Source organism: uncultured Cetobacterium sp. (assembly GCF_945952365.1).
Taxonomy (GTDB): domain Bacteria; phylum Fusobacteriota; class Fusobacteriia; order Fusobacteriales; family Fusobacteriaceae; genus Cetobacterium_A.
Map to the genome: position 1 here is coordinate 1 of NZ_CAMFHX010000003.1, position 115,343 is coordinate 115,343.

Consider the following 115,343-nt stretch of genomic DNA (forward strand, 5'->3'; position numbering starts at 1 on the left):
TTATACCTCAAAGGATTGGAGTAGTTTCAATAAATTTTAAGTTAACAGAAACTTATAAAATATGAGGAGGAGTTATGAATATAGAAATTTTATCTAATAACAAGGTTTTAGTTAAATTTGAAGATAATACAGTTTTTTATGAAGGGGCTTTAATTGAAGTTAGTGATAGAGTTATAAAAGTAAGAAAAAGTAAATTAGATTGGTGTAATCCACATATAAGCTATTTGGAAAATAATTCTAAAAAAAATGAGATTATTTATCGAAAAGCAATAGAAAAAGATTTAGATAAAATAAATATTTTAAACTTACATAGATATTTTGACAAAAAAATTGAGGAAGAGGTAGTTTTAGAAAAAATTGATTCGATAGATAACTTAGTTGTGGCTGAAGATAAAGAGATTGGATTGATTGTTGGGTTTAAAAATAACTTAAAAAAAGAAAAATTTATTATTCATACATATAGAGGTTTAAATATAGAAAAAGCTTTATAAAATAGGAGATATAAGAGGTGAGTTTATGAAAAAAATATGGATATTTATTTTATTAATCCTTAATTTTTATGGTTGTGGAAGGTCAATACCTCGTTTGAAAACAGATAAATATATGGATGTAAATGAGGTTCTTCAAACTGGTCAAAATAGAACGGTTTGGGTTTCATCAGCTAAATCATCGGGAAGTTATGCTGGGCAATTCGATAATATTTTTGGAGAGGATTTTTTAAAAGTTATTATTCAGGATGAGTTATATAAAAGTGGATTTAACGTTGTGGAAAGGGCTGAGTTAGGAGATATTATGGAAGAGCATATATTTTCTAAAACAATGACCTCAAACCCATTAATACCAAATATGATTTCTGCAAATTATACATTATCTATGAAGTTAATTAACATTCAGACATCAACAAGTGGAATTTTTCTTCCGCTTATTTATATGGATACAAATGATGAGATAGAATCATCTGTTGAAATAAAATTAATTGATAATACAACTGGAGTTGTAAAAACAAGAAGTGGTCACGCTGTAGTTGTTTTAAATAGTCGAAATATATTACTTTTCTTTGGTGATATAAGTTCAAATGGCAGTAATGGAGTTGAATTTTCTATAAGAAGTGCTATCAGAGATGCTTTAAGCAAGTTTTAGGAGGAAAATATGAAAAAGTTTATAATTTTATTAACAATACTAGCACCAATTTTATATGGAAAAGAACTGGTTTATATTGATTTTCCTGAAACTATTAATTCGTATAATATAATAGATGGGTATAATAAGTGGAAAGATGAAGTTTTAGAGTTGAGCTTAAATGAGAAATTAAGACAGCTTGAAAGATTACGCTATGAAGGTGAAATTCAAAAAGAAGAACTTAGATTTCTTTATAGAGAAGCCGAATATAGAATTATTACTGAAAGAGAACAACTAAAAAACGATTTGGTTAGAGGTAAGATATATTATTACTATTATAAGCATCATAGAAAATATTATTATTATGATTTTAATTACAACATAATCTATTTAAAGGGATTTTAAAGACGAGTAAAAGTCACGCTATTATTATAAGGTGACTTTTAATGGTTATAGATTTATTTGGCCCATTCCATACTCTGTAAACTCTCCAACACCTGTGAAATATGAAAAATAAAAAAGATAGTTTATATATTTTTTTAAGCTATTATCAATTGAAGAAAGATCAAATTCAACTTCTCCTAAAAAACCTTTATATTGTTGATTTTTAATATTTAATTTCTTAATTTTTACATCTTGATATTTAATTTTTATATTTTTAAAAATATATTTTGGGATATTTAATACCTCTTTTTTTATATTTTCATCTGGGAAAGTTTGAAGAAATTTTTTTGAGATTTTTAATAGATAGAGATAAGGATTAGGTTCTGAATAATATTCATCACCAAATCTGAAAATTGTAGGAGATAGAAATTTAATACTTATAGTATCTTTGATTTCTAGAGTTAAGAATCTCTGTAAATCTATATTTTTTGTATAGATATTTTTTTTATCATTTAAGATAATCTCTTCAAATATTATTTTTTGATTTTGAAACTCAATCTCTTCACCAAAAACTTGAGCTTTAATAAGGTATCTAGTAATTTTTTGCTTAGATTCTGGTGTTAAAGAACTCACTCTTATAAAATAACTTTTATTCAAAGAAAATTCTTTATCTTTTGTTAGAATATTTGATATCACGATATCTTTTAAATTATTAAAGATATATTTTTCTTTAAAACGTTCAATTTTTTGGTTATCTTTATTTAAATGTATAACTTTAAATTTGACTAAAAAACTAAAAAACACTAAAACACCTCTTTTATAGTTCCATAACCTATACTTTTTCTTTTTCCAAGACCGATATAACTTGGTAGTTTTACATTTGTAGTAAACTCGCCAACAAAACCTAGAACTTTAGTATCTTTTTGAACTATTAACATCTCTTTAAAATCTCCGCTAACCTCGATTTTTTTATCAGCCCATATTCTATTTAATTTAAAAAATTCAATGATATTATTTCTTAATTGAGCATTTAGATCAAAATCATCATTTTTATATTTTTTATAATTTTCTTGATTTAAAGCAAACCAAGGAGATATGAAGTTATATTTATAGGATTTCTCAGAGTCTATTGATAAAGTGTAGTTTTTAAGAGTGATTTCGCTATCCACTAAAATATTTTTTCCATTAATATCAATATCTCTAATTTTTTCATAAGTTTGAATTAACGATTCAGCACCATCTTCTATTCCAACTATAGATAAAATCCCATCTAAAACTTTATAATAAATTTTTGATGACTGATAATTAAATGTAAAGGTGTCTACATGGTTATGAAAAAGTATATTTTCTTGAAAAGTTCTTCCCATAAATCCTCTTAATTTTTCAGCATCTCTATTATTAAATTTTAAATTTGTATTTAATTTAACTATTGCTAATTTGCTCATTTTCCCCTCCGATTTTTTATTATAGTATTATTATACATTTTTAAAAGAAAAAAATAAAGAGAGTAACAATTTTTGATTGTTCTCTCTATCTAATTATTTCTTATTTCTGACAGCAACTACAAGGTTTAAATCCTGTTCTTTTTAGTATATCAACATTACAACCATTATTTTCATTTACATAGATTGTAAGTAATGAATCAATTATTTTCATTTTTAAATCGTGAATTTTTATCAATAAGTTTTTATATTTTTTTATTAGGGAACTTTTTATATCTTTGTTATCCATTTTAGCTACACTTGAAAATTTTAAACATTCTATGAATACTTTTAGATCTTCTTTTTCAACCTTTGTTAAACTTAATCTTTTAATCTCATTTCTTAATTCCTCTATATTATCTATTAGAATCTCTTTAGAACCTGAATTTTTATATTCTTTATAAATTGGAAAGTCAATATTATTGCCCCATTTTTTTAAATGTATTAAATCAAATGTTTGATGATTTGTAAAGTATAAGTTTTCATTTTGTATTAACCACTCTTTATAGTTATCTAGTATCTCTTGAGGAATATTTCTATCTATCATAAAATTTTTATAATCATTTTTTAGATTTTTACACTCTAAGTTTTTATGATATGCAGGTGAAGAGTTATATAGTTTATAAGGATCTTCTAAATTGATTCTTAATATATGTTTATTTAAAGTTAATTCATTTTTTTTATAAAACTCCTCGTAATTGAGGATAAAATTTTTATTAAGAAGTATTTGATTCTTTTCTTGAGAAGAGAAAATTACGCTTTTATCTAAACCGTTACCAATTTCAGTTATTATGAAGTTATATTTTTCGCTATATCCTCTAAAATTTTCTAATATTCTTTTGAAATTACTATTTGTTAAATATACAGTTTCCATAAATCTATTCTCCTTTTAGATATTAATTTTCCTTATAGTTTAATAATATCATCTACCTCTTACAATTCTTTTATAATTTTTACAATTTTTCCTCAAACTAATAAAAATATGATATAATATCTATATATAGAAATAATTGCTCCTACAAAGAGAACACTTTTAAATCAATTAATACGCTCTCTAATAGAGTACTACAAAAACTTAAAATTACAAAAAAGTTAAAATAAATGGAAAAAACAACTCTTTTTTTAGCTAAAAATACCCTATTTTAACTTTACAATTTATATGCTATAATACTCTTGTAGAGAAGAATTGGAGTCAATTTACGGGTTAAACACTATATCCATATAAAATAAGGATTGTGACGTTGATATCATTTTTAGTTATAAAGTAGGAGGAGGTTAAACACTATATCCATATAAAATAAGGATTGTGACTATAAGGATAATAATTTATTTTATGATTTAGTTCTGTGTTAAACACTATATCCATATAAAATAAGGATTGTGACCAAAATAAAAAAAGATTTATACAAAATTATAATGAGTGTTAAACACTATATCCATATAAAATAAGGATTGTGACGGATATCCACTCTTTAATTTTAAGAGATGGAAGTGTTAAACACTATATCCATATAAAATAAGGATTGTGACGCAGGTATTTTACCCATATCAGAAGTTGCTCTCCGTTAAACACTATATCCATATAAAATAAGGATTGTGACCAGTAGTAGTAGATGATCTCTTAGCATTGTTCTTGTTAAACACTATATCCATATAAAATAAGGATTGTGACGCTAAAGAGATATTATCTCTCACTAATAGGTCACACCACAGTTAAACACTATATCCATATAAAATAAGGATTGTGACTTTCTTCTAACCTTTGCCCGTAAATCCCGTTGAACGTTAAACACTATATCCATATAAAATAAGGATTGTGACTTAAATCAATTGCATTGCTAGGTTGGAAATCATGCTCGTTAAACACTATGTCCATATAAAACAAGGATTATAATTCCCACATTTTGTGGGTTTTTTTATTTTTTGTAATTTTTATCATTTTTTTGTAAGATACATACTATAGAATAAAACTATATTTATTGGAGGTGATAGTGTGGATATTTATCTTACAGAATTTGGTAGTAAATTAAAAAAATCAGGAGAAGCGTTTTGTGTAATTAACTCTAAGGGTGAGCATTTTTTTTCAATTAATCAGGTAGAGTGCTTTATCATAGAAGATAAGATATCTGTTACATCAGATGCTTTACAATTGGCTATAAATAATGATATTCCAATTATTTTATCCGACAAATTAGGAAATGTTATTGGGAAAGTATGGCAGTATAAATTTGGATCTAATGCAAAAATAAGAAAAAAACAATTGGAATTTTTTGATACTGAGATAGGAAGTGAATTAGGAAAAGAGTGGATTATTAAGAAGTTGAAAAATCAAATTCAACATCTTGAAAAGCTTTCATCTCGGAGAAAAATAACAACTTACGCAGAAGATATAGCTAAAATGAATCAGCTTATGGATAAACTATCAACTTTAAATGGAACACCTTCTGAAATAAGGCAAAGCTTAATGGGATATGAAGGAAATATCTCTAAAATATATTTTAGATGCATTTCTGATTTATTGCCTGAAAAATGGAAATTTAAGCAAAGAGAGCATCAAGGAGCTAAAACTCCATACAATATAGTTTTAAACTATCTATATGGAATTTTATATTCAAAAGTTGAACATGCACTTATTGTTGCTGGATTAGATCCATTTATTGGAATTTTTCATACAGATAATTATAATAAGCCATCTTTATTATTTGATTTTATAGAACAATTTAGATTCTTAGCTTTAGAACAAGCCGTAACTTTATTTACAAAAGGGACTATTCAACAAAATTTTTTCTTAGAAAAAGAAGATAAATCTATAGTTTTAGAAGCAACAAAAAAACGTATTATAGTTCAAGAATTTTATAAAACTCTAGAAAGGAGTGGGAGTTTATCAAACAAAAAAAATTATACTCATAAAAGTTTGATAAAATTAGAAGCTAGAAATTTAGCTGTATCCCTTATGAATTTATGATATATATTGTTAGTTATGACATTTCAAATAATAATAATAGATCTGGTTTAAATAAGTTTTTGAAAGAATCTGGTTTGTTACCTATACAAAAATCTGTTTTTTTTGGAGAGTTATCTCCAAAAGGAAGGGAAAGACTTATAAAAGAAAGTAAAAATTTTTTTAATAATAAAAAAGATAGTTTACTATTTATCAATTTATCTTTTGAAGATTTTTCAAATTTTAAAAGATTTGGAATTAATAAAGACTTGAATGAATTAAAAAAAGAGGAGGTTGAATTTTTATAAAATTTTTTATAATGTATGATATTACTGATAATAATGTTAGAAATAGATTTATTAAACTTTTAAGAAATTTAGGGTGTTTAAGAGTTCAGAAGTCCGTTTTTTTAGGTGATATTTCTGAACCTGTTCTTGAAACAATTGAATCGAAAGTTTTAAATATCATAAACACAACAAGTGATTCAGTATATATATTTCCTATTTGTCAAAGGGAATATAGAAATTCTATATTTATAGACAAAAGACAGGTTCAAAATATTTTAGATATGAGTGCAATTATTCTTTGAAAGGAGCTAAGATGTCACTAGAAATTATCAATGATAAAGATATAAAACTTGAAGTTTTTCAATTGGAATTTCAAAATAAAATTAAAAATTTCTATGAAAATGAGAATGCTATACTTTATGTAAAACCTCAAATTAGAGATTTTAACTTAGATTTTTTATTGATTGATTTTTTGAGAGGAGTTTTCATATTTAAAGTTATAGATTGGAAACAGGAAGAGATTGAATATATGAACTCTGTAGTAGGTGAAGTTCGAAAAAAAGGTGTTAAAAATCCATTTTTTCAAGTTAAACAAAATTACAATTATTTTAAAGGGCTTTTTGAAAACCAAGACTTTCTTTTAAATGATAGTGGAGAACTTAAATTTAATTTTAGAACTTTTGTTGTTTTTACTGAAATGAAGTCAAATCATATTAAAAATTTTAAATATAAATTCAGTGATACATATAAAGAATACATAGCCAAAGAAAATCTAGGAATGCTTGATTTAAATTATTTTTTATCTTCAACGAAAGAAACATTGAGTGATAAAGTAGTAAATTGTATAAGAGGTTGTATTTATCCAGAAATTCTTATTACAGATATCGAAAAAAAGGATGAGTTTTTAAATGAAGATTTAGTAGATGAAACAATAAAAGTTTTAGATACTAATCAAGAAAGATTAGCCAAAAATTTAGAGAATGGATTTCAACTGATTACAGGTGTTCCTGGAAGTGGTAAAACAGTAGTATTAATGTCTAGAGCTATTCATTTGGCGAAAGCTCGTCCTAATTGGAAAATAAAAATTTTAACATATAACCGAACTTTAAAGTCTAGAATTGAGAGTAAAATAAATGATATTAAACCAATCTTAGAGTTTGAAGGCATAAGTTTAAATAATTTAACGGTAGATACGTTTCATACTTTAGCCTTAGATATTGCTGGAGTAAACGCTGAAAATTTTAATAATAGTCAATTTTGGAAAAGTGAGCTACCTAAATTAGCTCTTTCAAAAGCAGTTCCAGCTTATGACGCTATATTAATTGATGAATATCAAGACTTTGAAGAGGAGTGGATTAAAGTTTGTATTAACTCTTTAAAAGTGATTGATAATCAAAATCAAAAAAATCTACTCCTTGTAGGTGATCCTTTACAGGCTATTTATAATAATCAAGAGATCTGTTTTAGTTCATTAGAACTATCACCCATTGATAAAAAACTTTCCCTTAACTTTTCTTATAGAACAGGAAAAAAACAGATGCTACTAGCTTCTAATCTAATTCTAGATGATGATAATGGAGAGCCGATTAGTAAATTTTCTGAGTTAGAAAATATAAAACTTCAGACAAATCACAATAGTGAAGTTTATTTTATAGAGCGTGGATATACAGAGATTTTTGATATATTAACTTTTTTGTTAATTAAAGAAAAAATTAATCCTGAAGATCTAATGATCTTAGTTCCTACAAATAAAAGTAAAGAGGATTTTTATCGATTATTACCAAGTAATTTAACTTCATTTTTAACTTTTTCAAAAGATTTTTCAGAAACTCATGGAGTTGTAACTACATACTATTCAGCAAAAGGTTTAGAGGCTAAAATTTGTATCCTCATAGAATTTGAAAAAATTAGGAATAAAAAAATAGCCTATGTCGCATTGACAAGGGCTTCAGAAGAAACTTATATTTATTGTAAAGATAAATTTAGTAATCAAAATATAATAAAAATAGAAAATTTCTTAAAAAATATGAATGCTTAAATCGATTTAGAACTCTTGAATTTTCAGGAGTTCTTTTTTAGTCATCTCCAATCCTTATTTTATATGGATATAGTGTTTAACAAGGTAAGGGTAATTCTCTAAAGAAGTTCTCTCTGAAGTCACAATCCTTATTTTATATGGATATAGTGTTTAACTTTGGAGTTGCGGTAGTTACTTATCGTAATTTCAAATTGTCACAATCCTTATTTTATATGGATATAGTGTTTAACATTGTTCCTGCTCCAGAAGTAACTACAAACAAACAAGTCACAATCCTTATTTTATATGGATATAGTGTTTAACCTGCAGGCGCAGGACTAGTACTTGGAGGAATTGGTGTCACAATCCTTATTTTATATGGATATAGTGTTTAACAAAAGACCTTGTTAGATTAGTTGATAAGATTTCAGTAAACGTCACAATCCTTATTTTATATGGATATAGTGTTTAACTTGATGAGTTAAGTTGTTTCTTATCAGTTGGCGAACTTGAGTCACAATCCTTATTTTATATGGATATAGTGTTTAACTTACAAGAAATTCTGCAAAGTATTTCGCTATCTCGATATGTCACAATCCTTATTTTATATGGATATAGTGTTTAACCCGCAATTTAACTCTAAATCTTCTCTACAAGAGTATTATAGCATATAAATTGTAAAGTTAAAATAGGGTATTTTTAGCTAAAAAAAGAGTTGTTTTTTCCTTTTATTTTAACTTTTTTGTAATTTTAAGTTTTTGTAGAGCTCTATTAGAGAGAATATTAATCAATTTAAAGGTGTTCTCTTTCTAGGAGCAATTATTTCTATATATAGATATTATATCATATTTTTATTAATTTGAGCAAAATTTGTAAAAATTATAAAAAAATTGTAAGAGATAGATGGTATTATTAATTTGTAGTTAAGAAAGGAGATAAAGATGAAAATAAAATTAAAACTATTAGATAAATTTTTCGATGAATTTAAAGTAGGGGTACTAATAATTATTTTTCAAATTATAATGTTAACTTTTTGTTTTTATCCATTTTATAAATGGGATTTAGAGATAAGAGGAACACCGATTGAATATATATTTGAACCAGGGTATTCAGGACATGCAACATATATATTAGCTGTAATATATAGCCTTTTAAATATAATACTTTTAAATATTTTAAATGTAAAAAAGAATAGAGAGATTGAAAAATTAAAAAAACAACTTCAAAAGATAAACTAAAAATACAAAATATACGAGGAGAAAAAAATGAAAAAATCTTTAATAATACCAGGAATAAGTTTAGTAGGGGGAAGTTTAGCAGCTGCAAAGGTAGTTGGAAGTTCAGCTGCTACAATAATGTCGGTTACTTCAGGAACAACAGGAGCAGCATTGGCAGGATTATTTGGAGCTTCAGGAACAACAGGAGCAGCAGCGATATCTTCAGGATTGGCTACTATAGGAGGCGTTGTAGGAGGAGGAATGGCAGCAGGAGCGATAATAACAAAAGCTGTGACCTTTGGAGCTATTGGTGCAGGAGTTTACGGTATAACAAAGGTACTTGACAGATAAAAAAATAAATATGGAGGATTGAAATGGAAGTTTTAGTAATAGGAGAGATAAAAAAAGGAAACTTATTAATAACTCATAGAATTCATGGCGAATTATTAGGAGAGAATGAAATTTTAGTTAGTATAAATGCGGACATTTATGACAACTTTAGAAGTTCAAATTCTACAGCAGAAACAATATATATTATGGGAGTTGATAATTTCTTTAAATTTATTGGAAAATTAGATAAGGATAAATATGCAAGAATACTATAGAAATATATAGAAATATATAGAAATGAAAAAGAAGTAATTGATACTATAATTTAGTAAATAAGAAACAAGGGAGAATTAAAAAAATGAAAAAGTTTAATTTCGAATCAAAAAATATAATTTTTTATAAATATTTAAAAAATGGGATAGAACAAGAGGCTATAAAATATAGGATAAATCATGAAAAAGAATACAGAATAACTTATAAATTAATAAATGAATTGATTTTGAATAATACTTCAATTACTATAGATGATATTAGTATTTGGTTGCCTGATACAAAAGATTGTTATGAATATTTTTTTGATAAAATAAAACAAATAAAAGAAATGCCTCTTTCTAAAAATAAAGAAATGGATGATATTTTAAAATTTTGTATATTGAGTTCTTCGCGTTTTTATGGTGTAGAGTTAACAGAGGAAGAGATTGATTTTGAAATAAGAGAAATGGAAAAAAGAGATAGAGAAATAGAAGAGGCTAGACTTAATAGAATAATAGATATAGAATTTAATCCACACGATGATATGGACGATGAATGGTTCTATTATGAAAATACAGATTATTTATAAGAATAACTTTGAAATTAAGATTGTCAATGAACTTAGGTTCTTGGCAATTTTTTATTTTTTGTAAAGTTTTGGAAAAAAGTGTAAGAGGGTAAGTGTAGAATGGGGCAGATTTAAAATTTAAAAGGAAGTGATGACTTATGTATTTTTATGGTATCAGTGGTAGCAATAAAATTGGTGGCAGTAGCTATTTTATAAAAATGGGAGATAGAAAGTTTCTTTTGGATATGGGCTTAGATCCTAATTTACCTGGATCTTATCCTAAATATGAAAATTTGTATAGAAAAAAACTTTTAACCTCTATGGGGGATTTAGATGGTGTAATTATATCCCATGCACATTTAGATCACATAGGTTCTTTACCATATATGCTAAAAGAGGGAAAAAAAGTTCCTATTCTAACATCAAATGCAACAAAAATTCTGGGAAAAACTTTATTACTTTCAGCACCCAAGGAGAGCGATGAGTATATAGAGATTTTTAAAAAAGATGAAATTGAAAGTATCTTCTCTTTAATAAATTCAACTGAAGGGGTTATAGAAAAAGATTATCAGATAAATTTTTATGACTCTGGGCATATACTCGGTTCTAAGATGACAGAGATTATAACTAAAGATGAAAGAGTTCTATATACAGGAGATTTTTCTTTAAAAAATATGATTACAGCTAAAAAAATACCTTTAGCATCAATTCAGTCTCCAGATATTTTACTTTGTGAAGGAACAAATTTAACTAAAAATATGAATAGTTACATAAATGAAAGACTTGGATTTATAAGATATGCAAATAAGGTGGTAGCTAATGGAGTTTTACTTATTCCAGCTTTTGCACTTGGAAGAACTCAAGAAGTGGTTTGTTTATTAAAAAATGCCATGAAAAGTCAATTGTTGAAAAGAGTTCCTATATATGTTGATGGTTTATCTATCGAAATAAGTCAACTATACAATCAACTTGGAATAAATGTATTGGATGAAGATGTAAAAATTGCTTCAAAAAGATTTTATGAAACTATGGATAATTCACCTAAAATTATTGTTTGTAGCTCTGGAATGCTACTCCAAAACTCAAAGTCTTATCTATACGCTCAGAAAGTTTTGAAAAATGAGAACAACAGTGTAACTTTTGTGGGTTATCAGGACAAGAAAACACCTGGATTTAAACTATTATATCAAAAAAAATTTAATTTTAAAGCAAATATAAATAGATTTAGTTTCTCAGCTCATGGAGATGAAAATGAAATTTTTCAACTTATAGATAGATTAAAACCTAAAAAAGTTGTATTTCTTCACAGAAATTTAAAAGAGGATGAGGAAAGAGAGTTAGAAAAGAGATTGGTTAAAATTTTTGGAAAAAATATAAAATTTTACTTTCCAAAAGATGGAGAAGAGCTAAATTTGTAAATATTGGGAAAAAATTGTAAGACCTATTTCATATAATAATTTTATAAAGAAGCAAAGGAGAGTTTGAAATGAAAAAATATTTAGAAAATGTAGCACAGAATATAAAAGTGCTTGAACCAAAACTTATTTATGGAAATCAAATAGATAATGCGTTTATAGAAAAGAGTTTGGAAAATTTTGAGAAATCACCAAATAGAATAAAGGAAAGAGAGTTATTTAATATATTCGGTGAGGATATTTTAAAGATAGATGTTTTAAAGTTTGCACGTATTTTTAAAATGGATACTCCTAGATGTAGAGAGGAGATCAAAAATGAAACAGCTAATTTAGTTCAGAAATTTATAGAGAGTTTAAATGATAAAGAGATTATTTTGGCTGATTTACTAAAAGAAAAAAGAATATATTATGTATCTTATAAAGCTTTTTTAATTCAAATTGCAAAAATAAAACCAGAGTTAAAGGATTCTTTAAATAAAATATTAGAAAATTTAAATGTAAAAAGTTGTAAAAAAATAGTTGAAGATCTATTTAAGTTCCAGGATATGCAAAGATTGAAAGAAACCGCTCAAGAGTTAGAAGAAAGCTCAGAAGCTAAAGAGTTAATAAATCTCTTTAAAGATTTAAATAGTAGAAAAACTGATTATTTACTTGATAGATTAGCATTTTTAGTAAAAGAGTTAGAAAGTGATGAAACTAAAGAGAAAGAGATGTTTCTTTTAAAAAATCTTTTTAAATTTTTTAGAAGTGTAGGTTTAAATCCTATAAAAAAATATGGTGACAACTTTGAGGTAACTTTAAAAGATATTCAAGATGGAGAGTATATTGGAGAACCTTTTGAGGAGTTAGAAAAAAAAGAGGTAAATTTTGAAAGATTGGGTTGGAGATATGGAAGAGTTCAAATTAGTCCGATTGTTTATAAAGAGATAAAAAAGGAGGCTTTATAATGAGTTTTATAAGAGAACATCATTTAGGAATAGATTTAGGAACAACAAATAGTTTAGTAAGTTGGAGTACAGAAAATCATAAGGGGGAGATTGTAACTGAAGTATTAAATATAGATATGCCTGATATAACTGGAATAGTAAAATCACAATTGCTACCATCTTATGTATTCTTTGATGAGAAATCTAGGCCAATAATAGGTAGAAAAGCCAAATCTATGTTAAGTAGACAACCAGATAGAGTTATCAAAAATGCAAAGAGTTTTATGGGAAGTGATAAAACATTCAATATAGGTGACAAAGAGATATCTCCAATTGAAGTATCTGCAATGATTTTAAAATATATTGGAAAAGCTGTTGAGAAACAGTTTGGAGAGTATCCAAAAGATGTTGTTATAACAGTTCCAGCTTCTTTTGACACAGATAAAAGAAGTGCTACATTAAAAGCAGCGGAAATAGCAGGATTTAATGTTAAAGAGAGGGATGGGAGTTATAAAAATATACTTTTAAGTGAACCAAGAGCAGCACTTTATGACTATGTAAATTTACAAAATAAAAATGAGATTCCAGCTACAATAGATTTTAAAAAGCCTAAAAATATAGTCGTATTTGATCTAGGTGGAGGAACTTTAGATGTCTCAATTCATAATCTTGTTTATAATAATAAAGGTGATATAGATATTAAAGATTTGGGAGTTTCTCGTTATACTGAAGTTGGTGGAGTAGATTTTGATAAGATAGTAGGAAACTATTTAATGAATAAATTTGTTGAAAAAAATAGTATTAAAAAATTAGATGACTATGAAAATAACTATTTAAAAGATAGTTTCCAAGAGTTTGCTGAGGAGATTAAGTTAGATTTAAATGAACAGATTGAAAATGAAAAACTTTTTGGATTTGGAGATGAAAATTTAGAAAATATAGTGAGTGAGATATATAAAACATCTATTTATGGTGGATATAACTTTTCGTATTCTATGAGTTTAAAAGAATATAAAGAGATTGTAGGAGAACTTTTAGCTCAAAATTTAACAATGGAAAGTTTAGCTATACTAGATGAGATAAAAAATACAGAGAATATAATATATCCTATTTTAGATTCACTAAAAAAAGCAGAGGAAAAAAGTAATCAAAAAATAGAGATTGATGCAGTTATTTTAAATGGTGGTATGACAAAGTTCCATTTGATTCAAGAGAGAGTTGAAAAATTCTTTGGTATAAAAGTAAGCTCGGTTTTAGATCAGGATAAGTCGGTAGCAAGAGGAGCTTCAGTATATAATTATAGAATAAAGAATGGTGAAGTTTTTGAAAAGATTCAAAATGATACTATAGGTCTTCAAAGAAATGGAGGCATAGTTTACCATCTTATAACTGCAGGAACGGTTTTACCAACAAGGAAAACAATATCAGACTTTGTAATACCACAAAATAGTGTTAGTTTTATAGATTTACCATTTTATTTAGGAAGACGTGAAGATATAGAGTCACCAAATAGAAAGATAGCAGAGAGAAGGGTATATTTTAAAGAGGCTTTAAATCGTGGAGATAGTGTGTCTATGGAGATTAAAGTGGATGAGATGGGAATTATGGAGATAGTTGGTTTTGCAGGAAGAAAGAAGCAAGAGTTTACTGTTAAAGTATCGGCAGATGGTAATGTAGAAAAAGAAATACCTATAGTAAATGAACCTGTAAAGGAAAAGTTTATACCTGAAAAATTTGTACCAACAGGAGAGTTTATTGAGATAGAAAGAACTTTTAAAGATTTTATCTCTCTTTGTTCAAAATATGATAAGTTAAGAGTTGATTCTCAAAAAACTAGTATTATTCAAAGAATTAAAAAGATTGAAAAAGATGTATTAAATGGAATAAATGGAAAGCACTTTTTACAAGAGTTAATTAAAAGATATAAAACTTTGACTCATTTTGCTAAAGATAGAGGAACTCTATTACTTGGAGAGTTTGGAAAGATATATTCTGAGGAGAGAGAAAATATTCAAGAGATATTCCAAAAGAATATAGATATAATGGAAGTTATGTTAATGTCACCAGATAAATTATCAAAGGCTATGTCAGGATATTTTAGATTTTCTGTAGAGGGATTAAGAAAGATTGACGCTATTCTTGAGGATGAGGCTATTATAGTTGAATATATAGGTAATCCATTACTTAAAGGGATTGAACACTCTTTGATTATGACTGCTGGAAGTGTTTGTAAGGATTTAAAAAGTTTAGATGTTATTAAAAATATTGTAGATACATCACCGAGTGATGCTAGTTATTGGGCACTAGGAAAATTTGGAAGTAGAGAGAGAAAGCATATAATTTCAATAGATCTATTAGAAAATCAAGCTAGGAAAATAGCAGAAAAATTAACTAAAATAAAAGGAAAAGAGATTTTAAGAAGTGCAATTTATGCCCTTACTGAAATATGCGACAGAAGAGAATCAAGAGATAGAGTTTCTAAAGAAACTGGGGATTTTGTATTAAATGAGTTGGAAAAAATAACTGATAGAACTGCAAGTATAGTTAAGATTTCTGATGTTTGTAGAGCTGTTATAAAAGGAGAAAGATTGAGTGAAGAGCAGAGTAAAGTTCTATTAGATTTAAGAGTTTTACTTTAATAGGATTTAGAAGAGGCTAGGTAATCTAGCCTCTCTTAAGTTTAATCAATTTTACTCTCAGCCACTAAAAGCCATTCCTATCTTTATTACTTTTGATACTTTATTATTTCAAGTATTTAAATATTAATTGTAAAAATAGCAAAAAAGTTGTAAGACGGCTCTGATAAACTTATAGCATAACAAGAAAACGTGTGAGGTGAGTTTTATGAAATTTAATTTTCAAAGTTTAGACTATTTTTCAGGGACAAAGATTCCAGTTATTTTTTTACTAGATGTTAGTGGCTCTATGGGGACTATTGATAAAACTGGTGTCTCTTGTATAAATCAACTAAATTCAGGTTTTGAGGTTTTTTTAAATAATATTTTGGAAGATGAAATAGCTTCAGCTGCTTTAGATTTATCTGTTATTACATTTGGTGGTGAAAATCCTGAGCTTTTCTTGGATTTTGAACAATGGAATGGTGGAACTAAAAGTAATTTTGTGGCTAGTGGTGGAACACCTATGGGAAGTGCCTTAGAACTAGCTTATCAACAAATTGAAAGTAGAAAGTTAGTATATAAAGATTATGGAATAAACTATTATCAACCTTGGGTTATTTTAATGACAGATGGTGAACCAACTGACGATATTGAAACTGCGAAGAGTATTTTTATAGATTTACAAAACAAAAGAAAGGTAACTTTATTCCCTGTGGCTATTGGAAATGATGCAAATATTGAAGTGCTTAAAGAGTTGAATCCGAGTATAAATCCTCTTAGAGTTGAAGGAACTGATTTTAAAAAATTCTTTACTTGGTTGAGTAGAAGTGTTGAACAAAATGAATTAGATATAGAAAAATATAACTATTAAGTTTTTTACAAAAGGGATTTTCCCTTTTGTAAAAAACGATAAAAAATTGTAAGAAGCATAAGTTATTATACATATATAAAGATTGCAGGAGGAAAAGATGTTAAAAAATGATTTGAAAATAGAAAATGAAATCAATTCAGGTGGGGAAGGAACAATATTCAAATTAAAAAATCAAAAGGTTTATAAAGAGTTTCATAATAGCGATAGTAAAATTCAAGAAAAATTAAATAGAATAATGTTAAGAAATATAAACCTAGATACTATCTGTACTCCAGATGAGTTAGTAGAAGAAAATGGTAAAGTTATTGGATATACTATGAAAAATATTGAAGGAACAAACTTAAAAAACTTTCTTCTTCTTACATCAATGGGAAAAAAGGAGATTAAAAGATCTAATCTTGTGAATATAGCAATTCAAATAGCTTCATCATTCAACTATATTCATTCAAAAAGAATTCTTGTCGGAGATGTAAGTGATAATAATATTCTTATAGATAAAAATTTAAATATAAATCTTATAGATTGTGACTCGTTTCAAGTAGATAAGTTTCTTTGTGAAGTTGGAACTGATGAATTTACACCAGTAGAGATGATGGGACAAAACTTTAAAACAACAGCAAGAACATTGAATAATGAATACTTCTCACTTGGAGTTTTACTTTTTAAAATTTTAATTCCTGGTAGACATCCATTTACTGTAACAAATGGTGGTAGCGCTATTGAAAATATAAAAAATGGTTCTTTTGCTTATCCACTAGCTAATGATTATGATTTCAATACTCCACTTGATAAAAAACTGCTTTCTACATGGAATGAGATGCCTTTATATATAAAAGAGTGTTTCTTTAGAACTTTTAAGACAAAAGATAGAGTATCACCAAAAGAATGGTTAGAAGTTTTAGCAAAATACAATATGGATATTTTAGAAAACAGTTATTCAAATAGCATTTTTTCAGAGGATACTGCAGCAAATGTTAATGTTCCTATTTCTTTAGATAGAAGAAATGGAACTGGAAATGCTCAAAATCTTTTAAATACAAATGGAACAAAAATTGGAGTTCTTGAAATTAGCACTAAGGCTATTAAACTTTTAGTTAGAGGATTTGATAATGAATTAAAAGATTTTTCTTATGAAGATTTTGGTGAAGCAAATGGTGGTTTTAGAGAGGGGCGTTTAACAAATATAGGTAAACTTTTAGATAAAGATCGTAATATGAATATCTCATTATTAAAAAAAGCGATTGATTATAGTGTTCGTGAATTTTTAGCAAAAGCAAGAGAGTTAAATGTTAAAAATCTATACTGTGTTGCTACTGCTGCAGTAAGAGGAGCTAAAAATAGAGATGAGATTTTAAGATTTTTAAAAACTGAATATAATTTGTCATGTAGAGTTTTATCTAGAGATGAGGAAAGTAAACTAACTACAAATGCCTTTAAATATACAGGTAAAATACATCCAAATGGAATTAAAGTTTTAGAGGATTCTATAAAGAAAAACTATCTTTTTATTGATCAAGGAGGGGGTTCTACTGAGATTGCTATCTTAAGAGGTTTTGATAACTCTCTTATCGCTTCGAAGAGCTTAAACTTTGGAAGTACGATACTTTTGAATACTCTTACTATTAATAGTAATTTAAATACACCTTTATATTCTGCCTTTGAAGAGAATTTAAAGACTGTTAAGTCTAAAATTAACAATACTCTAAAAAAAGAGGTTAAAGATATTATAGTTCATGAATGTATTTCTGTAGGTACAGCTATAACTTCAGCAACAGGGAAAAAAGGTAATAAAAAACAACATTGTGCTGTAATGAATTCTGAGGCTATCCAAAAATCATGCTCTAATGCTATGAATTTTCTATTGGAAAAATATGAAACTGTAGGAGAGCTTTTAGTTGCTCTTAAAGCTGAAGATGAATCAAACTGTAAAAATAGAGTTTTAGATTCAGCACTAACAAAGGCTTTAGGATTACCAGCCTTTTTAGAAATTCTTAAAAAATTTAAATTAGACAAACTTGTAGTAAGTGGAACTGGTCTTTGGTATGGTGCTTTTTATAACCACTTAGAAGAGGAGCTTGGAATGCATCAAATGGATGCTGTAAATTAATATATTTTATAATAACTATGTAAAGATAAAAAACAAAACGGAGGAATTATTTATGAAAATTTTATTTGATTTTAATAATGAAGTAGAAAAAGAAGCAGAAAACCCTATGGCAAGAATCCCAGTTGTAATTATTGCAGATACAAGTTCATCAATGAATGGAGAAAAAATTAATATCCTTAATTCTGAAATTAAAAAGTTTTATGATGAGGTTAATCACAACTCTAAAAATGAGATTTTAAAATACTCTTTAGATTTGGCTGTTCTTGGATTTAAATTTGATACTTGTGCAAGAGAAACACATCCAGTTGTAATTAATAAATTTAGTGTTATGGAATCTCAAATAACTCCAACATTCAATGCTTTTGGTCACACACCTTTAGGGGCAACAGTAAATACAGCTATAGATATGTTAGAAAAAAGAAAAGAAATGTATAAAATTGGAGGAATTCAATATTATCAGCCAATGTTAGTTATAATAAGTGATGGAGATCCTACTGACAGTATTGAAAGCGCTACTAGAAGGGCTATAGAGTTATCATTAAAAAGAAAACTTAGTGTTTACCCTGTTATCATAGGAGAAGATGGAAATTTAGATAATCTGCAAAGATTTACTCCTAATAAAATTTCTAAAAGAGTTAGAACTGAAGATTTACCTCAAGTTTTTAAATGGTTGCTTTCTAGTGCTAAAAAGGTTAGTGAAAGTACTATCGACTTTGATATCACTGTAAATATAACTAAAGATTGGAATGAGATTGTAAATGGATAGGGGGAGAGTTATGAATTTTAAAGTTTGTGGTGTTAGTGTTAGAGGGAGAGCTCATGAAATTGAGAACTCTCCTTGCCAAGATAGTATTTTTTATAAAAGCTATGGAAACAAGAGTTTTATAGCCTTAGGGGATGGAGCTGGAAGTAAAAAGTTTTCACAAATAGGATCTAAGGTGATAACTTCAGAAATTTGTGGTATACTAAATAGAGACTTTGATTATATTTATAAAGCTAAAGCTGCTGAAGCTAAAAATTTTATTATAAGTAAGCTTTGCAATTCTCTTCAAATAGAAGCTTCTAAAAAAAATATAGCTGTCAGTGAATTAAGCTCAACTCTTATGTTTCTAGGAATCAAAGACTCAAAACTTATTATTGGACACCTTGGAGATGGAATGATTTGTATGAAGAAAGGCGAGAAAATAGAGATTCTTTCTAAAAGTGAGGAGAGAGAATATTCAAACACAACTTATTTTGTTTCACCTAAAAATGCAATGAAATTAAATCTTTTCAGAGGGGACTTAAATATTTTAAAAGCAGTTAAAGGGTTTTTCCTGTTTACAGATGGATGTGAAAATTTCCTTTATAGTAAGAGACTAGATAGTGTTAATCCAATTTTAAATGAAGTTTTAAATTTTTTAAATAAAAAATCTGAAAAGCAAGTAAATAAACAAATAAAAATATCTATCAATAGCTGTATCAAAGAGAAAAAAACTTTTGATGATTGTTCTCTTGGAATCTTATCAATAAACACAAATAGAAGAGTTATTCGTATTAATAAAGGAATACGAAGAAAAGCTAAATATAGAAAATGTTTATTAAATAGATAAATACAGGAGAGAAAGATGAAAAATCTCACAGAAAATGAGGATAAAGAGTTGGTTCAAAGTTTAGATATAGAGTCTCAAGAAATCGAATGGAATGATATTCTTGAAATTATAAAAAAAGAGATTGAAAATAAGGGGGAGGTTTTTAATGGAGATGATTTTAAAAGAAGGAAGGGGAAGAGTTGAGGTAGGAGAAGTTAATTTTGACTTCTCCTATTTTGACGTTTTTCCAAAAATGAGAGTAATTTTAGAGAGTGATTTAAAAAATCCAATTTTACAAATAGTTACTTTAGAAAAAAAATTAAGAGATTTAGATTATGAAGAGATTGAAATTGAGGTTTTGAAAAGATATAGAGATGCCTTTAATTTCCTTTTAGATTCAACATATTTACTTAAAAATGGTAACAGAAAAAGCTTTACTTTCACTAAATCTTTAACTCAAAAAAAAGCTATTAGATTATCTTTAACTGAGAATTGTAATTACCGTTGTTTCTTCTGTCATGAAGAGGGGATGGATATGAACGCTCGTAGAGAATCAGCAAATTTTGAAGAGATGTGTGAACTACTTTTGAAAATGAGGGATTTAAACTATCAAGACTTAACTTTTACAGGAGGGGAGCCTCTTGTAGCTAAAAATGATCTAATAAAATATATGAACTTTATGGAGGCTAATAATTATACTCCAGATTTAACTATTGTAACTAATGGCTATTTAATAGATAAGGTTTTAATAGAAAGAATAAAAATATATAAAGGAGAGTTTAAATTTAATTTCTCTATGCATAGTGTAGATAAAGAAAGTTACTTCCAAATTGTTAATCCTAAAAATGGTGATATAGATTCTTTTGATAAAGTTCTTAAAAATATTGATTTGATTAGAGAAAGTGGTATCAAATTAAAAATGAACTTTGTTCTTTTGAATGGTTTAAATTCATCTCCTGATTATATAAAAAGAATTCTCGAGTTTGCAAATGAAAAAGGAGCTTACTGTGTTAAGTTCTTAGAACTTCTTGTAACAGATAAATTAAATAAGTTTTTTAATTACTTCTATAGTTTAGAGTCTGCTATTAAAGATTTAGGTGACGATATATTCTTAGAGAATTTAACTTACAGAAGAGGAGAGTATATATTTAAAAATAACTTACTTGTTGAGTTTCAAAAATGTACTTGTGCTAATGGATGTAGTGTTTGCCCATTAAATAGAGAGATTAATGTAACTCCTCAAATGTCATATTATCCATGTTTCATCCTAGATACTAAAAAGATAGATATTGATAATAACAATATAGAGGAATCTTTAAAAAAGGGTGATGCAGTTATTGAAAATCTTATTAAAAGATATGGTAATAAAAGCCCAGTTATTATCAAAAATGTAGCTAATGAAAAAGAAAAAAAAGAATTTTATTATAAGTCTGTATTTACTTTAGAAGAGATTGAAAATTTAGTTGATAAAAATAGTTTTAAGTTAGATAGACAAAGAGCTTTTACTGATTATATATACCAAAATGAAAATGATCAGATTAATCTTAATTATAAAAATCTTTTAAAATTAAGTAAAAATAGTTATGAGAGTCATTATAGAGAGATTGTACAAAAAAGAGAGTTTAACTATGAAAAAAATCATTGCAGTATTGAATTTATAACAGAGGGAAAAATTATTGAAAGTAAAGAAAATTATGAGAGCTATTTAAAACATCTTGGATTTGTTAATAGTCTGACTTTAAATTGGAATATTAAATTTTTCAAGAGTAAAAATAGGGAGTTTAGTATTGGTATCAATGAAAATACTGGACTTATTTATGTAGTTTCACCTAAAGAGATTGATAGTGAGTTATCAAACCTTTTAGATTTAAAACTTTTAAAAGAGGATCTTTATAAAGATATAGTTAAAAATATGTAATTTAGCCTCAAATTCTGTAAGACACTAGTTGTATAATTGGTCATAACAAATTTTAAGGAGGTTTGAGATGAACAAAAAAAGAGCTAGCGGTGCATTTATTGGGAAGAAGGTCATCCAGGAAGGGGCTACTAGAAATTCTATTGCAAAAGAAACTTTCACTAATATTTCAGAGTTGAATGTCAACAGAGGAAACTTAAAGGGATTTATATTTGAGCATCTACATGTGAAAGAGATGAACTATGAACTTATGAAAAAAGGTCTAAAAGCAGAGGTTATAGATAACAATGGTTTGGCTGATATCATAGTAAAAAATATTAAAACTGGTAAAGTAGTGGAGCGAATTCAAACTAAATGTGGATATGAAAGTGGATCTACTGATATTTTTAAATATGTTAAAGATGGACAAACGATTGTTATAAATGGTGATTCTAAAAACTTAGCACAAAATCTTACTAAAAAAGGAGTTGATTTTAAAAAATCTACAATCACTAACAAAGAAGCTACTAATACTGCTAATTTAATGAAAGTAGAAAAAAAATTACTGGGAACTAAAAATGCTCCAATTACCAGTAAAGTTTTACAAACTAAAGAGATTATAAAAAATAGTCATAATACAGGATTAAAGGGAGCTAAAAAAGGAGCTTTATTTGGGGCTGGAATTAGTCTTGGTTCAAATGCTGTTGAAGTTATTCGTGGTGAAAAAGAGATTGAAGAAGCTCTTGTTGATGTGACTGTTGATACTGCTATTGCTGGAGCTACTGGATATGCCGTAGGAGCTGCAGGATCTTTTATTGCTAGTACTAGTGTTGGAAGTGCTGCTATTGGAGCCGTTGGTTCTGGAGTTGGGGCTTTAGCTGCTACTTCAGCGGGAACTGCTGTTATAGGAGCTGTCGGAACTGCAACTGCAGGAATTGCTGCTACTTCGGCTGCTGTTACTGGTGTTGTTGCTACTGGTACCACTGCTGCAGCTTCGGCGATTGCTTCTACTGCTGTAGGAGGCATTATTGCTGGTGCCGGAACTGCTATTGTTTCTACTACTGCTGGTGCAGCTATTCTAGCTGGAGCTGCTACAGCTACAGCGGCGGTAATTGCTTCCGGTCCTATTCTTTTAGGTGGAGCTATTATTGGAGGAGCTTGTAGCTTGATAGGTGGATGGTTTGACTAGTAAAAATCTAAAAGGTGACTTTGATTAGAGTCACCTTTTATTCTATGAAATGCATATTTTTTTAAAATAACAAGAGTTGCATTTTTCAATATTTAGATTTAAGTTTGGAATATATTGCCCTAAAAATATTTTTTTCATCATATTTATATTTTCAAGGCAATTAGCAAAGTCTTCTTTTTCAAAAACTACTTCAATACATTTTATAGCTCCTCTAGTGTAAACTATATAACCTTTTAATACTGTTACATTATAATTTCTTTTTATTAACAGTGCATATAAAGTTAACTGTATTAAATGCGTTTCGTGAATCTCACCCATATACTCTGAAAACTTATACTCCACTGGTGTAGCTTCTTTTGTTGAAAAAAAAATCTCATCAACTATCCCACAAATATCAATATCTTGGTCATATATTTTTACTTCTTTTTTATTGGATTCATATTCTTTAAATATTTTTTTTATGTAATTTTGATACTTGAATCTTTTTTTATGAAAGTTACTTCCTTCTTTAACTAATGAATTGTTTTCTAATGGTTCTGAAAATTGATGAAGATTTTTAAAATAAATAATTCTTGGACAATAAATATAATTTTTTATATCTGTTACGGTAAACATCTCAAATAACCTCTATCAAAGAATCTTTTAAATATTTATTTATATTTATTTTTTGACCATAATATCTCAATGTTTTAAAAGAATCTTTATCTATTTTCAAAATAATAAAAGAATCTGTTTCCAAAGAGATTAACTGATTACTTTCTACTATTACTTCTTCAATATAGACTTTTTTTATATTTCCTGCAAAAATTGATTTTTGAAGTCTAAATAAACCTTTATTTTTAAGATATTTAACTATTTTAGCTCTAACCTTTTCTGACGAGATATCATACAGTATCAAGTACATTTTGATCAACCTCCTCTGTAATATTTACAAAGTATTTAGCAACTTCAAATAAATCTTGTTGTATTTTATCAATAGTTTTTATTTTTTTACCTTTAAAAGTAACTAGTTTATTTAACTCATTATAATAAAGTGGAACTAAATTTTTTTTACCCTCATCATTCAAAAAGAAAGTATTGTTTTCAACTATAAAATAACTTTTTCTAACTTTATTAGCTCTAAAAAACTTTGTAGCAGAAACGTATGCTATATATCGATATTTTTCAATAAAATCAAAAACAAATGATGGACGATTATAGTCATCTCTATGAAAAAATCCTAAATTTGGATCTATACCTGCAATTAATGAACTTTTTTCTATTCTGTTATATAAAATACCTAAAAAATAATTAACTAAAGCATTAAATTCATCTAATGCTGGTCTAAAACTTCTTTTTGAAAATTGAAATTGTTTTGGTAATACTTGTGATACTATTGAGAAATAAGTTTTTGAAATATTTCCTTCGAATCCTCTAATACTATTTAAATCACAATTGTTTTTTAAATTTTCTTGGAATCTGATAATATCTAATAAGTTTTCTTGCTTAGTTAAATCAGATATATGAGAATTCATATTTAAAGCTTTTTCCTCTATCCATCTTTTTGAAATTTCTAATCCTAAAGAACTTTTAGAGCATAGGAGTTGTCCTTTTCTTATTTTTGATAGAGTACTTACTCCTGTACTCCAAAATCTTCCTTTAGGATAGCCATATTTATCTAAAATAACAATATCTATATTATTTTCTATTGCTTCTCTTAAAAATCCCGTTGTAATTCTAACGTTTCCAGATATTAAAATACTAGAGATATCTCGATATGAATATTCTAATTTTTCATTTTTTGTTGCTACAACTAATAACTCTGCACTTTTATAAAGAGCACATCCGTCTTGAGATATAAATACTTCCATAATATCACCTACTTTTATAAATTTTTTGTCCTAAAAACTCAATTTCACCAGTTTTTTTAAAATCAATAACTCTAGATTTTTCATAATTTAAATTTAGCTTATAAGAACTTAAAATATCCTCTATATATATTATTACATTTTTTAAATCTAAATTATTTTTTAATAAGACTAAAAAATCATCTGCATATCTTACAAAAGTAACATTACTTTCATTCAATAGTAAATCAAATTTATGTAAATAAATATTTGAATAAAAAGGACTTAAAGGTGCTCCTTGAATAACTCCTTTTTTCTTTTTAAATATATTGCCACTATAATATATCCCTTGATTTAAAAATCTATTTAAAAGTAGTATTAATTCTGGATCTTTTATTTTTTCAGCTAATATTTTTTTTAAAAGTTCATGATCTATATTATCAAAAAAAGCTTCGATATCTAAATCTAGTATATAATGATAGCCTTCATCTAAATATTTTCTAACTTTCTCTACTGCATCTATATAAGAGATATTTTTTCGATAAGCAAAACTATTTTCTAAAAATTCATTTTCAAAAATTGGACCTAAGATACTCAGTATTGCATTTTGAACGATTCTATCTTCTAAACAAAGAATACCAATCTCTCGATCTTTACCATTTTTCTTTTTAATAAGTGCTAGTTTTACTATCTTTGGAATATAACTATTATTTTCTAATATTTTTGAAAGATTTGATAAAAAATAAATTTCTTGTTCTGATATATCGTTTAGGGTAATATTATTTATCCCTGGACCTTTATTTTTCTTTTTAACTTTCAAATATGCATCATATATATTGTCTAATTTTGAAATTTCTTTTAATGTTAATGATCTGTACTTTCCAAAACTTCTGTTATCAATTGAAAATAAGTCCATAAGTTATCACCTTTCTTCCAATCTTCTATATATTTAACAAAATGAGGTTGCCAAGCTCCATTTTCAATATAAACACAATACCATTTCCAACCAGACTCTAAAGGTTCTTTTGCTGCAGAATGATACGCTAAATTATAAAAATGTCCATTTGGAGATATCTGTAAATCTGCTTTTAAATAAAATCCTATTGGAGGATTATTTGGATAATCAGATGGAAAAACAATTAATAAAGGAGTTTCTTTAGCTAAAAAATGCCAGTTTTTAGGTAATCTATAGTTTGGAATTATTAACCAGTCACAATTTTGTTCATCAAATTTTAAATCTTGATTTCTAAATAACTTTGTACCAATATCAATAACTTGGTTTTTTATTATATTTTTTGATAAATCAGAACGAAGCTGAAAAAAATTACCTTTTGTTCTATCTGGAATATTACTGATTTTAGTAAAATCATCTAATTTATAAACTCCATCATCTTTTATTGTTTCAAAACTATTTTCTTCTTTTTCAATCACAAGTCTTCTATTAGGATTTAGATTAATAGCTTTTTTTATTTGAGATCCATCAACATCTTTTGGTGTTGGTATTGAAACTCTTTTTCCATTTATAATAGCCATATTATAAGTTCACCTCACTTTCAATCTCACTTATATTATTAATATCTTTTATATTTTCTTTCATAATTTCATTTATTGAGATAACTCCTTGTGCAATTCCTTTTAATCTCTCATTTTCATAGTTGTCGACTGAAATTAACTCTACTCTAATACCTCTATCTCTAAGAGTTTTTAGTAATGGATAAAACATACTATTTACAGATCCGAAGACAAGAATATCAATTTTGAGTTCTGAAACAAATTTTAAAATATCTATAATCATTTCAATTTCATAAAAATTATAATCCTCCTCTTCTTTTGAGTAACTAATTGTTTTTTTTATTAAAAATCCTGATTTTTCAATATTTTCAATTAATAATCTTTCAGTATTTTCTGTTGCATAGTTTAAATTAAAGTATGCATAAGCATCAATTAATTTTCTTCCTTCTTCTAAATTACCTAAATATTCTAAAAATTTTTCATAATTTAATTCTATTTCCGATTTTGATACTGCATTTTGAAAACTAAAAAAATCTAAAACTACTCCAACTCTTTCCATTTTTTCCCTCCTTTTTTATAGGTTACATATAAAACAATCTTTTTTTCTATTTTTTATACTCATATTATCCTCATAAATAGTTGGTATTTTATTATTTTCATAGACTAAAATAGAACTTTCTCTATTATAATTTGTAAACTCATTTATATAACTATCAACGGCTAATGAAGCTAAAATAGTATTTAATGTTTTTACTGCGGGGTCTTTATGCTGCGTTATATATCCTCTTTTTAAAATTTTTTCTTTAATCTCTTCACTTTTAATATTTTCATAATCAATATTTATCTGCTTTACTCTTCCTAAGCATCTTAAACAAAATTTCTCTCCTGGAAATATTTTAATAACTTCTCCACTTATATCAGATACAATACCATTTTTAACACTTATATTTACACCTATAGAAATAAATGGGATAAAGTATCTTAAGCAAAAATCATTAACAAATGCCCTGCTTGAATGATTATCTGTTGTTAAAAAAACTTTATTACTTTCTAACACTTCATTTAGTGCTTCATCTGATTTAATATCTGAGTTTATGGCTTTTATATTTAAAAAAGGATTTATTGATAATAAATGTTCTTTTAATACTTCAACTTTTAATCTTTTATCTTCAGCATCTTTATATTTTGCACCAACTAATCTGTTTAGGTTTGAGTATTCAACAATATCATTATCTATTAAAACTAAATTATTAAAACCCATATTGATTAAATGTTCAGCAACCACAGAACCTAAACCACCAACTCCTACTATTGAAATTTTTTCAGTTGAAAATATCTTTTTTAAATTGTCAATTCCCATATAATCAATGTTTCTATTATAAATATCTAAATATTTAGGATCCTGAATCTCTTTAGTAATATTCCATTCTTTTATTTCAATCTCTTCTATTTTTTCATCTAGATATATTCGTCCTTTATAAGAGTTGTTTGAAAAAACTAAACTTGCATAACTTGTTTTTGGATAATTTTCTTTTAAGTATTCTTTAAAATTTTTTTCATCTTCATCATCTATTGATGAAAAGCTTACTTTACTATTTGACTCTAAAAAAGGATGGGTATGTATTTCTACTAATGTATCAACATCGACTCTTTTATCTAAATCTAAAAGTATTTTGTAAATGAAATCTTTTTTTATAGAGATATGAGTTAAACTAGAACTTAATATTTCACTTTGTTTAGGATAACAAATCTCTATCTCTTTTAAAATAACCAATTTATTAACCTGCTCTCTTTTAGCCAGTATTATACAAAACTGTTCTTTTTTTTCATCTGAAAATAGATTTTTAAATATTTTATTCAAACTGTTTTTTTTAAAGCGTATTTCATATTTTTCATCCAATTTTAGCCTCCTATTTTTAATTTTACTCATTTATACAAATTTCTTTTTACCTGAAAAATGAAAACTTTACCTAGAGTTGTATTAAGCTAGTAATATAATTAAACTTCGGAGGTCATATGAGGGAAATTTACTTAGAAACTTTAAAAAATGCAATGAATGATTTTAACTATAGTATTAGGAAAGAAGATTTATTTAAAGCAACTGAAATATATCACCTCTTAACTTTTGTAGGTCTTTCTAAAATTAGAGAATATGAAAATAGTAATATTGAAAATAGTTGTTCTCTTTTTCCATCTTTAAAAAAATTAACGATGTTTTGTACTGATGAATCGTTAAATAATGCAATTTCACTTAAAAATAAACTTTTAAAACCAGATTTTGAAATTCAAATCATAATTATGGATGCTAATATTTCAAATAGAAATCTTTATCACAATATTTTAAAAGTAATTAATTATCAGGATTTTGATTCTATTTTTTTTGATACAACTCAAGGAATGAAAACTATAAGTATTGCATTTTACAAATTGGGAGTAGAGTTGGGAATTAAATCTTTAAACTGGGTATCGACTCACTCTTTGAAAGATGATTATAATCTTTTTAGATGTATTGATAGCTTAAGAATCGATTTTTTAACCAATCCTAAAAATGAAAACTATAAATTTTTTAAACTTCTAAACGATTCAATTGATAATTATGATTTTAAAGGTGTTGCGAATCTATATAAAAGTATAAATGATAATGAAAAGTCTTTCTTTTTCGAATCGTTATCTCGTTTATTTGATGATTCTTGTATTGATATTAATTTTTTCAAAAATAATCTCAAAGATTTTATTTTTAGTTTTTCAAAACTATCTTCTTTTTCTCGAAAAAGATTTAAAGAAGTTTTTAATATTTTCAATTTTTTTCTAAATGAAGCTGAATCGGATACTTCAATTGTTTCTTTTGATTCTTTAAGTGAGTTTGGATTTGTGGATAGTGTAACAGAAGATGAAATTGAATATCTTTATAACTATCTTTTTATTCCTTTTCTTCTGAAAAAAATAAAAAATATAAATATTAGAGAGTTTATCTTTTCAAAGTACTTAAGTTGGTGTTTTAATAATAGAACAGTTGACTACACTATAGATAATCCGAGTTTTTATTTTGATATCTTAAATAATTTTTTTCATATGAGACAGGTTGAAGTATTTAAAAATACCTTAAATTTTACAAATTTATTAAAAGAGAAAAGGGTTGACTTTATAAATTTTTCTATGAATAGAATTGAAATTGAAGGTTATGAAATAATTTTTTCAAATAAATTTATTAGTAATTTTTTTGGAAGAGATTTAAAAAGTTTTGTTTTGAGAAGTCTTATAAATAATAAGAATAAAGAAGTTTTTATGATGGAAATTATAGATTTGATTGATAAATTAGAAATTAAAAATATATCTAAAGCTTTTTCAGATTTAGAAAAGAATTTTAAATTACTTAATATTGAATTAAATAATTTATTCTTAGAGGAAAAACTAGAATATAGAGACATCATTAAATATGTTCCCAATAAAGAGACTCGTTTAACAAATTATAAATCTATCATTTTGAATCAATATTATTCTCCTAAAATATATATTAATATTTAAAAAACAAGAGATGATTTATCTTAGTCATCTCTTGTTTTTTTGTATTTAACTCTTAATCCCTTTCAGGGATATTTTTTTATTTTGAGAACTAATTGGCAAACTGGAGAAACAAAGGAAAACTTGTCTTAATCCCTTTCAGGGATATTTTTTTATTTTGAGAGAAGGTTCTATGTATAAAGGCTTCTTATCAGCGTATGTCTTAATCCCTTTCAGGGATATTTTTTTATTTTGAGGCCGCATTCTTTGGGAACATGAAGATTGATGCGAACGAGGTCTTAATCCCTTTCAGGGATATTTTTTTATTTTGAGCGTCAAAGAGCTTGTGAGATTATTTCATTAGGAAGAAAGTCTTAATCCCTTTCAGGGATATTTTTTTATTTTGAGTTAATACAGGTAACTATGAATCATCAAGTTCTAAAGTGTCTTAATCCCTTTCAGGGATATTTTTTTATTTTGAGTTGCTAAATCTCAAGCCAGAGATACTGAGCTTGAAAATAGTCTTAATCCCTTTCAGGGATATTTTTTTATTTTGAGGTACATATGGGGAACAAAGGAAGATTAGGCTTATTCATTGTCTTAATCCCTTTCAGGGATATTTTTTTATTTTGAGCTTGGTAGCTTAACAGGTTCTTCTACTTTATCATCAGTAGGGTCTTAATCCCTTTCAGGGATATTTTTTTATTTTGAGCCAAAAGGATGTATTTAACGCTAGAATGGAGCAGTCTGTAGTCTTAATCCCTTTCAGGGATATTTTTTTATTTTGAGATAAAACCTCTTATATTCGATGCGGATTTAAAGTTGACAAAGTCTTAATCCCTTTCAGGGATATTTTTTTATTTTGAGTTTAGAGTCGGTAATGGCTCTTCTTTGAAAGGCGTAAAGTCTTAATCCCTTTCAGGGATATTTTTTTATTTTGAGAAAAAAAACAAAAATAAGGAGGAATTTATTATGTCTAAGTCTTAATCCCTTTCAGGGATATTTTTTTATTTTGAGAAAGCGTTAGGATTATCTCAAGAAGAGAATAAATGGTTGTCTTAATCCCTTTCAGGGATATTTTTTTATTTTGAGCCGTTAGTTTTCATAGAACTCTTAATTATAGAGCTTTTATAGTATATTTTCTTTTAGTAAAATTTAGTAATTTTCTCTAAAATTTATACTAGCTAGGATAGAAAACGCTTGTAATTTGTCTCTTGAAACATCTAATTTAGTAAAAATTTAGATACCTAAAAACCTCTTCTATTGAGCTACCCTTTTATATCTTGATTTGTCCATAGAAAAATTTTCTGGGTCTATGATATAATTATAGCATATAAAAAGTAAGTTTTCAAACATAAAAAGAGAGAATTTCTAAAAAAAATTAGATTTTTCTCTCTTATTCTTTTTTTGATTTTTATAAATTTTTTAAAAGTTTTAACCAAAATTCACATGTATATCTTTTTTCATTCTGTGTAAATGCTTTATAAAAATGACTTCTCATGTATTCAGGTAGCTCATTCCAAAGAGTATTCCAAATTCCTTTTGGAGTATTTTCTAATTCTTTTCCGTCTACACTATATTTAAAATCAGAGGTTTTAATTCTTTCAACTAATGTTTTATCACTTTGTCTCTGATCGTAAGGGTGTTTTCCTCTCATTAAAATTTTAAAAAGAAGTATAGAAATTGGAAAATATTCATTTGAAATATCTCTTATATATGTCCCCATATTTTCACCACTAAACTCTGGTGGTAAAAATTCCTCTTTAAAAACATAACATGGGTAATTCTCAATCTGATACGAATCTATATCTATAAGACATATCTCATCATTGTCATTAACAAGGATATTATTTGGATTAATATCCCCTATTAAAATATTTTTTTTATGAAGACTATTTATTGTTGTTAAGATATTTCTAGCAATTTTTTTCGCACTTTCTTTATCTTTGAGAGTTAAAAGTACTCTTTCCAAAGTTTTTCCTTCAAATTTCTTCATACTATAACCTACGATCTCATTTAATTCATTAAAAACAATACCTTCTAGTGTTGCTACATTAGGAATTAATATATTCTTATTAGATAAAAGCTTAAGCTTTTCAACTCTTTCCTCTGTTAGTTTATTTGCATGAAAGATTTTTATAGCTAAATCTTCATAAAAATAGATTTTGCCTTCTCCTCCTTCGGCTAAACTTTCAGGTAAAATTATAGACTTCTCTTCTCCTTTTGATACAATTTTTATTGTATCTTTCTCTTCTGGAATATTGGTATTTATTATTGTCTTAGAATTATCAACCTTTATTGCTTCTTTAACAGACTTTTGTTTTCCAAAATATGCTAAGGTATCTATTAGATCCCCAAATTCATCAACTTTTTTTATATAAACATTTCTATAGTTAACCGATTTGCAAGTTTTTGTTTTTAAAAGATCTCGTGCTAAGTTTTTATCATCTGTTATTATTAACATATCCTTTTGAATAGCTCCATCATGAACTCTTGCCAATATAGCCGCATCAGCATGAGCTGTGGCGGAAGCTTTTACATGTATCAATCTATTTTTCCTGTTTAAAACCTCTAATATTTTTGATGCTGTTCTTAATTCCTCTAAATTTTTCCCCTTACTTTGTAGTTTTTTTAGCTCTTTAAAGCTTTCTTCAAACACACAAAATTGTGATATATTAGATTTAGAAATAAATTTTAGAGTATTACTATTCATTAATGCACATGTATCTATTACAACTATTTTTTGAATCATTTTTTTCCTCCTAGTTTTTTTTCTATTATACTTTGAAGAGATTACAAAAAATTTAAACAATTTACATTTTTTCTTTTCATAACTATTTTGTAATTTTGAATAAAAAATTGTAATATACATATATTAAGATAGTTTTGTCAATAGAGACAAAAATTTAATTGATGAGGTGAGCTATGAGTACTATGTTTTTACTTTTCTCTCATAAACTAACTAATGAACAAATTGCATCTGCTAAAAAAGATTTAAATTGTGAAAATTTAGTTTATTTACCAAGAGAGTTACAAAATCTTTGGTCTAATATTCCTGCTACTGAGCAAGACTACGAGCATTTGATACATTTTGAAAACTTTATTTTTAAAAACTATAAAGAAGGCGATTACGCACTTATACAAGGTGATTGGGGTTATACCTACCATATGATTAATTTTTGTAAAAAAATTGGAGTTATTCCTATATATTCAACTACAGAAAGAAATTCTAGAGAGGTTTTCAACCAAGATGGAAGTGTTTCAAAGATATCTTTATTTAAACATGTGATTTATAAACGTTATTAAAGTTCTTTTTTTATAAAAATAGTGAAAAATACAACTAAATATAGTATAATTATTTCAAATACTGCTATAGAAGGGGGAATCGAATGTATTTAGTATCAGTAGAAACTGTTAAAATTAAGGATTTTATTTTTAACACCAACAAACTAAAAACAATAAGAGGTGCTAGTTTTTTATTAGACTATTTAAATCAAGTTGTTGTAACCGATATTTTAAAGAAAAATCATGTCGAGGATAAAGATGTTCTTTATATCGCTGCAGGAAATGCTAAATTTTATTGCAAAGATAAAGAGGTGGCTAAAAAAATAGAAATTGAAATTATGGAGGCTTACAATAATTTTGCTCCAGATTCAAAGCTAGCTATATCATATATAGATGCTGGAAATGAAAAAGTTTGGGTTGCTATGGATAAACTAGCTAAAGAAACCAATATTGTTAAAAATAAAGGGTTTTCGAAAATAAATTTAGATCTACCATTTATACAAAGATGTGATATCTGTTGTGAAAATCCAGTAGAAATAAAAAAAGAAAATTTTAATGAAACTTTAAAAAACTATGTTAAAAATTTTGAACCATATTTAGAGAGAGAAAAATCTAAAAATAATGCAAATGAAAAATTAAAAACTTTAAATGATAGATATAAAATAGAGTCTCAAATTTTTGATAAAGATAAAATTTCTGGAATCTGTCCATCATGTTTTGCAAAATATATAGCTGCAAATCTTATTAAAGAGGATTTCCAAGAGATTGGGTTTTATTCTGATTTTAAAAAAGAGTTTAAAGATGAGTTTAAACCTGTAGATAGCTTGGAAGAATATAAATTAAAGAAATCATTTATAGGTTTTATGTACTCTGATGGAGATTCCGTTGGTGAATTTTTAAAGAATGCTAAGGAAAATTTCCAAGATGAAGCAAAATATAAAGAGTTTATAAAAACATTCTCAGTAACTTTAGATAAACATACTAAAGGTAGCTTAATCGAAGTTTTAAAAGAGTTAAGAGAGGAAAATAAGCTTGATGAACACTTTGGAGAGTTTCTAATTGTAGGAGGAGACGACGTTTGTGCTGTCTTTCCTGGAGATATAGTTATGGAAGTCTCTACAAGATTCCAAGAAAGATTCAACGCTAAAATGAAAGATTACTATAAAACTTGTAACTTCAAAAAGAATGGTAGCAATATAACATCTTCAGGTGGTGTTGTTATAGCTAAAGCTAAAACACCTATGTATTATCTTTTTGATCAAAGTCTGACTCTTCAAAAAAATGCAAAGAAAAAGAGATATGAAACATATGAAAATAAAAATGTAGAGTTTAAAAATGGATTTATTGATTTCGCAGTTATAGGTTCTGAAGGAACAGTTAATATTGCAGAGTTCAGAAAAAGAATTAAAAACCTTATTCAAAGACCATATTCTATTGAAGATATTGATTCTTGTAAAAAAATCAATAGTTTAGTTCAATTAATTGAAGATTTAAAAACTTCTAACTTCCCTAAAAATAAGTTAAGAATGTACTATGATTTAAAAGTTGAAATTGAGAAAAATCCTAATAAATCTATAGAAAACCTATTTTCACTTATTAATACTATTGTAAAACTTGATTCTGAACAAAAAGAATTAATTTTAAGTTGGATTGGTAAGGAAAATTTAAATAACTCTCAGGAAGATACATTGAAAAATATATTAAATAATATTTTTGATGTAATTGAACTTTATGATTTTGTAGGGGGGAGTAAATAATGATAATAAAGTACAGTGCTGTTTTACAAACACCAGCGATGACTGGAAAAGATGGAGTTATTGGAAAGGATTTAGATATTATTACAAAACTTGATAACAATGGTCTTCCATATTTTAGTGCTTCTACAATAAAAGGTATTTTAAAAGAAAAGGTATCTTTATTTTCGACAGCTTTAAACTTTAATTTTCCTATCAATAAGTATTTTGGAGTAGAAGGTGAGATTGAATCAGGTATGAGATTATCTCCTTTAACAATGGATTCTAAGAAATACTTAGAATATAAGGAGTTTTTAACTGATGATAGATCAGGAATTAGAATAGATAAAGCTAGTAAAACTACAGCTGAAGGTTCACTATTCTCATATGAGTTTATTAGAAGCGAATTGGAGTTTACTGGAGAGATTGAAATTTTTTATCCTCTTGAAGGAGAGAATCTTAAATTTTTCAAAGCTTGTTTAGAAAGAATAGAGGCTATTGGTGGTTTAAAGTCAAGAGGATTGGGTAAAGTTAAAATTAAAGTTTTAGAATGTATTGAAAATAAAAATAACTCTCATAAAACTTTAAATACAAGTAATCTAAAAGAGTACAGCTACACTCTTAAACCTTTAGAAAATTTAATTTTAAAAAATCAAGAGATTGGTAATGAGATTACAACTAATAACTATATTCATGGTGGAACTTTAAGAGGAGCTATTATCTCTCTTTTAGACAGAGAATTTAATGTAGATACCGAAGCTCTTATTAAAAACTTAAAAGTATCTCAAGGGTTACCTAAAGATCATTTTGTAGCTTCGGCTTCTATTTTACAAAGTAAGTATCCTGTTAAAAATGGAAAGGTAGTTCGTATAAATAAACTTTTAGCTAAGAACTCTGAAGATAAAGTTGATGGTAAAGAGGTTAAATTTGAAAGATATGGCTCTCCAATTGTTAATAAAAACTTTGAAAAATTAGTTTTAAATAAACAAAGTGAAATAAATATTGCAATTGATAGTAAAACTAAAACCTCTGAAGAGGGTATGCTTTTTAATAAAGAGATATTTTTAGCTAAAGATATGGAGTTTTCAGGAAAAATAGTTTTAAGTGAAGAGATTGTTAAAACTATTTCAAATAGATATATCTATATTGGAAAAAATAAAAGCAAAGGATTTGGAAAATGTTTGATAACTTTTGAACCTACAAATTTGAAGAAAGAAAAAGTTGATTCGAGTAAACTTCAAAGATTATCAAGGGAGATTGGAACAGATAAAAAATATTTTACAATAGATTTTAATTCAGATATGATTTTACCATTTATGGATACTGAATCTATTGGTAACAAAATTAAAGCGCTTTTAGGTTTAGAATCAGTTATATGGGAAGAGAGTAAAAGTTTTATCAATCTAATCTCAATTGGTGGTTATAATCAATTAAACAAAATTAGAAAATCTACAGAGTTTGCTATTGCAAAAGGTGGAGTATTAACTTTTTCAACTACTGAATTTACTAACGACCTAATTCAAAAACTAAGTTCTATCCAAGAAAAAGGGATAGGAAGTAGAAAAAATGAGGGGTTTGGAGATGTTGAAATCAGCAGTAAAACTCATTTGGAGGTAAAATAATGGATTTGTTAAGAGAGAAAGCTTTAAAAATAGTTGATAATAGATCTAATGAAATAATTAAAGAGTTTATTGAGGGAAAATTTAACTTTAAAACTGCTACTAAATCTCAGTTTGCAACTTTAGAAGGAATTTTAGAACAAAGAAATTTCAACTTAGAGTCTGAGAAAATAGAGGATTTTATACTTCAAAAACTACAAAAACAAAAAAGTGAAGATTTTTTTAAAGATGTATTTAAAAACTATATAGAAAAAAGAGAAGTGATTTTAAATTTTTTAAACTCTTCTGAAGAGGATACCAAAGTTAAAAATCAAATTTTCAGAGAGATTTTTTATCTAATTAAAATTAGTTTTAGAAAAGAAAACGCTTTAAAAACTTTAAATATTTAGGGGAGGGAAAGAATGAATTTTAGTCAATTTAAAAATAGATATGTTATCACAGGAGAGCTAACAGTTGAAAATGCTCTTCACATTGGAAGTGGAAAAGTTGAAGGAGATTTTGACTCAGCTTTTATAAAAACAGGAGAAAATGGTTACTACATTCCAGGGTCATCTTTTAAAGGGTATTTAAGAAGTAAAGTTGAAGGATTTTTAGTTGGGTCACCGTTTGGATTAAAAGCTGGAAATGATTTGTTAAATGAAGGGGATGTTCTTGGAATATTTGGTTATACAAGTTCTGATATCTCAAAAGATGATAAAGTTACAGAGAGATTAAATAAAATATTAGGAGCAGATTTTAAAAATTTTGCTTCTAAACTTCATATATCTGATTTACAAATTATGGATAACAATACAAAAGAGGTAACTAGAGATGGTATCAAAATATCTAGAAAAACTGGGGCAACTGTAAAAGGAGCTAAATTCGACTACAATGTTATTGAGAAAGGAAATAAGTTTTCTCTTGAAATGAGTTTAGAAAATATAGAAGATTATCAACTGGAACTTATTATGTTGGGATTAAAAGATATCCTTGCTGGAGATTTGTTTGGTGGAAAACTTTCAAGAGGTATTGGAAAGTGTAAATTAGAATTAAAAGCTTGTAAATTTGTAGATTCAAATGATAAAGAGTCTTTAAAGAACTATATATTTAAAGGTGAATTAAAAACAAAAGATATAAAAACTCTTAATAAAATAACTAAAATATCACTATAGGGGGATGCTATGTTTAATGTTAATAAAAATGAGATAAAAATATCTCTTAAAATTACTCCTAAATCTCCTCTTTTAATTAAGGCTAGTGATGATGTTCAGGAGAAGGGAAATCTAATTCAATGGAATACTACAGCTGGTAGTAAAGAGGCATTTATTCCTGGTTCAACTCTTAAAGGTATGTTAAAAGATATTTTCTATTCAATTTGGTATGACCACTTTAACTTAGAAGAGGATAAGTTTAAAGAGATTCCAGAGGGAAAGTATAAAAATGATGATAAAGTATATGATTATGAAGATTATATGGAGGATATTTTAAAAGAAAAAGGTGAGGATGTTTTCTTGGAGAAATCTTTAAAAATATCTAAACTTTTTGGAGCTAAAAATCTTAAAAGTAGACTTCATATAGATGATGCTTATTTTAAAAAACATGGAAAAGAGGAGAAAGGTCCCAAAGTTGAAAAAGAGGAACCTAAATCAATTACGCCAATAGATAGATTTACTGGTGGTGCTGTTGTTCCGTTACAATTTGAATATACAACTGATGCTTTTGTAACTGAGCTAACTATTAAAAATATTGAAAAACATGAATTAAAAGCTTTGCTTTTTGCAATAAGAGATAGTATTGATGGTGATGTTAGAATTGGTTCTTCTAAAACTAGAGGATTTGGAGAGATTGAGTTATCTATTGAAAGTATGGAATATAAGGAGTTTAAAAATAGCTCTTTAACTTTAGATAGTTCTAACTTTAATCTAGACACAGAGAAATCTTTAAAATTAGGAGAAGACTACCTATATAAAGTTTATAAATTAAAAGAGAACGAACCTTTGAAAAATTTTGAAATTCTAAAGAAAGTGGTTGGGTGATTAAAGTGATAAAAAATTTGGATACTGTTATTAATGACTTAAATATAAATGAGAGCTTTAACACTATACTAGTTGATTATGAAAAGCAGAATGGAATAACAATCTCTAAAGATGTTACAGAGCTTCAGTCTCTAAAAGAAGCTACTCCTTATAAGTTCTATATATTTAATGATTCTATTATGGTTTATGGAGTAAAAATTGATGAAGATGAGTACTTTGTTGAAGAGATAAAGGCTAGTGATTTTTCTTCTGAGGCTAAAGAAGCAGTTATGTTCTTTGATGAAAAAGAGATTACTAAAGTAGTTGGAAACTCTGTGGAGAGAAAGCTTAAATTCCGTAGGGGGTTAATTGGCGGAGTTGAAAAAATACAGTTTATTGGACTGGAGGGGTAGTTGTGGCAAAAGGAAAGATACAAAATGTTGATTTAAAAAATTGTCAGATTAAAATAGGTAAAGAAATTTATAAAATAGATAAAAATACAGCAAGAATACTATCAGATGATATTTTTGCTAAAAATTCTGAAGTAGAATATATAATTTTAGAAAATAAAAATATTTCTATAAAAAAACTTAGAGGATTGGAATTTATTAAAGAAAAAAGTGTAGCAAAAAATATTCCTTCACATTCTGGAAACTTAAAATCTATAACTAATTCTGTTACTAATAGTTTAAATAAAACTAACATGATTTTCAGTTATCCATATAACTTTGTTAGAGTTGGAGAAAAAGTTGAAAGAGAAGCAATTGATAAAGGTGAACTTTCTGGAAAGATAGTTTGTACTTTAACTAATAGATCGCCACTATTTTTCCCAGAACCTAAAAGTAGTAAGACATCTAATGATCATTCTGAAGAGATGTTCTATAAAAGAGATGGAAAGTATATTATTCCTGCAAGTTCTTTAAAAGGTAGCTTTAGAAGTGTTTTAGAGGCTATATCTAATAGCTGTTTACTTAATATTGAAACTGAGAGGCTTGAAAAAAGGCTTGGTGCTGGAGCATTTAATGATAGAGTTTTTGGAATAATTAAAAGACTTCCTACAGAACATGAGGATGGACTTATTGTTCAGGCTACTGTTTTAAAAGTTAAAACTGAAGCTCTTCCTTTTGAATACAAAGATAAAAGAGGCAAGGGAAAAGAAAATATTTATGACTTACCTCTATCTAATTTAATAAAGAATTATGAACATATAAATAACAGTAATGATTTTGGAAAGATTACTAATGGAAAAAAAGATATGGAGGGTATTCTTTGGATAAGTTCTGACATTTTCAGTAAGAAACATGAAAAAATACTTTATCCAACTCAAAATGGAAAATCATTTAAATTTACTATGGATGAATACAAAGATATTCAATATCTTTTAAAACAAAGAAGTGAAAGAGATTTAAAAAAGAGTGGAAAAGAGTTTTATATAGAAGATATAAAATCTGGAGATCCAATTATTTTCCAAGTTGATAAAAATGGAAATGCTAAAAATCTTGCTTTTTCTGAAATTCCAAGATTGAGATATAAATATAGTCCATATGATTTAGTGCCAGAAGAGTTAAAAGCTTGTGATACTTTTGAGGATGCTTGTTTTGCTTGTAGAATATTTGGAATGACTGGTAACAACAATGAGGATAAAAAAGAAGAGGATAAGGATAAGATTTCTCTTCAAGGAAGAGTTTTCTTTAAAGATGCTACTATTGATAAAGATAAGGCTAATATTCAGTCTAAACCTATTCTTATCAAATCTCTGGGTGAGCCTCATCCTACTTTAACAGGTTTCTATCTAGAAAATGGAACATATGATGATAAAACTAAAATAAGAGGTAGAAAATTCTATTGGCATCATAAAGATAAACTTAATACTGATTATTCTAAGTTTAAAACTTCTATTACTCCTGAAAAAGAGGAAAAGCATAACTCTAGTATTCAGTTCATGAATTCTGGAAACGAATTTAACTTTGAAGTGTCATTTAAAAATTTAAAAGAGGATGAGTTAGGACTTCTTCTTTTAACTTTAGAGTTGGAAAATGATATGCTTCATAAGTTTGGAAAAGCTAAAGCTCTTGGTTTTGGTAGCTCAGAAGTTAAGGTAACTAATCTTTTACTTCAATCTAAAAATAGGTATGAATCTTTTGATTCTTCATATGTTGAAAGTGAAGATAAACAAAAGTTTGTAGATAGTTTTAAAAATAAATTTAATCTTGAAAACAAAGATCAATGGAAGGACTTAAAAGTTATTCTAAATCAAACTAATAAACTAGATTTCTCTAAGAGTCCATTCCCTGAAGAACAAAAATTTAATAAAAAAACTAAAACTAGTTCTGGAGATTTTAATACTCTAAATTGGTTTTCAAATGATAAAACTAGAATTTTACCTAAAATTCAAGATTATAAATAGGAGAGGGTACAAATGTTTTACAGTTTACTCATAAGAATTAAAGCTCAAAAAAGTGGAGAATTCAAATTTTTTACAGGTAAAAAACTTCATGCTGCTTTTTTAAATATAATAAAAGAAGCTGATAATGAACTTGCCCAAGAACTTCACGATAAAGATATTCCCAAAGAGTTTACAGTTTCAAATATTTTTGGAACAAGTAGCCGTGGATTTAAACTTGAAGAGGGAAAGGATTACCTTTTTAGAGCTACATTCTTAAATGATAAGATATACAAGATCTTCTCTAGTGAAATATGTAAAAACATACTTTTATCAAAGGGGATATTTATTGAAAATATCCCCCTTTCTATTGAAGAGATTGTTTATAAAGATAGTAGATATTCAGGAGTTATGGACAAGATAGATTCAACATCTAAAAGATACAAATTAACATTTAAAACTCCTACACTTTTCAAAAGTGGAGATTTCTTTATAAGATATCCTGAAATCAATCTACTTTTCAAATCCCTTCTAACTAAGTATAACCTTTATTCAGAGGAAAAAATTGATGAAAGTATATTGGAGTTTTTAAATGAGATTAACTATGAGAAGATGGATTTGAAATTAAAAAGAGAGTATTTAAATAAATTTTTTATAGAGGGATTCGTAGGAGAACTTATTGTTAGAATAGATAGTAAAAATAAAGACTTTATTCAAGATATAAACAAACTACTTAACTTTGCTTTCTATTGTGGCGTTGGAACTAAGAGTAGCGTTGGATTTGGACAAGTTTTAGTTGAAAATTTAGAAGGAGTTGAGAGATAGGTGACAAACTATATTGATAAAATAAAACAACTTTGTCCCGAGTTAGATGAAGTTGGAGTTGGAGCTGTAAATAAATATATATCAGATCAAGAGCTTAACCCTATAGAGGAAGATTTTCTATTCAATTTAAAAAATTTAAATATTGAAAAGCAAAAAGAAAAAATATCTCAAATAGATATTGAGAATATTAGTACTTATATTTCATTTTTTAGTTTAGCTGATATTGGAAAGTATGAATACTCTATTTTAGAAAAAAATCTTCAAATTTTTGAAAATATAGAAAATATCTATTTTCTTGCTACACCTCAAAGTATTGAGAAGTGTAAAAATGAAATTAGTAAAATGAAAATATTATCTAAAGATCTTAATATTAAAGTTATTGATATTGATCCTAATGATTATGAAGGTGTTTACAATCTTTTATTAAAAGAGATTACAAATAATGATATTGAAAACAAAAATATCCTTATTGATAATACCTTAGGTCCTAAAATGGTAGGTTATTCTCTTTATAAATTTTCAATAGATCAAGGGACTCGATTAATAACGTGGCAAAGTCAAAATTTAAAAGATTCTACTAAAAGAGTTCCTGGAGTTGATACTTTAAACTATATTGAGTTTCCTCAATTGAAAAATTCAACTATTATAAATAAAATAAATAATTTTTTAGAAAACTATAAATTTGAAGAAGCTTCAGATTTAGCAAATTCTATTAATAATATTGAAGAAGCTGATGTTTTTGAAAAAATAGCAACTATTTTTAATATTGATTCACTTATGTCTTATGAATCTTTCTTAGAATCTATAAAAGAGTTTATAGATTCGATTAGTTCTACCAAATATAGAGCAAGTATAAAAACTAAACTTAAACCATTTATAAAAGAGTTAAATGAATTTTTAGAAACTAAAGATAAAAAAATTCAGTATATTAATTTTTTAAGTTTAGTCTTTAATTATTTAAAACAAAAATTTAATGAAAATCCAATATTTAAAGTTATAATTTGTGACATATTAAAATCAAATAAAATTTTAACTAAAACTGAAAAAGATAATATTTTAATACTAATTAATGCGGATAAGTTTGAAGATATTATCAACATTAATAAGGTACTAGATACATTTACTGCCTTCATATTAGTTACTTATAAAGAGTTACCTAAAACTCATCCTCTAGAATTAGAAATTTTTTATGATTATATTCTTTATAGCTTACCTAAAACTATTTATTTAAAAAATACAATATTACATATTGATAAACAAGGAATTGAAATTGATTTAGTCAAAGAATACAATCTAAGAGAAAATATGTATCATAGTTCTTTCAATTTAAAGGATTTTTCAAACAAAAAGAAAAATAAAAAAATTCTAATTACTTTATTTGGAAAAATTAATGGTGAACTTTCTAATGAAGAATTTAAGGATTTAATAGATTCTGAAAATACAAACAATACAGATTCTCAACAAGACACATTGATTTCTAGATTTAATAAGTTTGTAAAAACCTTCAATGAGTTTATTAGTCATATTATTGAAGATAATTATCCTACAAAATCTACTTTTTTAAAGGATCAAAATTTGATAGAGTATAAAAAAACTATAGCTAAAGATGAAAGTGGTAGATCTGTTAATAAATATATTTTAAAAATAAATCCAATTTATATGTAATATTTTTGAAAGTCAAGTATAAAAGTTTTATACTTGGCTTTTTTTGTAAAAATCTATGAAATTTTGCCAGAACAATATTTTATAATTACCTTGTTAAATGTTAAACAAATAAAATAAAACAAACTATGGAGGTAATTTATGAAAACTATGACTAAAGGATATGAGGATATTATAAATCATTTTTATCAATTTGATATGAATGATTATGATAATAAGGCTGCTAAGAAGTTAAATAATGAATTGGAAAAAGAAAATCAATTTTTGAGAAAGGAACTTAAAAATTTAGAGAGAGAATTTGAAAAACTTAAAAATACAAATTTGAAAAATCACTCTTTTGAAATTTTAAAGAAATCATTAGATTGCAAATACCCAAATCTTACAGAGGATAGCATAAAAGCTTTAGCGACTGCGGAATATCTATTTTTAAATGAAAAAATTGAGATGGACTATTCACCTATATATATTAACTATGTAAAAGTTCTTGAATTAGAGATTAAAAATAAATTAAATCTTTATGAAAAGCTAACTTTTGGTGGCTTAATAGAAAAAATTGGAAATCTTTATGAGTTCAAAACCTTTATAGATACACTAATGAAAAATAGAATAATTGAAATGAGAAATCGAGCTACTCATTTGTCTGATTTAAAAAAAATTGAGTGTGGTAAAATTAGAAATCTTTTACTTAATGAAGGTTGGTTAGAGCGTTTACTATATATTTTAGAAAGTTTTAATGAAGAAAAAATAAAAAATGTTGATCTAGATATAACTATTTTAGATGCTGATGGATGTGAATTCTTTAAAAATAAGCTATATACTGTTTATACTACTCTTGATGATAAAAGAATACTGAGTAACAAAAATATTAAACTTGGAAATTTCAAAGGAAAAGGAAAAGAGATTGAATACAATAATTTGACGTATATATTAATTTAAAAAATTAAAGTAGATGAACTATAAAAACAGTGACTAGAAATCTTCTAGTCACTCTAAAGTATTATTTTTACAAAACTCTTTATATTCACGTAAAACGTCAGCGTAGCTACGAGCTACATATCCTATAAGAGTTGCGTCATCAACCCACCCAGCGACCGGTATAATATCAGATACAGCATCAATAGGAGTTATAACATAAACAATTGCAGTTGTAAGTATAAAGAAACATTTTTTATTTAATTTATATTTTTTATTTTTTGTATCTTTGATTAAATTTATAATAAGAAGTAGATCCTCTGTAGTTGCTCCTAGATTCATAGCTTTTTTAATAGCTAATTTTAAATCATGAGAATTTAATTTTCTTCCTTTAAAGCTATTAAAAAATTTAAAAATTATTTTATCCATAAACACTCCATCAAATTTTTTTACTATATTATAGTATAAGGCTTTTTTTGAGTTAATTCAAGAAAAAATATTTTCTTATAATTTGATTTGTAAATATACAAAAGACACTATTATGAAATGATATGCATATAAAAATTATATTTCAAAAATATAAAGCTATAGGGTATAATCTATATCATGAATAATAATACCATAGGGAGGTACACACTATGAAAAAAGCGGTTTTATTTTTATTAGCACTTTCCACATTAAGTTATTCAGCACCAAAGACTTCATATAAGACAGGAGTGGCCTTTGCACTAGGAGATTATTTTAATACTCCAGCGATAAAGGTATTAGAAGCTGATAAAGTCGTTCAGCTAGATGAGAATATATTTGCTCAGAAGGTAAAATATCAGACCTATAACGATTTTGGTGGGCAGATTGAAAAAGAAAAAATATTCGTATTAAAAAAGATAAACTCTACATATTCTTTTGTTGAAAAGTTAGATATAGGAGATATAGAATTATAAATAATTGAAAAGACCTGCAATTGCAGGTCTTTTGTTTAACATTTCAATATTAGTCCTATAATTAAAATACTATAAAAAACTAAGAAAAAATTCTAACATTATCTTTTTTTAGATACATAAGTGTAATAAAAGCCATTAAACATTCTGTAACAGCTGTCGCTAACCATAAACCTTTTATTCCAAATTTCCAAGATAATATAAAAATTAATGGAATTGTTAAAATACACTGCTTTGAAATATTTAAAATTAAACTTGTTTTAAACTTTCCAATAGCCTGGAAGTATCCAGCACCAATAACATTAATACCTAAAAGAAAAATCATTGAAAAATAAATTTTAGAACTATTTACTGCTGCTAATTTTAATTGATAATCCGTTTTAGCAAAAATATCCATAAGAGAATTACTAGCTAAAACAGTAACTAAAAATCCTAAAGTAGCAACAATACTACTGTAAAGCAGAGATTTCCTACATATAGTTTGAACTCTCGCTAAATTATTTCTTCCATAGTTATATCCAAGAATAGGTTGAGTCCCTTGATAAATTGCTACAATTGGTAAAAATACTATAAGGTATAAACTACTCAGAATTCCAAAAGTAGCTATATATAAATCTCCACCCAATCTTTTTAAAATAATATTTGTTATGACAACAACTGAAGCAGTGAAAAATTGAACTAAGAAAGCGGGTGCTCCTATTGTTGTAAGTTCCTTTACTCGATCAATTTTTAAAGCTAAATTTGTAACTTTTAATTTTAAATGTTGGCTATATCTGCTTAAATAGATTAATTGTGATATAACAGCCATAAAGTTTCCAATAACTGTTGCTAATGCAGCCCCTTTCATACCCATATTAAGAATATGGATAAAAATAGGATCTAAGATAATGTTTGTTAAACATCCTATAAGACCAATCAACATAGCTTTTTTAGGTGCTCCACTCCCAATTATCATTTCATTGGTTCCAACATACATAACCTGTAAAAATATTCCAAGTGAAAGTGGTTTTAAATAACTCATTGTATAATTGAAGAGCTCTCCACTTCCACCTAAAGCTAAAATAACTTTATCTGTAAATAAAAATAGTAAAATAGTTTGAAGTATCCCTATTAAAAATAGTAAAGTAAATCCATTTCCAAGAATACATTCTCCACGCTTTAAATCCCCTTTTCCTAGATTAATACTCATAAGAACACCGGATCCAATTCCAAATAGAAGCCCAGTAGCTAAATTGAATGTTGAAATTGGCATTGTCAAACTAACACCTGCAATTCCCATTCTTCCAATGTAATACCCTATAAAAAACCTATCTGCTAAATTATAAAAAATATTTACTCCCATAGCAACTAAAGCCGGAAGAGAGTATTGGATAATAAGTTTACTAATTTTTTCTTTTTCTAATCTTTCTAACATTATAAAATCTCCTTGTTTTTAGTATATAAATAGAGTATCATAGTTTTATATAAATAAACCGGCTATATATCCGGTTCTGAAAAAAGGGTGATTGTTTATGAAAAGTAAAAATGAAATAGATTATTATTTAAAAAAGTATAATCTAGAAACATATATGAAGAAAGAACTTTTGAATAAATTTTTTATAAAAAGATTTAAAAAAGAAGAGATGATATTTTCAGTAGAAGAGGAAAGTAAAATTATATATTTTTTTGTAGAAGGAAAAGTAAAGATTTATTCAGCATTCTATGGAAATAAAGAAGTTGTAATAGAGTTTTGTAGACCATTACAAATTTTAGGCGAGATAGAGTATATACAAAATAAAAATATTAATGTTAATGTTGAAGCTTTAACTCCTTGTACCGTGATTGGAATTTTAAGAGAGGATTTCAAAAGAATGATTTCTAAAAATGACGAGTTATATGAATTACTCTTGAGAACGATTACTAACAAATTAACAACAACAATGAGACACGTCTTAAACTATCATCAGATGCCACTAAAAGAAAGGGTTTTGGATTATTTAGATGAACTTTCAAGTCACAATAAAATTGAGGGTATTAAATATATAGAGATGGCTGGTTTTTTAAAAATTTCTGATAGACATTTAAGAAAAGTTTTGAAAGAGTTGGTTGAGGATGGCATTATAGCGAAAAATGGGAAAAATATAGAGCTTTTAAAAAAGAAAAAAGGATAGATTAACTATCCTTTAGAATATTGATTATTTCAATTACTTTTTTATTTTTTAAGTTATAATAAACCCAACCACCACTTTTTTTCGAATCTAAAATTTCAGCTTCTTTTAAAATTTTTAAATGCTGAGATAAGTTAGATTGTGTTGCATTGAAAAAATCTTGTATTTTACAAACGCAAAGGCTCTCTTCATTTGAAAGTAATTTGATTATTTCTAATCTTAGTGGATGAGCTAAAGCTTTTAAAATTTTAACCTCTTTTTCCATTACATTTTCTCCTTTAAATACTTCTGATAATCATATCTAATATCTTATGTTATCTTAATGGAGATAAAATGTCAATAAATTATTACTCTTTAATCTCTTTTGGATAATTTGTAATTATTCTAGTAATTCCCATCTCTTTTAAAATTTTGGCATCTTTAGAAGTATTGACAGTCCAAACATTTATATCAATATTTTTACTATTTAAATAATTTACATCCTCTTGGAGAATAAAACTTTTTGCAGGATGATATGCACTTAATTCAAATCCTAAATTTTCAATATATTTATCTAAATTAACAAGAGTACTTTCTACTAAAATTCCAATTTTAATAGATGGATCTAGACTTTTTATATTTTTTAAAAGATTGTGACTAAAAGATGATACTATAATATTTTTAGTTGGATATTGTTGTATTATCTCTACTAAAATTTTTTCAGAGCCTCTTTCACGAGAATACTCCTCTTTTAACTCTATATTGATTAACATGTGATCTGGAATTAAATCTAATGTTTCCTCTAGAGTTGGGATTTTTTCTCCTTTAAACTCTTCAGAAAACCAACTTCCAGCATCTAATTGTCTTAACTCTTTTAAAGTATGTTCTCTAACATATCCACTCCCATTAGAAGTTCTTTCTAATGTCCAGTCATGGAAAACAACCATCTTTCCATCCTTTGTTTGTTGAACATCAAATTCGAATCCATCACAACCGTCAACAATAGCTTTTTTAAAAGCTGCAATTGTATTTTCTGGAGCAGTTCCAGAAGCTCCTCTATGTGCTAAAATTTCCATAAATCCTCCTGAGATTAAGTCACTTAATAAATTTCAAAATTATTATATTTTTTTTGAACTCAAAAGTCAAATTCATTTACAGGATTTAAACAGAGAGTTTTTTTATATTTATAAAAGTATCGTAGTAAGCTACTTGTCCTCCGATATCAGAAGATAAACTATTTGTTAAGAAATTAGGATTACCTTGTGCTTTGCTCCACTGCATAAAGATATAAGCTTCATCTTTTTTCAGATTCAAATCGATATTAACTTCAGAGTTTATACTTCCATTGAGAGATGAAACAGTAACAAACTCCCCCTCCTTTAATCCTTCAGAATTTTGACTAGATATAAATATCTGAGATATCTCTTTAGCATCTCCTATATGTTGATTAAATAAAGAGTTTTTAGCATGAGGTGTAACTAACCTTATAGGATACTCTTTAGAACTTTTATGTGCTTTCATAAAAATTGGCATTGCTTCAGCTCCCTCTCCTAAAGCTAGTTGGCTGTAAATTTCTATTTTTCCAGAAGGTGTTCCAAATTTTTTATCTTCCCAAGCAATATGTCCATTCTGAATATTGATATCCTTCTTTTTCAAATCATTTAAAGTTATATTTAATGGCGCCAAAACTTTATTTAGATATTGCTCTTTAGAAACAAGAGGATAGTTTTCTAAATTCATTAATTTTGCTAAACTTTGGAAAAAGAAATATTCATCCATCTCCTTCAATTCAGGTTCTACAACTTTTTCATTATACATAAGTGATGGCATAAGCATAGAGGAATAAATTATATCTTCGCTTTCTAAAGTGTTTGTAACAGGAATTACAAGATCACTATTTTTAGCTGTGTCAGTTAAAAACATATCAAAACAAACTTTAAATGGTATGCTATTATAAGCTGATAAAGTTTTATTTAAATCTGGAAGTTGATTTAAAGGATTAGCTTTACTAATAAAAATAGCTTCAATTTTATTACTGTTTACAAAATTTGAAAAATCAGTTATTTTAAACTCTCTAGAATTGATTGCATGCTTTGAACTGTTGTAAGGGTCTCTATTCAGTATTTGAGGATAGATTTTACTAGAATAAAAAACTCCAGCTCCATTTTTTCCAATATTCCCTGTTATACTCATTAAAGCATCAATAGCTCTTACGTTATTTCCACCGTTCACATATCTTTGCATTCCATAACCAATAAAAGTCATAATATTTCCAAGAGATATGAAATCAAATAGCTGCATTATTTTTTCGCTGGATAATCCACATTCGTTTATCAATTCATTCATATCTAAAGTTGAAAGATATTCTGAAAACTTTTCAAATCCGAATACATTTTTATCTATAAAATTTAAATCGATAATATTTTTTTCTATAGCTAATTTACTTAAAGCTAAAGCAAGAGCACCATCGCTTCCAGCCTTTAAACTTATATGAAGATCGCTAATTGAAGATGTTTCGTTTTTTCTAAAATCGATTGTTACTATTTTTATTCCTAATTTTTTCATTTCAATAAGTTTTTTATATAGATGAATTGAAGTAACCGCAGGATTTCTTGACCAAAGGATAATAACTTTCGCATTTTTCATATCGCTTAAATCACTAGTTTGTCTACCGCCGAAATCGTAATCATGAGCAGCACATCCAGCCGACCAACAAGTTCCACCAGTTGAAGTTGAAATACCACCTAAAAAATTAAAAAATATATCGTGAATTCCTTTTAATAATCCACCAGCTCCAGATTCACTATAATGAATAATCGAGTTTGTTGAATTGTTATTTTTAATTGTTTTCAATTTTGAAGCTATAAGAGAGAGTGCTTCTTCAAAAGTGATCTCTTTAAATCCCTCTCCTACTTTTAAAAGAGGTTTTAAAATTCTATTTTCATCGTATAAACGATTTAAATGTTTCAATCCTTTTGAACATAAAAACCCATCTGTTAAAGAGTTTTCAGTACTACCTTCTAATTTTATAACTTTCCCATCTTTTTTATATACATTAATTTTACAAACATCAAAGCAATCTAAAGAGCAACTATTTTTAAAAATCTCCATGCTAAACCTCCTGAAAAAAATAAATAAATTATATCATATTTTTAAAAAAAATGTTATGATGAAGGGATAAGAAAAAATTAAGGAGGACAATGTGAAACAAGAATTAACCCTACACAACGGAGACATCAAGAAGCTACTTGTAAAGTATTCTATTCCTGCCATAATTAGTATGCTAGTAAGTGCTTTATACAATGTCGTGGACAGAATATTTATAGGAAATATGAAGGATGTTGGAGCTTTAGCTATAACGGGAGTGGGAATAACTATGCCGATAGTTACAATCGCTTTGGCATTTTCAATGCTGATTGGTATTGGAGCTACAGCAAATATTTCAATCAAGTTAGGTGAAAAAAGAAAAGATAGTGCTGAAAAAATAATGGGAAATATAATAACCCTATCTATAATTTTAGGATTAGTAATAACGATCTTAGGAAGTGTATATAAAGATCCTATATTAAAAGCTTTTGGTGCAAGTGAAAGTACACTTAAATATGCAAGAGAGTATATAACAATTATTCTTTATGGAACTGTTTTTAATATAATGGGATATGCATTAAATAGTACAATAAGAGCTGATGGAAATCCAAAAATATGTTCGGCAATAATGGTTATAAGTTGTTTTGTAAATATAATACTAGATCCTATATTCATATTTACTTTTGGATTAGGAATTAAAGGAGCTGCTATAGCAACAGTATTATCACAAGTTATGACAGCGATATTATCTTTTGCATACTATATGAGTAAGAAATCAAATCTGAAAATAAAAAAATCAAATTTAGCTTTAGATAAAGATATTGTAAAACTGATTTTAGCAATTGGAATATCACCATTTACAATGCAATTAGCTACAAGTATGGTTCAAGTTGTAAATAACAATGCTTTAAAACTACATGGTGGAGATTTAGCAATCGGAGCTATGGCAACAGTAAATGCTGTCGCGCTACTTTGCTTCATGCCAGTTTATGGAATTTCGCAGGGAGCACAACCTATTATTGGTTATAACTTTGGAGCTAAACAATATAAAAGAATGGAAGAGGCTTATAAAATAGCAACATGGTCAGGAATAATAATCTTTGGAGTTGCACTATTCTTAGTAGAAGTTTTCCCTTCAACAATAGTAGGATTATTCAATAAAAATCCAGATATTATGGCTATATCAATTCATGGAATGAGAATCTATCTAATGGCAATGCCGTCAATCGCAATAGGAATGGCAGGAAGTAATTATTTCTTAGCAATAGGAGAGGGAAAGGCTGCGATGTTCTTAAGTTTATTAAGACAAGTAATTCTATTAATTCCATTGATTATGATTTTCTCTAGAATGTATGGATTAACTGGAATCTGGTTAGCTCAACCAATATGTGATTTAATAGCAGCTATTGTAACAATGATAATGGTAGATAAAAATTTAAATAAATACAATGGCTCTCAATTTGCACTTTTCAAAATGAGAATATACGAATAAAATTAAAGATATTATATAAGAAGGGACCTATTTTTCTATAAAAAGAAAAATAGGTCCTTTTTTTCAAAGAACCTATTTTTCACCACACACACACTTTACTATACATCATAAGGAAATAATGTACTGAATGTAGTATATATGAAATTAATAAATTTAACAAATATAATAATTATATAATATAGATATATTAAAAATAATATATCTATTCAAAAAAGGAAAAATATTTAAATGTAGGTATAATAAATTGATTAAAAAGCTATTGACAAAACAAGAAAAATATAATAAATATCTTAGTAGAAAGTTTAAAACTTTCTCAAAAATTAAAAGGAGATTAAAATGGCTAACGGAAGAATGAACTTTAATCAATTTGAAGATGATGAAATGGATTACATCCCAAGAGAGTTTAGAAGAGAAGAAGGCAAAGAGGATAAAAAGAAAGTTCTTAAAATGAAAAAGGACTTCAAAGAAAAAAGTAAAAATAAAATGTTGAATGACAAAAAGAGGTTCAATGAATTTATGTTAGATGATGAATAAAAACAATTAAAATAAAAAATAATAAAAAATGGACTATGTAGTCCATTTTTTAATTTTCTATCCAATTTGTTTTTTCTATAATCTCCTGAATTAATTCATGCCCCATCTTTGGATGAATAGTTTCCTCGTGAGAGATTGTTACGATTGACATAGCCATAGAGAACTTAACAGTATCCTTTATAGATAAATCATTCATATAACCAAATCCTAATCCAGCAACGAAAGAATCTCCTGCACCAGTTACATTTTTAACTGTAACTCCAGTAGCTTTTAAAGTTCCACTTTCAGTTCCATTTGTATAATAGATTCCATCTGCATCTAAACTGATAAATACATTTTTAATTCCTAAAGAAAGGAAATGTTTTCCAACTTTCTCTAGGTCTTCTCTAGTATTTATTTTTATTCCAGATAAAACCTCTGCTTCAACTCTGTTAGGCTTTATAGTGTGGAAATACTTAATTAGATGTTTTACCTTCTCAGCTTTAGTAGAAGAGATAGGATCTAATATGAAATTAGTTTTCCCTGTTTTAACTCCAACTCTAGCCATATTCTCAGCTATATTTCTAGAAACTCCTCCAAAAGATATTTTTATCTTCCCTGGAATAGAATCACAGGCTTTGTATGATGAGTTGCAAAAACCAAACATATCAACAACAGAAGCTCCAAAAACTAGTATATATTTTTGTCCGCTTAGACAATCTTGCATTACAAATTCCTCCTAAATATAAAAAAAATAAATAAATATATTTTAACAGATTTTTTACAAAAGTCAAAGATTAAAATTACAGAATTAAACTTATGTTTATTTATTTCTTTTTTTAGAGATAAATGTTATAATAAACAATTGAAGAATATATAGATTTAAAGGAGAATATGTGAATAATTTTAATGAATTAAAAGTTAATAAAAATATAGTTGAGCTTTTAGCTAAAAAAGGTATAAAAGAACCAACAGAAATTCAAACAGAGGCGATTCCAGTTATTTTAAACGATAAGGATGTAATAGGACAAGCTTCAACAGGAAGTGGAAAGACGTTTGCTTTTGGAATTCCGTTAATACAAAAAATTAAAACAGTTGGAAAAGACCCCTCAGGACTTATTATTGTTCCTACAAGAGAGTTAGCTATTCAAATAGCTGATGAGTTAGAAAAAATAAACTTTGAGAATAAGAAAATACTTCTAACTTATGGAGGAAGAGAGATAGCAGGTCAGATTGAGAATTTAAAAACAGGAGTAGATATAGTTATTGGTACACCTGGAAGATTAGTTGACTTAATAGAAAGAAAAGCAATAAACCTTTTAAAAATAAAAACTCTAATTTTAGATGAAGTAGATCAAATGCTTCTTATGGGATTCAGAAATGAAATTGATAAAATAATAGAGGTTTGTAATAGAAAAAGACAAACACTTTGTTTCTCAGCAACAATAGACTCGACAGTTAAAAAAATGGCATATAGAATTACAAAAGAGCCAGTAAATATAGTTATTGAAAGTAAGGAAAATAAATTAGCAAATATAAATCAGTATGTAATCAAAACAAGTGATAGAAGAAAGCTAGATACACTTTGTTCTTTACTAAACGAAACAAATCCATTTATGGGAATAATTTTCTGTAGAACAAAAGTTAGAGTGGATAGTTTAGAAGAGGAACTTTCAGCTAGAGGATATTCTTGTCAGAAATTACATAGTGATATTCCACAAGCTAAAAGAGAAAAAATAATGAAAGCTTTTAAAGATGTAGAGTTCCAATTCTTAGTAGCAACAGATGTTGCAGCTAGAGGAGTAGATATAACAGGAGTAACTCATATATTTAACTATGATATAACAGAGGATGTTGAAAGTTATATCCATAGAATAGGTAGAACAGGAAGAGCTGGTGAAAAAGGTGATTCATACCTATTTGTAACGGATAGAAATACAGAGATGTTAATAGATATTCAAAAGCAAATAAAAATGAATATTCCTGAAAAAGAGGTTGAGTATATTTCTGGAGTTATGTCAGCCTTAGAACTACCTAAAAAGAAATACAATAAGAAAATAAACGCAAGAACAAAAAATATAGAAGAGCAAAAAAAGCGTTATAGACAATAAAAACGAAACTAAAAAAAGGGGTTGTGTGTTAAAGTGGAAAGAATACAAAAGCAGATGGAATTTTTATTTGAAATCGATAAAATAAAGGATATTTTTAGACAATCTTTAGTTGTTGAAGGAAAAAGAGAGGAAAATGATGCAGAGCACAGCTGGCATATGGCCTTAGTTGCTTTAACTATAAAAGAATACTTCCAAGGTGAGGTAAATTTAGAAAAATCGCTGAAAATGATTTTGATTCATGATTTAGTCGAAATTTATGCTGGAGATACTCCTGCTTTTGGTGCTGTAAGACCTGATAAGGCAGATGAAGAGTTGAAAGCTGCTGTTAAAATTTTCTCTCTCCTACCAGAGGATCAAAAAGAGTATTTCTTAAATCTATGGTTAGAGTTTGAAGCGTGTGAGAGTAATGAAGCTAAGTTTGCTAATGTTTGTGATAGGTATCAAGGGTTTATGCAAAATTTAACTTCAGATGGTCATACTTGGAGAAAATTCAATGCTCCTTTAGAAATGGTTTTAAAAAGAGCAGAGGTTATAAAGAAGTACACTCCAGAATTGTATGAAAAATACATGCTTCCTCAATTTTTATCATATAAAGAGAGAGGAATTATAAAATAATAAATAGTCTTTAAAATGTTAGATATATTGCTTTTTATGTACCTTTATGGTATTATTTAATGTATTAAAATAAAAAAAACAAAAAAATATCTATAAAGTATTGACATTTAAGGGTTTAGTGAGTATAATCGGTTTAAAGATACCATAAATCAAGGGTTTTCAAGTTTTTGGTTTCTTGTATATTATATTTTATAATAGTTCAAGGAGGGTAACAATGACTAAAAAAGAGTTTATCGAATTATTTGCAAAAACAGGTGAATACACTAAAAAAGATGCAGAGAAAGCAGTTAAGTTATTTTTAGATTTAGTTGAACAAAAGCTAGTTGAAGGTGAACCAGTATCATTTATCGGATGGGGAAAATTTGAAGTAGTTACTAGAGCAGCCAGAAGCGTAAGAAACCCACAAACAGGTAAGAAAATGAAATTAAAAGAGAAAAAAGTTGTTAAATTTAGAGTTGGTAAAACTTTAGAGGAGAAAATAGGATAATTATGGAATGCTTCGAATACAATTCTTTTGGAGAATAACATTCGAAGCTTTTTTATTGAAAAAGAGGTGTAAAGTGAAAATCGTTATAAACAACATTAATGTTTCTATTGAGAGAGATCAAAACCTTGAACTGAAAAAAGAGATCATCAAAAGAGGTATTAAAGAAGAGAATATAGAAAGAATAGAATATTCTAAAAGATCAATAGATAGCAGAAAAAAAACAGAGATAAAATTTGTTTACAATATAGAAGTAACACTAAAAAAAGATGTAGATTTATCTACTTTAACAAATGTGAATTTAGCTAAAGAGATTATAGAGGATACATTAATTGGAAAAACAGGAGTAGAAAGAGTTGCTGTTATAGGTGCAGGGCCAGCAGGTCTTTTCGCGGCATTAAGATTATGTGAATTAGGGATAAAGCCTATTATATATGAACGTGGAGAAAAAGTAGACGACAGAGATAAAACTATCGATGAGTTTATAAAATTTAGTATGTTAAATCCAAACTCAAATATTCAATTTGGAGAGGGAGGAGCTGGAACTTATTCTGATGGAAAGCTAAATACTAGAGTTAAAAGTGGATACATGAATAAAGTTTTCTTAGAATTAGTAGAGAATGGGGCTCAAGAACAAATTCTTTGGGATTATAAACCACACGTTGGAACAGATGTTTTAAAAGTTGTAGTAAAAAATCTAAGAGAAAAAATTATAAAAATGGGTGGAGAGTTTCATTTTAACACTCTTATAAAAGATATAGTTATTTTAGATGGAGTGGTTAAAGGTTTAAAAATACAAAATCTAAAATCACAAATTTTAATTGAAGAGACTGAACTATTTGATCATGTTGTCTTAGGAATAGGACACTCTTCAAGAGATACCTATAGAATGTTACACTCTAAAGGTGTTTTCATGGAAAATAAACCATTTGCTATTGGAGCTAGAATTGAACATCCAAGAGTTGATATAGATACTATGCAATATGGAAAAATGGCATCTCATCCTAACTTAGAAGCTGCAACATATAGCTTAACTTATAACAATAGAGAAGAGGAGAGAGGAGTTTTCTCATTCTGTATGTGTCCAGGTGGAGTAATAGTTAATGCAGCATCACAAGAGGGTGGAAGTTTAGTTAATGGAATGAGTTATTCTACAAGAGATGGAAGATTTTCTAACTCAGCTTTAGTTGTTGGTGTAAAAGCTAATGAGTTTGGAGATGAACTGTTCTCTGGAATGGAATACCAAGATAGATTAGAGAAAATGACATATGACGAAGTAGGGAACTACGGAGCTCTTTATCAAAATACATTGGATTTCTTAAAAGATAAGAAAACGAATAGAAAAATAGAGTCAAGTTATGAGATGGAACTTAAAAGTCATGACTTAAACAGTTTATTCCCTAAAGTTATAGCTGACAATATGAAAAAAGCTATGGGATATTGGGAAAAAACACAGAGAAACTTTATAAGTGAGCATGCAAATTTAATTGGTCCAGAAACAAGAACTTCTGCACCAGTGAAAATAACTAGAAATGAACTTGGAGAATCAATCAATACGAAAGGTCTTTATCCAATAGGAGAGGGAGCAGGATATGCTGGTGGAATTATCAGTGCTGCTATTGATGGATTTAAAATTATAGATTTAGCATTTGCAACAGCAAAATAATTAGAGTAATCGAGAATAGGAGAAAAAATAATGAGAATTTCAAAAAAAGAAGCATTAGAGTGGTTTAGTCATTTATCATCTCTTTCAGGAGATAAAACAGAAGTTTATAAAAGATTTAGCCCAATTATAGAATCAACTATGAGACAGATAGAGTTAGCTGTAAATAAAAAACATGCTGATATGAAATCTGAAATTGGAGATTTAAAAGATTTAAAGGGAAGAACATTTTTTGTTGGAGATCAACAAAAGTTTCCAAAAGGATGTGTTTCTTGCTTATTTGGTGACGGTTTAGGTGGAATAAGAAAAACTCATGAGTGTAATCTACTTTGTAAATTCTGTTACTATCATGATAATATAGATAATCAAGAACCTATTCCTGATGGAATGTGGGAGATAGGAGAAACTCTTTACTATGAAGAGGATATAGACCTATTATTATCAATACAGAAAAAACCAAGTGGAATTGCTTATGTTTACTTAGAGCCGTTCTTAGAGATTGAAAAATATTACGGTATCATTAAAAAGTTAAGTGATGCTGGAGTATATCAACATATGTATACAAATGGATCTCTTTGCACAAGAGAAAATCTACAAAAATTAGGAGAAGCTGGATTAAACGAGTTAAGATTTAATTTAGGTGCTGTAAAATGTAGTGATAAAGTTATAGAGAATATGGCAATGGCAAAAGAATATATTCCTATGGTAGGAATAGAGACTCCAATGACTCCAGAGTTTTATTCTGAGTTCTTAAAGAAAAAGGAAGCAATTTTAAATACAGGAATAGATTTTATAAACTGTGCTGAACTTCATTTTGGAGAGGATAACATAAACAACTATGTTGGAGAGAAAATGTATATGGCTAGAAGAGGATACATATCACCTCTATGGTCTAGAGAGATTACATTTAAACTTATGAAAGCAGCAGTTGAAGAGAATTGGCCAGTTGTTGTTCACGATTGTTCGAATCATACAAAATACTCTAGAGAGTTAAATAAAAATTCAAAGCAAGGTCAAGCTTTTGGTGCTACAACTTACATGAGTGAATTTGATAGATTCTTACCTCACTTATTCTTAGCAACATTAGAGGATGAAGATTTCAAATTCCTAAATGAAGATGAGTTACCAGAGAATTTAAAATTAGAAAATTGTATTGAAGAAATAGATTTTCTTTTAGTTGAAGAAGAGGATGAGATGTACGACGGATTCTTTGAGGAAGACTTCGATGAGGAAGACGAAGAGGATGAAGAGTAATATATAACAAGAAATGAAGAGATAGATTTTTTATCTCTTCATTTTATTTTTAAAAGCTATATTTTATTATGCTAACTCCATTCCTTTTTTCACTTTAAGAATAGTTGCTTCATCAACGAAAACACTAGCTAAAGCAAATCCAAACTCAACTGATTTTCCGGCCCCTGGAGAAGTTATTAAATTTCTATCAATAACTGCATCCCCCTCCAAATAGTTTAAACTATTCATATCCTCTTTTACAGAAGTATGACAAGTGAATTTATAATCTGAGATTAAATTATTAACTCCTAAAATTGTTGGTCCACCACATATAGCTCCAACGTATCTATTATCATTTAAATATTCTTTTACAATTTTAATAACTTTTTCATCTGTTCTAAGATTAACAAATCCAGGGAATCCTCCAGGTATAACAACCATTACTCCCTCTCCTGAATTCATATTTTCAATATTAATATCAGCTATAACTTTTACTTTTTGAGCTGATTCAACCTCTAAAGTATTCTCTAAAGTAGATACAGTAACTACATTTAATCCAGCTCTTCTTAAAACATCTACTGGTGCCATTGCTTCAATAAGTTCAAAACCATTAGCTAACATTATAAAAATTTTTTTATTCATAAAACACCTCCGAAAAATATTTAACCTAATTATAACAGAAACCTTAAAAAAACACTAGATTATATGATATAATCATTATATAACTGAAAAAGGAATGATTGTATGAAAATAAATTATGAATTAGAAATGCAAAAAGAGCTAGATAAAATAGGACTTAATAGTGGAAAGAAACTATTGATACATTCTTGTTGTGCACCATGTAGTTGTGCAATACTTGAATATTTAAAAACATATGTAGATATTGATATATATTTTTACAACCCTAATATTACAGAAAAAGAGGAGTATATTACAAGATTAGAAGAACAATATACTTTTAATGATGCTATGGAATTTGGAATGACTATTATAGAAGGAGAATATAGTCCTGGAAAAGATTTTATAGAAAAAATAAAAGGGTTTGAAAAAGAGAAGGAGGGAGGGGCTAGATGTCGTAAGTGTTACAGACTAAGAATGGAAGCTACAGCAAAAAAAGCAAAAGAGTTAGGCTATGAATACTTCACAACTGTCTTAAGTATTAGTCCGATGAAAAATTCAGCATGGATTAATGAAATTGGAATTGAATTAGAGGAAGAGTATGGTATTAAATTTTTAAGAGGTGACTTCAAGAAAAAAAGTCGATACTTAAGAAGCGTTAATCTTTCTAGAGAGCATGATTTATACAGACAAGATTATTGTGGGTGTATTTACTCTAAATTGGAAAGAATAGAAAAAGAGAGAGAAAAGGAAAAGATAGATGGTGAAGTATAATAATAGAAGGTTCTATTCACTTAATGATTACTTTAAAGATACTTTTGAAGAAAAAATATTTAAGGTTTCATTAGATGGTGGATTTACTTGTCCGAATAGAGATGGTAAAGTTGCTCACGGTGGATGTATATTTTGTAGTGATGCAGGAAGTGGTGATTTTGCAGGAAATAGAAGGAAGAGTATAACTGAGCAAATAGATGAGCAGTTAGAATTTATGAAAGATAAAATAAAAGATAATAAAGTAATTGCGTATTTTCAAAATTTTACAAACACATATGGTGAGGTAAAATATTTAAGACAGATATATTATGAGGCATTAAATCATCCCAAAGTGATAGGCTTAGCTATAGGAACTAGACCTGATTGTATAGATGATGATGTATTACAACTTTTAGAAGAGATTAATCAAAATTATTTCTTCTGGTTAGAATTAGGATTGCAAACTATAGATGATAAGGTAGCTAAACTTATAAACAGAGGATATGATTTACCAGTTTATTTAAATGCAGCAAAAAAATTAAAAGAAAAAAATATAAAGTTTGTTACTCATATGATTATTGGTTTACCAAATGAGGAGAGAGAAGATATTTTAAAAACAGCTAAATGTATTGTTGACTCAGGTGCTTGGGGTATAAAGATTCATTCGCTTCATATAATAAAAGGAACTAGATTAGAAAAACTTTATAATGAAATTAAATTTAAAGTATTTACAATGGAAGAATATGTTGAGATGGTTGTAACAATTTTAAAATCTCTTCCTGAAAATATGGTTGTACATAGAGTGACTGGTGATGGAAAAAAAGAAGAGGTTGTAGAGCCTTTATGGAGTTTAAATAAACGTAAAGTGTTAAATGAAATAGAAAAAGAATTAAAAAAGAGAGAATATATGCAGATGGAGGATGAATAATGGGTGGTACACTTATAAAATTAAAAGAATATCAAGAGAGTTTTACTAAAAATGAGAAAAAAATATCAAATTTTTTATTAGAAAATACAGATGAAATAAAAGTATTAAATACTTATGATTTAGCAATAAAATGTGATGTGAGTCAGGCATCAGTGGTTAGATTTGCTAAAAAACTTGGATTTAAAGGATTCCCTGAGTTTAAAATAGCATTAGCTGGGGATTTAGCTATGAGAAATAACGAAAAAGAGATCAATATAATATATGACGAAATTCAATTTGATGATAGTACAGAGACTTTAGCTAAAAAAGTAGTTTATGAAAATATCAAGAGTGTTGAGGATACATATAAAATTTTAAATTTTGAAGAGATTGAAAAAGCTGCAAAGACTATCGATAAAGCAAATAGAATATTTATACTAGGTGCAGGATTCTCTGGAATTATAGCAAGAGATTTCCAATATAAACTTTGGGAGCTAGGAAAAAATGTTATCTTTGAAACAGACCAACATATTCAATTGACAAATGCATCTACAGCAGGAGAGGGAGATGTAGTTTTCGTTATATCTTATAGTGGACAAACATTAGATATTTATCAAAGTATTTTAGAGTTTAAAGATAGAGGGGTAAAGGTTATTACATTAACAAAATTTGCAGCAAATCCTATTAAAGATATTGGGGATGTATCATTAAGTACAATTGTTGAAAAAAGTAATTTAAGATCAACTTCACTTTCTTCAAGAATGGCTCAACTTACAGTTATAGATATACTGTATATAAAATTGATCCAAATGGATAGAGATAAAGCAAACAAGTTAATTGGTGATGCAGTTGAGAGTGTAAAAAAATTCAAAATGTAAATATAATTCATAAAAATGAAACTCTAAAGAAAAAAAGTTTCTAAAAAGATTGACTTTTAAGAAAATAAATGGTAACTTTATTATAGAATATATAATTAAATCGAGGGAGTGATTTTAATGAGAGTAATTATAACAGAAAAAAATATCGGAGATTGGGCAGCTGTATATGTTGCTAAAAAAATATTAGCAGCAAAGCCGACTGCTGAAAAACCATTTGTTTTAGGACTACCTACTGGTGGAACACCTTTAGAGATGTATAGAAGATTAATTCAATTCTGTAAAGATGGAATTATTTCATTTGAAAACATTATTACATTTAATATGGATGAGTATGTTGGATTATCTCCAGCAAATGACCAAAGTTACCACTACTATATGTATGAAAACTTCTTTAAGCATATCGATATTAAAGAGGAAAATATAAACATACTTAATGGATTAGCAACTGATTATAAGCAAGAGTGTGAAGAATACGAAGCTAAAATAAAAGCTGTTGGAGGAATTGATTTATTCTTAGGAGGAATCGGACCTGATGGACATATCGCTTTCAATGAGCCAGGATCATCTTTAAGTTCAAGAACTAGAGATAAAGAGTTAACTATGGATACAATTATAGCTAATGCTAGATTCTTCGGTGGAGATATTGATAGAGTACCTAAACTTTCTTTAACTGTAGGAGTTGGAACAATTCTTGATGCAAAAGAAGTTTTAATAATGGTAAATGGGCATGGAAAAGCAAGAGCTTTACACCATGCAGTTGAGCAAGGAGTAAATCATATGTGGACTATCAGTGCACTTCAGTTACATCCAAAAGGTATTATCGTTTCTGATGAAGCTGCTTGTACAGAGTTAAAAGTTGGAACTTATAGATATTTCAAAGATATTGAAAGTGCTAATTTAGATACAGATCTACTAATAGAAGAGTTATACAAAAGTTGTGGAAAGTAAGGAGATGAATTGTTGATGAAAGCTATAATAAATGGAGAGTTATTTATAGGAAATAAATTCTATACTGGAAAAGCTTTGATTCTTGATGGAGAGAGAATAGTAGATATAATATCTGAAGATGAATTAAAATCAACTTACGGAGATATAGAAACTGTAGATGCAGAAAAAGGATATGTTACTCCTGGATTTATAGATTTACAACTAAATGGTTGTGGAGGAGTTCTTTTCAATGATAATATAAGTTTAGAAACTTTAGAAATCATGCACAAAACAAATTTAAAATATGGATGTACTTCTTTTACTCCAACATTAATTACAACTGGAGATGAAAATATACAAAAAGCTTTAGATTTAGTTCAAAGTATTGAGAACAAAGGTAAGTATGGAATTTTAGGTTTACATATAGAAGGACCTTATATCTCTAAAGATAAAAAAGGAATCCATAATCCTAAATTTATAAGAAAAGCTGACGAAGCTATGATAGATAAAATTGTTGCTGCTGGAAAAGAAAATGTAAAAATAATTACATTAGCACCAGAAAATACAGAAAAAGGAATCATTTCGAAACTTCATACAGCGGGAATTCATGTTGCTGCTGGGCATTCTAACGCTACTTATGAAGAAGTGAAAGAAAAAGAAGGTTTTGGAATTACACTTGCAACTCATCTTTACAACGCTATGACATCTTTCAATCATAGAGAGCCTGGAGTTGTAGGAGCTATTTTTGATAGTGATATAAAAGCAGGAGTTATTGCTGATGGTTTCCACTGTCATTATTCAGCTATCAAATCAGCTATCAAAATTATGGGTGAAAGATTATTCTTAGTTACTGATGCTGCTGCTCCTGTAGGAACAAATATGGAGTACTTCTACTTTGAAGGAAATAAAGTTTACTATAAAGATGGTAAATGTTTTGGAGAGGATGGAACTTTAGGTGGTTCAGCTTTAACTATGGATGCAGGAGTTAGAAATCTAGTTAAGTTCTGTGATATAACTTTAGAAGAGGCTATAAGAATGGCAACTCTTTATCCAGCTAAAGCAGTAAACATTGATAATGAATATGGGAAAATATCACCTGGATATTTTGCTGATATAGTAATTTTAGATAAACATTTAAAATTGAAAAAAGTTATAGCAAAAGGTGAGTTAGTATAGTTTTATAAGGGGTAGAGTCTTCTACTCCTTTTTTTATATAAATTATAAAAAAGAAAAAATAATTTTTTGCCGAATAAAAAGGTTATGAACACACTTTCTATAAGGAGGAGAATTATGAAGAATAGATGGATTTTAAAAGGTATTGTTCTTGGGTCAGTTTTTTTCATATCATTACTTTTAATAAAACCTGTTGGAATTTCAACTCAGTTTAGTGTTGTCTCTGGAATGATGCAAAATGCATTTCAAGAAGATATAATCTTTAGAGTTGGAAAAGAGTTTCAAAGTACAGTAGATTATTATAATCAAGATGGAATAGCTAAAAGTATCGCAGTTCCATATAATTTTGGAGTCATCTTCGCTTTAGGAATATTTTTAGGTGGAATGCTAGGAAAAATATTTTTTAGAAAAAATAGTGATTTTGTAGAGATGTCAAATCTTTTAGAAAAAGACAAGATATCTAGAGTTAAACTTTTTATTGGTGGAGTTCTTTTACTTTTTGGGGCGAGAATGGCAAATGGATGTACAAGTGGTCACATGATGAGTGGAGTGATGCAACTTGCAATAAGTAGTATAATTTTTACAGTTATATTTTTTCCAATAGCTATATTAATAGCGAAAAAGGTAGGTGAATGATATGAAGCATTTAATCTTAGGAAATATTCCATTTTTAGGTTTGGCTCTCGGAATTTTATTTGGATTGGCACTTTATTATGCGGGTGCCACAAACAGGGTTATTATTACTAGAATGTTAAAACTAAAAGAGTTAACTCTTATGAAAATAATTTTATTTGCTATTGGTTGGGGTATGAGTTTAACATATTTTGCAGTAGTTTTTAAAATTATAGATTTAGGTCACTTTAGTATAAAGAGTATGAATTTAGGGGTTGTTTTTGGAAGTTTTATTTTGGCGATTGGATTTGGGTTTATTGGACTTTGTCCAGGGACAGCTATTGCAAGTTTTGGTGCAGGTTATCTAAAAAGTATTTATGTTATTATTGGTGGTTTAGTAGGAGCGTATCTGTTCACATTGTCATATCCCATATTAAAAAGTATAGGACTTTTTGAAAATATACTAGGTGGTAAAACTACTCTAATATTTTTAAGTGATAAATATAACTTTTTATTCAAAGGAACTCCTTGGATAGGAGTTGTTATAGGAATAACTCTGATATTGATTTCAATAGTGATTCCTCATTCAATGAAAGAGTAAAAATATTTAAATATAAAAGAGATAGAAAGATTTAACTTCTATCTCTTTTTATTATTTTTGGAAGTATATTTAATAATTCTGTTGGAGTTACTGAATGATACGAGTTTGAGAAAAAATCTCCAGCATCTCCGTGGAAATATGTAGCTAAAATAGTTGCATCTAAAGGTGAGTATTTTTGACTGATAAAACTACCGATCATACCACTTAAAACATCACCCATTCCGCCGGTAGCCATAACACTATTTCCGGCTGTATTTATAAAAAAGTTTTCATTTTCTGCAATCAAAGTTTTGTGATCTTTTAAAAGTAAAATGCAATTATAATTTTTAGCAAACTCTTTTCCAAGTTCTATCCGATTTGATTTTATATATTCAATATCTAAATTTGTCATTCTAGAAAACTCTCCATAGTGCGGTGTTAAAATTGTGGGGAATTGTCTAGATTTTAATAAATTTAAATTGTTATTTTTGCAGAGTAGAGTAATTCCATCTGCATCTATAACTATAGGTTTTTTATACTTTAAAAGTAACTCTTTTAGTAAAGTTTCATTTCTATCATTTACACCAAATCCGCATCCAAAAACGATACTTGAATACTTAGATAAATTTTCTAAAATATTAACTTCATCTAAATCTATGAGCATAACTTCATTTAATTTTATAGAGAAAATATCAAAAGTTTCATGATAACTTCCTAAAGTTGTAAGCCCTGAACCAGATTTTACAGCTCCCATACTAGAAAAAAATCCAGCTCCAACCTTTCCTTTGCTTCCACATAAAATTAAAGTGTGTCCAAAATCACCTTTATACTCATCACCTTTTCGAGGAGAAAATATAGTTTTTATCAAATTAGAATCAATGAAATGCATAAAAACCTCCTATAATTATTTCGAGTAATTATTATTTCTAAGATATAAAACTATAACTACATATAATGTTAATTATATGTAGTTGTTTAACAAAAATAACAGTTATTTTAATTAAAATTATTTTTATAATCTTGTAATTTGTTATATTATAAAGTTTTAAAAGTCGTCATCCATACTTTGCACTGGTATTTTATCAAGGACCCTCTTTTCAATAAGTGATTTAGCATTTATATAAACCTCTGTAACTTTTGTATCTGAATGCCCTAAGAAGTCTCTTATCTCTATTAAATCTGCTCCATTTAATGAAAGCTCTGTTGCAATAGCATGACGAATATTATGTGGACTGATATCTTTATTTATAACAGTTCCCATCTCTTGAATAACATTGTACAAACCTCTATAAGAAAGTGGTTTGTTTTTTTCAAAAGAGCTATAAAAAAGATACTGCTCTTCTAAAAAATCTTCATCTACTCCATATACATTAGTTAGGTAATTTTTATAATCATCAATCTTCTTTATTAAAAAATTGTGTAAAGGTTTATACTGCTCTCTTCCACTTTTAGTCTTTTCTAACTTTACAAAATACTCTCCATTTCTTTTAAGAATATGTTTAAATTGTAAAGACAACAATTCCTGACTTCTCATCCCAGTATAAAAAAGAGTATGAAGAATCAGAGTGTTTCTATACTCTTTTTCTCCATTCACTTTATAATTTTTTAGAATCTCTTTTATATCATCAAAAGATACTTTTAAAATATTATCTAGATTTCTACTGGTTTTAAAAAGTCCAATATATTTAAATGGATTTTCATAACCATTTTTTTCGAGCTCTCTATAAAGAGATTTTAAAGAAGATATAACTTTGTTGACAGAAGTTTTTTTCATATCTCTTTCATTTATGAGATGAGAAAGATAATCCTCAATATCACTTTTTTCAATTCCAGTCATAAGTTCGATTATTTCATCTCCCTCTATCGGTGAATCACCATCATATACATATGTTAAAAAATCTTTCAGATAAAAAAAATAATCCTTCATAGTTTTAGGAGATTTATATATTTCAAATATACTTTTCTTATCCTCTTTCGGTTTTCTTTTTCTACGTTGGGTACTTATTTCGTGTTTTTCTTTAATGATAATCTCGTTCATGTTCCTCCTCTTAATAAGTCCTATCATTTTTTATACGGAAATTTAAATTATATCATCTCTTTCTATCTCTCTAACTTCACATGGAACCATATCATCAAGAGTTAACTTTCCGAAAGTTTCTCTTTTTAAATATAAAACTTCATTGTTAACAGCTTTTAGCATTTTTTTAACTTGATGGAATTTCCCCTCTTTTATATTTAAAAGAATCTCTTTCGAATGAACAACTTCTACTTTTGCAGGTTGAGTTACATATCCTCCTATATCCACACCTGTTTCTAGTTGAGCAATCTCTCCCTCTCCAATCTCATCTCTTAAAATAACACGATATATTTTATCTACATGTTTTTTAGGAGAAGTAACTTCGTGGGCTAACTTACCATCATTTGTAAACATAAGTAATCCCTCTGTATCTTTATCTAATCTTCCAACAGGAAATAGATCTTTTTTATTCACCCAATCAGGTAGTAAATCCATAACCGTTTTTTCTTTCTTATCTTCTGTTGCAGTTATATAACCATCTATTTTATAAAGCTTATAGTATCTAAACTCTTTATATATAACTCTTCTTCCATCATATTCAATAACACTGTTTTGTTCATCTATATTCTTATTGTTATCTTTACATATAGCTCCATCTATTGTAATTAAAGCAGAAGAGATTAATTTTTTTACTTCACTTCTACTTCCTATTCCACACTCTACTAAAAACTTATCTAATCTCAATTTATTCCTCCTAATATTGTTATATTATAATTATAATTCTTAAAAAATATAAAATCAAGTTTTAAATATTTTTATATTTTTTAGCTAGTATAAAATATTGGTAACAACGACTAAAATTCGTTTAACACATAAATTACAAATTTATAAAAATAATTATTTTTTCATGTTTTTTATTTGTTCGATAATAAAAAACATGCTATAATAACTTTAAGAATACAATATTTTATCAAAGGAGATACTTAAAATGGTTGATTTTAAAAAAATAGATATTTTAATGGAGCATATAGAAAATGGAACTATTCCAGAGAATAAAACATTTAATGAGTTTGCACTAGATTTTTATTTAGAAACTAGAACCCTGACACTTTCGAAATATTTAAGACTTAAAGATAGAACTTCTAAAATGCCTAAAATTATGAATACTAAAAAGGCTGGAGAGATTCTTTTTGAAACTGAAAAAAATGATGAAATTAGATCTTTTCTTTCTAGGAAAGGATTTAAAGAACTTCCAGAATTAAACTATACTGCTGTAATGCTACTTAGAAAAGTAGATTTGTTAAGCAATTGGCAAAAATTAGTATTTTTCTTTGAAGGTGGGAGAACAATCCAAGAGATAAATAGTTCATTAAAAAAAGAGTTACTACCTATGGAGGTAGAGAAGCTTGAAAAATTTATAAAAGATGAACTACGTTTAAATGACCAAGAACTAAATTGGCTTTTGGGTAAAATTGAGAAAATTGAAAAAGATAAAGCTTTAGTTAAAGCTGTTAAGAAGTTAACGAGATAATAAAATAAAGACGTACTTCCAAGTTGTTTAAATATACATGGTCGTACGTCTTTAATATTAATCTATTAAACTTCTAAGTAACTCTATCTCTTTTTTCCAAATATTTTCATCTATAGTTTCCATAACAATAGGTATATTTCTAAATCTATCATCATTCATAAACCTTTTAAAGAAGTTCATTCCGATAGTTCCCTCTCCTATGCTGTGGTGTCTATCCTTTTTACTTCCAACTCCAAACATAGAATCATTTAAGTGAACTCCTTTTAAGTATTTAAATCCAACTATACTTTCAAAAGCTTCCATTGTAGAATCATATTCTTCATCTGTTGAAAGAGGATATCCTGCTGCAACAGTATGACAAGTATCTAAACAAACAGCTATTCTAGACTTATCTTCTACTAAAGATATTATATCTCTTAAATGTTCAAACTTATATCCCATATTAGAACCTTGCCCTGCTGTATTTTCTAATACTACTATTACATTAGGAACAAGCTTATGTGCTTCATTTATTGATTGAGCAATTAGTTTTATACACTCATCTTCAGTTACCTCTTTTAAATGACTCCCAGGGTGAGTGTTTAAATATATCAATCCCAATTGATTAACTCTTTGCATCTCATCTATAAAAGCATTTAACGATTTCTCTCTTTTTTCAGGATCGGGACTTCCTAAATTTATTAGATACCCATCATGTGGAAGAATCTGTTCTGGTAAAAACTTATGTCTTCTCATAGCATCTTTAAAAGCTAAGATTTCATCCTCTGTATACTGTTTTGCATCCCATCTTCTTTGGTTTTTCACAAACATTCCAAATCCATTCGCATCTATATCCATAGCATTTTTAAATGCATTAACTACTCCACCTTGTATAGAAACATGTGCACCCAAATATGTATTTTTAATTTTTTCCTCTCTAGTCATAACTACACCTCTATATTTATATCTTTTTATATATAGTATAACACAAAGTATACTTTTTGGATAGAGTTTGAATACTGAATAAAACTATTGAAATACTCTCTATAACATTATAAAATAAAGTATCAAGGTTTTTAGGAGGAAAGATGATTAAAGTACTTTCGTGTGTAAAAGAAAAAGATAATTGGTTGATAGAGGTTGAAACTCATAATCTATATATAGATGGAAAAGGTGGGCAAATAGGTGACCAAGGTTTTATAGGAGATACCAAGATTATAACTGTTCTTGATGATAAAAAAATTATAGTTGAAGGAGAGTTAGTAGCAGGAGAGTATACATATAGTATAGATAAAAATAGAGTTTTTGATATTGGAGTTCAACATACAGCTCAGCATCTTTTCTCAGCTATTGCTTATAACGACTACTCTTTAAATACAGTTGGATTTAGAATGACCGAAACATATACTACAGTAGACTTAGATTCTAAAGATTTGACTGAAACATTTGTAGATGAATTAGAGAGCAAAATTAATAAAGCTATAGGAGAGGGGAAAGAGGTCTTTGAGAAAACTCTTACTAGAGATGAAGCTAACAACATAGATACTTTCAGAAAAAAGATAAGTGATAAAGTTGTAGGAGATGTTAGAATTATATCTATTGAGGGCTTAGATACGAGTGCTTGTGCTGGATATCATGTAAAAAATATATCTGAAATAAGATTATTTAAAATAATTAATTTCGAAAAAATAAAAGGTAATTATACTAGATTTTATTTCTTAGCTGGAGAGAGAGCAATAGATGATTTCATCAGTAAAAACAAAACAATAAAAGAACTAAATAGAGTTTTTAGTTGTAGAGATAATGAGATTATCTCTATGATTGATAAGTTCAACTTTGAAAAAAAAGAAAACGAAACTAAGCTTAGGGAGTTAAGTGTTAAATATTGCGAACTTTTAGCACCTTCTCTTATAAACGAAACCATAGAAAAGAATGAAAAGAAATATATCGTATATAAGGATGAAAAGCATATAATAGAAAATTTAAATAAAGTAATTCCTGATGAATATGTTTTTATTGGAATTTGGGAGAATGGAGGAGTTATTTCTAGTAAATCTCTTCACTGTGGAGAGTTATTAAAAGAGCTTTCAAAAACTATAGCTGATATAAAAGGAGGGGGAAAATCTGAAAGAGCCAACTTTAAAGGAAAGCTTTCTGTGGAAGAGGTTACAAATATATTGTAAATAATTGGAATATCTGTTATAATGGAAATTAGGTATTTATTAGTAACAATGGAGGAAATATGTCAAATAAAATAAATTTACTGAATTTAAATGAACAAGAGCTTACAGATTTTATCGTTTCTTTAGGAATGAAGAAATTCTACGGAAAACAAATCTTCACATGGTTAAACCAAAAAATTGTAAGAGATATCAACGATATGACAAACATATCATTAAAGGATAGAGAGCTTCTAATAGAAAAAGCTTATATTCCATTTTTAAACCTATTAAAGCATCAAGTATCTAAAATAGATAAAACAGAAAAATTCCTATTCAAATTAGAAGATGGAAATACGATAGAAAGTGTTATCTTAAGACACAAAGATAGAACAACTCTTTGCATCTCATCTCAAGTTGGATGTGCTGTTAAGTGTGGATTCTGTGCTACTGGATTAGGTGGATTCACTAGAAACTTAGATGTACATGAAATTGTAAATCAATTCTATACAATCGAGAGAAGATTATTAAAGCAAGGGCTTCAAATAAACAATATCGTATTTATGGGAATGGGAGAACCTATGCTTAATATCGATAACGTTATAAAAGCTATAGATATTCTTTCAAGCGAAAGAGGAGTTAATGTTTCTAAGAGAAGAATCACTATCTCAACTTCTGGAATCATTCCTGGAATTGAAAAGTTATTAGAAGAGAGAATCCCAGTTGAATTAGCAATCTCTTTACACAGTGCTATCGATGAGAAGAGAAGCGAGTTAATGCCAATAAACACAAGATACCCATTAGCTGATTTATTCCCAGTTTTACAAGAGTATCAAAGACAAACAAAAAGAAGAATTACATTTGAATATATTTTAATAAATGATTTCAACGTATCTGAAAACGATTTATCTTACTTAGCTGATTTCGTTCATAACTTTGATCATATATTAAACTTAATTCCTTGTAACCCAGTAGAAGGAAAAGATTACCAAAGACCTTCTCAAAAGAAGATTGAAAAAGTACTTAACTACTTAAAAGATTTCAGAAAAGTAAACGCTACTATCAGAGGAGAAAAAGGAACTGATATTGACGGTGCTTGTGGACAGTTAAGACAAAAAAATTCAAAGTAGTCAAAATAATTAAAAATGGAGATATTTTATGAAATGGAAAATTCTTAAATATGTTGCCATCTTTATTGTATCTTTAGGAATAGTTGGGGGAATTGGTGCAGGTCTTTTAGTAAATAGATATTACAAAGAGTTGCCAAATATTTCAGAGTTAGTTGAAAACTACAGTCCTCCTATTCCTACTACTATTTATGATAGAAATGGACAGATAATTGACGTTATTTCAAAAGAAACAAGAGAACCTGTGGATATTGAAAAGATTCCACAAAGTCTTCAAAAAGCATTTATTGCTATAGAAGATAGACAGTTTTTAACTCATTATGGAATTGATCCATTTAGAATTTTAGGATCTGCAATAGTTAACTTAAAATCAGGTAGAGCTGCACAAGGTGGAAGTACTATCACTCAACAGTTAGCTAGAAATGCATTTTTATCTCATGAAAAAAAATTCTCTAGAAAAATAAAAGAGATTATAATAACATTTGAAATTGAAAGAAAATATACTAAAGATGAGATAATGGAGAAATATTTAAATGAAATCTATTTTGGTGCTGGAGCATATGGTGTTAAAATAGCAGCTCATAATTTTTTCAGAAAAGATATTAGTGACATCAATTTAGCTGAAGCTGCTATTTTAGCAGGTATTCCTAATAGACCTAATATGTATAATCCAAGAACTAACTTGGAAAGATCTCTGAGTAGACAAAAATTAATTTTAAGACAGATGTTAAAGTTTAACCTAATAACTCAAGAGGAGTTTGATACAGCTATAAATTATAAATTTGTAAATGAATCGAAAGCTTCATCAAATGATTATAAGGATAAGAATACAACAATCGTATATGATGGTGTTGATAAAAAAATTGAATTCAATGCACCTGACTTTACAGATTTAGTTCAGAAGTTTTTATTTGAAAACTTTGAAGAGAAACAAATATATAATGATGGATTACTTGTGCAAACAACTCTGGATTTAAATATCCAAAAGGTTGCTAAAACTTCATTTGAAAATTACCCGCGTTTAAAAAATGATAAAAAACTTCAAGGAGCAATGGTAACAATCGATGCTAAGAATGGAGAGGTTATCAGTATAATAGGTGGAAAAGGATTTAAAACAGGAAACTTCAATAGAGCGGTTCAAGCTAAACGTCAAGTTGGTTCATCTTTCAAACCATTTATTTATTATACAGCTTTAGAAAAGGGATATGAAGAAAATTTAGTTGTAGAGGATTCTAGAATTGTTTATGGTACTTGGGCTCCAAGAAACTTTGGAGAGAGATACTATAATGGTATGACTTTAATGCAAGGTTTTGATAGATCACAAAATATTGTTTCTATAAAACTTTTAAATAAAGTTGGAATTCCAGCTCTTATGGACACAATGAAGAAAATAGATGCTGGATTTGTTGTTCCTAACAACTTAACAGCTGCTCTAGGTACTACAGAGGGAACTCCATTACAAGTTGCACAATCATATGCAGTTTTTGCAAATGGTGGGTATTCAATCAAACCATTCTTTGTATCTAAAGTAATTGATAAATTTGGAAATACCTTATATGAAGCTAAGCCAGAGATAGAACAGAAATTTAATAGTGCCGATATCGCTTTAATGACTAACATGATGAAAAACTCTGTTAAGCAAGGAACGAGTAAAGGAGCTACAGTTAAAATAAATAATGTTCCTATTGAACAAGGTGGAAAAACAGGTACAACAAATAACTCAAGAACAGTTTGGTATTCGGGAATGACTCCTGATTACGTTACAACAATTTATGTTGGATATGATAATAATGACCCTTTAGTTAAAGCTACTGGAGGGGGAGTTGCAGCTCCTATTTGGAAAAATTTCTATACAGAGATTATTGAAAAAGGATACTACACTCCAACAACATTTAGCTTCTTAGATAACCATGTTAAAAATGGAGATCTTGTTTACCAAGAGTTAGATCCAATATCTGGATTACTTAATGGATCAGCTTCAGATAAAACATTCCTTTTAAGAAGAGGAAGAATGGCTGTAGAAAGAGATGGAAAATATTCAAATGGTATAGCTGGAGTTTTAGGTTATTATGTACCTACTCAAACTACTACTTCAAAAACAGAAGCTATGTCTTCTGAAGAGGTTACTGGACCAGCACCTCAAGTGATATCTCCACCACAACAGCAACAAATTCAACAAAAAACTCCTCAGCGTCCAAAACCTGAAGAGCAGAAAAAAGGGTTCTTCCAAAGAATCTTCAATTTCTAAATATCAAAGAGTATAAAAAAATATAAAAGAGAGAAATTTTTTATAATTTCTCTCTTTCTCTTTTTCACATATTTTATTTAAGTTAAAAATTGCTAAGTAAGATATTTGAATTCACTTTACTATATTCTATTAACTCTTCACTGAATCCAGATTTTGAGAATAAGATATAGAACTCTTTTTTTCCTTTTTTATCTACTTTCTTAGCTTTTTCTTGTAGTTTGAAAAGAACACTTAAGCCTACATGCTTATTTGACCATTTACACTCTCCAAAAAGAATCTCTTTTTCTCCTAATGCAACAACATCAATCTCCTCATTTTTATCCCACCATCTACCAATAGATTTTATGGGAAAAGGAATTGTACTATCCCAAAGTAAACTTTCTCTAGCTAAATCCTCATAAGTTTTAGATACCCATAAATCAAAACTTGTTGTCACCTTTTCAAGAGGAAAATTTATATTTTCAATCTCTAAATAACTTTGATATGGATATACATAATTAAACCAAAAATTTAAGTAGTTATCTTTTATCTTATATAAAGCTTTTTTACCATTTAAAATATCCTCTGTTATAGGTACTTCTTTTTCCAAAATATCAAGCTCTATTAATTTTGATATATATGGAGTTAGTCCACTTGAGTTTATTTGTAATTGAGAAGAAATTGATGATATTTTTGTATTTCCCGAAGCAATTGATTGAAGAATCGAAAAATATCTTGAGAGATCATTTATCTCTTCTTGTAATAAAAACTTAGGTTCTGAATACAAATAATTGTCTCTATCAAAGATATTATTTTCAATATTCCAAAGAGGTGTTTCCTCTCTATCAAAACTTAAAATATACTTTGGAATTCCACCAGTTATAGAGTACATTTCAATTAGCTTTTCTCTTGAGATATCACTATAGAACTCTTTGTAATATTTAAATGATATCGGCTTTAACTTTATTTGTGCAGTTCTTCTTCCAAATAAAGGACTATCATAAGCTAAAACTTCAGAATACATCATAGATATTAGTGAACCACACAATATAATCATAATATTTTTATTTTTTAATCGTTCATCATATATTCTTTGAAATATTGATGAAAAACTTTTATTAATCATACATAGATATTGAAACTCATCAATAACAAGTATAAACTTTTGGTCAATACTATCTATTTTAGCAATAAAATAATCAAAAAGAGTATCCCAATCTTTTATATCAATTTTTTTAATAAACTCATCTTTAAAAAAATCACCTAATTGATTTTTAAATCTTTCTATTTGTAAATATTCACTTTGCTTATCTGCAAAAAAGTAAAAAGATTTCTTATCCTTTATAAACTCTTTAATCAAAGTTGTTTTTCCTGCTCTTCTTCTTCCATATATAACAGTAAAACTTTCTGGTTTTTTAAACTCTTTATTTAAAGTATTCATCTCTTTAACTCTATTTATAAACATGTATAATCACCTCATTTTTATTATACAATAAAAATTATAATAATTCAAATTATAATAATTTAGATTATTATAATTTGAATTATTATCTTTGCTGAAATATGAAGTGGAATAAAAAAATATTCCTAGTTTAATTAAATAAACTAGGAATATTAAAATTAAATATATCTTATAAGAATAACTCTCTAAGTTTTTGAGCAACTCCATTTTCAGAGTTAGTTTTTATAACCTCATTCTCAGGAAGAAGAGCTTTTAATCTAGGACTTCCATTTCCCATAATGAACCCTCTTCCAACAGAAGATAACATCTCAAGGTCATTTAGTCCATCTCCAAAAGCGATTGTATCTTTTATACAGATCCCCTCTCTTTTTAAAACTTCTTCTATAGCACTTGCTTTAGAAACTCCATCCTTCATAATCTCTAAACAAGACCCTAAAGAAAGAGTTATATTAAATCCTTCTGTAAATTCTGCTCTAAGATTTTTTTCTAAAGAAGCAATTGCCTCTTCATTTTGACTTATAAAGAAGAACTTAGTTATATCTTTTCCAACTAAATTTTCAAAAGGAGTTACAATATGATGGAATCCAGATTCCTTATGGAATAGTAAAGCTTCCTCTAAGGGTCTTTCTACAAACCACTCTTCATCTAAATAGATATTTTTATGTAACTCTTCATTGTAATTATAATTTAATAAATCTTTTGCTAATTCAGCAGGTATATTATGAGAGATAATCTCATTATTGCTATAATCATGTACCTTAGCACCGTTCGAAGTAATTAAAAAACTATCTAATCCTAGCATATCTTTAAATGTCATAGCATCGTTATGATGTCTTCCTGTTGCTATAATAAATTTTACACCAGAATTTACAATCTCTTTTATAGTTTCTTGTGTCTCTTCTGAAATAGTGTGATGTTCATTTAATAGTGTTCCATCTAAGTCACATATAATCGCTTTGTATTTCATCCTTATTGTTCTCCTCAATTTTTCTAGAAGTAGTATTTTGCTCCTACTCCAACTAAATATAAAACTCCATCTTCTACGATAGGTGAATCAGAAATCTCACTTGAGAATTTCTCTACACCTAAAAATGCCATAAGTGCTACGTTATCAGTTAATCTATAGTCAGCTGTGATGTTTAATCCAATTGAGTAAGCAGTATCAGCTTTATAAGAATCATTTATTTTAGAGTTTCTTCTAGCTTCCTCTTTACTTACACCGAAGTAGTAATCAGTGAAATCTCCACTGTATCCTTTAACGTGAACAGATGGAACAATTGTAAGTTTCTCATCAACTTTATAAGCTTTGAAAGCACTAAGTTTTCCCTCTCCTCCATGTTCACCAACTTGTGCAGTAAGTCCAGTTCTAACTCCATAGAATCCTGTGTCTGCATCCAATCTTAATCCAAACATAGCTTGGAATTTTCTATCATCTATATTGTTATATCCAGATTTTAAATCTTCTGCATCTACTGCAAATCCAGCTAAAGGATCTAAGAATAATGATGCTGCAAAAGCATCATTATTATAAAATTCATAACCAACAGTAACACCTTTAACATAAAAATCACCGTAGTTGATATCTAATAATGGCATTGGATAAGCCTTATCTTCAGCACCTTTGTACATGCTATCTGACAATCCCATTCCAGCCCCTATTCCAAATTTATCTTCAGCAAACATAGTTGCTGACATTGTTAGTGCTAATAACCCCAATAATATTTTTTTCATATTAATCCTCCCTAAGTTACTTTTTCCCATAACTTTTTTCTTCTCTTTTAACTTTTATAAAGTTATATCTACCAGATACCTTTCTTTTAAAATTGAAAAGATTGTTTGTTGGGAATATTCCCACTCTTCTAATTTCAAATAGATCGTCTGAGAAGGTAATACTTCCTGAGTCCGTTGCTACTGCAAATTGATATCCAGATTCTTGAGCAATTTTTTTAACATCCTCATTTAAACTTCCGTATGGATAAGCAAATGATAAAAGCTCTTTTCCAACTAAATTTTCAATATTATTTTTAGATAAAATTATCTCTTTCTTAACATTTTCAAGTGACAGTTCTGCTAATTTAGGATGAGTGGATGTATGCCCGCCAAACTCTATTCCGTATTTTTGCATCTCTAGTAACTCTTCAGCATTCATAAGTGGAAACTCCTTCTCAGGATTGTTTTTATCATCTACATCCCACTTATTATATTTAACTCCATCTAATATGTATATAATACCTTTAAACTGATATTTTTTCAAGATAGGAAAAGCATTTTCATAGTTGTCTTTATATCCATCATCGAACGTAAGCATAATCCACTTTTTATCTTTATCAAATCTTTGTTTATACTTATTTTTTAATAAATCTTCAAACGTTACAGTTTCATAACCTTTATTTTTTAGATATTTCATCTGCTCATCAAATTGTTTTACAGTTACATAGGTTCCATGAACACCTTTTTCACTTTCATCTTTAATAACTCTATGATACATAATTACTGGCATCTCATATTTTTTCTTTTTAACAATTTGTTGTTGATAAACATCCTCTATTTTATGAACAATATTTTCAATAGAAAATTCTTCAATTACCTTTTCTCTTAAAAGAGATAACTCATCTTTGTTCATATTGAATCCCTTATCAATTTCAGGAATAACATCTGTCCATCTAAATAGTGGAGTATGATTTAAAGATATATCTCCAAAATTTGATTTTAAAGCTGTATTTAATCTATCTTTAGTTACTATTCCAACAGATTCAGCTTCTCCAATTGCTAAAACAGGAACTTCACAAAGAATAGCTTCAACAGCAACTCTTCCTGCACCTATAACAATAGAAGATTCTCTAATTCTTTCAGAAACATTGTTAACATACCCTAAGAACTCAACATTCCCTGTGAACTTTTTAAATCTTTGAGGAATATCTTTTCCTCCGATAACTTGGATTTTAAAATCTTTTCTTCTATGTAGAATATCTAAAAGATTATATGTTACATCACCCTTTGGGCCAGACAATCTTCCAATGATTGATATTATCTTCTCATTTTTTGTAGCTTGACTTACAGATTGCTTTTGATACTCTTTTGTATTTATCATATTTCTTAAAACTGTTATATTTTCTGGTTTTACTTTTAAGTCATTAACAACATGATCTCTTATATTTTCACAAACACTTAAAGAGTAATCTCCAAATGCTTTAACTATTTTTCTACTTAGGTGTACTGGTTGTCTTCCATGAATAGTTGTAACTAATGGAATTTTAGCTATCCTACAAGCTATAGCACAACTCCAAGATGAAGCTCTAGAGTGAGCATGAACAACTTGGATATCTTTCTCTTTTATAATTTTCAGCAGTTTTCTAACTTGACTAACCCTATTTATAAATTTTCTTTTGTTAAACTCTATTTTTTCATACTGTGCATTTGTTGGTTTTGTTAAAGTATCTGAAACTATATATACTTTATTCCCTCTCCTAATAAGTTCATCACTTAAAACCGTTCCGTACACCTCAGCACCAGTTACTTCTAACTGAGATAGTGCCATAAGTATATTCATTATTAAATCCTCCTACTACTTTAAATTTTCTGGATTTAATACTTCTAACTCTTCGATAACGAAAACTCCGTCTTTTCTAATTAAAACGTCATCAAACCAAATCTCTCCACCACCGAAGTCTGGTCTTTGAATTAGAACTAAATCCCAATGAACTGCTGATTTATTTCCATTGTCTGCAAGTTTATAAGCTTGTCCTGGTGTGAAATGAATACTTCCAGCTATTTTTTCATCGAATAGTGTATCTTTCATAGGTTTTAAGATGTATGGGTTCACTCCTAATGCAAACTCTCCAATATATCTAGCACCATTATCTGTATCTAAAATCTCATTTAATCTTTCTGTATTGTTAGCTGTCGCTTCAACGATTTTTCCATTCTCAAACTTGAAACAAACATTTTCAAAAGTTGTTCCTTGGTAAACTGATGGAGTGTTGTAAGTTATAACTCCATTTACTGAATCTATTACAGGAGCTGAATAAACCTCTCCATCTGGAATATTTCTAAGTCCACAACACTTAACAGATGGAATATCTTTTATAGAGAACGATATATCTGTTCCTGGTCCTGTGATTCTAACTTTATCTGTTCTGTCTAATAAAGCAGTTAATGAATCCATAGCTTTACTCATTTTTGAATAATCTAAATTACAAACGTTGAAATAGAAATTCTCAAATGATTCTAATGATGTGTTTGCTAATTGAGCCATAGAGTTATTTGGGTATCTTAAAACAACCCACTTAGTGTTGTTAACTCTCTCTCCTAAATGAACTGGCTTCATAAAGTAATCTGTATAAACTTTCATTCTACCCGATTCTATATCTGATAACTCAGATGCATTTTCTGCTGCTCTTATAGCAATATAAGCATCCATGTCTTTCATTCTTTCTAATTCATATTTAGCCATTAATTCAGCTTGTGTTTGGTCCATACCTTTTAGTAATTCTCTTGTTACACTTTGGTCTTTAATCGTTACGAAAGGATGTCCTCCAACTGCGTAAACCTCTTTCACAAGAGCTTTCACTAAGTCTTTCGTGTCTTCTCCAACTGTTTCTATTAAAACTTTTTCACCTTTTTGTACTCTACAAGAGTAAGTAACTAAATTCTTTGCTAGTATTTCAATTCTTTGATCCACGGTAACCTCCATTTAATCACATATTTTATTCTATAATTATACACTGAATCTTTATAAATATACAGTTAATTTTTCATAAAAATAACTTTTAATGTCATTTAATAACTATATTTTAAAAAAAATGATATAATTATATTCTAAATAAAATATATAAGTAGAGGTGGGATTTATGAAACTATTTTTTTCTCCTAGTAAAGGAATGAAATATAAGAACTTTAAAAATTTAAAAGAGTTTCAAAGTTCATCACAAAATGGTGATTTAAAAATAAAAACAGAAAATTTGGTAGAGACTTTAAAAACATTATCAAAAGAGGAGTTAGCTAAATTATTGAAAGTAAAAGATACTCTTTTAGAGGATACATATAATCAATATAAGTTTTATTATGAGCAAGAGGAGAGGGAGGCTATATCTCTTTATGATGGAGTTAGTTTTAAACAACTTGATTTAGAAAGTTTTTCAGATTTAGAGTTTGATTATATTAAAAGTAGTGTTTTAATATTTTCAGCTCTATATGGAATTAATTTTGGCTCTAATCTCATAAGGCCTTATAGATTAGATATGACAAATAAGATTTTAGATATCTCTCCATATACTTTTTGGAATGAAAGTATTGAAAACTTTCTTCTTCCGTATAAAGATGAAATTTTTGTAAATATAGCTTCAAAAGAGTTTTCTAAAATTTTAAATAGAAAGCTTTTCAATGTAATTGATATTGAGTTTAGACAAGTAGTTGATGAAAAAATTAAGAATATAAGTACAGAAGCTAAGAAAGCTAGAGGAGCTATGCTAAATTACTTGATACAGATTAAAGCTGACAATATCTCTCAAATTAAAGAGTTTGATAGATTGGGGTATAAATTCTCAGAAGATGATTCTTCTGAAAATGTGTTCATATTTTTAAAAAGGTAACAAAAAAAACGAAATTTTACTTTCGTTTTTTTGATTACTTCATTATTTTAACATCACTATCAAGAAGCTTAGTTTCGATATCATGCGAAATATTTTTATCTGTTATAATTGTCATCCCATTTTTTATCTCTGAGAAATTATAAAGGTAATCTTGGAAGAACTTTTTATTCTGAGCGAGTATATATGTTTCCTTTCCTATTTTTAATGCGGTATTTTTAAATTTACCCTCATCAATTGTAGAAGCACTTAGTTGCATCCTATCGACATTTATTCCACACGTTCCTATAAAAACTTTATTCGGATTAAATCTTTCTAAGTTTTGTCTAGCCATTTCACCTATAAAAGAATCTGTTCTTGAATCGTAGATTCCACCTAAAGATATAACTTCTATACTTTTATTTTCAGATAGTATCTTTTGAATTCCTAACATATTAGTTATAACTGTGAGTTTCATTTTTTTCTTTTGTAAAAGTGCAGCAACTAAGATTGTAATTGTTGAGTCATCTAAAAAAATCACATCATTTTCTTTTATTACACTGACAACTTTTTCTGCGAGTTCTGTTTTCTCAGCTAACTCCTCTTTTGCTATATCCTTTAAAACTATTTTATCTATAAGCTTTCTTTTGAATATCGCCCCACCGTGAGTTCTAGTTAAAAGGTCCTCCTCTTCCATGTTACATAAATCTTTACGGATTATAACTTTACTTACAGAAAATAAACTACTCAATTCATTTACGCTTACCTTCTCTTTTTGCTTCAATATATTTAAAATTCTTTGTTTTCTCTCTTCAACAAACATTGCTTTTAAGCCTCCTACTAGTAATGATTAACTGTTTAAGTACATAAAAATTATACCATAAAAAAGTTTTTTAAAAAAGAAAGTTAGAAATATAGCGTATAAAATTGTAGATAATATAATGCCTGGTATATATTTTTAAGTGTATAAAGGAGGCAAATAACTGTTGAAATAAATCTGTAAATTTATATAAAAATATAGTCTAATTTTATAGAGGTGATTAAATGGAATTTATTTCAATAGAAGAATTTGCTAAGAAAATGATTAAGGAGTTGATTGAAGATGATCCTAGCCAAGAAGATTAGATTAAAACCTAATAAAAATCAGGAGATACTTCTTTGGCAATCTGTAGGAACAGCAAGATTCATATATAACTGGACTTTAGCAAGACAGAAAGAAAATTATGAGAAGGGTGGAAAGTTTTTAAGCGATAATGAGTTAAGAAAAGAGATAACAGTACTAAAAAAAACTGAGCTAAATTGGTTAAATAATGTTTCAAACAATGTAGCTAAACAAGCAGTAAAAGATGCTTGTAATAGTTATAAAAGTTTTTTTAAAAAGCAAACAGGATTTCCTAAATTTAAAAGCAGAAAAAAATCTAAACCTAATTTCTATAATGATACTGATAAACTTAAAGCAAAAGAAAATCTAGTTTTAATTGAAAAAGTTGGCTGGATTAAAACCGCTGAACAAGTTCCAATATATGTTAAATACACAAATCCTAGAATTAGTTTTGATGGAAAATATTGGTATATTTCTGTAGGAATAGAAAGAGAAAACAACACTTTAGAATTAAGTGAAGTTTCTTTAGGGATAGATTTAGGTGTTAAGGATTTAGCAACTTGTTCTACTGGTAAAGTATATAAAAATATAAATAAAAAAAAAACTATTAAAAAATTGAAAAAGAAGTTAAAAAGACTTCAAAAACAGGTTTCACGAAAATATGAAAAATCTAGGGAGGTGACAAACCGTTATCATAAGAGCCAAAATATCGTGAAACTAGAGAAAAAAATAAGGCTCGTTCATAGAAGAATTTCTAATATTAGAAACAATAATCTTCATCAAATTACTAATGAGATAGTGAAAACCAAGCCATCTCGAATTGTAATGGAAGATTTAAATGTGAAAGGTATGATGAAAAATAAGCATCTCTCAAAGGCAATAGCTGAACAAAATTTCTATAAGTTTATAACTTATATGAAATATAAGGCTGAATTTAATGGAATAGAGTTTATACAAGTACCTAGATTTTATCCGAGTAGTAAAACTTGTTCAAAGTGTGGAACTATTAAGAAAGATTTAAAACTTTCTGACAGAGTTTTCAAATGCGAATGTGGTCATATTATGGATAGAGATTTAAATGCAAGTATAAATTTAAGCAATTATAGAGTTTCCTAAAGAAGAAAACTATAATATGTACCGTTCGTTATGCGGGAATTTAAGCCTTCTGAGAGTTATATACACTAAAGTAGATAAAGTGATTTATTGAAATAGAATTCTATGAACAAGGAATTGAACTTATAAAATTTTATAGAGTTTTATAGGTTTATGATAACGGTGCTAGAAATGAAAAAGGTCGATATTATAATTGTCGGAGCTGGTCCAGGTGGATTAGCCGCTGGATTACTTCTTTCAAGCAAGGGGTACTCTGTTAAAGTTTTTGAAAAGAAACCATATGTAGGTGGAAGAAATTCCTCTCTTAAATTAGGAGAATATACTTTTGATTTAGGCCCTACTTTTTTTCTAATGCCTCAGATGTTACAAGATATTTTTACTGAAGCAGGAGAGAGACTAGAGGATCATGTTAATTTAATTGAGATAAATCCAATGTATAGATTAAAATTTTATGGTTTAGATGATTTCAATCCATACTCTCACAATAAAAAGCTTTTAATGTACGGTGAGATGGAAAAGATATTTCCGTATAGTTCTAAAGATTATGATAGGTATATTGAAAGAGAGGAAAGAAAGTTTGCTAAATTAGAACCATGTTTAATGGTTCCATATCTCTCTCCTACAGATTACTTAAAATCTAATTTCTTAAAAGCAATTCCATATTTAGATGCTTTTAAATCTTTACATGATGTATTAGGTGGATATTTTAAAGAAGAGGAGCTCAAACTATCTTTTACATTCCAAGCTAAATACTTAGGGATGTCTCCGTGGGTTGCTCCAGGAACGTTTTCCATAATTTCATATTTAGAGCATAAGTATGGGGTTTATCATGTAGAGGGTGGACTAAATAGATTATCAAAAGTTTTAAGAGAACTTATAGAAAAGAGAAAAGGTCAAATCTATTTAGATTCAGGTGTTAAAAGGGTTTTATTCGAAGGAAAGAAAGCTATTGGAGTGGAACTTCAAAATGGAGAGAGCTATATGGCTGACCACATAATATTAAATGCAGATTTTGCATCAGCTATGAAAAATCTTATACCAGAAAAGCTTAGAGATAAGTATTCAGATAAAGAACTACAGAAGAAAAGATATTCTTGTTCAACATTTATGCTGTATTTAGGTGTAAATAAGATATATCGTAATATTCCACATCACAGCATTATTTTTGCTAAAGATTATAAGACAAATGTTGGGAAAATAAGTGAGTATAAAGATATCGGAGGCGACTTTTCTTTTTATATACAAAATGCTTCTGTAACAGATGAAACTTTAGCACCAAAGGATAAATCATCAATTTATATTTTAGTTCCTGTAGCTAACAATAAATCAAATATTAATTGGCAACTTGAAAAAGATGAGTTTGTTCAATTGCTATTAGATAAAGTTGAAAAAATTGGAGAGTTTAGAGGAATTCGTAATCATATAGAGGAAATGAAGATTATAACTCCTTTAGATTGGGAAGAAGACTATGATGTTTATAACGGAGCTGTTTTTAACCTCTCTCATGATTTGGGGCAGATGCTATGGCTTAGACCACGTAATAAATTGGAAGGGTATGAAAATCTATTTCTTGTAGGAGGGGGAACACATCCTGGAAGTGGACTTCCTACAATTTACGCATCAGCTAGAATTGTTGCTGATTTAATTGATAAAGAGGTTAAACAGATTTCAAAATAGAAAAAACTCGAAGGTTTTAATCTTCGAGTTTTTTCTATTTTATAACACCATCGCTAATCTCTACAACTCGATCACAAAGTGCTGCAATTTCAGGATTATGAGTTACAATTAAAAATGTAGTTTTATATTTTTTATTTATATCTCTTAAAAGATTATAAATTTGAGAACTAGTTTTAGAATCTAAATTTCCTGTGGGTTCATCAGCTAAAACTATTGCAGGTTTATTTATCAGAGCTCTTGCTATTGCAACTCTTTGTTGCTGTCCTCCTGATATATTTTGTGAATCTCTATCTACAATATCTTCTAATTTCATATCTCTTAAAATATCTAAAGCATCCTCCTTTTTATCATGCGAATTATTGCCACTATCTATCCAATTTGGAATAAGTATATTTTCAATAACATTAAATTGAGGAAGTAAAAAGTGAAATTGAAATATAAATCCTATATTTTTGTTTCTAAATTGAGCTCTCTTTTCAGAGTTATAGTGAGATATATTTTCACCGTTAAAATAGATGTCTCCTTTAGATGGAATATCTAAAGCACCTATTATATTTAAAAGAGTACTTTTTCCACTTCCACTTTGACCAATTATTCCTATAAACTCACCTTTCTCTATATTTAAATCTATATTTTTCAAAACATTGTTTTTACCATCGTAAGATTTGAAAACTCCTACTAATTTTAGAATTTCACTCACCTTTAATCACCTCTATTGGATTTAATTTCATAGATTTTCTACCTGGGATATATGCGGCAATAACTCCCGATACAGTGGAGAAAATTATAACTTTTAAAAGTTGTAAAAACTCAATCTCTATTTTGAAGCTAGGTTTTGCTGTGAGTTGGAAGATATTTATTAGAATACTTCCAAATATACAACCTAAAACAGCTCCTAAAAACCCAACAAAAGCTCCTTGAAATAAAAATATAAATCCTATAGAAAAATCTGTTGCCCCAATAGCTTTTAATATTCCAATCTCTTTTGTTTTTTGAACAACGGTTATGTACAAAACACTCGCTATACTCAAAGTTGTCGAGAGTAAAATGACGGTTCTTATAACTGTTGTTGAGATTGTTTGAGATCTCAAAGCATTTAGTAGTTGTTTCCCATCTTTCATCCAAGAGGTTGCTTTTAAATCTGAAAAATTATTCTCTAAATCATGTGCGACTTTATCCCCTAAAAAAATATTGTTAAGTTGGATATTTATCTTATTTACATATCCTTTTTTTTGAAAAACCCTTTGAGCTTTCTGCATATCCATATACACCAATCCATTATTTGATATTGAGTTTTCTAAATCAAATATTCCATTCACTATGAAGCGTTCTTTCTCTCCATTTGGAAGAGTGATATTTAAAATATCATTAGGAGAGAGATTATAGTCTTCTGCTACTCTTTTTCCAATCAAAATTTTATTGGACTCAATTGTATTTTTACCAGAATAAACTTTATTTTTTACTTTAAAAATCGAATCCCCTACTTCTAAATCAACACCACGTATTTGCAGTGCGATAGATTTCCCACCTCTTTCATAAAGTGCATTACTCTCTAAAGTTGGAACTATGTTTTTTATATTTTTATTTTTTTTCAAACTATTTATCACATTTTCATAATTACCTATCCTATCTCTTTCGATTGAGAAATTTCCATAGTTATAGGTATCACTACTTTTTTTAAGAGAGCTTCGATTGTCTCCATCTTCTACAACTATATGAGCTATATTTCCAAGAACTGTATCTATGATATTATTTTGAAGAGATACAATCAACAATGAAATAAAAACTTGTACAGCAACCCCTGTGGCTATAGCTGTCAGTAAAAAAAGAGTTTGCCCTTTAGATCTCATTAAAAATTTATAAGCAATTTTAATTTCGTATCTCATAGTTTATCCTCTCACCAGATTCTATATTTTTATCTGGTTTTAAAAAAATCATCTCATCTTCTGAAAGACTACTATTTTCTTTTAAGACTACTCCATCTAAAACATCAAATGTTTCAACTTCAACCTCTTCAGCTTTTCCTTTCCTCTCTCTCCATACAGATTTTTTCTCATTTTTCGAAACTATATAATCTTTTGGAACTAGATAACTACTTTCTAATTTTTGACCACTAATCTCTACGTTCACACTGCTCCCATATATAAATTTTTCAGAAGAGTTTTCAAAATTTCCTTTAAGCTGAAGAACTCCTTTTTTCTCATTTACACTTTTTCCAACAAAATATATATTTCCAACTCCTGTCGTTTTTTCGTTCCCAAAAGAATAGATTATAATTTTATCTCCAACTTTTACTTTTTCAGAGTACTTTTCATCTAGCTCTATCTCTATTATTTTAGATTCTAGTGAAGAGATTAAGAAAAGTTCTGAGTATGGTGCGACAGTTTCTCCGATATCGACATATCGCTCTCTTATATATGAATCGTAAGGAGCGAAAATATAATATTTTTTTTCCTGCTCTTTTTCATATTTTAAATTCTCCTCTTTATTCTTTAAGTTTGCTAATACTATTTTTTTATTAGGACCACTTTTAGATGAGAATAAGTCGTTCATAGCATTTTGAGCTTTAATCTCTTTTTCAATTAAAGTATTACGCTTTGAATTTAGTTCTATTACATTGACATATTTATTTTCATAAAGTTTTGAATATTTCTCAAACTCACTTTTAGCGTTTTCATACTCTATTTTGGAGTTTTTTAATAGGAGAGAGAGATTAGAGACTACTATTGTTTCTGTATTTTCTAATTCAGCTTTTGCGGATATAAGCTCTGCTTCTTTTTGTTTAATTGATGCCTCGATATCTGCTGTTAAAAACTTTGCAATTAAATCACCTTTTTTTACAAAATCGCCCTCTTTAAAAAATATTTTGTCTATTGTTCCATTTAACGAACTTGAAATGATTGAATTTTCAATTCCACTAACTACCCCAGAGACAAGGATTTTCTCTGTATAATTTTCTTTTTTTATTTTTATAGCTTCTACTTTTTTAGGTTTTAATACGATATACGACACTACTGCTCCACCTAGAAGAAAAAGGAGCGGTAGAACTATTTTTTTGCTAACTTTCATAAGATACTCCTCTATTCAAATTTATTTGAGTCTATTTAAGAAAAATCCTCCTAACATAAGAGTAACTCTTTCATTAGGAGGATTTATTAACTAATCTTCTCTTTCTTCTTCTTCATCTTTTTTACAACAATTCAACTTTTGAAGTTTCTCTTTTGCTAAATCTTTTCCACCTATTCCAAATGCTACTGCAAACGCTATAGCTATAGCACCAACTGTAAATCCAAATGCTAAGTTTATAATTTCATTTGCAATTCCCATCTGTCCAAGTCCCATAGCACCAACAAATACTATTATTGCTACTTTAGCAACTAAAGCTATCTGCTCTTTATTGTCTAATGATGTATTTTTTACTATTTTAGAAACATAGTTTGCAACTACAATTCCAATCGCAACAATCACAACTCCTAAGAAGATATCTCCTAAAAGTAAAGTTAATTTTAAACTTAAATCTTGAAGTGCTCCAAAGTTTAAAATCTCAATCGATTGAATAATTGCAAAGTACAGTATCAATATCTTAGATATTTTTCCAACTAACTTTGAATAGTTATTTTCATCTGTTTTTAATCCAGCTTTTTCTAAATATAAATCAAATTTTAAACCTATTAATAAGTTAGTAATTATACTTTCTATTATCTTTCCAAAGTAAAGAGCGATTACAATAACTAAAGCAACTCCCACTAAGTTAGGAACATAGTTAAATAAAATATGTAACATACTTATAACAGGTGATATTATTAGTTCTAAACCTAAATAATTAAGTGAAGCTGAGAACACTGGTATTAAAATCAGTATGTAAACTATATTAGATAAAATTGTTGAAAGTTTACCTTCAAATAAAACCTTACCATCGATACTTAGCTTCTCATCTAAATTCAATGAATCTAAAACTCCTCTTAAAATGTCTCTTAATTTTGAAGCTATAAACCATCCTACTATTAAAACTAAAACTGCAGCTATTAAGCTTGGAATATAGTTTAAAAACTTCGTTAACATATCTGTTATTGGAATAAGAATTCTATCTAACTTTAAAGCCGCTAAAACTCCAGGTAAAATTAGTATAAACACTAGTAAAGATATAATCTCACTAAATATTTTTGAAACTGATACTTTACTTTCCTTTGAGTTTATCTTCTCATCTACATTCAGTTTTCTAAAGAAAATCTCTGAAAACTTCTGAGCTAATTTAGCTAAAATAATCGCAATTATTAAAAGAACAACACCACCTAAAACATTTGGTATGTATGAGAATATAGGATCTAATAGATTTAATATTGGATTAACCAATCTACTAAAACCTAATTTCTCCATTATTATTCCAATTATAAATATTACAAATATATAATAGATAAATTTAAGTAGTGTTTTTATTGCGTAAGTGCTACTGCCACCCTCTTTTCCTGTTATTTCATGTTCTAGATTTGAAAATAGCTTTGTCTTTATAAAAATGTGTTCCAATTTGCTAACTACAACTGATGCTATAGCTAAGCCTACCAATAAAATAATAATCGATGCAATAATATTAAGTGTTACGTTGTTGAGAACTAAAACTTTAAGCTCCTCCATGTTACCATCCTCCTATCTCTTCTAGTTTATTTACAATCAGGTAAATTATAAATACTGCCATGAAAAATCCAATTGATAACATCATATTCATCACTCCCTAATTAATTTATTTCATGATTTTTATTACGCTCTATTTTCGAATTTTCTTTTTTTATTCTTTATTTTTTCGTAATCTTCAAAGCATTTATAGAAAACAAAAAAAGTGGAGCTTCAAATGACTCCACTTTAAAATTTTAAATTATATATTTTTTATAAAATCTACTAAATCTCTTCCTTCAGATACACCTTCAAGAATCTTTCTTGGTCTTACACTATCACCAATATTTAAAACTTTTACTCCTTTTGCTTCAAAGTTTTTCTCTAATTCCTCTAGTATCTCCATATTACTTTGCATACCTAAACATACAAACCCGTAATCAAACTTCAACTCTTTTATCTCTTTGTTTGAAGTTTCAACTATAAATCTATCTGTTTTAACTTCTGTTAAAGATGTTTCAGTATATTTTTTTACATCTTTCTTATTTAATAAACCAAGCATATCGATTCTAGTTATAAAATCTAAATCTTTTCCTATCTCTTGCATTCTCTCAACAATAGTAACATTAGCTCCTTTTTCAGTTGCAAATTCAACTACATCTAATCCTACAGCTCCACCACCAATAACAACAACCTCTTTTCCTTCAAAGTCAAAGTTATCTATATTTTTCATAGTTCCAAATATTGAATAAACATTTGAGTTTTCTTTATCAATAAGTTCTCTCAGTCCTTTTATTGGAGGTAGTAGTGGTTTTGATCCAGTTGCATTTATAACTAAATCTGGCTTAAAGTTTTTAATTATCTCTGTTGTTGCTGTAACTCCTGTAAGTGTAATCAGGTTCTTTAAGTTCTCAGCTCTTTTCTCTAAATACTCAGGGAAGAAACTAATCTTTTGCTTTGCTGGGAATTTCGAAATATCTTTAGCTAATCCCCCTAACTCTTTCTCTTTTTCTAAAAGGAAAGTTGTACATCCTACCTCAGCTAAACTACAAGCAGCTTCTAATCCTGCTGTTCCCCCTCCAACAACTACAACATTTATATTTTTATCAATCTTCTCTTTTTTATATTCATCTTCTAAAATCAAATCAGGATTTACTGTACATTCGATTGGTCTATTTAGTCCTATTCTGTGTCCAGCACATCCAATATTACAAGATATACATTTTCTAATCTCATTTTCTCTTCCAGAAGAACTTTTTTCACACCAATTTGGCTCAGCGATAAGCCCACGTCCTATTCCAATAAAATCAGCTTTTCCAGATAATAAAATCTCTTCAGCATCTTTTGGATCTCTTATATTCCCCATAGTAACAACTGGTTTTTTAAATCTCTTTTTTACAGCCTCAGCCATATATACTCTCCAACCTGATTTTAAATGAATCGCATCTATTTGATATTGAATAGAATCATTTAAAGCTGCTGATACATTATATACATCAACTCCAAAATCTAAATACTCAAGAATTTGTAAACTATCTTCAAGTGTATTTCCACCTTCTAAAAGTTCATCAGCACTTATTCTTAAAAATATTGGATAAAATTCTCCAACCTCTTTTCTAATTTTTTCGATTATCATCTTACAGAATCTAGCTCTATTTTCAAAACTTCCACCAAACTCATCAGTTCTTTTATTGTAAACTGGAGATAAAAACTGACTGATTAAATATGAATGCCCTGCATGTATTTCAACAGCATCAAATCCTGCAACTTGTGCTCTTTTAGCTGCTAGAGCATACATCTGTGCAGTTTCTTCAATCTCATCTTTTGTCATTGCTCTTGGAATAGCTCCACCAGTTTTTGATGGAACATCTGAAGATGATACAGGTTGGCAACCTATTCTTCCAGGTGCAGCTGAAGCTCCTGCATGATTTATTTGAAGTATCGCTTTTGCTCCATGTTTATGTAATCTAGAAGTAAGATTATATAATCCTGGTATAAATCTATCCTCATTTATTCTCAATTGAGTTGTTCCGTTAGATCCAATTGGGAAACTTACACATGCATTTTCAACTATAATTGCACCAGTTCCACCTTTTGCTCTTTGCTCATAATATTTTATATGCTCTTCTAATATCTCACCGTTTGGTCCAGCAAAGTTAGTTCCCATAGGAAGCATAATTACTCTATTTTTTATTTTTAAATTTTTAACCACAATAGGACTAAATATATTTTCATATTTTTTCATTACTTAAACTCCTCAATTACCTTACTTATTTAATTTGTAATATCTTATATTTACAAAGATAGCTACAAGTACTCCTATCATTGTTATCATTCCTGCAAATAGAAGTGTATATTCGATACCAAAATTATTTGTTATTACTCCTGCCATTGCAGTTGTTGAGAATGTTGCTATACTTGATGACAACATAACTAAACTTGTCATTTTCCCTTTCGAACCTTGGAATAAATCAATCATTGTTGCAACAGTTAACTGAAGTACTCCACCTGCTGCTGTAAATCCAATTATAAATCCACCAGCTATACAAATAACTTCACTTTTTGTTATAAATATTGTAAATAGTGTTATTGCTGAAATTAGTGGATAGATAAATAGGAAATTAACTGGTTTAATCCATTTTTTAACTAAAACTGCAGTTATTAGCACTGCTAAAATTGAACCCAAAGCATAATATGATTGTATTTTTCCAGCCATACTTTCTGTCATTCCAAGAACCGTCATAGCATATGCTTTATTAACATTTAAAAATATTTGGAAAGTAGCTGTTGAAGTAAATCCTATCAAAATAATTGCTAATCCATCTTTAAAGAAATTTGCTTTTGTATTTTTCTCATCTACTGAAGTTTCATCTTTTGGTTTTGCCACTTCACTTTTAGGAAACGGTAAAAACATAAGAGCTATACCATTTATAATCAATAGTGCTACACAAAGTAAAAATGAATATCCATAGTTCAAATGATTTCCAGCTAAGTATCCCACAAATATCGGTAACATATATTGTCCGATTGAAATAAATAGTTTCGTTAAAATACTAGCAAATCCTGTTGAAGCTGATAAAATTTCAAGAACTGCTGGTATACATCCAGTATCAAAAAACGAGTTAGCTACTCCACCAAGTATAGCTATGAAAAAGGCTACTTTTGCATTAGGAGCATTATATATTAAAGCAAAGAACAATGCATATAAAATCATTCCACTGAGAATAGTGACTCTTCTTCCGAATTTATCAGAGATAGCTCCGGAAATAGGAAGAACTACAAATCTTCCTATTCCCATAGCTGAAATGATATATAGAATTGTTGAATGATTAGTATTCCACTGAGCTTGTAAAAAATTTGTATTTTGAGCTAAAATTGAAACACCTATTCCATGTATAAAGTAGTTTATATATATACAAAAAGCCGTTAAGTATAATATGTTGAATCTCTTTTCTTTCATAAATCATTCCTTCTATAACTTTATTTTTATTAGTATTTGATATCTAAAACTTCTTTCATATGCTCAATTGGCATCTTTTTTCCAGTCCATAATTCGAAAGCTGCAGCACCTTGGAATAACATCATACCTAATCCATTTAAAGTTCTACATCCAGCTTCATTAGCTAATTTTAATAGTGCTGTTTCTCTTGGAGAGTAAACAATATCTAAAACTACTAAATCAGGTCTCAAGTATGATTTATCAGGAATAAATGTCATACCTTCTAAAGGTTTCATTCCCATTCCAGTAGCGTTTATTAAAAGCATACTCGAAGCAATCTCCTCTTTTAATCTATTTAAATCATTTAAATCATAAAGGTTTACAACACAGTTTGTTTTCTCTTTAAGTTTTTTTACTGTTTTTTCAGCGTTTTCGAAGAACTTATCTTTTTTATTGAAGATAGAAATTTCAGCTACACCATCTAAAGCTGCTTGAACTTGAATAGCTGTTGCTGCTCCACCAGCTCCAACAATAGTTATTTTCTTTCCAATAACATCTACACCAGCATCTTTTAATCCATACATACAACCGATACCATCTGTTATATGCCCAGTTAAAACTCCATTATCATTTACAACAGTATTTACTGCTCCACAAAGTTCAGCTGCTGGTGATATTTTATCTAAGTATTTATGTACAATAGTTTTATTAGGCATAGATACATTACATCCACGAACATCCATCGCTCTAAATCCTTTTATTGTATTTTCTAACTCTTCATTTCCAACCTCAAAAGCTAAGTAAGCGTAATCTAATCCTAATTTAGCAAAAGCCTCATTATGCATAGCTGGTGAGCTTGAATGTCTTATTGGATATGCAATTAATCCTATTAACTCTGTATGTCCTGTTATTCTTTCTGCCATTTTTTCCTCCTAAAATTTGAATTTTATATTTTATAAAGCTTCGTGTAAAGTTTCTAAAATTGTAACTAATTTTTTAGCTTCTAGTTGTCCTGGTGCTGATACTTTATTAACTGCTCCGAAAGTAAGTGCTGAACCAAAAATCTCTCCAGCAACTCTTGAGATAACTCCTTTTCCACCCATTGACATAGTTACCACTGGAACTTTAGCATGATTTTCTTTCATCTCTAGTGTTGCTTCTAAAAGAACTAACACATCCTTCAATGTATTTGGCATAACTGCAATCTTAGCAACATCTGTACCTAACTCTTGCATTCTAACTAATCTTTCAATAATTACATTTTTTTCTGGAGTTTTAAAGAAGTCATGATTTGACATTATTACTTTTACTCCTTCAGAATGAGCTACTTCAATTATCTCTTTTACATATTCATCTCCAGAGAATAACTCTACATCTACTAAATCTACTAATCTACTTTTAGCAACTTCACAATTTAACTTTACATACTGCGCTATGCTAAGTTCTTTTTCTCCACCCTCTTTTAAACTTCTGAATGTAAATAGAATCGGAGTTTCTTTTAAAATCTCTCTCAATGATTTTAAAAGATCAATAACTGCCTCTATATTTTCAACTTTTTCAAAATGGTCAATTCTTAACTCTACAACATCTAAAGTTACACCCTCTAAGTTTTTTGCATATTCTAGTATTTCAGTTTTAGTTTTTGCTACCAATGGTATACATATTTTAGGAATACCCTCACCTAATTTCATATTTTTTATTTCAACTGTTTGTATCATTTCCTCTACCTTTCCCTTTATTCTTAATAACAAGCTTGCTTTTGATAACTCATTATATTGTTTTATAAAAAATAAATCTAATACTAATTTTTTGAAAATCGATAGTTTTTTTCTATTAATTATGGTATGATAAAACAAAGTAAAGATGTTATGGAGGTTATTATGAATTTGAACCAATTGTATTACTTTAAAACTATCGCTAAACTAGAACACTATAACCTAGCTGCTCAAAAATTAAACGTTTCACAGCCAAGTCTTAGTGCTGCCATAGCAAATTTGGAAAAAGAATTATCAATTTCTCTTTTTAAAAAGGTTGGTAGAAATATAAAACTAACTGAACATGGAGAGATGTTTTTAAATTATGTCGAAAACTCATTAGATGTTTTAGAAGAGGGCATCAATAAATTAAAAAAACTCAACTCTTCAATGATAAAACTTGCCTATGTTTTTCCACTTTCAACCTCTTATATTCCTAAATTAGTTAAAGAATATTTAGAAAACCCACAGAATAAAGATGTTAATTTTACTTTAAAGCAGGATTTGACTTTTGATATCATAAAGAAAATTAAAGCTGATGAATATGATATTGGATTTTGCTCAAAAGTTGGAAATGAACCCACTTTAAATTTCATACCTTTGATTGAACAAAAAATAGTATTGATTGTTCCTAAAAATCATAAATTGGCAACTAAAACTGAAATTGAAATTAAAGAGCTCCAAAACTACGATCTTATTAGTTATTTTAAAGAAAGCGGAATGGGACGTTTTTTATCAAAAGCTTTTGAACATCACAATATAAAACCAACAATAAGTTTCGAAGCGGAAAATGAGCAGGGAATAATTGGATTGGTTTCACAAAATTTTGGAATTGCTGTTATTGCTAAAACATCGTTGATAGAAAATAAGAATTTAGTTCAAATATCAATTAAAGATTTAGATTTGAAAAGATATATTTATTTGGTTTATTTGAAAGAAAAGGCTTTAAGACCTCATATAAAAGAGTTTTTAAAATATGTTGAAAATTATTAATTTATAAAAGGAGATAACTTTATGAATTTGAATTTTTTAAAAAAATATTTTTTCTTTTTATTTTTAGTCTATACGATTATCGGATGTTCTTCTAATGAATATAGATGGCAATCATCTCAACTAGCAATTAACAACTCTTATAAATTAAAAACTGGAGATATTATTGTTAAAGATAAACTTCTTACAGATCCTTTATCTTGGCTTGGACATAGCTCTGTTATGATTAGCGATAATCGTATAGGCGATTTTCCTATGCCTGGAAAAGATTACTATACAATAAGTGTAAATGCTTGGTTGAATGAACCATCTAGAAAAGTGATTGTTCTCAGATATAAACATTTTGACAAAGCTTTTGAAAAGCAATTTCTGAAAAATATTCAAACCTATGGCTATGGAAAATATCGAACATCCTTTTTCAAAAAGAAAGATAGTGATTTTTATTGTTCTAAGTTTGTTTGGTTTTTATTTTATAAAACTGCTCAAGATTTAGGATATAATTTAGATTTAGATTCAAATCAAGGTATACTTATATTTCCTTATGATTTTTTAAATTCTTCTGATTTAACTCAAATAATTTTATAACCTATTTTAAATTATTGACCTCTTATTTCAAAAAGTGTATAGTTAAAGTAGTTTTAATAAATAGAAGGAGAAATGATGGATAGGCAAGTCACAATTGAATCGGTTAAATTGGTTGAACAATTAAAAAAAATATTTCCTAAAGATGGATATCATCTTATTAGTTTACAAGAAAAATTTTATGTTTGGGAAAAAAATATGGATATATCAAAAGAAAAACCTATAGAACAACACGACACTGGAATCAGAGGAAGAGATTTACTGAATAGTACAGAAAAGAATTTTTTTGAAAATCTTTATGGGAATATTAAACCTGAAATGCTTATAAATTTTAATTTGAAACCAAAATTTATTGAAAATAGCGATGAATCATTAGAAAAAACTCTTATTTTAGGTGAAGATTTTATTAATACAAGAAAGCAAAGAGTTTTAAAATTTACTTTTTTAAATTTTAGAGAGTTAGATCCTGATGAACTGAAAGATAAAAAACTTTCAGAGGATGAGTTTATAGACTCTTTATTAAATAGTTTTCATCCAGCTCAAATAAAAGAGAGTGAAGAGGATGATGGACCAGGATACTATCTTTTTGAATCTGAAAAAGTGGTAATTCCAGGATTACTGATTCTAATTATCTCTATTCTTTATATGGTATAAAAATAAAAGGATTTAAATTTATTTTTAGTATATACGTTGTGAAATCTATTTCAATTACTTGGGAGGCCATTATGTATTACAGAGAATATTTTTTCTATCTTAAAGAAAGATTACCAGAAAGATGTTACGATATCCTTAAAGAGTGCTATAAAACACAAAAAAATGATATTGAAAACAACTTTAAACAACTGCACAGTAGTACTAAAAAAATTGAGATTACTGATATCCTACTTCCTATAAAAGAGGAATACTATCATATGGATTATGAAATTCTCTTTAGAGAAGAGCTAATTATAAAGGATAGCTCAAGAGAAAACCGTTACAAACTTGATCGGTTTGGAATATATCTTTTACACTATTTAAATAGTTAATTAAGCAACAATATAAAATTAATATAAATATGGAGGAATTAATGAAAGATGCAATAAGTTTTGCAGATACCCTTTACCTTTTAATGGAAGATTTTGAATACACTATTATGGAGCTTGAAGATGATATATTCTCACTTTTACGTGCTGAGTTTCAATTAACACTAAATGAAGAGAATAAAAATTGTTATTTCATTTTAGAAAGTCCTAATTTAAGTCAAAATATCAAACTTTCTGTTGAAAGAGCTGAATATGATGGCGAAGAGTTCTTTCTTGTATCTTCTGTAAAAGTAGCATAAAATATTTAGGAGTGGATTATAAATCCACTCCTTTTATTTGTTTAAATTTTATTTATGAAGTTCAATTTTTATACACTTATTTTAAAAAACTTTTCTATAAAAAAACATATTTGACATTCTCATCCTTTTATAGTACTATATCTTTGAAACCGAATTTGATTGAATAGATCTATATACCCCCCAAAATCTATTTTAATCTTTTTATTTTAACACTCCCCCGTGTTAATAAAAACTCCTTTTCCCCAAAAGGAGTTTTTTTATTTCTTTTTATTTTTATAAAAGGAAACCAATATATTTTGAGAATAATAGATAGGAGCATTAAAATATAGGAGGGATTTATATGAAAAAAATAGTTTTAGGACTAACACTTCTTTTATCATTAACATCATTTGCTAATTCTAAAGAGGATATGATTGAGGTGGGACTTATGAGTAGATTTCCTATTTTAACTGATGATGTCACAACAGTTAATGTACATGAATTCGATGTGGATTTAGACCACGAAAAAATAGAGATCAAACTAGAACTTAAAGGTGTTGGAAGAAAAGAGGAGTTTGAAAAAATAGATAAATCTAAGCTTGAAACTTTAATGGCTGATATGGCTAAATACGCTCAAAATGAATCAGGAAAAAATCTACCGGTACATATTGAGGTTGAAGTTGATAGAGATATGATTCCAGATGAAACTCTTTATAAAAATATATTTTAAAATGAAGTAAAAAAATAGAAAACTAAAAAGGCACCTTTCAATGTAAAAACATTTAAAGTTGCCTTTTTTTAAAAATCTAATACCCCCGTATTATCTATAATATATCACATCCCTTAATTAATTTCAAGTTTTTTTGTTCATTTTTTGTAAGTTTTCATTCAAAATCATCTATTAAGAAGTTTTTTTTGACTCTATCTGATATGTGATCAAAATAAACTGAACGATCTATATAACAATCTATAAACTCCTCATTCAAAATATTATAATTCTCTAATCCTTCCAATAAATCAGAACGATTTATTATCAATCTTCCCTTAAAAATCTCATTAATATAATTCTTTATATCTTTTGCTGAAAATATTGAGATATAACTTTCGAAAAATAGATGCAATCTATTTTTGCTATAATTCTCATACATTTCTAAAACTTCAATATGATTTTTTACATAGTTTATATTGTCAACATATCTTCTAAACTCATCAACTGGTATTACAGATCCAGAAATATAAAATATACTGTCTATATAAACCAAATACGGTTGTACTTTATAAACTGATTTTAATTTTTCTTCTGCTAAATTATTCATAACTTTATCCTCCTCACAATACCATATCCGTTGATTTATTATACTAAAATTAATCACTCTTTCTTTTCTTTAATCTATTTTTTCTTAAAAAAATGACGGTGATATTTTTTATCACCGCCATCCTTTTAATCTGTTAAAGGTTGATACACATTTGAAAGTTTTTCTCCTAAAAATCTTTCTCCAACCTTTTTAAAAATCTCTATATCTCCACTTACAAAATAATCTACTTTAATTTTTTCTTTTTTTTCTTTTTTAAATCCAGTTCTTAAAGCCAACTTATTCAGTTCAAACAAAACTTGCATCGCGACCTCTTCTGCAGGATCAACTATTTTTTTATCTATCAAAATCTCTATATCATCTCTTATCAGAGGATAATGAGTACAACCTAATACCAACGTATCAATCTCTTCTGGAAGCTGATGAATATACTCTTTTAATAGATTCAAATTTTTCTCTGAACTTTCCCATCCTCTTTCAATCATAGGACAAAGCAGTTCACAACCTTTTTGAAACACTTCAGATTTTGGATTTATTTTTTTTATAGCTTTTTCATAAACTTTACTTTTCGCTGTTAGAGGTGTTGATAAAACTCCAATCTTTTTATTTTTACTTTCTTTTATAGCTATCGCTGCTCCTGGCTCTACAACACCTATTATTGGAACACTTGTAAACCTTTCCTTTAACGTTTCTAATGCCGCTGCTGTAGCTGTATTACAAGCTACTACAATAATATTAACTCTATTATCAATTAAAAATTCCGCAATCTTTAAACATAGCTTTTGTATCTCTTCAACACTTTTACTTCCATAAGGTGAGTTTAAACTATCTCCATAATAGATTACATCTGCAAAATCTATCTTCTCTTTAATTTGTTTTAAAACACTTAACCCTCCAACTCCAGAATCAAAAACACCAATTTTCATTCTAACCCTCCCCAAAAAGCTATTTTACTTTCCAAATATATTTATAAAAACTGTTATTATAGAAGCATTTGTAAAATCTATAAATAGTGCACCAACTAAAGGAAGAACAAAGAACGCTGTTGGTGATGGACCATTAGCTGCTGTAAATGACTCCATATTTGCCATTGCATTTGGTGTTGCTCCCATTCCAAATCCACAATGACCAGAAGACATAACTGCTGCATCATAATCTTTCCCCATAATTCTAAATGTTACGAAGTATGCATAAAGAGCCATTATCACTGTTTGAACTAGTAAAATTACTATCAATGGAACTGCTAACGCTGCTAACTCCCAAAGCTTCATTGACATCAAAGCCATCGCTAAAAATAGTTGTAAAGATATATTCCCCACTATATTTATTGTGTGTAGTGGTAACTCTGTATCCTTTGTATCTACAACATTTCTTATTATTGCTGCAACTAACATAGGGCCAATATATGCTGGTAAAACAACTCCAACTTTTTTTGCCACTGGAATCATCAATCCACCTATTCCCATAGATATAACTATATATACAATCGCATGGAAAAGTTTATCCTCTGTAACCTCTTCCTTTAGAACCTCTTTTGAGTTCTCCTCTGAAATTAAAAACTCCTCTTCTTTATGACCAACCAATCCATAACGCTGCATCAATCTTTTTGCAACAGGTCCTCCTATCATGCATCCTGCAACTAATCCAAAAGTTGCTGAGGCTATTGCTACTGACATAGCTCCCGTTGCTCCAGCTGCCTCTAAAACAGGACCAAAGGCTCCTGATGTCCCATGTCCTCCCGTAAGTGGAACAGAACCTGCGGCTATTCCTAAAAGCGGATGAAGTCCAAAGAATTTAGCTAAACTTACGCCTACTAAATTCTGAATTATTACTAAAATACTTGCCACACATAAAAATATGAATACTTGAATTCCACCTTTTTTAAGAAGTTTTAAACTTGCTAAAAATCCTATTGTGGTAAAGAAGGCTATCATCAATAAATCTTTTAATGAGGCATCGAACGAAAATGAAAATAGTTCAGTGTTTCTACCGATTAATGTAAGTATAGAAAATATAACTCCACCAATTACAGGCGCTGGTATGAAAAACTTTTCAAAAAAGTAAACTTTTTTCTTTATCCATCTTCCAACTAATAACAAAACTACTGCCGTCGCTAATGTCTCTGCCATATTAAATTGATATTCAAACATTTAAATCCCTCCTCAATATTTTTATAGATCATCCTAGCACAAGTATACTTCCAAAAAAACACTTTTTCAAATATATAAATAATATATCGTATATAAACTAAATATATATACAATTGATAAACGTTCTCTGTTTGACATACTTTGAAAAATTAATATTATTAAAGGAGATTTTTATTTTATTTAGAATATATAAGCATAGATATTATTTTACCCTTAAACTTAGGAGGCTTTATTATGGAAAATTTTGATAAAAAAATCTTTAGATATCTTTTATTCACAGGGATACTTTTTACTTTAGTTGGTATTTTTGGTATTTTTACTCCCACTACTTTCTCTGTATATATTGTTGATATTTTAGCAGCATTTTTCTTTGTAAGTGGTATTAAAAATTTTATAAAAGGTTTTCAATTTAGAAAAGTGCCACATTTTCATTGGGGATTATATATCTTCATAGGAGTTCTTGAAATTGTTATTTCAATATCTTTATTTAGTCAACCTTTTTTAAGTCAACTTTATATGATTATATATGCTGGAATATTTATGATTTTTAAAGGTATTTTTATGTTTATAAATACTATTTTCAATCGTAAAACTTTTCCTGATTCAGTTAAATTTAGTTTAAATCCTGGAATTACAGATATACTTTTTGGAATTCTTTTAGTAGCTTTACCATTTATCTCACAACGTTTTATTACTCTTTGTGTAGCTTGGTACATACTATTTAGTGGTGCTAACTTAATTCTATCAGCTTTCTACTTTAAACGTTCATAATTTCCAATAAAAAAGAGAGTACACTTTCCTCAAAACGAAATTAAAATGTACTCTCTTTTTATTTTGCTATATTTTATTTTTTACTAAGATAGTTCTTTTATCTCCATCAATCTCTAAAATTTTTCCAAATTCTAAAGTTAACATTGAATTACAATGCCCTGATTCTAAATCAAAAATAACAGGCTTATCAAACTCTTTAAAATGATTATCAAACACCTCTTTTAAAGACATATCACTCTCAGCAGATTTTTCACAGTTTGCAAAATCTCCCAAGATAACTGCTGCAACTTTATCAAAAACTCCAAAATTTTTAAGTTGCCATAACATTCTATCAATTTTATAAGTTGATTCACCTATATCTTCTAAAAATAGAATTTTTCCAAAGTAATCATAATCAAACTCTGTTCCTAAGCTAGAAACTAAAACTGCTAAGTTTCCACCAACAAGCTCTCCCTTAGAAGAAAGTTTGTTATAAAAACCCAACTCTTTTGAAATATTTTCTAAATAGTAATCATCATTCGTTTCCATAACTTTTAAAAAGTGATTCAAAGTTTCTTTTGTATAATCTCCTGAAAAATTACTCGCTGCCATTGGCCCATGAAAAGTTTTCAGATTACACTTTTTAGAAAAAGCCATATGTAAAGAGGTTATATCACTGTAACCAATAAAAGGTTTTAGATTATTTTTAATCATCTCATAATCCAATAGATTTAACAATCTAATAGCACCATATCCACCTCTAACACACATAATTCCATCAACTTCATCATCTTTGAAAAGCTCATTTATATCCTCTGCTCTTTCTAAATCCGTTCCAGCAAAAGAGTACCAAGATTTATCGGCATTTTTTCCAAGTTTAATTTTAAATCCAATACTTTTTAAATTTTCTATTGCACTTTTTAATTTTCCTAAATCAACACTATTAGCGGGTGATACTAATCCTATAGTATCACCTTTTTTTAACTTTTTCATATTTATTCTCTCTTCTAAGCAAACATTAGATTACAAATCCAAACCGCTGCTAAAATACCAGCTATATCCGCCAATAATCCAGCTACTACAGCATGTCTTGTTTTCCTAATACTTACAGCACCAAAATAAACTGCTAACACGTAGAATGTTGTCTCTGTCGATCCCATCATAACAGAAGCTATTCTTCCTGCTAAAGAATCTGGTCCATGAGTTATAAATATATCATTTAGTATCCCAGTAGACCCACCACCAGAAAGTGGTCTCATTATAGCCATCGGTAAAACTTCCCCTGGCATTCCTATAAACTCTAAAACTGGGTTTATCGCTTTTATTATTACATCAATCGCTCCAGAACTTCTAAACACTCCAATTCCTACTAACATTGCTACTAAGAATGGAATAATTCTTATTGCAGTTGTGAATCCCTCTTTTGCTCCTTCACAAAAAACTTCATACACTTTTACTTTTTTAACAAAGTAAGCATAAGATAAAATAAATAAAATTATGGCTGGAATTGCATATAGTGATATCTTCTCCATTATAACTGTAAACATTACTTATCCCCTCCCACTGTATCTTTTGAAACTTTCTCTCTTTTAAATGTCGGTAACTTTTGTAAAACTTTACAAGAAACTACCGCTACAATAGTTGAAATAACTGTTGCTATTATAGTTGGAGCTATTATCTCTGTTACATTAGCTGAGTTTGCAGCTGCTCTATAAGCTATTACACTTGAAGAGATTAAAGTCACTGATGAAGTATTTATAGCTAAGAATAAAACCATCGCATCTGTTGCTTCATCTTTATTATCATTTAACTCTTGTAACTCTTGCATAGCTTTTATTCCTAAAGGTGTTGCTGCATTTCCAAGCCCAAAGAAGTTTGCTGCCACATTTGCAACTATACTTCCAACTGCTGGATGATCCTCTGGAATCTCTGGGAACAATCTTTTCATAATAGGTCTCAATCCTTTTCCTAGCGCTTTTACAAGCCCAGCTTCTTCAGCTACCTTCATAAGTCCTAACCAGAAAGACATTATCCCCACTAAACCTATCGCTATTTCCACTGCTGTTTTTGATGATGAAATCACTGAATCTGTTACAGCCTGAACATTCCCTGTAAACATCGAGATAATAATTCCTATCATTATCAATCCTAACCATATTGCATTTATCATATTTTCCCTCCCTATTCTTTTTCTGTAATTTTATTTGATACGTAAAACAATACTAGCACTATTATTATATTCACAGATGATAGTGCTGCTCCTTCTAAGAGTTTTTTATCTGAAAAAAGTGAATAGTTTACAAGTGCAATCGTTGGGAAATCTCTTCCTAACTGCATCGAGTAAGATATTGTAAACTCTCCTAGAATAATTGCAAATATCTGTAGATATGTTCCTAAAAATATATTTTTTAATATTGGACACTCAATCAATAAAAAAGTTTTCAACGGTGAAAGTCTATCTATCTTAGCTAAATCTAAAATATCTTTTGGAAACTCTCTCACATATTGATACATAAACGAATATGCAATTGGAACTGTTATTAAAAAATATCCTACAATTAAAAGTACCCATAGTTTTATATCGTAAAGTATATTTAAATAGATTAAAGCTATCCCTAAAAATGCACTCGAAAATCCCATAGTTGAAAATACAACGGCACTACTAACCTTTGTAAAATTTTTTAAAAGTAGATATGTAAACACTATTACAAATATTGGCGTTATAGATGCCATTATTAAAGAGTTTCTAATTCCTTCTAAAACAGGATATGATGAGTTAAAAGCACTACTAAAAAGTTTTAAGAATCCTTCTAATGAAAACTGTCCAGTATAATAGTTATAAAACCCATAGAACACTCCTATTAAAACTATTGAAAACTCTAATAACAGATATACTAAAGAGTAAATAAATACTCCAATTGAAACCTTTTTCTGCTGAAAATCTCCCTCTAACTCATATGGTGAGTAAAGTTCTCCTAAAAGATTTATACCTATTAAAAATAGAAATTGAAATGCCCCTAGAACTAAAGCCTTTGTAAAGTTTGCATCCCTTAAAAGAGTATTTGCTATCTCAACTTCAAAGTTTGAATACCTTATTCCTCCTAAGGCTAAAACTACACCAAAAGAGGCAAAAGTATATATGAAAACTAAAAACATTCCTCTAAAAACTTGAGGAAATATTAAAGGTAGTTTTATTTTAAAGAAAACTCCAATCTCATTTAGTCCATCTATTTTAGCAGCTTCAACAACATTTCTCGGAATATTTCTCATTCCTTGACTTAGATATTTTATCATAATTGGACTATTATAAAATACATTCGCAAATACAATAGCTTTTAAGCTGTATAAAATATTAAAACCTCTTAAAAATGGAAGATTAAACAGAAGTGTAAAAGCAACTACTGTCGATATCGTCGGAAAGAAAAAAGGAATAAAGATTAATCCTTCTAAAATTTTTGTAAGAGTATTTTTTCTGTAACTCATATAGTAAGCTGGTATCAATGCAACTATTGTTGAGAAAAATACCGAAACCACCCCTTGAAGAAGTGAGATTTTAAAAAGTTTAAAATACTCTAGATAATCTAAGCTTTCAATCTCACTTATTTGGAAAAAATCTTTTACAAAAAATATCAAAGGTGTTACCCATAGAACTAAATATATATAGCTATAGGTTCTATTTTTTTTCATTATTTTTTCAATACCTCTACTAATTGTTTTTTCCATCTCTCCATATTTTGAGCTACATACTCTGGATCTAACTTCACAATTTTATTTGTTGTTGGAACAAGTTTATAATCTTCAGGAAGCTTATAATCTATAACTGGGAACATATAATTTTTCTCAAGAGCTAACTTTTGAAACTCAGGTTCTAAAATAAAATCTAAGAATTGTTGCGAAGATTCTTTTATATTCTTTTTGTTTACTAAAGCAGCTCCTTCTATGTAAACATATCCGCCCTCTTCTGGAATATAACTTTTATATTTATCTCCATTTCCATCTTGGTAGAAGTAAAGTGAGCTTGAAGCATATCCACTCATGATAGCTCCCTCTCCTACTGAGAACTTAGCAAAAGAGTCCGACCATCCTGATGAAGTCGTCAAAATAGCTGGTTTTAAATCTTCCCAGAATTTCAGCCAATTTTCACCATAAACCGCTATTGTCCAAAGCATAAACCCTTCTCCTGTAAAACCTCTAGGATCTTGAACTAAAAGCTCTTTTGAATATGTTTTTAACTCTTCGAAAGTTTTTAAATCTTTATTTAGCTTTTCATAATTATAATTTAAGGCTAACATTCCATAATCTATCGGAGTTACTGACCACTCACTATCAATTATAAAATCCTTATTCACTATATTTGAAGCTGTTTTTGGTTTATAATTTTTTATAAGTGAATCTTTCTTAGCATCTAAGTAGTTTATATCTGTTAATCCAACTACTATATCTGCCTTTGGATTTCTTTTTTCCAACTTCATTCTAGGAATTAATCCATCTATTGGAATAAACTTTATATCCACTCCTGTTTTCTCTTTAAAAATTGCTCCTGCTGAACTCTCTATCCATTTCATTGACTCGGGTCCATATACCACTACCTCTTCACCAAATGAAACTAAGCTCATAAAAAATAATCCTGTTAATACTGACTTTTTCACGCTGTTCCCCCTTCTTATTTTTCTAATTTATAGTTTTATCTCTAAAAATTCTCCCGTAACAACATACTCTTCAGATACATCTAAGCTATTCAGATGAGCTTTTACTATGGTGATATACTCATCTAACTGTGCTTGGTTTATTCCTCCAGTTTTATAATCGGCAACAAGAATTCTTCCCTCACTACTTCTAGTTGGTTTTTTTATCATAATTCTATCTATTCTTTTCAGCTCTCCGTCATGGTATATCTCATACTCTGGGTATATATAATCCCACTCCTCTGAAAATATAATTGGGTTATCTCTAAAGAAGTTTTTAAATTCAACTCCATTTAAAATCTCTGTCAATCTTTCCTCACCTATTATAGATGCATGCTTTGAATAAGTTCTCTCTTTTGCTTCGATATGTTCCTCTTCACTATTATTTATAATAAATTCTAAGTAATAGTGAATTGCATTTCCGACTCTTCTTTTTTCCTCTGTAATTACATCAACTAGTAACATTCTATTAGGCTGCTCACACTCTGCAATCTCTTTTTCAATAAAGTCTATCGAATTTAATAGTTCAATATTTTTCTCTCTAGTAATCTCTTCATTTTTTTCAGTTCTACTAATTTTACCACATTTTAAGGTCAATAGTCCATCTATTGAGCTCTTTAAATATCTATTTTCACTATTCCCCAGCACTAAAAATAGATTTTTTTTAGCTCTTGTAAGAGCAACATAGATATTATTTATCTCCTCTTGCTCCTCTTTTATCTCTAACTCTCTTAAAAAATTATAGTTACCATCTAAATATTGTAAAACTTTTTCATATTTTTTATCTACAAATATATAGTTTTCTATCTCACTAAATGGTGATTTAAAATCTATATGAAATTGAATTCCACTATTTAACCCTTTTCTCTGTACTTGATGGAAATAGTAAACAGTTTCAAACTCTAATCCTTTAGATTTATGTATACTTAAAAGTGTTATAGCCGATTCCTCCTCTAAAGAAACCTGTTTAAACTTTGGATTTTTTTTCTCCTGACTCAACGAGCTATAAAAATCATAAAGGTTTTCATGCTCTTTTGATAGCTCTAAAAACTGAAATATATTTTTTAAATCTGATTTTCCTGAGAAGTGTTCTGAGATATTAAACTTTTCTATTACATCTAAAACAAAGTTTTTATTCTCTAAACCTTTTTCTAAAATTTCATCTACTCTTCTAACTACCTCTTTTAAGTTTTCAGGCAGACTCTCTCTCTCCTCTAAATATCCTTTAAGCAAGTATTTCATCTCTATATTTCCTATTTTCACTATATCACTACGTAAAAACTCTAGCAGTGAAAACATATCTCTATTCACTGTATACTTTAACAGCTTATATATGGGATTAACAGCTCTATGATATATTATAGAGTCATTCGAATCTATTATAAATGGTATTTTCCTATCACTTAAAGCGTTTGCAATCTCATTCAATTGCTTGTTACTTCTAGCTATAATACCTATTCCACCATAATCTCCTCTAAAGTTATCCTCTATAGAATCTACCATAGTTTCTATCATATTTTCCTCTTCAAGCTCTTCAGTTGATTTTTCTTTTTTGCCAAAATCTATCGGCTCAGGTAAATCCTCATCGTCCTCATCTTGAAGTAGCTCTTCTTTTCTTAAAACTTCAAAATATCCAAGCTCCTCACTTTTTCCATCTACAGGTGTGAAACTCCATTTATAATCGTGTGATTCTAGCTCTGCAACATCATCATATGTTTCTGACACACCAGAAAACACCTTATTTGTAAAATCTACAATGTGTCTACAACTACGATATGAAGTACTCATAGTTTCTTCTGAAACTCTAATTATATCTGGTAGGTTTTCAAAAAGAGTTTTCTCTCCCCCTCTCCAACCATATATACTTTGCTTTTCATCTCCAACACATATCAGATTTTCACAGCTATTTATAAGACCTTTTAAAATTCTCCATTGAAGAACACTTGTATCCTGAAACTCATCAATAAAAACAGTTTTAAATTGGCTATCGAAAATATCTTTAAAATATTCAGTTATATATCCATCTTTTATAAGATTTATCTCTGGCTTATCGATATATTGGAACATATAGCTACTTATATCTAAATGAGTAAACCTTTTATCAGCAAACTTTATCTCATCATATATAGAGTATAGATTTTGAATAAAGTATAAAATCTCTTTTTCAAAAGTCAAAATCTCTCTATTGAAAACCTCTTTTGAAACTTCCTCTTTCAGTTCAGAAAAAGCTTTTGATAAGATCTCTAACTCACAATCTAAATCTATAGATTTTGTTGTTCTAACTCTTCTTCCATCCCAGCACTTTTCACTTTTCAATATCTCATTCCAATTTTCAATAAGATGATCTAGATGCTGAGCAGTTTCCTTTTCAACAATCCATTTTATAACTTTTGACATATAATCAGTTAGAGGCTTCCCATCCTTTTTCTTTTCTTTTACAGCAGTAAATGTTGCAATCAGATGATTTATAAGCTTATCTATAGATATAGTCGAATCATATCCATCTTTAGATTTCAAATTTTGAGATTGATCTATCAATATCAACTTCCATCTATTGTCTATCAATTTTCTAAGTATATCTAAATACTTTTCAATATCTCTTTCAGTTCTATTTTGTAAAAATATTTTGAACCTATCAAACTCAGATTTATCCTCTACAATCTTTTCAAAACACTTCAATAAAATCTCTATATTTTCAGAGTCATCTATGATTTCATATGAAAATATATTTAAATATGGAGCTATAACGTTTTTAAATATATTATTTATAAATCCATCTATCGTTGAAATTTTCAACCTATCTTTATTATCTAAAACCTCATAATAAACTTTTTTTACATTTTCTACTGATAAATCCAGTTCTGGATATAGATTTTTTAAATTTTCATATAACCCAGAGTTTTTATCTCTATACATCTCCTCTAAGAATAAAATAACTCTCTCTTGAATCTCTGAAGTTGCTTTTTTAGTAAATGTCATAACAAGAACATCTTTATAGTTCTCACCTTTTAAAAGTGAAGCTAAATACTCTAAAGATAGTCTATACGTTTTTCCTGTTCCAGCACTAGCTTTTAAAACTATCCCTTTCATTAGAACTCCCTCCTACATATCTCACCATATTCACAATATTGGCAACCACTTTTTTTCTCACTTAAAGAGTAAATTTCCTCTTTAAAGAACTCTACCAATCTCTCTTTTAAAATCTCCCTCGTCAACTTAACTCTGTCTTGGTTTTCTAGTTTTCCTTCAAAAGCATTATAGATTGATTTATGAGATTTTGTTTCATCTCCATATAACATAATACTATAAAAATCTAGCTGGTTATCTATCTTACTTCCTGTTTTAAAATCTATTATATGATTATTAGTTGTCGTTTCAATAACTAAATCGACTCTTCCACTTAAAGTGACTTCTACATCACTTTTCAAAAATGGCTCTTTTCTACTATTTTTTTCACTCTCTATACGCTTTACTTTTTTCTCTATATATAAATCTTCAATCTCTTTATAAAACTTCAGTATATTTCTAGCAAAACGTGGTATCAAAATTCCTGTAAAATAGTTGTCTAGATAGATAGGTATTTTTTTTCTATTGTTACGGAAGCTAGTGTATAGTAACTCCTCAACCTCTTCATAGCTCACACTATAGTCTGAAAGATTTAAAATCTTTTTCCACATCTTATCCGTTAATTTTTCAAAAACATCATGAACATATGTTCCTAAGAATTTAAGTGATAAGCCCAAAGTATCCTCTTTCTCAAAACTTTCTAACGAACAAAGTTTATTTAGATAGAATCTATACTCACACTTCATTAAAGTATCGTAATCGTATGGTCCTATACTCAGTTCAGCATTTTTAAAGTCCTCTTTCTCTTTTAATAGATTACTCTCTACAAACTCTGGAAGTTCCTCGGTTTTTAAAGCTCTTAATCTTTCTAGAATATCCTCACTATAAACTGTTTTTTCCAATCTATTTATCTTATATCTATTTAAAACTTCAGAAAGAATAGGTGAAACTGCTTCGCCACTGTTTTCATTTTTTATATAGATTAAAATGTTATATCTATTTTTTAAAAGGCTTTGGTAGAATCGATATTTCTCCTCTTTTCTTTCTTTCTCATAGTATGTAAACCCATTCTCTTTTTTTTGTTTTTCTGTCAGATAAAGAGAGTCTCTTTTTATTTTTGGAAGATGTCTTGTACTCATATTTATAAATATAGATTCTCTAGATAAAATAACTTTACAATTCTCCATAGGTTTTATAAGATATTTACCTTCACTGTTATCATTTCTAATAATCTCAACATCATTAAAATATTGTAGTAAAAATTTTAATATATCTCCGCCAGTTTTAAAACAACCTTTTATCTCACTTGATTCTAGCATTATCTCTGTTGTCTTAGCATACCCCATATACTCTTGAAGTTTATCATAAAAATCCTTATATATTTTTTCACGGAACATCTCTAACGAAAATAACTCATTAAAATAATCTATAAATCTATCTATACTTTCAAACTTTGAAACTCTTAAAATATCTTGATAAATTTTAGTTATTTTTTCATTTTCCTCTTCACCAATATATTTATAATCCCAATCAACTCTAGAATATATATACTCTATATCAGCTTTTTCTATCCCGTAGTACTCTTGCATCTCCAAACCTCTTATCCCTTCTAAAAACTTTTTTATAGGAATAAGATTGTCCATCCTAGGTTCTAAACTAGATATCAAATCACTTTGAGCTGTTAAGAATTTAAAAAATTTCGTATCATTTATTGTATAGAAGCTTCCTCTTTTAAAATTATTTGGGAATATTTTAGAGTACTCGTTTTTATCCGCTTCTGGTGAAAATATATTTGTCATATGATTTTTCATCTTCATTATATCTAAAAGGTTTCCAATTAATTCTAGCTCATCTTGAACCTCTAAAATCGAAATCTCATTTTTTTGAACTTTAGGAAGATAAACATCTTTTAACTCTAAATTCTCCTCATCAAAAACTCCAAAATCTCCTTGAACTCTAATTACTACCTCTATAAACTCTTTTAGTTTTGAGATTATAACTTTATCTAAAGGTGTAAAATTAACTATATCTATAAACACAATTTTTTTATATTTTTTAAAAGATGAGAGATTCAGATACTTTAAATTCTCAATCCAATCTTTTGGAATATAGTTTTTTTCCTCTAAATACACATCATATTTAGCTTTAAATTTTTCAAATATTTGAAAATATTTTTTCTGCCACTCCTCTAGTTCAATTGACTCTGTACATAAACTACGATTCAACTCTGTATAGTATTTAAAAAACTTATCTGAAAACTCAATTGATTCAAAATAGTTGTTTATATTTATCTCTTTAAACTCTTTTTTTAAATAGTTATATAAACTTACAAATCTTTTTGCTTCACTTAAGACTATTTTATCTGTTCTAAAAGCCATATCCTTAAACTCTTCAATTGTTAGATATACTGGATCAGGCTCAAATATATTTCTTTTACTCTCTTTTCTTTGACTATTTTTTAAAGGGTAATCAGAAAATATGTACAGAACAGAGGGATCTTTTTTCAATCCCTGAATTAAAGATCCCCCATAAGGTATATATTCAAATTTCATTTTTACCTCCTATTTTTTCATAGGTGTTGCACACTCTATCGCTTTACCTTTCAGTATCTCAATCCCGTGAACCAATGCATCTATAACAAAATTTAGATTCTCTGTTGCACCTTTTGGACTTCCAGGAAGATTTAAAATTAAACTACCTTTTCTGATTCCACATCTAGCTCTACTCAACATAGCCTTTGCAGTTATTTCAAAAGATTTCGCTCTCATATACTCTGCTACTCCAGGTGCTTCTCTTTCTATAACAGCAAGAGTTGCCTCTGGTGTTACATCTCTTTTTGAAAACCCTGTTCCACCATTTGTCACAATCAAATCTGCAACATCTTCATCCGCTAACTTTTTTAGCTCCTCTACAATCTCCTCATATGTATCTGGTAACATATTATAGTAAACATTTTCGTAACTCGAATGATTTTCAAAAATCTCTTTTAACTTCTCTCCAGTTACATCTACTCTCTCTCCTCTTGAACCCTTATCACTCAGTGTTATTATAGCTACTCTTATCATCTCTATCTCCTTTTACAGTATCGGTGCTATCAGTTTAGATATTGATTCTAGCACTCTATCTTTTTTTCCTCTTTCTCTATACTCTTTTAAAGTCACTCTTCTCGACTCTAATATATCAGACTTTATTCTGTTTTCCAACTCAATTATACTACTACCTAAAATCAATAAACTTATTTCAAAATTTTGATACATACTTCTATAATCAAAGTTTGCTGTACCTAAAAGTGCAATCTCTCCATCCACTACAATAAGTTTACTATGAATAAACCCATCTTTATATTTATAAATTTCAGCTCCTAGCTCAATCAGTTCTCCATAAAAATATTGATTTGCCCAATATACAAAAGCATGATCTCCAACACTTGGAATAACAATCTTAACCTTTATTCCTGATATAAGAGCACCTTTTAAAGCTTCTAAAATTGGTTCATCTGGAATAAAATATGGTGTTTCTATATGTATACTTCTTTCTGCTTTTATTATAAGGTTAAGTATTGTATCTTTTATAGTATGAAACTCATAGTTTGGTCCAGAGCTCACAACTTGAATAGGTGTCAGTTGATAATCTCTTTTTTTCAAAACTGGATTTTCAAAAACATCAGTAGTATCTTTTTTTAAAAACTTCCAACTTCTTTCAAACTCATGAAGATAATCTATAATAGCCTCACCTTTAATTGAAAAACCTATATCTTGCCACTTTCCAAGTCTCCCTTTTCCAACATAATCTTTTCCTATATTCAATCCTCCAGAAAAACAAATCTCATTATCTAGCAAAGTTATTTTTCTGTGATCTCTATAGTTTGCTCGTAGATTTCCAATTTTTATAAATGGAAAATATGATGGGAAAAATATCTCAATCATAATTCCAGCTTTTCTTAGAGTCTCAATTCTACTTTTAGAAACTCCTCTTGTACCAGCTCCATCTATAATAATTTTTATCTCAACTCCATCTTTTGCACGCTCTAAAAGCAAGTCATATATAGGCCCACCAACCTCATCATCATCAAATATATAGTACTCCATATAGATATATTTTTTTGTATTTTTAATAGCTAAAGTCAAACTATTAAAAAAATACTCGTTTTTACGATAGAAAATAAAACTGTTGTTGTGTGTCATCTTACCTAAAAGAACTCCATCTAAGTATCTACTTAAACCAATCCATTTTTTTATACTGATCATCGATTTTTTATTTAACCCCTTAGAATATTCGTGATTACTTTTCAAATAATATTTTGCTAATGCTCTTCTTTTTTTGAAACTAACACCAAAAAAAAGATAGACTATAAATCCAAAATATGATGTTAATAGTAATATCGTTATCCAAAATAAAGTGAATACAGGTCTTTTTCTCTCGAAAAATATAATGATTATTGCGAATATAATATTTACGAAAACTAAGTAATCTTTTAGTGCTATGAATATCTCTTTCACATAACTCACCTCAACTTTTTTTTAGAAAAAAGAGAAGAGTCTAAACTCTTCTCTCTATTTGAATTTTAAATCCAACTCTCTAAAGTTATCTTCTAACCCTTTTCCATTAGAAAACTCTTTTTTTATTTTCTTTATAAACGTTCCCATCTCATCTGCACTTCCAACAAGTCTGTTAAAAATTCCAAGATATTCAGTTATAATAGGATTATCTACATCATATGGATATCTCATCAGATGATCTATCTCACTCCAAGCCTCTTCAAACACTGTTCTAACCTGTATCTCTACAAGAACTTCATCCTGTTTTGTAACTGGAACACCAATTAGATAATGAATAGATCTGTATCCATGATCTCTCACTATGATTTCACAGTCTAAATCTTGAATTGTATTTTTCAAGTCTTGGATATTGTAGTCTCCTCTTCTAATATTGATTTGAGGAGTCTCTTTTGTATCCCAAAGTTTCGTAATCTCTCCATGAATTCCACGCCAGTCATCTTTAAATAGATGTAGCACACGAATACCTATAAGGTCAGTGATAATCTCTTTATAGTTCTCAGCATTTATTCCACGGTCAGCATATTTACGACCTTTTCTTATAATCTTTTCTACAAGGTGAGTTGCTTTTTTTACCCTTCTTCTCACCGAGTGAACTCCTACACTATCAATTAGTTTCGAAACTATATGCTCGGCTTCTTTCTCTAAATAAGGTACCAGCTTTAGATAATCTGCATAAATCTTCATAAGTTCATCCCAATCTAAACCTGTAGACTCAAAATACTCCTCAGTTATTGAAAATATTTTGAAGAACTCATCCTTGTTTATATTACCATTCAACATCAAAATAAACACCTCTTTACTATTTTCTAGGTATCTTCTCCAGTGAAATTTCACAAGTTTTTCTGTAAGCAACTACCTCTGTCTCGTTTAATTCTCTCGCTTCTATAGGAGAAGTAGTAACTATCGTTTCTTTTATATTAAAGTCATTTCCTTTAATAATATGAACTCTTTGTATAGATATCTTGTCCCCTTCGATAAATTGAACCTTATCTAAGTCACATCTGAAGTTTATCCAGCTTTGTAGCACTGGTGTCTTA

113 protein-coding genes and 3 CRISPR repeat arrays (1 of these 116 running past the window's edge) are annotated in these 115,343 nt (G+C 28.1%); of the genes, 63 read left to right on the forward strand and 50 right to left on the reverse strand.

Annotated elements, in window-relative coordinates; all coding sequences use genetic code 11:
- Positions 1 to 74: 74 nt before the first annotated feature.
- The 3 genes from Q0O83_RS01295 to Q0O83_RS01305 are packed head-to-tail and all read left to right on the forward strand — an operon-like array spanning position 75 to position 1,524.
- Entirely contained in the window at positions 75 to 491 is a 417-nt protein-coding gene (locus tag Q0O83_RS01295; protein ID WP_294093371.1) for a hypothetical protein, read from the forward strand.
- A 25-nt stretch (positions 492 to 516) separates the two neighbouring features.
- On the forward strand, positions 517 to 1,140 hold the full coding sequence (locus Q0O83_RS01300; RefSeq protein ID WP_294093373.1) for a hypothetical protein: 624 nt from the start codon (positions 517 to 519) through the stop codon (positions 1,138 to 1,140).
- 9 nt (positions 1,141 to 1,149) lie between these two features.
- Complete coding sequence (locus tag Q0O83_RS01305; RefSeq protein WP_294093375.1) at positions 1,150 to 1,524, forward strand: hypothetical protein; 375 nt, start codon at positions 1,150 to 1,152, stop codon at positions 1,522 to 1,524.
- A 45-nt stretch (positions 1,525 to 1,569) separates the two neighbouring features.
- On the opposite strand, the gene cas6 (Q0O83_RS01310) is transcribed toward Q0O83_RS01305, so the two are convergent.
- From cas6 (Q0O83_RS01310) to Q0O83_RS01320, 3 genes are all read right to left on the reverse strand, one after another.
- Positions 1,570 to 2,307, reverse strand: coding sequence for a CRISPR system precrRNA processing endoribonuclease RAMP protein Cas6 (gene cas6, locus Q0O83_RS01310; RefSeq protein ID WP_294093377.1), 738 nt, complete (start codon positions 2,305 to 2,307; stop codon positions 1,570 to 1,572).
- On the reverse strand, positions 2,307 to 2,948 hold the full coding sequence (locus Q0O83_RS01315; RefSeq protein WP_294093379.1) for a CRISPR-associated endonuclease Cas6: 642 nt from the start codon (positions 2,946 to 2,948) through the stop codon (positions 2,307 to 2,309). Before Q0O83_RS01315 ends, cas6 (Q0O83_RS01310) begins: the two co-directional genes overlap by 1 nt.
- Positions 2,949 to 3,048: 100 nt before the next feature.
- Positions 3,049 to 3,858 carry a hypothetical protein gene (locus tag Q0O83_RS01320; protein ID WP_294093381.1) on the reverse strand — a complete coding sequence of 270 codons (810 nt, stop codon included), beginning with the start codon at positions 3,856 to 3,858 and terminating at the stop codon, positions 3,049 to 3,051.
- Positions 3,859 to 4,187: 329 nt separating this feature from the next.
- Positions 4,188 to 4,879: a CRISPR direct-repeat array (repeat unit 37 nt; unit sequence GTTAAACACTATATCCATATAAAATAAGGATTGTGAC).
- A gap of 98 nt (positions 4,880 to 4,977) precedes the next feature.
- Between Q0O83_RS01320 and cas1 (Q0O83_RS01325) the strand changes: the two genes are divergently transcribed.
- The 18 genes from cas1 (Q0O83_RS01325) to Q0O83_RS01410 all read left to right on the forward strand — a co-directional run bounded on the left by cas1 (Q0O83_RS01325) (position 4,978) and on the right by Q0O83_RS01410 (position 23,187).
- A complete protein-coding gene (cas1, locus tag Q0O83_RS01325; RefSeq protein ID WP_294093383.1) occupies positions 4,978 to 5,949 on the forward strand; it encodes a CRISPR-associated endonuclease Cas1 in 972 nt (323 codons plus the stop codon).
- On the forward strand, positions 5,946 to 6,233 hold the full coding sequence (gene cas2, locus Q0O83_RS01330; protein ID WP_294093385.1) for a CRISPR-associated endonuclease Cas2: 288 nt from the start codon (positions 5,946 to 5,948) through the stop codon (positions 6,231 to 6,233). The genes cas1 (Q0O83_RS01325) and cas2 (Q0O83_RS01330) overlap by 4 nt, the downstream gene beginning before the upstream one ends.
- A gap of 11 nt (positions 6,234 to 6,244) precedes the next feature.
- Positions 6,245 to 6,514 (forward strand): CRISPR-associated endonuclease Cas2, encoded by a 270-nt coding sequence (gene cas2, locus Q0O83_RS01335; RefSeq protein WP_294093388.1) that lies wholly within the window; start codon positions 6,245 to 6,247, stop codon positions 6,512 to 6,514.
- Between the two features lie 11 nt (positions 6,515 to 6,525).
- On the forward strand, positions 6,526 to 8,250 hold the full coding sequence (locus tag Q0O83_RS01340) for a UvrD-helicase domain-containing protein (protein ID WP_294093390.1): 1,725 nt from the start codon (positions 6,526 to 6,528) through the stop codon (positions 8,248 to 8,250).
- A 44-nt stretch (positions 8,251 to 8,294) separates the two neighbouring features.
- Positions 8,295 to 8,855: direct repeats of the CRISPR family, unit length 37 nt; unit sequence GTCACAATCCTTATTTTATATGGATATAGTGTTTAAC.
- A gap of 315 nt (positions 8,856 to 9,170) precedes the next feature.
- Positions 9,171 to 9,467: a hypothetical protein gene (locus tag Q0O83_RS01345; RefSeq protein WP_294093392.1), complete on the forward strand. Its 297-nt coding sequence runs from the start codon at positions 9,171 to 9,173 to the stop codon at positions 9,465 to 9,467.
- Positions 9,468 to 9,494: 27 nt separating this feature from the next.
- Positions 9,495 to 9,797, forward strand: coding sequence for a hypothetical protein (locus tag Q0O83_RS01350; RefSeq protein WP_294093394.1), 303 nt, complete (start codon positions 9,495 to 9,497; stop codon positions 9,795 to 9,797).
- A 23-nt stretch (positions 9,798 to 9,820) separates the two neighbouring features.
- Entirely contained in the window at positions 9,821 to 10,051 is a 231-nt protein-coding gene (locus Q0O83_RS01355) for a hypothetical protein (RefSeq protein ID WP_294093396.1), read from the forward strand.
- An 83-nt stretch (positions 10,052 to 10,134) separates the two neighbouring features.
- Entirely contained in the window at positions 10,135 to 10,617 is a 483-nt protein-coding gene (locus tag Q0O83_RS01360) for a hypothetical protein (RefSeq protein ID WP_294093398.1), read from the forward strand.
- Between the two features lie 137 nt (positions 10,618 to 10,754).
- Positions 10,755 to 12,014 (forward strand): MBL fold metallo-hydrolase, encoded by a 1,260-nt coding sequence (locus Q0O83_RS01365; protein WP_294093400.1) that lies wholly within the window; start codon positions 10,755 to 10,757, stop codon positions 12,012 to 12,014.
- 68 nt (positions 12,015 to 12,082) lie between these two features.
- Positions 12,083 to 12,958, forward strand: a complete 876-nt coding sequence (locus Q0O83_RS01370) for a hypothetical protein (protein ID WP_294093402.1) — start codon at positions 12,083 to 12,085, stop codon at positions 12,956 to 12,958.
- The gene (locus Q0O83_RS01375) at positions 12,958 to 15,576 is read left to right on the forward strand and encodes an Hsp70 family protein (RefSeq protein ID WP_294093404.1); all 2,619 of its coding nucleotides are present in this window, start codon (positions 12,958 to 12,960) and stop codon (positions 15,574 to 15,576) included. Before Q0O83_RS01370 ends, Q0O83_RS01375 begins: the two co-directional genes overlap by 1 nt.
- A gap of 205 nt (positions 15,577 to 15,781) precedes the next feature.
- A complete protein-coding gene (locus tag Q0O83_RS01380) occupies positions 15,782 to 16,426 on the forward strand; it encodes a VWA domain-containing protein (RefSeq protein WP_294093406.1) in 645 nt (214 codons plus the stop codon).
- 97 nt (positions 16,427 to 16,523) lie between these two features.
- Positions 16,524 to 18,533 carry a protein kinase gene (locus Q0O83_RS01385; RefSeq protein ID WP_294093408.1) on the forward strand — a complete coding sequence of 670 codons (2,010 nt, stop codon included), beginning with the start codon at positions 16,524 to 16,526 and terminating at the stop codon, positions 18,531 to 18,533.
- A 52-nt stretch (positions 18,534 to 18,585) separates the two neighbouring features.
- Positions 18,586 to 19,299 carry a VWA domain-containing protein gene (locus Q0O83_RS01390; protein ID WP_294093410.1) on the forward strand — a complete coding sequence of 238 codons (714 nt, stop codon included), beginning with the start codon at positions 18,586 to 18,588 and terminating at the stop codon, positions 19,297 to 19,299.
- A 10-nt stretch (positions 19,300 to 19,309) separates the two neighbouring features.
- Positions 19,310 to 20,125 carry a PP2C family serine/threonine-protein phosphatase gene (locus Q0O83_RS01395; protein WP_294093412.1) on the forward strand — a complete coding sequence of 272 codons (816 nt, stop codon included), beginning with the start codon at positions 19,310 to 19,312 and terminating at the stop codon, positions 20,123 to 20,125.
- A gap of 15 nt (positions 20,126 to 20,140) precedes the next feature.
- Complete coding sequence (locus Q0O83_RS01400; protein WP_294093414.1) at positions 20,141 to 20,308, forward strand: hypothetical protein; 168 nt, start codon at positions 20,141 to 20,143, stop codon at positions 20,306 to 20,308.
- Positions 20,271 to 22,022, forward strand: a complete 1,752-nt coding sequence (locus Q0O83_RS01405) for a radical SAM protein (RefSeq protein ID WP_294093416.1) — start codon at positions 20,271 to 20,273, stop codon at positions 22,020 to 22,022. The genes Q0O83_RS01400 and Q0O83_RS01405 overlap by 38 nt, the downstream gene beginning before the upstream one ends.
- 67 nt (positions 22,023 to 22,089) lie before the next feature.
- Entirely contained in the window at positions 22,090 to 23,187 is a 1,098-nt protein-coding gene (locus Q0O83_RS01410; protein WP_294093418.1) for a hypothetical protein, read from the forward strand.
- 42 nt (positions 23,188 to 23,229) lie between these two features.
- Here the strand turns inward: Q0O83_RS01410 and cas4 are convergent, their stop codons facing one another.
- Genes cas4 through Q0O83_RS01445 form a run of 7 tightly spaced genes read right to left on the reverse strand, consistent with a single transcriptional unit; the run spans position 23,230 to position 28,425 of the window.
- Positions 23,230 to 23,802 carry a CRISPR-associated protein Cas4 gene (gene cas4 / locus Q0O83_RS01415; RefSeq protein WP_294093420.1) on the reverse strand — a complete coding sequence of 191 codons (573 nt, stop codon included), beginning with the start codon at positions 23,800 to 23,802 and terminating at the stop codon, positions 23,230 to 23,232.
- Position 23,803: 1 nt separating this feature from the next.
- Positions 23,804 to 24,091 (reverse strand): CRISPR-associated endonuclease Cas2, encoded by a 288-nt coding sequence (gene cas2, locus Q0O83_RS01420; RefSeq protein WP_294093422.1) that lies wholly within the window; start codon positions 24,089 to 24,091, stop codon positions 23,804 to 23,806.
- Positions 24,072 to 25,037 carry a CRISPR-associated endonuclease Cas1 gene (gene cas1 / locus Q0O83_RS01425; protein ID WP_294093424.1) on the reverse strand — a complete coding sequence of 322 codons (966 nt, stop codon included), beginning with the start codon at positions 25,035 to 25,037 and terminating at the stop codon, positions 24,072 to 24,074. Before cas1 (Q0O83_RS01425) ends, cas2 (Q0O83_RS01420) begins: the two co-directional genes overlap by 20 nt.
- Before the next feature lie 4 nt (positions 25,038 to 25,041).
- Complete coding sequence (locus Q0O83_RS01430; protein WP_294093426.1) at positions 25,042 to 25,929, reverse strand: reverse transcriptase domain-containing protein; 888 nt, start codon at positions 25,927 to 25,929, stop codon at positions 25,042 to 25,044.
- Complete coding sequence (locus Q0O83_RS01435) at positions 25,878 to 26,546, reverse strand: E2/UBC family protein (RefSeq protein ID WP_294093429.1); 669 nt, start codon at positions 26,544 to 26,546, stop codon at positions 25,878 to 25,880. Before Q0O83_RS01435 ends, Q0O83_RS01430 begins: the two co-directional genes overlap by 52 nt.
- Before the next feature lies 1 nt (position 26,547).
- Positions 26,548 to 27,084 carry an NYN domain-containing protein gene (locus Q0O83_RS01440; RefSeq protein ID WP_294093430.1) on the reverse strand — a complete coding sequence of 179 codons (537 nt, stop codon included), beginning with the start codon at positions 27,082 to 27,084 and terminating at the stop codon, positions 26,548 to 26,550.
- Between the two features lie 15 nt (positions 27,085 to 27,099).
- A complete protein-coding gene (locus Q0O83_RS01445) occupies positions 27,100 to 28,425 on the reverse strand; it encodes a ThiF family adenylyltransferase (protein WP_294093432.1) in 1,326 nt (441 codons plus the stop codon).
- 116 nt (positions 28,426 to 28,541) lie between these two features.
- Between Q0O83_RS01445 and Q0O83_RS01450 the strand changes: the two genes are divergently transcribed.
- Positions 28,542 to 30,050: a hypothetical protein gene (locus tag Q0O83_RS01450; protein ID WP_294093435.1), complete on the forward strand. Its 1,509-nt coding sequence runs from the start codon at positions 28,542 to 28,544 to the stop codon at positions 30,048 to 30,050.
- A gap of 49 nt (positions 30,051 to 30,099) precedes the next feature.
- Positions 30,100 to 31,118: direct repeats of the CRISPR family, unit length 37 nt; unit sequence GTCTTAATCCCTTTCAGGGATATTTTTTTATTTTGAG.
- A 322-nt stretch (positions 31,119 to 31,440) separates the two neighbouring features.
- On the opposite strand, the gene Q0O83_RS01455 is transcribed toward Q0O83_RS01450, so the two are convergent.
- On the reverse strand, positions 31,441 to 32,778 hold the full coding sequence (locus tag Q0O83_RS01455; RefSeq protein ID WP_294093437.1) for a hypothetical protein: 1,338 nt from the start codon (positions 32,776 to 32,778) through the stop codon (positions 31,441 to 31,443).
- Positions 32,779 to 32,951: 173 nt separating this feature from the next.
- On the opposite strand from Q0O83_RS01455, the gene csx20 reads away from it, so the two are divergent.
- The 11 genes from csx20 to Q0O83_RS01510 all read left to right on the forward strand — a co-directional run bounded on the left by csx20 (position 32,952) and on the right by Q0O83_RS01510 (position 44,463).
- Positions 32,952 to 33,332 (forward strand): CRISPR-associated protein Csx20, encoded by a 381-nt coding sequence (gene csx20, locus Q0O83_RS01460; RefSeq protein ID WP_294093439.1) that lies wholly within the window; start codon positions 32,952 to 32,954, stop codon positions 33,330 to 33,332.
- Positions 33,333 to 33,415: 83 nt separating this feature from the next.
- Positions 33,416 to 35,068, forward strand: coding sequence for a hypothetical protein (locus Q0O83_RS01465; protein WP_294093441.1), 1,653 nt, complete (start codon positions 33,416 to 33,418; stop codon positions 35,066 to 35,068).
- Positions 35,068 to 36,666 carry an RAMP superfamily CRISPR-associated protein gene (locus tag Q0O83_RS01470; RefSeq protein ID WP_294093443.1) on the forward strand — a complete coding sequence of 533 codons (1,599 nt, stop codon included), beginning with the start codon at positions 35,068 to 35,070 and terminating at the stop codon, positions 36,664 to 36,666. Before Q0O83_RS01465 ends, Q0O83_RS01470 begins: the two co-directional genes overlap by 1 nt.
- Positions 36,666 to 37,052 carry a hypothetical protein gene (locus Q0O83_RS01475; RefSeq protein ID WP_294093445.1) on the forward strand — a complete coding sequence of 129 codons (387 nt, stop codon included), beginning with the start codon at positions 36,666 to 36,668 and terminating at the stop codon, positions 37,050 to 37,052. The genes Q0O83_RS01470 and Q0O83_RS01475 overlap by 1 nt, the downstream gene beginning before the upstream one ends.
- 12 nt (positions 37,053 to 37,064) lie before the next feature.
- Positions 37,065 to 37,814 (forward strand): RAMP superfamily CRISPR-associated protein, encoded by a 750-nt coding sequence (locus Q0O83_RS01480; protein ID WP_294093447.1) that lies wholly within the window; start codon positions 37,065 to 37,067, stop codon positions 37,812 to 37,814.
- A 9-nt stretch (positions 37,815 to 37,823) separates the two neighbouring features.
- Entirely contained in the window at positions 37,824 to 38,678 is an 855-nt protein-coding gene (locus tag Q0O83_RS01485; protein WP_294093449.1) for an RAMP superfamily CRISPR-associated protein, read from the forward strand.
- Positions 38,679 to 38,683: 5 nt separating this feature from the next.
- Positions 38,684 to 39,070: a hypothetical protein gene (locus tag Q0O83_RS01490; RefSeq protein WP_294093453.1), complete on the forward strand. Its 387-nt coding sequence runs from the start codon at positions 38,684 to 38,686 to the stop codon at positions 39,068 to 39,070.
- Positions 39,071 to 39,072: 2 nt separating this feature from the next.
- Positions 39,073 to 41,064 (forward strand): TIGR03986 family CRISPR-associated RAMP protein, encoded by a 1,992-nt coding sequence (locus tag Q0O83_RS01495; RefSeq protein ID WP_294093455.1) that lies wholly within the window; start codon positions 39,073 to 39,075, stop codon positions 41,062 to 41,064.
- Between the two features lie 12 nt (positions 41,065 to 41,076).
- Positions 41,077 to 41,865, forward strand: a complete 789-nt coding sequence (gene cas6 / locus Q0O83_RS01500) for a CRISPR-associated endoribonuclease Cas6 (RefSeq protein WP_294093457.1) — start codon at positions 41,077 to 41,079, stop codon at positions 41,863 to 41,865.
- Positions 41,866 to 43,530 (forward strand): hypothetical protein, encoded by a 1,665-nt coding sequence (locus Q0O83_RS01505; protein ID WP_294093459.1) that lies wholly within the window; start codon positions 41,866 to 41,868, stop codon positions 43,528 to 43,530.
- Positions 43,531 to 43,668: 138 nt separating this feature from the next.
- On the forward strand, positions 43,669 to 44,463 hold the full coding sequence (locus Q0O83_RS01510; RefSeq protein ID WP_294093461.1) for a hypothetical protein: 795 nt from the start codon (positions 43,669 to 43,671) through the stop codon (positions 44,461 to 44,463).
- A gap of 48 nt (positions 44,464 to 44,511) precedes the next feature.
- Here Q0O83_RS01510 and Q0O83_RS01515 read toward each other — a convergent pair whose 3' ends face one another.
- On the reverse strand, positions 44,512 to 44,868 hold the full coding sequence (locus Q0O83_RS01515; RefSeq protein WP_294093462.1) for a DUF1232 domain-containing protein: 357 nt from the start codon (positions 44,866 to 44,868) through the stop codon (positions 44,512 to 44,514).
- Positions 44,869 to 45,077: 209 nt separating this feature from the next.
- Here Q0O83_RS01515 and Q0O83_RS01520 point away from each other — a divergent pair, with 209 nt between their 5' ends.
- Positions 45,078 to 45,380, forward strand: a complete 303-nt coding sequence (locus Q0O83_RS01520) for a hypothetical protein (protein WP_294093464.1) — start codon at positions 45,078 to 45,080, stop codon at positions 45,378 to 45,380.
- Between the two features lie 79 nt (positions 45,381 to 45,459).
- On the opposite strand, the gene Q0O83_RS01525 is transcribed toward Q0O83_RS01520, so the two are convergent.
- Positions 45,460 to 46,791 (reverse strand): MATE family efflux transporter, encoded by a 1,332-nt coding sequence (locus tag Q0O83_RS01525; RefSeq protein ID WP_294093466.1) that lies wholly within the window; start codon positions 46,789 to 46,791, stop codon positions 45,460 to 45,462.
- Between the two features lie 97 nt (positions 46,792 to 46,888).
- On the opposite strand from Q0O83_RS01525, the gene Q0O83_RS01530 reads away from it, so the two are divergent.
- The gene (locus Q0O83_RS01530; protein WP_294093468.1) at positions 46,889 to 47,527 is read left to right on the forward strand and encodes a Crp/Fnr family transcriptional regulator; all 639 of its coding nucleotides are present in this window, start codon (positions 46,889 to 46,891) and stop codon (positions 47,525 to 47,527) included.
- Between the two features lies 1 nt (position 47,528).
- Here the strand turns inward: Q0O83_RS01530 and Q0O83_RS01535 are convergent, their stop codons facing one another.
- The 3 genes from Q0O83_RS01535 to Q0O83_RS01545 all read right to left on the reverse strand — a co-directional run bounded on the left by Q0O83_RS01535 (position 47,529) and on the right by Q0O83_RS01545 (position 50,614).
- Complete coding sequence (locus Q0O83_RS01535; RefSeq protein ID WP_294093470.1) at positions 47,529 to 47,789, reverse strand: metalloregulator ArsR/SmtB family transcription factor; 261 nt, start codon at positions 47,787 to 47,789, stop codon at positions 47,529 to 47,531.
- 82 nt (positions 47,790 to 47,871) lie between these two features.
- Complete coding sequence (locus tag Q0O83_RS01540; RefSeq protein ID WP_294093472.1) at positions 47,872 to 48,579, reverse strand: glycerophosphodiester phosphodiesterase; 708 nt, start codon at positions 48,577 to 48,579, stop codon at positions 47,872 to 47,874.
- An 85-nt stretch (positions 48,580 to 48,664) separates the two neighbouring features.
- Positions 48,665 to 50,614, reverse strand: coding sequence for a molybdopterin-dependent oxidoreductase (locus Q0O83_RS01545; protein WP_294093474.1), 1,950 nt, complete (start codon positions 50,612 to 50,614; stop codon positions 48,665 to 48,667).
- Between the two features lie 91 nt (positions 50,615 to 50,705).
- On the opposite strand from Q0O83_RS01545, the gene Q0O83_RS01550 reads away from it, so the two are divergent.
- Both Q0O83_RS01550 and Q0O83_RS01555 read left to right on the forward strand, forming a co-directional pair.
- Positions 50,706 to 52,082 (forward strand): MATE family efflux transporter, encoded by a 1,377-nt coding sequence (locus Q0O83_RS01550; RefSeq protein WP_294093477.1) that lies wholly within the window; start codon positions 50,706 to 50,708, stop codon positions 52,080 to 52,082.
- A 336-nt stretch (positions 52,083 to 52,418) separates the two neighbouring features.
- On the forward strand, positions 52,419 to 52,616 hold the full coding sequence (locus Q0O83_RS01555) for a hypothetical protein (protein WP_294093480.1): 198 nt from the start codon (positions 52,419 to 52,421) through the stop codon (positions 52,614 to 52,616).
- Between the two features lie 49 nt (positions 52,617 to 52,665).
- On the opposite strand, the gene Q0O83_RS01560 is transcribed toward Q0O83_RS01555, so the two are convergent.
- Positions 52,666 to 53,322: a PfkB family carbohydrate kinase gene (locus tag Q0O83_RS01560; protein WP_294093483.1), complete on the reverse strand. Its 657-nt coding sequence runs from the start codon at positions 53,320 to 53,322 to the stop codon at positions 52,666 to 52,668.
- Positions 53,323 to 53,491: 169 nt separating this feature from the next.
- Between Q0O83_RS01560 and Q0O83_RS01565 the strand changes: the two genes are divergently transcribed.
- The 5 genes from Q0O83_RS01565 (at position 53,492) to Q0O83_RS01585 (ending at position 58,722) form a co-directional block, all read left to right on the forward strand.
- A complete protein-coding gene (locus Q0O83_RS01565; RefSeq protein ID WP_294093485.1) occupies positions 53,492 to 54,706 on the forward strand; it encodes a DEAD/DEAH box helicase in 1,215 nt (404 codons plus the stop codon).
- Between the two features lie 33 nt (positions 54,707 to 54,739).
- Positions 54,740 to 55,321: an HD family hydrolase gene (locus Q0O83_RS01570; protein ID WP_294093487.1), complete on the forward strand. Its 582-nt coding sequence runs from the start codon at positions 54,740 to 54,742 to the stop codon at positions 55,319 to 55,321.
- Between the two features lie 214 nt (positions 55,322 to 55,535).
- Positions 55,536 to 55,808 carry an HU family DNA-binding protein gene (locus Q0O83_RS01575; protein ID WP_294093489.1) on the forward strand — a complete coding sequence of 91 codons (273 nt, stop codon included), beginning with the start codon at positions 55,536 to 55,538 and terminating at the stop codon, positions 55,806 to 55,808.
- A gap of 73 nt (positions 55,809 to 55,881) precedes the next feature.
- Complete coding sequence (locus Q0O83_RS01580) at positions 55,882 to 57,471, forward strand: FAD-dependent protein (protein ID WP_294093491.1); 1,590 nt, start codon at positions 55,882 to 55,884, stop codon at positions 57,469 to 57,471.
- A gap of 30 nt (positions 57,472 to 57,501) precedes the next feature.
- A complete protein-coding gene (locus Q0O83_RS01585; protein WP_294093493.1) occupies positions 57,502 to 58,722 on the forward strand; it encodes a radical SAM protein in 1,221 nt (406 codons plus the stop codon).
- A gap of 66 nt (positions 58,723 to 58,788) precedes the next feature.
- Here Q0O83_RS01585 and Q0O83_RS01590 read toward each other — a convergent pair whose 3' ends face one another.
- On the reverse strand, positions 58,789 to 59,343 hold the full coding sequence (locus tag Q0O83_RS01590; protein ID WP_294093495.1) for a DJ-1 family glyoxalase III: 555 nt from the start codon (positions 59,341 to 59,343) through the stop codon (positions 58,789 to 58,791).
- Positions 59,344 to 59,445: 102 nt separating this feature from the next.
- Here Q0O83_RS01590 and Q0O83_RS01595 point away from each other — a divergent pair, with 102 nt between their 5' ends.
- From Q0O83_RS01595 to Q0O83_RS01625, 7 genes are all read left to right on the forward strand, one after another.
- Entirely contained in the window at positions 59,446 to 60,093 is a 648-nt protein-coding gene (locus Q0O83_RS01595; protein ID WP_294093497.1) for an epoxyqueuosine reductase QueH, read from the forward strand.
- On the forward strand, positions 60,080 to 61,000 hold the full coding sequence (locus tag Q0O83_RS01600) for a TIGR01212 family radical SAM protein (protein WP_294093499.1): 921 nt from the start codon (positions 60,080 to 60,082) through the stop codon (positions 60,998 to 61,000). Before Q0O83_RS01595 ends, Q0O83_RS01600 begins: the two co-directional genes overlap by 14 nt.
- Positions 61,000 to 61,857, forward strand: a complete 858-nt coding sequence (locus tag Q0O83_RS01605; protein WP_294093501.1) for a MurR/RpiR family transcriptional regulator — start codon at positions 61,000 to 61,002, stop codon at positions 61,855 to 61,857. The genes Q0O83_RS01600 and Q0O83_RS01605 overlap by 1 nt, the downstream gene beginning before the upstream one ends.
- Positions 61,858 to 61,974: 117 nt before the next feature.
- Positions 61,975 to 62,805, forward strand: coding sequence for a glucosamine-6-phosphate deaminase (nagB, locus tag Q0O83_RS01610; RefSeq protein WP_294093503.1), 831 nt, complete (start codon positions 61,975 to 61,977; stop codon positions 62,803 to 62,805).
- 15 nt (positions 62,806 to 62,820) lie between these two features.
- Entirely contained in the window at positions 62,821 to 63,960 is a 1,140-nt protein-coding gene (gene nagA / locus Q0O83_RS01615; protein ID WP_294093506.1) for an N-acetylglucosamine-6-phosphate deacetylase, read from the forward strand.
- Positions 63,961 to 64,044: 84 nt separating this feature from the next.
- Positions 64,045 to 64,593, forward strand: coding sequence for a YeeE/YedE thiosulfate transporter family protein (locus Q0O83_RS01620; protein WP_366515943.1), 549 nt, complete (start codon positions 64,045 to 64,047; stop codon positions 64,591 to 64,593).
- Between the two features lies 1 nt (position 64,594).
- Positions 64,595 to 65,170: a YeeE/YedE thiosulfate transporter family protein gene (locus tag Q0O83_RS01625; RefSeq protein WP_294093510.1), complete on the forward strand. Its 576-nt coding sequence runs from the start codon at positions 64,595 to 64,597 to the stop codon at positions 65,168 to 65,170.
- A gap of 31 nt (positions 65,171 to 65,201) precedes the next feature.
- Here Q0O83_RS01625 and Q0O83_RS01630 read toward each other — a convergent pair whose 3' ends face one another.
- The 3 genes from Q0O83_RS01630 to Q0O83_RS01640 form a co-directional block, all read right to left on the reverse strand.
- Positions 65,202 to 66,038: an NAD(P)H-hydrate dehydratase gene (locus Q0O83_RS01630; protein ID WP_294093512.1), complete on the reverse strand. Its 837-nt coding sequence runs from the start codon at positions 66,036 to 66,038 to the stop codon at positions 65,202 to 65,204.
- Between the two features lie 156 nt (positions 66,039 to 66,194).
- On the reverse strand, positions 66,195 to 67,187 hold the full coding sequence (locus Q0O83_RS01635) for a tyrosine-type recombinase/integrase (protein WP_294093513.1): 993 nt from the start codon (positions 67,185 to 67,187) through the stop codon (positions 66,195 to 66,197).
- A 42-nt stretch (positions 67,188 to 67,229) separates the two neighbouring features.
- Complete coding sequence (locus Q0O83_RS01640) at positions 67,230 to 67,910, reverse strand: pseudouridine synthase (protein ID WP_294093515.1); 681 nt, start codon at positions 67,908 to 67,910, stop codon at positions 67,230 to 67,232.
- Between the two features lie 244 nt (positions 67,911 to 68,154).
- On the opposite strand from Q0O83_RS01640, the gene Q0O83_RS01645 reads away from it, so the two are divergent.
- Entirely contained in the window at positions 68,155 to 68,697 is a 543-nt protein-coding gene (locus Q0O83_RS01645) for a hypothetical protein (RefSeq protein WP_294093518.1), read from the forward strand.
- 57 nt (positions 68,698 to 68,754) lie between these two features.
- Here the strand turns inward: Q0O83_RS01645 and nfo are convergent, their stop codons facing one another.
- The gene (nfo, locus tag Q0O83_RS01650; RefSeq protein ID WP_294093520.1) at positions 68,755 to 69,621 is read right to left on the reverse strand and encodes a deoxyribonuclease IV; all 867 of its coding nucleotides are present in this window, start codon (positions 69,619 to 69,621) and stop codon (positions 68,755 to 68,757) included.
- Positions 69,622 to 69,764: 143 nt separating this feature from the next.
- On the opposite strand from nfo, the gene Q0O83_RS01655 reads away from it, so the two are divergent.
- The 3 genes from Q0O83_RS01655 to Q0O83_RS01665 are packed head-to-tail and all read left to right on the forward strand — an operon-like array spanning position 69,765 to position 74,210.
- Positions 69,765 to 70,859: an alanyl-tRNA editing protein gene (locus Q0O83_RS01655; protein ID WP_294093522.1), complete on the forward strand. Its 1,095-nt coding sequence runs from the start codon at positions 69,765 to 69,767 to the stop codon at positions 70,857 to 70,859.
- A gap of 59 nt (positions 70,860 to 70,918) precedes the next feature.
- Complete coding sequence (gene rlmN, locus Q0O83_RS01660; RefSeq protein ID WP_294093526.1) at positions 70,919 to 71,965, forward strand: 23S rRNA (adenine(2503)-C(2))-methyltransferase RlmN; 1,047 nt, start codon at positions 70,919 to 70,921, stop codon at positions 71,963 to 71,965.
- Between the two features lie 28 nt (positions 71,966 to 71,993).
- Positions 71,994 to 74,210: a transglycosylase domain-containing protein gene (locus Q0O83_RS01665; protein WP_294093528.1), complete on the forward strand. Its 2,217-nt coding sequence runs from the start codon at positions 71,994 to 71,996 to the stop codon at positions 74,208 to 74,210.
- Positions 74,211 to 74,292: 82 nt separating this feature from the next.
- Here Q0O83_RS01665 and Q0O83_RS01670 read toward each other — a convergent pair whose 3' ends face one another.
- The 5 genes from Q0O83_RS01670 to Q0O83_RS01690 all read right to left on the reverse strand — a co-directional run bounded on the left by Q0O83_RS01670 (position 74,293) and on the right by Q0O83_RS01690 (position 80,332).
- Positions 74,293 to 75,654, reverse strand: coding sequence for an ATP-binding protein (locus Q0O83_RS01670; RefSeq protein WP_294093530.1), 1,362 nt, complete (start codon positions 75,652 to 75,654; stop codon positions 74,293 to 74,295).
- A gap of 166 nt (positions 75,655 to 75,820) precedes the next feature.
- Complete coding sequence (locus Q0O83_RS01675; protein WP_294093532.1) at positions 75,821 to 76,618, reverse strand: Cof-type HAD-IIB family hydrolase; 798 nt, start codon at positions 76,616 to 76,618, stop codon at positions 75,821 to 75,823.
- Positions 76,619 to 76,641: 23 nt separating this feature from the next.
- On the reverse strand, positions 76,642 to 77,382 hold the full coding sequence (locus Q0O83_RS01680) for a MipA/OmpV family protein (RefSeq protein WP_294093535.1): 741 nt from the start codon (positions 77,380 to 77,382) through the stop codon (positions 76,642 to 76,644).
- Positions 77,383 to 77,398: 16 nt separating this feature from the next.
- Positions 77,399 to 79,201, reverse strand: coding sequence for a polysaccharide deacetylase family protein (locus Q0O83_RS01685; protein ID WP_294093537.1), 1,803 nt, complete (start codon positions 79,199 to 79,201; stop codon positions 77,399 to 77,401).
- 15 nt (positions 79,202 to 79,216) lie between these two features.
- Entirely contained in the window at positions 79,217 to 80,332 is a 1,116-nt protein-coding gene (locus tag Q0O83_RS01690; protein ID WP_294093541.1) for an aminopeptidase, read from the reverse strand.
- A 169-nt stretch (positions 80,333 to 80,501) separates the two neighbouring features.
- Between Q0O83_RS01690 and Q0O83_RS01695 the strand changes: the two genes are divergently transcribed.
- Positions 80,502 to 81,242: a YaaA family protein gene (locus Q0O83_RS01695; RefSeq protein ID WP_294093543.1), complete on the forward strand. Its 741-nt coding sequence runs from the start codon at positions 80,502 to 80,504 to the stop codon at positions 81,240 to 81,242.
- 34 nt (positions 81,243 to 81,276) lie between these two features.
- Here Q0O83_RS01695 and Q0O83_RS01700 read toward each other — a convergent pair whose 3' ends face one another.
- Complete coding sequence (locus tag Q0O83_RS01700) at positions 81,277 to 82,041, reverse strand: DeoR/GlpR family DNA-binding transcription regulator (protein WP_294093545.1); 765 nt, start codon at positions 82,039 to 82,041, stop codon at positions 81,277 to 81,279.
- A 279-nt stretch (positions 82,042 to 82,320) separates the two neighbouring features.
- Here Q0O83_RS01700 and Q0O83_RS01705 point away from each other — a divergent pair, with 279 nt between their 5' ends.
- Both Q0O83_RS01705 and crtI read left to right on the forward strand, forming a co-directional pair.
- Positions 82,321 to 83,436: a transposase gene (locus Q0O83_RS01705; protein ID WP_294093547.1), complete on the forward strand. Its 1,116-nt coding sequence runs from the start codon at positions 82,321 to 82,323 to the stop codon at positions 83,434 to 83,436.
- 168 nt (positions 83,437 to 83,604) lie between these two features.
- Positions 83,605 to 85,110: a phytoene desaturase family protein gene (gene crtI / locus Q0O83_RS01710; protein WP_294093549.1), complete on the forward strand. Its 1,506-nt coding sequence runs from the start codon at positions 83,605 to 83,607 to the stop codon at positions 85,108 to 85,110.
- Positions 85,111 to 85,144: 34 nt separating this feature from the next.
- On the opposite strand, the gene Q0O83_RS01715 is transcribed toward crtI, so the two are convergent.
- The 8 genes from Q0O83_RS01715 to aroD form a co-directional block, all read right to left on the reverse strand.
- Positions 85,145 to 85,810, reverse strand: a complete 666-nt coding sequence (locus Q0O83_RS01715; protein WP_294093551.1) for an ABC transporter ATP-binding protein — start codon at positions 85,808 to 85,810, stop codon at positions 85,145 to 85,147.
- On the reverse strand, positions 85,803 to 86,996 hold the full coding sequence (locus Q0O83_RS01720) for an FtsX-like permease family protein (RefSeq protein WP_294093553.1): 1,194 nt from the start codon (positions 86,994 to 86,996) through the stop codon (positions 85,803 to 85,805). The genes Q0O83_RS01715 and Q0O83_RS01720 overlap by 8 nt, the downstream gene beginning before the upstream one ends.
- Complete coding sequence (locus tag Q0O83_RS01725) at positions 86,980 to 88,179, reverse strand: efflux RND transporter periplasmic adaptor subunit (protein ID WP_294093555.1); 1,200 nt, start codon at positions 88,177 to 88,179, stop codon at positions 86,980 to 86,982. Before Q0O83_RS01725 ends, Q0O83_RS01720 begins: the two co-directional genes overlap by 17 nt.
- A 90-nt stretch (positions 88,180 to 88,269) precedes the next feature.
- Positions 88,270 to 89,742 carry a mechanosensitive ion channel gene (locus tag Q0O83_RS01730; RefSeq protein ID WP_294093557.1) on the reverse strand — a complete coding sequence of 491 codons (1,473 nt, stop codon included), beginning with the start codon at positions 89,740 to 89,742 and terminating at the stop codon, positions 88,270 to 88,272.
- A gap of 238 nt (positions 89,743 to 89,980) precedes the next feature.
- The gene (locus tag Q0O83_RS01735) at positions 89,981 to 91,963 is read right to left on the reverse strand and encodes an FAD-dependent oxidoreductase (RefSeq protein ID WP_294093559.1); all 1,983 of its coding nucleotides are present in this window, start codon (positions 91,961 to 91,963) and stop codon (positions 89,981 to 89,983) included.
- 21 nt (positions 91,964 to 91,984) lie between these two features.
- Positions 91,985 to 93,178 carry an MFS transporter gene (locus Q0O83_RS01740; RefSeq protein WP_294093561.1) on the reverse strand — a complete coding sequence of 398 codons (1,194 nt, stop codon included), beginning with the start codon at positions 93,176 to 93,178 and terminating at the stop codon, positions 91,985 to 91,987.
- Between the two features lie 29 nt (positions 93,179 to 93,207).
- Complete coding sequence (locus tag Q0O83_RS01745) at positions 93,208 to 94,080, reverse strand: shikimate dehydrogenase (RefSeq protein ID WP_294093563.1); 873 nt, start codon at positions 94,078 to 94,080, stop codon at positions 93,208 to 93,210.
- 30 nt (positions 94,081 to 94,110) lie between these two features.
- Complete coding sequence (gene aroD, locus Q0O83_RS01750) at positions 94,111 to 94,875, reverse strand: type I 3-dehydroquinate dehydratase (RefSeq protein ID WP_294093565.1); 765 nt, start codon at positions 94,873 to 94,875, stop codon at positions 94,111 to 94,113.
- 162 nt (positions 94,876 to 95,037) lie between these two features.
- Here aroD and Q0O83_RS01755 point away from each other — a divergent pair, with 162 nt between their 5' ends.
- The 6 genes from Q0O83_RS01755 (at position 95,038) to Q0O83_RS01780 (ending at position 98,513) form a co-directional block, all read left to right on the forward strand.
- Complete coding sequence (locus Q0O83_RS01755) at positions 95,038 to 95,904, forward strand: LysR family transcriptional regulator (RefSeq protein ID WP_294093568.1); 867 nt, start codon at positions 95,038 to 95,040, stop codon at positions 95,902 to 95,904.
- 21 nt (positions 95,905 to 95,925) lie between these two features.
- On the forward strand, positions 95,926 to 96,486 hold the full coding sequence (locus Q0O83_RS01760; protein ID WP_294093570.1) for a hypothetical protein: 561 nt from the start codon (positions 95,926 to 95,928) through the stop codon (positions 96,484 to 96,486).
- 75 nt (positions 96,487 to 96,561) lie between these two features.
- The gene (locus tag Q0O83_RS01765) at positions 96,562 to 97,137 is read left to right on the forward strand and encodes a hypothetical protein (protein WP_294093572.1); all 576 of its coding nucleotides are present in this window, start codon (positions 96,562 to 96,564) and stop codon (positions 97,135 to 97,137) included.
- 71 nt (positions 97,138 to 97,208) lie between these two features.
- Positions 97,209 to 97,508 carry a hypothetical protein gene (locus Q0O83_RS01770; protein ID WP_294093574.1) on the forward strand — a complete coding sequence of 100 codons (300 nt, stop codon included), beginning with the start codon at positions 97,209 to 97,211 and terminating at the stop codon, positions 97,506 to 97,508.
- 41 nt (positions 97,509 to 97,549) lie between these two features.
- Positions 97,550 to 97,804: a hypothetical protein gene (locus Q0O83_RS01775; protein WP_294093577.1), complete on the forward strand. Its 255-nt coding sequence runs from the start codon at positions 97,550 to 97,552 to the stop codon at positions 97,802 to 97,804.
- A gap of 340 nt (positions 97,805 to 98,144) precedes the next feature.
- Positions 98,145 to 98,513, forward strand: coding sequence for a hypothetical protein (locus Q0O83_RS01780; protein ID WP_294093579.1), 369 nt, complete (start codon positions 98,145 to 98,147; stop codon positions 98,511 to 98,513).
- 154 nt (positions 98,514 to 98,667) lie between these two features.
- Here Q0O83_RS01780 and Q0O83_RS01785 read toward each other — a convergent pair whose 3' ends face one another.
- The 3 genes from Q0O83_RS01785 to gltS form a co-directional block, all read right to left on the reverse strand.
- Positions 98,668 to 99,099: a hypothetical protein gene (locus Q0O83_RS01785; protein WP_294093581.1), complete on the reverse strand. Its 432-nt coding sequence runs from the start codon at positions 99,097 to 99,099 to the stop codon at positions 98,668 to 98,670.
- A gap of 125 nt (positions 99,100 to 99,224) precedes the next feature.
- Positions 99,225 to 100,022 carry a glutamate racemase gene (gene murI, locus Q0O83_RS01790; RefSeq protein ID WP_294093584.1) on the reverse strand — a complete coding sequence of 266 codons (798 nt, stop codon included), beginning with the start codon at positions 100,020 to 100,022 and terminating at the stop codon, positions 99,225 to 99,227.
- Between the two features lie 24 nt (positions 100,023 to 100,046).
- Positions 100,047 to 101,246 (reverse strand): sodium/glutamate symporter, encoded by a 1,200-nt coding sequence (gene gltS, locus Q0O83_RS01795; protein ID WP_294093586.1) that lies wholly within the window; start codon positions 101,244 to 101,246, stop codon positions 100,047 to 100,049.
- A 234-nt stretch (positions 101,247 to 101,480) separates the two neighbouring features.
- On the opposite strand from gltS, the gene Q0O83_RS01800 reads away from it, so the two are divergent.
- Complete coding sequence (locus Q0O83_RS01800) at positions 101,481 to 102,017, forward strand: DUF308 domain-containing protein (protein WP_294093588.1); 537 nt, start codon at positions 101,481 to 101,483, stop codon at positions 102,015 to 102,017.
- A gap of 66 nt (positions 102,018 to 102,083) precedes the next feature.
- Here Q0O83_RS01800 and Q0O83_RS01805 read toward each other — a convergent pair whose 3' ends face one another.
- The 11 genes in view from Q0O83_RS01805 to Q0O83_RS01855 are tightly spaced (at most 54 nt apart) and all read right to left on the reverse strand, a layout consistent with a single transcriptional unit that may run on beyond the window.
- Positions 102,084 to 102,989 (reverse strand): LD-carboxypeptidase, encoded by a 906-nt coding sequence (locus Q0O83_RS01805; RefSeq protein ID WP_294093590.1) that lies wholly within the window; start codon positions 102,987 to 102,989, stop codon positions 102,084 to 102,086.
- Positions 102,990 to 103,003: 14 nt separating this feature from the next.
- A complete protein-coding gene (locus Q0O83_RS01810) occupies positions 103,004 to 103,543 on the reverse strand; it encodes a spore maturation protein (protein ID WP_294093593.1) in 540 nt (179 codons plus the stop codon).
- Positions 103,543 to 104,166, reverse strand: a complete 624-nt coding sequence (locus Q0O83_RS01815) for a nucleoside recognition domain-containing protein (RefSeq protein ID WP_294093594.1) — start codon at positions 104,164 to 104,166, stop codon at positions 103,543 to 103,545. Before Q0O83_RS01815 ends, Q0O83_RS01810 begins: the two co-directional genes overlap by 1 nt.
- Before the next feature lie 11 nt (positions 104,167 to 104,177).
- Positions 104,178 to 105,719 (reverse strand): ABC transporter permease subunit, encoded by a 1,542-nt coding sequence (locus tag Q0O83_RS01820; RefSeq protein ID WP_294093596.1) that lies wholly within the window; start codon positions 105,717 to 105,719, stop codon positions 104,178 to 104,180.
- Complete coding sequence (locus tag Q0O83_RS01825; RefSeq protein ID WP_294093598.1) at positions 105,683 to 106,645, reverse strand: thiamine ABC transporter substrate-binding protein; 963 nt, start codon at positions 106,643 to 106,645, stop codon at positions 105,683 to 105,685. The genes Q0O83_RS01820 and Q0O83_RS01825 overlap by 37 nt, the downstream gene beginning before the upstream one ends.
- A 27-nt stretch (positions 106,646 to 106,672) precedes the next feature.
- The gene (locus Q0O83_RS01830; RefSeq protein ID WP_294093600.1) at positions 106,673 to 109,771 is read right to left on the reverse strand and encodes a UvrD-helicase domain-containing protein; all 3,099 of its coding nucleotides are present in this window, start codon (positions 109,769 to 109,771) and stop codon (positions 106,673 to 106,675) included.
- Complete coding sequence (locus Q0O83_RS01835; RefSeq protein WP_294093602.1) at positions 109,771 to 112,299, reverse strand: PD-(D/E)XK nuclease family protein; 2,529 nt, start codon at positions 112,297 to 112,299, stop codon at positions 109,771 to 109,773. The genes Q0O83_RS01830 and Q0O83_RS01835 overlap by 1 nt, the downstream gene beginning before the upstream one ends.
- A 9-nt stretch (positions 112,300 to 112,308) precedes the next feature.
- Positions 112,309 to 112,812, reverse strand: a complete 504-nt coding sequence (locus tag Q0O83_RS01840; RefSeq protein ID WP_294093604.1) for a MogA/MoaB family molybdenum cofactor biosynthesis protein — start codon at positions 112,810 to 112,812, stop codon at positions 112,309 to 112,311.
- Between the two features lie 12 nt (positions 112,813 to 112,824).
- Positions 112,825 to 114,246: a cardiolipin synthase gene (gene cls / locus Q0O83_RS01845; RefSeq protein WP_294093605.1), complete on the reverse strand. Its 1,422-nt coding sequence runs from the start codon at positions 114,244 to 114,246 to the stop codon at positions 112,825 to 112,827.
- A 54-nt stretch (positions 114,247 to 114,300) separates the two neighbouring features.
- Positions 114,301 to 115,086 (reverse strand): GTP pyrophosphokinase, encoded by a 786-nt coding sequence (locus Q0O83_RS01850; protein WP_294093637.1) that lies wholly within the window; start codon positions 115,084 to 115,086, stop codon positions 114,301 to 114,303.
- A gap of 19 nt (positions 115,087 to 115,105) precedes the next feature.
- Positions 115,106 to 115,343, reverse strand: the 3' portion of a protein-coding gene (locus tag Q0O83_RS01855) for a hypothetical protein (protein ID WP_294093606.1). 566 nt of this gene lie beyond the right edge of the window; only the last 238 of its 804 coding nucleotides appear in the window; the start codon falls outside the window, past its right edge; it ends in the stop codon at positions 115,106 to 115,108.

Coding starts and splice junctions, on each gene's coding strand:
- Q0O83_RS01805 (WP_294093590.1), bottom strand. CDS start 102,989: ATGAAAAAGTTAAAAAAAGGTGATACTATAGGATTAGTATCACCCGCT.
- Q0O83_RS01465 (WP_294093441.1), top strand. CDS start 33,416: ATGTATTTAGTATCAGTAGAAACTGTTAAAATTAAGGATTTTATTTTT.
- Q0O83_RS01475 (WP_294093445.1), top strand. CDS start 36,666: ATGGATTTGTTAAGAGAGAAAGCTTTAAAAATAGTTGATAATAGATCT.
- Q0O83_RS01375 (WP_294093404.1), top strand. CDS start 12,958: ATGAGTTTTATAAGAGAACATCATTTAGGAATAGATTTAGGAACAACA.
- Q0O83_RS01775 (WP_294093577.1), top strand. CDS start 97,550: ATGAAAGATGCAATAAGTTTTGCAGATACCCTTTACCTTTTAATGGAA.
- Q0O83_RS01835 (WP_294093602.1), bottom strand. CDS start 112,299: ATGAAATTTGAATATATACCTTATGGGGGATCTTTAATTCAGGGATTG.
- Q0O83_RS01530 (WP_294093468.1), top strand. CDS start 46,889: ATGAAAAGTAAAAATGAAATAGATTATTATTTAAAAAAGTATAATCTA.
- Q0O83_RS01625 (WP_294093510.1), top strand. CDS start 64,595: ATGAAGCATTTAATCTTAGGAAATATTCCATTTTTAGGTTTGGCTCTC.
- Q0O83_RS01765 (WP_294093572.1), top strand. CDS start 96,562: ATGGATAGGCAAGTCACAATTGAATCGGTTAAATTGGTTGAACAATTA.
- Q0O83_RS01755 (WP_294093568.1), top strand. CDS start 95,038: ATGAATTTGAACCAATTGTATTACTTTAAAACTATCGCTAAACTAGAA.
- Q0O83_RS01705 (WP_294093547.1), top strand. CDS start 82,321: ATGATCCTAGCCAAGAAGATTAGATTAAAACCTAATAAAAATCAGGAG.
- Q0O83_RS01535 (WP_294093470.1), bottom strand. CDS start 47,789: ATGGAAAAAGAGGTTAAAATTTTAAAAGCTTTAGCTCATCCACTAAGA.
- cas2 (WP_294093388.1), top strand. CDS start 6,245: ATGTATGATATTACTGATAATAATGTTAGAAATAGATTTATTAAACTT.
- Q0O83_RS01340 (WP_294093390.1), top strand. CDS start 6,526: ATGTCACTAGAAATTATCAATGATAAAGATATAAAACTTGAAGTTTTT.
- Q0O83_RS01300 (WP_294093373.1), top strand. CDS start 517: ATGAAAAAAATATGGATATTTATTTTATTAATCCTTAATTTTTATGGT.
- cas1 (WP_294093424.1), bottom strand. CDS start 25,037: ATGGAAGTATTTATATCTCAAGACGGATGTGCTCTTTATAAAAGTGCA.
- Q0O83_RS01575 (WP_294093489.1), top strand. CDS start 55,536: ATGACTAAAAAAGAGTTTATCGAATTATTTGCAAAAACAGGTGAATAC.
- Q0O83_RS01815 (WP_294093594.1), bottom strand. CDS start 104,166: ATGATAAATGCAATATGGTTAGGATTGATAATGATAGGAATTATTATC.
- Q0O83_RS01675 (WP_294093532.1), bottom strand. CDS start 76,618: ATGAAATACAAAGCGATTATATGTGACTTAGATGGAACACTATTAAAT.
- Q0O83_RS01540 (WP_294093472.1), bottom strand. CDS start 48,579: ATGGAAATTTTAGCACATAGAGGAGCTTCTGGAACTGCTCCAGAAAAT.
- Q0O83_RS01585 (WP_294093493.1), top strand. CDS start 57,502: ATGAGAATTTCAAAAAAAGAAGCATTAGAGTGGTTTAGTCATTTATCA.
- Q0O83_RS01320 (WP_294093381.1), bottom strand. CDS start 3,858: ATGGAAACTGTATATTTAACAAATAGTAATTTCAAAAGAATATTAGAA.
- Q0O83_RS01360 (WP_294093398.1), top strand. CDS start 10,135: ATGAAAAAGTTTAATTTCGAATCAAAAAATATAATTTTTTATAAATAT.
- Q0O83_RS01480 (WP_294093447.1), top strand. CDS start 37,065: ATGAATTTTAGTCAATTTAAAAATAGATATGTTATCACAGGAGAGCTA.
- Q0O83_RS01545 (WP_294093474.1), bottom strand. CDS start 50,614: ATGGAGATTTTTAAAAATAGTTGCTCTTTAGATTGCTTTGATGTTTGT.
- Q0O83_RS01735 (WP_294093559.1), bottom strand. CDS start 91,963: ATGAAAAAATATGAAAATATATTTAGTCCTATTGTGGTTAAAAATTTA.
- Q0O83_RS01555 (WP_294093480.1), top strand. CDS start 52,419: ATGGCTAACGGAAGAATGAACTTTAATCAATTTGAAGATGATGAAATG.
- rlmN (WP_294093526.1), top strand. CDS start 70,919: ATGTCAAATAAAATAAATTTACTGAATTTAAATGAACAAGAGCTTACA.
- Q0O83_RS01590 (WP_294093495.1), bottom strand. CDS start 59,343: ATGAATAAAAAAATTTTTATAATGTTAGCTAATGGTTTTGAACTTATT.
- Q0O83_RS01355 (WP_294093396.1), top strand. CDS start 9,821: ATGGAAGTTTTAGTAATAGGAGAGATAAAAAAAGGAAACTTATTAATA.
- cas4 (WP_294093420.1), bottom strand. CDS start 23,802: ATGTTTACCGTAACAGATATAAAAAATTATATTTATTGTCCAAGAATT.
- nagA (WP_294093506.1), top strand. CDS start 62,821: ATGAAAGCTATAATAAATGGAGAGTTATTTATAGGAAATAAATTCTAT.
- Q0O83_RS01850 (WP_294093637.1), bottom strand. CDS start 115,086: ATGTTGAATGGTAATATAAACAAGGATGAGTTCTTCAAAATATTTTCA.
- Q0O83_RS01525 (WP_294093466.1), bottom strand. CDS start 46,791: ATGTTAGAAAGATTAGAAAAAGAAAAAATTAGTAAACTTATTATCCAA.
- Q0O83_RS01435 (WP_294093429.1), bottom strand. CDS start 26,546: ATGGCTATTATAAATGGAAAAAGAGTTTCAATACCAACACCAAAAGAT.
- Q0O83_RS01510 (WP_294093461.1), top strand. CDS start 43,669: ATGAAAACTATGACTAAAGGATATGAGGATATTATAAATCATTTTTAT.
- Q0O83_RS01680 (WP_294093535.1), bottom strand. CDS start 77,382: ATGAAAAAAATATTATTGGGGTTATTAGCACTAACAATGTCAGCAACT.
- Q0O83_RS01295 (WP_294093371.1), top strand. CDS start 75: ATGAATATAGAAATTTTATCTAATAACAAGGTTTTAGTTAAATTTGAA.
- Q0O83_RS01600 (WP_294093499.1), top strand. CDS start 60,080: ATGGTGAAGTATAATAATAGAAGGTTCTATTCACTTAATGATTACTTT.
- Q0O83_RS01730 (WP_294093557.1), bottom strand. CDS start 89,742: ATGGAGGAGCTTAAAGTTTTAGTTCTCAACAACGTAACACTTAATATT.
- Q0O83_RS01800 (WP_294093588.1), top strand. CDS start 101,481: ATGGAAAATTTTGATAAAAAAATCTTTAGATATCTTTTATTCACAGGG.
- Q0O83_RS01605 (WP_294093501.1), top strand. CDS start 61,000: ATGGGTGGTACACTTATAAAATTAAAAGAATATCAAGAGAGTTTTACT.
- Q0O83_RS01395 (WP_294093412.1), top strand. CDS start 19,310: ATGAATTTTAAAGTTTGTGGTGTTAGTGTTAGAGGGAGAGCTCATGAA.
- Q0O83_RS01810 (WP_294093593.1), bottom strand. CDS start 103,543: ATGTTTACAGTTATAATGGAGAAGATATCACTATATGCAATTCCAGCC.
- Q0O83_RS01365 (WP_294093400.1), top strand. CDS start 10,755: ATGTATTTTTATGGTATCAGTGGTAGCAATAAAATTGGTGGCAGTAGC.
- Q0O83_RS01780 (WP_294093579.1), top strand. CDS start 98,145: ATGAAAAAAATAGTTTTAGGACTAACACTTCTTTTATCATTAACATCA.
- Q0O83_RS01670 (WP_294093530.1), bottom strand. CDS start 75,654: ATGTTTATAAATAGAGTTAAAGAGATGAATACTTTAAATAAAGAGTTT.
- Q0O83_RS01655 (WP_294093522.1), top strand. CDS start 69,765: ATGATTAAAGTACTTTCGTGTGTAAAAGAAAAAGATAATTGGTTGATA.
- crtI (WP_294093549.1), top strand. CDS start 83,605: ATGAAAAAGGTCGATATTATAATTGTCGGAGCTGGTCCAGGTGGATTA.
- Q0O83_RS01345 (WP_294093392.1), top strand. CDS start 9,171: ATGAAAATAAAATTAAAACTATTAGATAAATTTTTCGATGAATTTAAA.
- Q0O83_RS01560 (WP_294093483.1), bottom strand. CDS start 53,322: ATGCAAGATTGTCTAAGCGGACAAAAATATATACTAGTTTTTGGAGCT.
- murI (WP_294093584.1), bottom strand. CDS start 100,022: ATGAAAATTGGTGTTTTTGATTCTGGAGTTGGAGGGTTAAGTGTTTTA.
- Q0O83_RS01380 (WP_294093406.1), top strand. CDS start 15,782: ATGAAATTTAATTTTCAAAGTTTAGACTATTTTTCAGGGACAAAGATT.
- Q0O83_RS01685 (WP_294093537.1), bottom strand. CDS start 79,201: ATGAATATACTTATGGCACTATCTCAGTTAGAAGTAACTGGTGCTGAG.
- Q0O83_RS01455 (WP_294093437.1), bottom strand. CDS start 32,778: ATGATTCAAAAAATAGTTGTAATAGATACATGTGCATTAATGAATAGT.
- Q0O83_RS01700 (WP_294093545.1), bottom strand. CDS start 82,041: ATGTTTGTTGAAGAGAGAAAACAAAGAATTTTAAATATATTGAAGCAA.
- Q0O83_RS01315 (WP_294093379.1), bottom strand. CDS start 2,948: ATGAGCAAATTAGCAATAGTTAAATTAAATACAAATTTAAAATTTAAT.
- Q0O83_RS01820 (WP_294093596.1), bottom strand. CDS start 105,719: ATGGAAAAAACAATTAGTAGAGGTATTGAAAAAATAATGAAAAAAAAT.
- Q0O83_RS01645 (WP_294093518.1), top strand. CDS start 68,155: ATGGTTGATTTTAAAAAAATAGATATTTTAATGGAGCATATAGAAAAT.
- Q0O83_RS01305 (WP_294093375.1), top strand. CDS start 1,150: ATGAAAAAGTTTATAATTTTATTAACAATACTAGCACCAATTTTATAT.
- Q0O83_RS01430 (WP_294093426.1), bottom strand. CDS start 25,929: ATGGACTTATTTTCAATTGATAACAGAAGTTTTGGAAAGTACAGATCA.
- Q0O83_RS01405 (WP_294093416.1), top strand. CDS start 20,271: ATGGAGATGATTTTAAAAGAAGGAAGGGGAAGAGTTGAGGTAGGAGAA.
- Q0O83_RS01740 (WP_294093561.1), bottom strand. CDS start 93,178: ATGAAAGAAAAGAGATTCAACATATTATACTTAACGGCTTTTTGTATA.
- gltS (WP_294093586.1), bottom strand. CDS start 101,246: ATGTTTGAATATCAATTTAATATGGCAGAGACATTAGCGACGGCAGTA.
- cas2 (WP_294093422.1), bottom strand. CDS start 24,091: ATGTACTTGATACTGTATGATATCTCGTCAGAAAAGGTTAGAGCTAAA.
- Q0O83_RS01450 (WP_294093435.1), top strand. CDS start 28,542: ATGAGGGAAATTTACTTAGAAACTTTAAAAAATGCAATGAATGATTTT.
- Q0O83_RS01620 (WP_366515943.1), top strand. CDS start 64,045: ATGAACACACTTTCTATAAGGAGGAGAATTATGAAGAATAGATGGATT.
- Q0O83_RS01725 (WP_294093555.1), bottom strand. CDS start 88,179: ATGAAAGTTAGCAAAAAAATAGTTCTACCGCTCCTTTTTCTTCTAGGT.
- Q0O83_RS01770 (WP_294093574.1), top strand. CDS start 97,209: ATGTATTACAGAGAATATTTTTTCTATCTTAAAGAAAGATTACCAGAA.
- cas2 (WP_294093385.1), top strand. CDS start 5,946: ATGATATATATTGTTAGTTATGACATTTCAAATAATAATAATAGATCT.
- Q0O83_RS01350 (WP_294093394.1), top strand. CDS start 9,495: ATGAAAAAATCTTTAATAATACCAGGAATAAGTTTAGTAGGGGGAAGT.
- Q0O83_RS01720 (WP_294093553.1), bottom strand. CDS start 86,996: ATGAGATACGAAATTAAAATTGCTTATAAATTTTTAATGAGATCTAAA.
- Q0O83_RS01470 (WP_294093443.1), top strand. CDS start 35,068: ATGATAATAAAGTACAGTGCTGTTTTACAAACACCAGCGATGACTGGA.
- Q0O83_RS01440 (WP_294093430.1), bottom strand. CDS start 27,084: ATGGAAAGAGTTGGAGTAGTTTTAGATTTTTTTAGTTTTCAAAATGCA.
- Q0O83_RS01400 (WP_294093414.1), top strand. CDS start 20,141: ATGAAAAATCTCACAGAAAATGAGGATAAAGAGTTGGTTCAAAGTTTA.
- cas6 (WP_294093457.1), top strand. CDS start 41,077: ATGTTTTACAGTTTACTCATAAGAATTAAAGCTCAAAAAAGTGGAGAA.
- Q0O83_RS01785 (WP_294093581.1), bottom strand. CDS start 99,099: ATGAATAATTTAGCAGAAGAAAAATTAAAATCAGTTTATAAAGTACAA.
- Q0O83_RS01695 (WP_294093543.1), top strand. CDS start 80,502: ATGAAACTATTTTTTTCTCCTAGTAAAGGAATGAAATATAAGAACTTT.
- Q0O83_RS01635 (WP_294093513.1), bottom strand. CDS start 67,187: ATGAACGAGATTATCATTAAAGAAAAACACGAAATAAGTACCCAACGT.
- Q0O83_RS01520 (WP_294093464.1), top strand. CDS start 45,078: ATGAAAAAAGCGGTTTTATTTTTATTAGCACTTTCCACATTAAGTTAT.
- aroD (WP_294093565.1), bottom strand. CDS start 94,875: ATGATACAAACAGTTGAAATAAAAAATATGAAATTAGGTGAGGGTATT.
- Q0O83_RS01370 (WP_294093402.1), top strand. CDS start 12,083: ATGAAAAAATATTTAGAAAATGTAGCACAGAATATAAAAGTGCTTGAA.
- csx20 (WP_294093439.1), top strand. CDS start 32,952: ATGAGTACTATGTTTTTACTTTTCTCTCATAAACTAACTAATGAACAA.
- Q0O83_RS01515 (WP_294093462.1), bottom strand. CDS start 44,868: ATGGATAAAATAATTTTTAAATTTTTTAATAGCTTTAAAGGAAGAAAA.
- Q0O83_RS01485 (WP_294093449.1), top strand. CDS start 37,824: ATGTTTAATGTTAATAAAAATGAGATAAAAATATCTCTTAAAATTACT.
- nfo (WP_294093520.1), bottom strand. CDS start 69,621: ATGACTAGAGAGGAAAAAATTAAAAATACATATTTGGGTGCACATGTT.
- Q0O83_RS01665 (WP_294093528.1), top strand. CDS start 71,994: ATGAAATGGAAAATTCTTAAATATGTTGCCATCTTTATTGTATCTTTA.
- Q0O83_RS01595 (WP_294093497.1), top strand. CDS start 59,446: ATGAAAATAAATTATGAATTAGAAATGCAAAAAGAGCTAGATAAAATA.
- Q0O83_RS01630 (WP_294093512.1), bottom strand. CDS start 66,038: ATGCATTTCATTGATTCTAATTTGATAAAAACTATATTTTCTCCTCGA.
- Q0O83_RS01830 (WP_294093600.1), bottom strand. CDS start 109,771: ATGAAAGGGATAGTTTTAAAAGCTAGTGCTGGAACAGGAAAAACGTAT.
- Q0O83_RS01760 (WP_294093570.1), top strand. CDS start 95,926: ATGAATTTGAATTTTTTAAAAAAATATTTTTTCTTTTTATTTTTAGTC.
- nagB (WP_294093503.1), top strand. CDS start 61,975: ATGAGAGTAATTATAACAGAAAAAAATATCGGAGATTGGGCAGCTGTA.
- Q0O83_RS01385 (WP_294093408.1), top strand. CDS start 16,524: ATGTTAAAAAATGATTTGAAAATAGAAAATGAAATCAATTCAGGTGGG.
- Q0O83_RS01410 (WP_294093418.1), top strand. CDS start 22,090: ATGAACAAAAAAAGAGCTAGCGGTGCATTTATTGGGAAGAAGGTCATC.
- Q0O83_RS01390 (WP_294093410.1), top strand. CDS start 18,586: ATGAAAATTTTATTTGATTTTAATAATGAAGTAGAAAAAGAAGCAGAA.
- Q0O83_RS01840 (WP_294093604.1), bottom strand. CDS start 112,812: ATGATAAGAGTAGCTATAATAACACTGAGTGATAAGGGTTCAAGAGGA.
- Q0O83_RS01745 (WP_294093563.1), bottom strand. CDS start 94,080: ATGGCAGAAAGAATAACAGGACATACAGAGTTAATAGGATTAATTGCA.